Source organism: Nisaea sp., from assembly GCF_040217065.1.
Taxonomy (GTDB): Bacteria; Pseudomonadota; Alphaproteobacteria; order Thalassobaculales; family Thalassobaculaceae; genus Nisaea.
In genome coordinates this window covers 684,605-775,723 of sequence record NZ_JAVJNX010000009.1, presented here as the reverse complement: position 1 = coordinate 775,723, position 91,119 = coordinate 684,605, and the positions used below count along the sequence as shown (strand labels likewise).

The window sequence follows — 91,119 nt, the reverse complement described above, 5'->3', positions numbered from 1 at the left end:
GAAAGATCGACAGGATCAGCCGGGAGATCATCATCGAAGGACCGCTCGACGCGGCGCAGCGGCAAAAGCTCCGGGAGATTGCCGACAAGTGCCCGGTGCACCGGACCCTGCATTCGGAAATCTTGATCGAGACGGAGATGGTCGAGAGCGTGTGACGGTGGTTTGAGCAGAGGGGTGGGGTGTGCCGCTTTGCAGGCGGCGGCCCGCATCTGAGGCGTGCCCCCGGACTCGAAGCGTGGTCCCGGCGAGATGGGCAGGATCCTAGCGTATTAAGGCATGTGTCACCTTAATTCCTAGCGTATTAAGGCGTGAGTCACCTTAATTCATGTCACCTTAATTCATCTCAAATATATACTTACGTTCATTATTTGCTCCAATATTTTGAAAATTCATACATTCGAACAAATATATATAACATTATCGAAATAGCATAAAAATAAAAAAGAGAAGCAATTATTACTTTATAATGACTTTTTATTTTTTTACTACCAATACATAACACAGTAATTTTATGAAATGCCCACGACATTATTAAAACAAACAGAAAAACAGAAATATATAGAAAATCAACGCCCACTAAATCTGTATATCTTGGCAGATAAATTGCCCCAAAAGTAATGGATTGTATCGCCTTACTAAGGATAATATAAACATCAAATCTAATAATATCAAAAAAGCAAATTAATGGAATAAAAACAAAATACCACACAGAAATACTTCTTCTTAGGAATATTTTTCTTCCTATTATTGTGTTGTCTGGGTTTAGTTGGTTCATCGTTCCCACATCCCTTCGCTCGCATAGCGCAGCACCGGCTGCAGCACATATTCCAGCACCCGTCTCTCTCCCGTCAGACGGTCCCCGTCCGGCACGATCTGCATCAGTGGCGCGCCGGGCTGGACAGTGCCGCCGAGCGTATGCACCGAGAGTCCGGTGACCTCCCCCGCCACCGGGGCCGCGTGGGTCAGGCGGCCGACCCGGTTACCGGTTTTCCGGTAACGCCCCATTCATCAGGCTCCGGCGCTGTTTCGACGCGAGGAATATTAGGCGGTGCGGTTCTGTCTGTCTTCAGCGAACAGCGAGGATGAGGGACGGAAATCAGGAGGCCGGGACATGGCGTCCCGTCTCGCCACTGCCATTTCGGATATAATCCGGCCTCGGGATGGAGGTCGGCGCTCTGCGATCACCCGGGTCCCGGCTCGCCGGCCGGGATGGTGGCGGGGAGAGGCGGCGGGCCTCAGTCGTCGTAGGAAATCAGGGAGGTGAAGGGGATGTCGAGCCGGTCGCGGCCCTTCAGGAAGGCGAGTTCCATGATGCTGGCGGCGCCGGTGACCTCGCCGCCGACCTTGCGGATCAGCTCGATGGCCGCGGCCAGGGTGCCGCCGGTGGCCAGCAGGTCATCCAGGATGACAACGCGCTGGCCCGGCTCGATGGCGCCGTCCTGCACCTCGATCGTGTCGCTGCCATATTCCAGATCGTAGGTATAGGGAATGGTCTTGCCGGGCAGCTTGCCCTGCTTGCGGACCATGTGGAAGCCGAGGCCGAGTTCCAGGGCCAGCGGGGCGGCGACCAGGAAGCCGCGGGATTCGATGCCGGCCAGCACGTCGGGCTTGTAGCCGTCGACGATTGTCTTCAGCCGGTCCACCGTCGCCTTCCAGGCGGCCGGGTGGGCGAGCAGGGTCGATACATCGTAGAACAGGATGCCCGGTTTCGGAAAATCCGGCACTTCGCGGATATGTTTCTTCAGGTCCATGCTCGGTTTCCAGAGTCCTCTGTTAAGCAGCGGCCTTGATAGGTGAGAGTTGCGATAAATTCCACTATCTTATGAAATGGTCGCGTTTTCAGGCGCATGCGGCGTGCCCGGAAACAATCGATATGCCGACCGGTGGGTGCCGGTGTCTTTGGGCTTGGGGGAGAAAAAGACGTGGCGGCTGCAGCCGAAACTTCGCTTTCGATCACGGAAGCCGGCGGCGAACTCAGGGTCGGCATTGCCGGGCCGCTGACCGTGCAGTCCGTTGCCCGGCTCGACCGGGAGTTCCGGCAGGCCGCGAAAGCATCCCCGCGCCAGGTGGTGATCGATGCCGTCGAGGTCAGCGCGCTGGACAGTGCCGGGGCCTGGGTTCTGCGCCGCACCTCCGAGGCCTTCACCCGGCGCGGCATCGAGGTCCGGCTGGACGGCTTGCCGGAGGAATTCTCCGCCCTGCTGGAAAAGGCCTTTGTTCCCGACCCGGACCTGGCGATCGACGAGAACCGGCCGAATCCGCTGATCCTGATCGCCGCGCGGGCCGGGAAGGCGATGTTCGACATGGTGCATGTCGGGCGCGACCTGTTCGGGTTCTTCGGGCTGACCATCGTCTCGCTGCTGGCGCTGCTGACCGGACGGGCACGGCTGCGTTTCGTCGCCCTGGTCAGCCAGCTTGAATATGTCGGGCTGAATGCGGTCGGCATCGTCGCGCTGCTCTGTTTCCTGGTCGGCGTGGTGCTGGCCTATATGGGCTCGCTCCAGCTCGAGCGCTTCGGCGCCGCGATCCTGACCGTGAACCTGGTCGGCGTCTCGGTGCTGCGCGAGATCGGCGTGCTGCTGACGGCGATCATTGTCGCCGGCCGGTCCGGCAGCGCCTTCACCGCCCAGATCGGCACCATGAAGGTGAACCAGGAAGTGGATGCGCTGGAGACGCTCGGGCTGTCGCCGGTGGACGTGCTGGTGATCCCGCGCCTGATCGCCCTGTTCATCGCCCTGCCGATCCTGGTCTTCATCGGCGATATCGCCGGGCTTGCCGGGGGGGCGATGATCGCGGTGCTGAAGCTCGACCTGACGATCCAGCAGTTCCTGACCCAGCTCAAGGGCGCGGTCGATTTCTGGGATTTCGGTACCGGCATGCTGAAGGCGCCGGTCTTCGCCTATGTCATCGCCGTGGTCGGCTGCCATCAGGGCCTGAAGGTGTCGGGCAGCGCCGAAAGCGTCGGATTCCGCACCACCAAGGCGGTGGTGGAATCCATCTTCATCGTGATCGTGCTGGATGCGCTGTTCGCGATCTTCTTTGCCGAAGTCGGGATCTGATCATGGTGGCGATGGCGGACGAGACATTCACGAGCGATGCGGCGGACAGCCCCGCCATTCGTCTGCGCGGCATCCGCAACGCGTTCGGCACCCAGGTGGTGCATGACAATCTCGATCTCGATGTCCGGCGCGGCGAGGTGCTGGGGGTGGTCGGCGGGTCCGGTACGGGCAAGTCGGTGCTGCTCAGGACCATCATCGGGTTGCAGGTCCCGGCGGCGGGAGAGATCGAGCTGCTGGGCGAGAGGATCGACACCGGGCACGGCGAGATGCCGACGCGCAAGCTGCAGGGCCGGTTCGGCATGATGTTCCAGGACGGCGCGCTGTTCAGCTCGCTCACCGTGGCGCAGAACATCATGGCGCCGATGCGGGAGCGCGGCGGTATCCCGAAGCAGTTGATGCGGGAGCTGGCGCTGCTGAAGATCAACATGGTCGGCCTGCCGCCGAACGCGGCGGACAAGTTCCCCTCCCAGCTATCGGGGGGCATGCGCAAGAGGGCCAGCCTCGCCCGGGCGCTGGCGCTCGACCCGCAGGTGGTCTTTCTGGACGAGCCGACGGCCGGGCTGGACCCGATCGGCGCCTCCAACTTCGATCAGCTGATCCGGGACCTGCAAAGCAGCCTTCGCCTGACCGTGGTCATGGTCACCCACGATCTGGACAGCCTGGTGGCGATCTGCGACCGGATCGCGGTGCTGCTCGACAGGCAGGTGACGGTGGGGACGATGCAGGAACTGGTTGCGAACCCGCACCCCTGGATACAGGAATATTTTCACGGGCCCCGCGCGCGGGCCGCTTTCGAAGCCCCGGGCCTCGCGCGCTAGGGGAGGGAGACGGAACTGCCATGGAAACACGCGCAAGCTATGTCGTCGTCGGCCTGTTCGTTTTCGCGATGGTCGCGGCCGGAATGGGATTTGTCGTCTGGCTCGGAAAGGTGGAGCTGGACCGGGACGTGGCTATCTACGAGGTCACGTTCGAGGAGCAGGTGACCGGTCTCTCGGTCGGCAGTCCGGTCCGCTACCGGGGCATCCCGGTCGGGCAGGTGACCGATATCGCCATCGATCCGGACAATATCGAGATCATCCGGGTCCGGATCGAGCTCGACAGCAAGGTGCCGATCAAGCAGGACGTCTATGCCATCCTTGAAAGCCAGGGCCTGACGGGCGTCGGCTACATCCAGCTGTCCGGCGGCTCCAGGGACGCTCCGCTGCTGACGGCGCGGCCGGGCGACGAGGTGCCGGTTCTGGAATCCCGGTCGTCGGTGCTGCAGGAAGTGGCCCAGGCGGCGCCCGAAATCGCCTCCCAGCTTGTCGTCCTGGTGAACCGCGCCAACCAGCTCATGAGCGATACCAACAGGGCGGCGATCCAGAACACGCTGAAGAATCTCGAGAGCGTTTCGGCAATTCTTGCTAACCGCAGTACCGAGATCGAGGAAATCATCCAGAATGCACACAAGACGATGCTGGTGCTGGACCAGACTGTCAGCCAGGTCAGCGGCGACATCGCGGTGATGAGCGAGGAGATTTCTCAGACCATGGCGACGACGCGGGGGACTGTCTCCGCGGTGGATGCCGAGATCGCCGTGGTGTCGGCCGATCTGCGCGATACCCTGGCGAAAGTGGGCATGGTCTCGAGCGAAGCGGCAAGCCTGATTTCAGAGAACCGGGAGTCGGTCAATGATTTCGCGGAAACGGGGCTGTACGAGTTGACGGAGTTTCTCGTTGAAGGGCGGCAGCTGATGAGCGATCTCGACAGGCTGGTGCGGCAGGTCGAAGCGGATCCGGCACGAATTCTCTTCGGCAACAGGCAAAAAGGTGTGGAGACAGACTAATGAGCGATCAGAACGCCCCGTCCCTGAGCCGCCGCCGGCTGCTCCTTCTCGCCGGAACGGCCCTCCCGGTCGCGGCGGTTTCCGCCTGCGGCGTCATCCCGACCCCGCAGCCGCCCTCTCAGCTCTATCGCCTGTCGCCGAAAAGCACGTTCGAGGAGGGTATTCCGACTGTTCCCCTGCAGCTCGGCATTGAGCCGCCGCTCGCGCCTGCCGGTCTGAATTCCTCGCAGATCGCGGTGATGCGGGGCGAGTTGACGATGGATTATTTTGCCCGGGCCAAATGGGTCGATACGGCGCCCTCCATGGTCTATCGGCTGCTGGTCGAGTCCTTCGAGAATTCGGGAAAAATTGTCGGTGTCGGCCGCAGTGGCGTCGGCCTGCGCAGCGACTATGAACTGCAGACCGAGCTGCGCGAGTTCCAGGCGGAATATCTCGGCGGCGCCACCGTCCCGAAAATCAGGGTCCGGATCAATTGCAAGCTGGTCAAGATTCCGCAACGGATCATCGTTGCCTCGCACTCGTTCGAGGCCATGCGGGAGGCGCCGGACAACCGCATGCACAATATCGTGAAATCGTTCGATCTGGCGCTCGGTAACGTGATGAAGAAGATTGTCGGCTGGACCCTGAAGAGTGTTGCGGAGCTCTGATCCGGCGGTCAGGCCCGGGCGCCAGGCTGCTTGACCGGGCGCGGCGTGCGGGCGCAGTCTCGACGGGATATGTGCAACCATCGTCCCAATCGAAAGTTATCGGCATGACCCACGTCTTTCATCGCAGTGCGGTTGCCTCCTATCCCGTCGCGGCAAGCGGGGAGGGGGTCTACATAACGGACGCGGACGGCAAGAAATATCTCGATGCCTGCGGCGGGGCCGCGGTGTCCTGCCTCGGCCACAGCGACAAACGGGTGGTCGATGCCATCAAGGCCCAGCTCGACGCCATTCCGTTTTCCCATACCAGTTTCTTCTCGAACGAGCCGATGGAGCGCCTGGCAGACTATCTGGTCGCCCGGGCGCCCGGCGATCTCGACCGGGTCTATTTCGTCTCCGGCGGCTCCGAGGCGATCGAGGCCGCGCTGAAGATGGCGCGTCAATATTTCGTCGAAATCGGTCAGCCCGAGCGGCACAAGATCATCGCCCGCAAGCAGAGCTATCACGGCAACACGCTTGGCGCCCTTGCGGTCGGCGGCAACGAATGGCGGCGCGAACAGTTTCGCCCGCTGCTGATCGACGCCACCCATGTCTCGCCCTGCTACCCCTATCGCGGCCGGCAGGATGACGAGAGCGAGGAGGACTACGGCCAGCGGGTTGCGGACGAGCTGGATGCGGCCATCCGCGCGCACGGTCCGGAAACCGTTGCCGCTTTCGTCTGCGAGCCGGTTGTGGGCGCCACGCTCGGTGCGGTCCCGCCGGTCCCGGGCTATCTGCAGCGGATCCGGGAGATTTGCGACACCCATGGTGTCCTGCTGATCTTCGATGAGGTGATGTGCGGCATGGGCCGGACCGGTTATCTGTTTGCCTGCGAGGAGGACGGCGTTGCGCCGGATCTCCTGACCGTGGCCAAGGGACTGGGGGCGGGCTATCAGCCGATCGGGGCGACGCTGGTCTCAAAGAAGATCTTCTCGGCGATCCGTGACGGCAGCGGCTTCTTCCAGCACGGCCATACCTATATGGGCCATCCCGCGGCCTGTGCCGGTGCGCTCGCCGTGCAGCAGGTGATCGAAGAGGACGGGTTGCTCGAGAAGGTCCGCACCATGGGCGGAAAGCTGCGGGCTGCTCTGGAAGAACGTTTCGGCAATCATCACCATGTCGGCGAGATCCGCGGCCGCGGGCTGTTCATCGGCATCGAGCTTGTCGAGGAGCGGTCCAGCAAGACTCCGTTCGATCCGGCCCGGAAGGTTCATGCCAAGGTGAAGGCCGGCGCCATGGCGCGCGGCCTGATGTGCTACCCGATGGGCGGCACGATCGACGGGCGGGTCGGCGACCATGTCCTGCTGGCACCGCCCTTCATCATCGACGAGAACCATGTTGCGGAAATTGTCGAGAAGCTGGCCGGCGCAATTGACGAGGCGGTCTCCGCCCGCTGACGCCTAATCAGATATGTCGTTTGTCGGTCAGGACCGGAACAGGCCGAGCAGCGCCTGCGGGCTGCGGTTGGCGATGCCGAGCGAGAGCTGGCTCAGCTGACCGCGGACCTGGTCTGCCTGCAATCGTGCGGCTTCCCGTCCGAGATCGGCATCCACGATATTTCCGAGCCCTTCCTCGGTCGCGTCCGCGATCCCCTGCAGCTGATCGTTCTGCGACGTGATGCGGCGGGAGCTGGCGCCAAGGTCCCCGAGCGAGGAATTCAGGGCGGACTGGAAGGCGGAGAATTCATTGCTCAGAACAGAGGCGGGATCGCTGAAATCGGCGGCGGCCAGCGTTGCCAGGCTGTCCGCGACCGTGCCCTGACCCGAAACGGACAGCACGTCGCCGTCAGCGTTTTGCAGGGTGTTCAGGTCCCCGGCGCCGGATTCCAGCAAATTCGTTCCGTTGAAACTGCTGTTGTCGACGAAGCCCTGCGCCTGTCCGAGAAGCGCGTCCAGATCATTCCGGAGCAGGCCCTGCTGCTCGCCGGTCAGCGCCGGGTTGGAAAGCTCGACCAGCTTGCCCCGGATATCGGTCGTCAAATCGGAAATCGCGGTCGCGCCGGCGGTGGCAACCTTCACCGCGCCCGACGTCTGGTTCAGGCCCTGCTGCACCGCTGCATTGGCACTGAGCTCACCGCGGATGCTCTGGGCGATGGCGAACAGGGACGCCTGATCCAGCGCGCCCGAGACCTTCTGCCCCGTGGAGATGCGGTTCTCGGTTCTGCTCTGGTCGAGACGCGAGGCGTTCAGATTCCGGAGCGCGGAAAAAGCGCCGACATTCGTATTGATCGAACTGCTGATAGCCATGGCTGCGCGCCCTTTTATGGTGCCGACGACATACCCGCCTGGCGCCCGTACTCTTCAGAGCCGTAATTATAGCATTATTTTGACCCGTTGTAAGGCGCGGCAGGTTTGCTCCTCGCGGGGGCGTGACACCAATCATCCAGCTTGTCCCCGCCGAGAGCCGCATGGTCCGTTCTCGGAAGACCCGGCCGGGTGTTTGGATCTCTGCGAACGGAAGAAGAAGTTCCGGAAATCCCGCAATGGCAAGAGGCACTTCGATTGCACCCTGCTGTCGCGCAAATCGATGTAATTTCTTCGATATAAAGCTATCCGGATCCTTCCTGTTTTCGACAAAAAGCAGGCGCGGGCCGGAGTCTTTGCGCGAATCGAGGCTTAGCAAACGAGTGGCTTGTCAGTGTTTCGGTTATGTTTTGTTAAGAAAAATCTGTGATAACTTTAAAATGTGTCGGTCATTGTCTCATTTTCATTGTTCTTCGCTTCCTCAACCTGAGGTGCTCCGATCGGCGAAAATTGTGTGATTTGTGGTACTTGGAGCGATGTGTTCCGACATAGCATTGAGGATTCTGATTGTTTCTGCTATTGTCGACTTCACTTGATGATTGTGGGGAAAGTCTCGTGAGTGTTTCACGAGGCCGATCTCTGGGCGGGAATTGAACATTGGCCGTTTGGGAACAAGCAGAAGACAGTGCGGCGGAAGTGCTTCTCCGGTCGATCATTCGAGTGGTCGCGACGGTATCGCTTGTCGTCATTCTGGTTGGCCCGGTATTTGTTGGCGGGTGGATGGCGAATGCCTATATCGTCTACCGCACATCCGCCGACACATTGCAGCTTCCGGTAATTGAAAAGCAGATCCCGTCGCCGGCAGAACTGATCAATGCGGCAATCGCGGACCGGCCGGTCCCGCACGATTAAGCCTTGCGGCAGCGAACAACGTTTTCCAGAAAATAGACCGCGGCTGAGACCGCTTTCTGCATGTTTGCCTCAACCGTGTGGCCGGAGGCTTTCCGCGGTGCAAGGTCATGATTGCCGTCCGGGATCCACTCCACGGTGACTGCGTCCGACAGTCGGTAGGCCGTGACGTCTTCCCTGGTGCCGAAAGGGTCACGTTCTCCCTGCAGGATGAGGGTCTGGCAGGCAATCTTTTCCAGATGTTCGGTGCGGAGCCGGTCCGGTTTTCCGGGCGGGTGGAACGGATACCCGAGGCAGATTACGCCATCGACGCCGGATTCATCGGCAACGAGGCTTGCCATGCGCCCGCCCATGGATTTTCCGCCGACGACGAGGGCACCGCTCCCTGCCGCCGCTGCGATGACAGCGCGCCATGTATCGAGAAGCACCGGCTGCCGGTCCGGCGGCCGTTTGCTGCCGCCATGGCGTCGGCCTGCCATATAGGGAAATTCGAAGCGCAGGACGCGGAAGCCGGCGGCCGCGATACCCTCTGCAACCCGGTTCATGAAGGCCGTGTCCATCGGTGCGCCGGCGCCATGGGCCAGAATGAAACAGGCCGGCGCATCCGCCGGCCCGTCTATCAGAAACTCGGGCGCCGTCATTCGCGCCGCATCGTCAGATGTTGGAGAAGAAATCGTTGCCCTTGTCGTCCGTGACGATAAAGGCCGGAAAATCCTCCACCTCGATCCGCCAGATCGCCTCCATGCCGAGTTCGGGATATTCCTCGACCTCGACACTCTTGATGCTTTCCAGGGCCAGCTTGGCCGCGGCGCCGCCGACCGAGCCGAGATAGAAACCGCCGTGCTTCTTGCAGGCTTCCCGGACCTGGGGCGAGCGGTTGCCCTTCGCCAGCATGACGAAGCTGCCGCCGGCGGCCATGAAGGGATCGACATAGGAATCCATCCGGCCGGCCGTGGTCGGCCCGAACGATCCGGAAGCATAACCCTCGGGCTTTTTTGCCGGGCCGGCATAGTAGATCGGATGGTTCTTCACGTAATCCGGCAGGCCCTTGCCGGAATCCAGCCGTTCCTTGAGCTTCGCATGGGCAATGTCGCGGGCGACGATGATGGGCCCGGAGAGCGAGACCCGGGTCTTGATCGGGTACTGGCTGAGTGTCTTCCGGATCTCGTCCATCGGCTGGTTCAGGTCGATCTTCACGACGTCGCCCTCGAACTCGCTCGGATCGATGTCGGGCAGGAACTTTGCCGGATCCGTTTCCAGCCGCTCCATGAAGATTCCGTCTTTGGTAATCTTGGCGAATGCCTGACGGTCGGCGGAACAGGAGACCCCGATGCCGACGGGCAGGGAGGCGCCGTGCCGCGGCAGCCGGATCACGCGGATGTCGTGGCAGTAATATTTGCCGCCGAACTGCGCGCCGATGCCCATTTCCTGGGTCATCTTCAGCACCTTCTGCTCCATCTCCACATCACGGAAGGCATGGCCGGACTCGCTGCCGCCGGTCGGCAGCCCGTCGAGATACTTCGTGGAGGCCAGCTTCACCGTCTTCATGTTGAACTCGGCAGAGGTGCCGCCGATCACGATGGCAAGGTGATAGGGCGGGCAGGCCGCTGTGCCCAGGGTGCGGATCTTGGTGTCGAGGAACTTCATCAGCGCATCCGGGTTGAGGATCGCCTTGGTTTCCTGGAACAGGAAGCTCTTGTTGGCCGATCCGCCACCCTTCTGGCAGAACATGAACTTGTAGGCATCGCCTTCGGTGGCATAGAGCTCGATCTGCGCCGGCAGGTTGTTGGCCGTGTTCTTCTCGGTGAACATGTCCAGCGGGGCCATCTGGCTGTAGCGCAGATTGTGCTTGGTGTAGATATTGTAGACGCCCTTCGCGATGGCTTTCTCTTCGTTGAAGCCGGTGAAGACGTTCTGGCCCTTCTTGCCCATGACGATGGCGGTGCCGGTATCCTGGCACATCGGCAGTACACCGCCGGCGGAGATCCCCGCATTCTTCAGGAACTCATAGGCGACGAACTTGTCGTTGCTGGTCGCCTCGTCGTCCTCGAGAATATTGCGGAGCTGCTGCAGATGCGCCGGGCGCAGCAGGTGGGAGATGTCCCGGAAAGCCTGCTCCGTCAGCATGGTGAAGCCTTCGGGCTCGATCGTCAGGATGTCCTGGCCCCGGAATGTGTCTACGCCGACAAAGTCACCGGTGAGCTTGCGGTACTCGGTCGTGTCCTCCGCCAGCGGGAACATTTCGGTAAAATCGAAATCGGCCATGAGGGAGGGTCTCCAGTATAGATCTTAAGCCAGAAGGCAGAACTGCCTCCGTCGAAATGTGTCCGGTCTTTTCCGCTCAGCGGCCGCCCGACTTATTTCTTTTTGCGGAAATTATCGAGCGAGACGACCTGGCCCATTGCCGCACCATCGTCGTCGCCTTCTGGAACCGGCTCTTCGGTTCCGTCCTCGGACGCGTCGACCTGGTCTGCTTCGCTGAGCTCGCCATCCTCCAGTGTCTGGAACTGGAGACCGAACTTCACGGAGGGGTCGGCGAAACCTGTGATCGCGGCCAGCGGAATCACCAGTCTCTCGCGAACATCGTTGAAACTGAGCGAAACGCCGAAGAACTCCTCCTCGATTTCCAGGTCCCAGAACTGGAACTGGAGCACGATGGTCATTTCGTCCGCGTATTTTTCAAGCAGGTAGGGGGGGATAGAGACCCCTTCGCCCCTGGTCTTGAAGGTGATGTAGAAATGGTGGTTTCCGGGGAGGCCGTGCTGGGCGGCCTGCTTCAGCGCGCGCCGGACAACGCCGCGCAGCGCCTCATCCACCATCATGTCGTATTGGAAAGGTTCTTCCAAAATTTCCCCCGGTATTCGTCCGTCAGCATACTCGCAATCTAGCGGGACGCTTCTGTTGCCAGGTGCGCCCCAAACCCCGCCTAAAGGTGCGAACCCTTAGGACTTAATTGAAGACACCAGACTGCTTACGCAGCGAGGCGTGCTTCCGCATAGTTGTCGTTTGCAACTACTATAATGGCCCGATATCGGCGGAACCATGCCGAGCGAAAGTTCTGTCTTTACTACACGCGTCGATCCTATTTCGCCCCCAATGAGCCGGTCGGGAGACCGGAGATCTTTGGTGGAGGCGCCGGGTACCGCCCCCGGGTCCGCAATGCCTATTCCACAGTCCGTTTATCGCCGTAGTCGGTTGCCCGACAGGCTGAATATAGGCGCTTGTGGTCTCAGGAAAAAGAGGAGAGTTGGTAAGAATCTAGGCAGTTACCGTTTCCCGAGATGCCTCAATGCGAGCGCCCGCGCCCGTTCGACGGGATATTTCCAGTCGCCAAGCTGCCGCTGTGCGATGCGCCGGGTTGCTCCCAGGAAAAAATCTTGCTCCTCCAGAAGCGGCACCCAGCCGGGAAAAGACAGCAATTCCAACGTCGTCGTGCCTACCGCTCCCGCCAGTGCGGCGGTGGCGTTACCGACCGACAGCACGAGATCGAGCGAGGCCTCGAGAGCGGCGAGAGAGTCCAGGTCGTCCCGCAAATCAAGCTCGTCGAGGTGCAGGATCTCGCGGCCAATCGTTTCTGACATTTCTTTCACACTCTCTGCAGCCGTGCCGTATTGCAGTGAAACCAGGCATATGTCGGGGAGATTCAGCAGCTGCCGCCATGAGTCGAGGGGAGGATAGTTGGCCGCCCGCCCGAATTGTTTGGCACCGCTTGCCCAGGACAGGCCGACGAGGTGCCGGTCGCCCGCGGTCGCGCGCAGCGTGCTGCCGATTCTGTCTTGCAATGGCTTCGAGGTCGTCAGGAATCCGTCAGTATGTCCGAGTGGAATCTGCCCGCGGGTGAGCATCAGCGGCAGGCTGCCGATTTCGATGTAACAGTCGGGACCATCATCTTTCGGCAGCCAGCCGTAGGAATAATGCCCGCGGCCGCTCCGCTTCACCCTGGAAAAGGCGTGGAACGTCACGCTGGGCATCGACCGTCGGTAGAGCGGGAGCAATCGTGGATCGCATTCGACTGTCAGGGACCCCGCGTTTTCCGCCAGTATCGGGAGCATGGCGCCGAGCCTGATTTCATCGCCGAGCCCCTGTTCGCTTACCACCAGAAGATGCCGGTCCGCCGCTGCCATACCGTCCCAACGTGGCAGGGACAGGGTGCGGATCGGAGAATCGGGTAGTGCCGGGTCGAGCCGGGCCTCGAAATGCTTCCAACCTTCTTCGAGCAGACCCTGACTCAGCAGATGAACGGCATAGTTCAACTCCAGACTGGGGACGCCGGGGGTTTTTTCCAGAGCAAGGCGATACAGCCGCTCCGCTGCATCGAACGACCTTTCATGACTGAGGATCTCGGCGAGGTTACCAAGAGCGTCGGCGCTGGGAGCGATCGCGGTTGCCGCAGCGAAGGGCCTTGACAAGCCATCAAACATACCGGACTTCAGCCGGATCTCGCCGAGTGCTGTATAGGGAGAGGCCTGCCCCGGATGCCGCACAGAGAACCGGCGCAGCACGGTTTCCGCATCCCGGGTTCGACCCAGTTCGGCAAGACTGAAGGCCAGACCGACGGCGGCTTCCGGCATGTCGGGAACGGCGTTGTGGAGATTGCCGAAGAGCGGGACGGCCCGGTCGGCGGCCGCGGAAAGCCGGTAGGCGGTGGCCAGTGTGTAGGCAATCAGGACATCGGTCGGCGCCGCCGCGAGCGCATGTTCAAGGCGGGACCGCGCTTCGTTCCACTTTCCCGTGGCCATCAGCTGCCGGCAGTCGGCCAGAAGGGAGTCGCGGCTTTCCGGCATGGCGGCTGTCCCGGTCCGGTTTCGATGCGAGCGGATTTGGACGCAAAAGTGCGAACGGAATCAGGCTTCTGTCAATTGCCAATGCCATGAGGTCCTGCAATCGCTTGCGTTCAAAACGCCCCGGTTCAAAATACAGGGATCACTCAAGCGGCGGAACGGGACTGTTTTTCCATGCGGCAATATCTGGATCTGATGGCGAAGGTGCTGGAGGAAGGCGCCGACAAGACCGACCGGACCGGCACCGGGACACGGTCGGTTTTCGGCCATCAGATGCGCTTCGATCTGTCCCGGGGATTCCCGGTTCTGACGACGAAGAAGCTGCATCTGAAATCCATCATCCATGAGCTGCTCTGGTTCCTCGCTGGAGACACGAACATCGCCTATCTGCAGCAGAACGGCGTCCGGATCTGGAATGAGTGGGCGGACGAGAATGGCGATCTCGGGCCGGTCTACGGCCATCAGTGGCGCTCCTGGCCGGACAAGGATGGCGGCACCATCGACCAGATCCGGAATCTGCTCGACGATATCCGGGAGCGGCCGGATTCCCGGCGCCTGATCGTTACCGCCTGGAACCCGGCGGACGTGCCGCGGATGGCGCTGCCGCCCTGCCATTGCCTGTTCCAGTTCTATGTCGCGGACGGAAAACTCTCCTGCCAGCTTTACCAGCGCAGTGCCGATATCTTCCTCGGCGTGCCGTTCAACATCGCCTCCTACGCGTTGCTTACTCTCATGGTCGCGCAGGTCACCGGCCTGCAGCCCGGCGACTTTGTCCATTCCCTCGGCGACGCCCATCTCTACCGGAACCATTTCGAGCAGGCGCGTGAGCAGTTGCAGCGCCTGCCGGGCCGCTTGCCGAGCATGCGTATCAATCCGGAGGTCACCGACCTGTTCGCGTTCCGCTTCGAGGATTTCGAGCTTACCGGCTACGAGGCCGCGCCGCATATCGCCGCGCCGGTCGCGGTCTAGCCATGAGCATTGAGGACAAGGTGGTGCAGTTCCCGGTTCCGGTGATCGTCGTGGCAGTTTCGGATAACGGGGTGATCGGCGATGGCGAGACCATGCCCTGGCATTTGCCGGCTGATCTGAAGCGGATGAAACGGATCACCATGGGCAAGCCGCTGGTGATGGGCCGCAAGACCTACCAGTCGATCGGCCGGCCGCTGCCCGGCCGGACCAACATCGTCGTGACCCGCGATCGCGGCTTCAAGGTCGAGGGCGTCGAGATCGCGCATGACCTTGACGAGGCGCTGGACCTTGCCCGCCGTGTGGCGCTGACGGACGGTGTCGACGAGATCATCGTCTTTGGCGGCGCCGAGATCTATCGCCAGGCCTTCGACAAGGTCCAGCGCATTCATCTGACCGAAATCCATGTCGACGCCGAGGGGCAGACCCGCTTTCCGGATTACGAGAAGGACGAGTGGAAAGAGACGGAACGGGAGGATCTTCCGGCTGACGGCGATGCACCCGCGCACAGTTTTGTCACCCTGGAGCGAATCTGAGTGATGAACGATCATGTGGTGAGCTTGCGGCCGATGCAGGCCGGCGATGCGAACCCTGTGCTGGCGATTTACCAGGCCGGGATTGATACCGGTCATGCCACTTTCGAGGCCCAGGCGCCGGACTGGCCCACCTTCGATGCGAAGTATCTGCCCGACTGCCGGCTGGTTGCTGTAGCCGGCGATGCCGTTGCAGGCTGGGTCGGGCTGACACCGGTCTCAAGCCGGGCGGTCTATCGCGGCGTGGCGGAGCACAGCATCTATATCGCGCCGGAGGCGCGCGGCATGGGCATTGGCCGGACCTTGCTGGCGGCGCTTGTCGCACAGTCGGAGCAGGCCGGCTTCTGGACCCTGCAGACCAGCATCTTTCCGGAGAACGAGGCCAGTATCCGGCTACATGCGGATTACGGTTTCCGGGTGGTCGGCAAACGGGAGCGGATTGCACAGATGACTTATGGCCCGATGGCCGGGCAATGGCGTGACACCACCATCATGGAGCGGCGCAGCGCCATTGCCGGTCAGGACTAGTTGAAGACGATGTTCGGCGCCGCCCGGCGGCCGCTGTTGGCATCGCTTCCGATTTTTTCCCAGATTTTCGCCGCGATGCCCTTGTAGGCAACGGAATGCGGGCTGTCCGGTGCGGAGACCACGATCGGGTTGCCGGCGTCCGAGGTCTCGCGGATATCCATGTGCAACGGCACTTCGCCGAGGAAATCGACACCGATCCGTTCCGCTTCGTCGCGGGCGCCGCCATGGCCGAAGATGTCGGACCTCTCACCGCAGCTCGGGCAGAGGAAATAGCTCATGTTCTCGATGATGCCGAGCACCGGCACGTCGACCTTGCGGAACATGTTCAGGCCCTTGCGGGCATCCAGCAGGGCAATGTCCTGCGGCGTTGAGACGATGACGGCGCCGGCCAGCGGCACGCGCTGCGACATGGTGAGCTGGGCGTCGCCGGTGCCCGGCGGCATGTCGACGACGAGCACGTCGAGCTCGCCCCAGAGCACGTCGCGCAACATCTGCTCAAGCGCGCTCATCACCATCGGGCCGCGCCAGATGGTCGGGGTGTCTTCCGGTACCAGGAAGCCGATCGACATGCATTTGACGCCGAACCGCTCCAACGGCTTCAGGGTCTTGCCATCCTCGGTGGTCGGGCGGCCGGAAATGCCCATCATGCGGGGCAGGGAGGGCCCGTAAATATCCGCGTCTAGGATGCCGACGGTCAGCCCGGAGGCCTTCAGCGCCAGGGCGAGGTTGATGGCGGTGGTGGATTTGCCGACGCCACCCTTGCCGGAGGCGACGGCGATGATCGATTTGATTCCGGGCACCAGGGTCTTTTGCGTGTTCTGGGCCGGCCGGGCCTGCGGGCCGCCGGCGGGAGCCTGCGGTTTCGGTTGCGCAGGCTGCGATGCCTGCTGTCCCTGTCCGCCCGGGCGGTGTGCCGTCAGTACGGCGGTCACCGAAAGGACACCGGGCACCGTGTCCACGGCCTTCTCGGCGGCCTGGCGCAGCGGTTCCAGCTGCGGGCCGCGCTGCGGGTCGACCTCGATGGCGAAACCGACATTGCCGTCTTTCACGACAAGGCCGCTCACCATGCCGAGAGAGACGATATCCTGCCCCTTGTCGGGGTCTTCTACAGCTTTCAGGGCTGTCAGGATCTGTTCTTCGGTTACCCGTGCCATGCTTGAAATCTCCGGCGTTTGGCCAATATGCGGATGCAGCGTACTTTTGTGCAAATGCAGATATACGCTTCCCCTATTCCTTTGCAACAGGGGGGGCATCTGCTAAGAGCGTCAACACGCTTTATGACGAGGGGAAACATTCATGCCTTGGAGTAATCAAGGTGGCGGCGGCGGTCCATGGGGCGGCGGCGGTGGTAACGGGTCTGGCGGCGGCGGCGGTGGCAAGTCGCCATGGGGCGGCCGGGGGCCGGGTGGCGGCGGTCAGCAACCGCCGGATATCGACGAGGTAATTCGCCAGGGACAGGCACGCCTGAAGCGTCTGCTGCCGAGCGGAATGGGCGGCCCGACGGGCATCACGCTGATCGTAGTTGGCCTTCTTGCTCTCTGGCTGTTTTCCGGCCTCTATCGGGTGCAGCCGAACCAGCAGGGAATCGAACTTGTTTTTGGCCGGTTCACGGGTGTTCCGACCGAACCTGGCCTGCATTGGAATTATCCGTCTCCGATCGGATCGGTCATCAAGCCCGACGTGACTCGGGAAAACAGGGTCGAAGTCGGTTATCGCAGTTCCGGTGACGGTTCCGGCCGGAGTTCGGTGACGCGCGACGTTCCCGAAGAGAGCCAGATGATCACCGGCGATGAAAATATCGTCGATATCGATTTCGTCGTGTTCTGGCGGATTGCCGATGCCGGCGACTTCCTGTTCAATCTTCAGGATCCCGCCGAAACCGTGAAAATGGCGGCGGAATCGGCCATGCGCGATGCCATCGGCAAGCGGCCGATCCAGGTCGCCCTGACCGAAGGGCGTCAGCTGATCGAAAGCACGGTGCAGGAAGATCTGCAGAGCCTGCTGACCGAATATGGCGCCGGTGTCTCCGTGCGGCAGGTTCAGCTGCTGGCGGTGGATCCGCCGAAGCAGGTGATCGATGCCTTCAACGAAGTGCAGCGTGCCCGTCAGGACAAGGACCGGCTGAAGAACGAAGCCGAGACGTTCCGTAATGACGTGGTTCCGCGGGCTCGTGGTGAAGCGGCACAGATGATCGAAGAGGCGGATGCTTTCCGTCAGGAAGTCACCAACCGCGCCATCGGTGACGCGGACCGTTTCGAGTCGGTCTACAAGGCCTATTCGGCTGCCAAGGAGGTCACCCAGAAGCGTATCTATCTGGAGACCATGGAAGAGGTTCTCGGGAACGTGAACAAGATCATCATCGACAGTGGGTCCGGTGATGGAAACGGCGTGATCCCGTATCTGCCGTTGCCGGAAGTTCAGAAACAGATCGAGAAGAACCGCAGCTCGACGGGAGCCACACAATGAACAGGGGACTCGCCGTTTTGGGCGTCTTGGTGCTGATCGCCGGGTTCGTCGCCTACTCAATGCTCTTCGTGGTGCCACAGGTTCAGCAGGCCATCGTCCTGCAGTTCGGTGCGCCGATGCAAGCGCTCAAGGATCCGGGCCTGAAGGTCAAGATGCCATGGCAGAACGTGGTCTATTACGACAAGCGCGTGCTTGACCTCGATCCGCCGAAGCAGCAGGTCATCCTGTCGGACCAGAAGCGTCTCGACGTGGACTCCTACGCCCGTTTCAAGATCGTCGACCCGCTGCTGTTCTTCCAGACCGTGAAGGACGAAATGGGTGCCCGGTCCCGGCTCAGCCCGATCATCAATTCCGCGCTGCGCCGTGTGCTCGGTAACGAAACACTGCTCAGCATCCTGTCGGACCAGCGGATTTCGATCATGGCCAGCATTCGCCAGCAGGCGAATGACGGTGCCCGTCCGCTCGGCATGGAGTTGGTCGAGGTGCGAATTCGCCGTGCGGATTATCCGGAAGAGACCAGCCTCAACATTTACAACCGGATGAAGTCCGAGCGTGAACGCGAGGCCAAGGAATTCCGGGCGCAGGGTCAGGAAGAAGCGCAGAAGATCCGCGCCGATGCCGACAAGCAGCGCGTGGTGATTGTCGCCGAGGCCAAGAAGCAGGCTGAAATGCTGCGTGGTCAGGGCGATGCGGAAGCGATCCGTATTTATGCGGAAGCTTTCGGCAAGGATCCGGAATTCTTTGCTTTCTACAGGTCAATGCAGGCCTATCGGAAAGCGATGACCGGCGGCGATACGACGATGGTGCTGTCTCCGGACAGTGACTTCTTCAAATATTTCAAAGACATCGACGGCGCGACGGCTCCGCAATAGCGGGGCCGACACGTTTCGGAAACAGACGAGGGCAGTGCCGTGACGGATTTCCTGACGGCGCTCGCCCTCGTTTTTTTTATCGAGGGCTGTCTCTACGCCCTGATGCCGGGCCGAATGAAGGCGATGATGCGGATGGCGCTTGAACTGGATGAGACCGTGCTGCGCCGCGCCGGTCTGATTGCCATGTTCATCGGCTTCGCGCTTGCCTGGCTCCTGCGGGCCGCCTGACGCGCCTGCCGCCTTGCCATGCGAAGCCGTACCCGGATTTGCCGCAATTCAGACACAGTTGCACCATCTGCATCACATTGCCGCCACACCCGGTCGGTATATCTGTCAATATCGGGAGGCAGCGTTGAAAGCCGTTCGATCGTCCCTACCTTGAATGCATGTTTCAAAGGGGCGAAAACATTCACCTCTGCTGACGGGCCGCCGGGTCCGCCGCTTCCGGGCCGGGAAAGGTCCCGATGCCCGAAAAGGATACAAGTTGTGCCAAGGAGCGTTGAAATCATGACAGGCGTCCCCTCAAAAACCTCCAGTTCGATGATTGGGGCCGCGAGAAGCGGATTTGTGGCCGGTTTTATGGCTATAGCCCTGCTCGTGCCGGTGTTGATTCCGGTAAATCCGGCAATTGCCAGGGCTGCGCCGGAGAGCTTTGCCGACCTGGCCGAGAAACTGTTGCCGGCAGTGGTCAATATTTCCACGACCCAGACCATCACGGCGTCGAGCGAAGAGCGCGCATTGCCGCCCGGCACACCGTTCGAGGAGTTCTTCAAGGAATTCGAGGACCGCATGCGTCCAAACGGCGAGCCGCGCTCCCGCCGGGCGCAGTCTCTCGGTTCCGGCTTCATCACGGACAAGGCCGGATATGTCATCACCAACAATCACGTGATCCGCGATGCCGATGAAATCGTGATCCGGATGCAGGACGATACGGAGTTCGAGGCGACGTTGGTCGGCACCGACCCGAAAACCGACATCGCGCTGCTGAAATTCGATCCCCGCGATGTCGATCTGCCGGTCGTGAAGTTCGGGGATTCCGACAAGATGCGGGTCGGTGACTGGGTCGTTGCGATCGGCAATCCGTTCGGTCTCGGCGGAACGGTGACTGCGGGTATCGTTTCCGCCCGGGGCCGCGATATCGGGCAGGGTCCGTATGATGATTTCATCCAGACCGATGCGGCTATCAACAAGGGCAATTCTGGCGGCCCGCTGTTCAATCTCGAGGGTGAGGTGATCGGTGTGAACACCGTGATCTTCTCCCAGTCCGGCGGTTCCGTCGGTATCGGTTTCGCCGTGTCGTCGGCACTGGCAGATCCTGTGGTCAAGCAGCTGCGCGAGTTCGGCCGAACCCGCCGCGGCTGGCTCGGCGTGCGGATTCAGGAAGTGACGGACGAAGTCGCCGAAAGCCTGTCCCTTGACAGCGCCCGCGGTGCCCTGGTCGCCCATGTCAATGACAAGGGGCCGGCCAAGTCGGCAGGCATCCGCGCCGGTGACGTGATTTTGAAATTCAACAAACGTGATGTCGGCTCCATGCGCGAGCTGCCGAAGATCGTCGCCCAGACGCCGATCGGCAAGGACGTGCCGGTGGAACTCTGGCGCGGCGGGAAGCTGGTGAAGGTGACCGCGAATATCGGTGAGCTCGAGGAGGCAGAGAAGAACGCCCTGCTGACCAGCGGTGGCGCCCAGCCGATGCCGGCCGAGCCGGACCGGGTCGAAAGTCTTGGTCTTGAATTGTCTGCGATCAGCGACGATCTAAAAGGTAAGTACTCTCTTGCCGACGATGCCAAAGGTGTTGTTGTCACGGACGTCGATCAAAACGGCCCGGCAGCCCGCGATCTTCGGCCCGGAGACGTCATCGTCGAGGTACAGCAAACACCCGTGACCTCGCCGGAGAATGTCCAGAAAGGCATTGCAACAGCGAAGGACGCAGGAAAGAAGTCGGTTCTGCTCACCGTGAATCGCGGTGGTGAAATGAGGTTTGTCGCACTCCGCATTTCGGAGGGCTAATTCTCCCCCGCCCCCCCAGGCAGCCCTAGCGGGTGCGACGCGCGGCGCCGGTCGAAAGACCGGCGCCGTTGTTTTTGGTGCAGCTGAATCAGGCAGCGAATGCGGTGCGCTTGTAGCCCTGCAGATAGAGCAGGCCGGTGAGATCCCCGTGATCGATCCGGAAGCGGGCCGCCTCGCGCACTGCCGGCTTGCCGCGGAAGGCGACGCCCATGCCGGCCGCCTGCAGCATGGCAAGGTCATTCGCGCCATCCCCGACGGTGACCGCGTCCGCCGGCGCTATGCCGAGCTCCGCGCAGAATTCGTTGAGGGCGACCAGTTTCGCATCCCGGCCCAGGATCGGCTCGCCGACGGTGCCGGAAAAAGACCCGTCCGTGATATTCAGGATATTGGCCCGGTCCGTGTGGAAGCCGAGCCGCTCGCGCACCGGGCCGGTCAGCGCGGTGAAGCCGCCGGAGACGAGGGCGGTATAGGCGCCGTCCCGCCGCATGGTGGCAACGAGTTCGCCTGCGCCGGAGGTAACTTCGACCTCGGCGAGAAGCCGGTCCAGCAGGTTCGAGGGGTGCCCGGCAAGCATCGCCACCCGCTCTTTCAGCGCCGCCTCGAAATCGAGCTCTCCGCGCATCGCGCGCGCCGTGATCGGCGCGATCTTGTCGCCAATGCCGGCATAGGTCGCGAGATCGTCGAGAGATTCGGAGGTGATGACCGTCGAATCCATATCCGCGATCAGCAGCCGCTTGCGGCGCCCCGACGCGGGCTGAAAATTGATGTCCGCGGCGATGCCGGACAGGGCCTCCCGGAGCGCCGATGCAAGACCATCCGTCACGGGGCCGTCGAAGGGCAGGTCAAAGGCAATATCCGGCGCCAGCCAGTCCGGCTCACCGGCGCGGAGGCCGTTGGTGCGCAGGGCGTCGACGGCGGCCGCAATGGCGATAGTGTCGAGGCACGGGGCCGCGGGATTTGATGTAAGCGTGAGGACATATTGCATGGGCCCGGCTTATCGCGTAATCGCCATGGGCATGTCCAGCGAAGTTTCAGAAACGAAAGAGGGTTCCGGCGCCACCGGAGCCGGTATGATCCGGGCCATCGTCATCGGCGGGCCAACCGCGAGCGGCAAGTCGGCGCTTGCGGTTGATCTGGCCGACGAGCTGGGTGGCACTGTCATCAATGCGGACTCGATGCAGGTCTACCGGGAGCTGGACATCATCACCGCCAGGCCGGATCCGGCGGACCTGCAGCGGGCACCGCACCGGCTTTACGGATTTCTCGGAGCGGCGGACGTGTGTTCCGCCGCGCTCTGGCGCGACCGGGCCCTTGCCGAGATCAGGGCGGCGGCGCAGGCGGGCAGGGTGCCGATCCTGTGCGGCGGCACCGGACTCTACCTGCGCGCCCTGACGCACGGCCTGTCCGAGATGCCGGAGGTCTCGCCCGACGCCCGGGGCCGGGCTCGGGCCCTGCATGCCAGGATCGGCGGTGCCGCACTCCGGGAAATGCTGGCGGAGGGCGACCCGGTGCTTGCGGCCCGCCTGCATGACGGAGACAGCCAGAGGCTGATCCGGGCATGGGAAGTGCTGCAGGATACGGGGCAGCCCCTCTCCGTGTGGCAGGAGCGTCCGGCGGAACCGCCCGAAGGGATCGAATTCTATACAGTGACGCTGTTGCCCGACCGTGCGTCCTTGTATCGCAGTTGCGATGGACGCTTCGAAAAAATGCTGGAAAGGGGTGCCTTGGACGAAGTCGAGGCCCTGATGGCGCTCGATCTCGACCCAGCATTGCCGGCGATGAAGGCCTTGGGTGTCCCGCAATTAATTGATTTTATTAGAGAAAAAATCACACGTGAGGAATGCCTGCGGCTCGCACAGCGGGACACACGGCGTTACGCAAAGCGGCAAATGACCTGGTTCCGTAATCAGGTCCATGCAAATTTCACCCTTGAAAAGCAATATTCGGAAAGATCGGAAGGTAAAATCTTTAAGAATATTCGTCAGTTTCTGTTGACCGGCCATACCTGACGGTCTAGGTTCCGGCCCGTCGCGACGCCCCGGGTGTCGCGATATCTGTCTGAACTTCTGCTAATCTCATTGATTAGGTTAAGTTTTCTGTGTTCAGGCCCGTTTATGGCGGGTGCGGTTCCTACCGCAACTGCGAATATGATTTGAGAAAGGAACGGTAAAATGGCTACCCCGCGCACGCCGCATACCCGAAAACCCGACGCCCACATGAACGGGGCGGCGATCATTCTCAAAGCGTTGCAGGACCAGGGCGTAGAGGTCGTATTCGGCTATCCCGGCGGGGCGGTATTGCCGATTTACGACGAGATCTTCAAGTCCAACCGTATCCGCCACATTCTTGTGCGCCATGAGCAGGCGGCCGTGCATGCGGCGGAAGGGTATGCCCGTTCGACCGGCAAGGTCGGCTGCGTTCTGGTGACATCCGGTCCGGGCGCGACCAATGCCGTGACCGGGCTGACCGACGCGCTGATGGATTCCATTCCGATCGTCTGTCTGACCGGGCAGGTGCCGACGCATCTGATTGGCAATGATGCCTTCCAGGAAGCGGACACGACCGGCATCACCCGGCCCTGCACCAAGCATAATTATCTGGTGAAGGACGTCACGCGCCTTGCCGACACCATTCATGAGGCGGTCTATGTCGCTACGACCGGCCGTCCGGGCCCGGTCGTGGTTGATCTGCCGAAGGACGTTCTATTCGCCGAAGGGCCTTATTATGCCCCGAACGGAAACGCGCATCCGAGCTACAAGCCGCAGGTGAAGGGCGACGAGAGTGCCATCGAGCGTGCCGTCGACCTGCTGGCGAAGGCGAAGCGGCCGATTTTCTATGGCGGTGGCGGCCTGATCAATGCCGGACCGAAGGCCTCCAAGCTCTATGCCGAGCTGGTGCGCCTGACCCAGGCACCGACGACCCTGACGCTGATGGGCCTCGGCGCCTATCCGTCGCTGGATCGGCAGTTCCTCGGCATGCTCGGCATGCACGGCACCTACGAAGCCAATCTCGCGATGTATAATTGCGACGTGATGATCAATATCGGCGCCCGGTTCGATGACCGGGTGACGGGGCGGATTGCCGACTTCTCGCCGAATTCGACCAAGGTGCATGTCGATATCGACCCGAGCTCGATCAACAAGAACGTCGTCGTAGACCTGCCGATCATCGGTGATGCCGCGACCGTGCTGGAGCAGATGCTCAAGGTCTGGAAGGCCAAAGGCTACAAGGCCAATGCCAAGCCGCTGGAGAAGTGGTGGGCGCAGATCGAGAAATGGCGGGAGCGCAAGTGCCTGGCCTTCACGAATGACTCCTCGGTCATCAAGCCGCAGCACGCGATCAAGCGTCTCTATGAGCTGACCCGTGATCGCGATACCTACATCACCACGGAAGTCGGTCAGCACCAGATGTGGGCGGCCCAGTATTTCGGCTTTGAGGAGCCGAACCGCTGGATGACCTCCGGTGGTCTCGGCACCATGGGTTACGGCCTGCCGGCCGCGATGGGCGTGCAGATCGCGCATCCGGATGCCACGGTGATCGATATTGCCGGCGAGGCCTCCTACCTGATGAACATCCAGGAATTGTCGACCCTGGCCCAGTACCGGCTGCCGGTGAAGTCCTTCATCGTCAACAATCAGTGGATGGGCATGGTGCGGCAGTGGCAGGAACTGAACCATGGCGGCCGCTACTCAGAGAGCTATTCGGAAAGCCTGCCGGACTTCATCAAGGTCGCGGAGGCGTTTGGCGGTGTCGGGCTCAGGGCGGAGACGGTCGACCAGCTCGATGACGTCATCATGGAGATGCTTGAGACCGACCGTTTCGTGCTGGCCGACATCATGGTCAAGAAGGACGAGAACTGCTTCCCGATGATCCCCTCCGGCGCGGCGCATTTCGAAATGCTGCTGGGACCGGACGACAAGGCGGAGCGGGAAACGTCGGAAAACGGGATGGTTCTGGTCTAGCAGCCAACGGGCGTCCGTGCGCCGAAGAAAAAGGCACGGGCGCCGTCCATCCCTTCGCTCTATAAGGTATCGGCAGCCGGTCGGCTGCCCAGGATTTGGAATAGTCTCGTGAACGCAACCACTGAAATCGTTGAAGCGTCCCACACACTTGCCGTGCTGGTGGATGACGAGCCGGGTGTGCTGGCCAGGGTCATCGGCCTGTTTTCCGGCCGCGGCTACAATATCGAAAGCCTGACGGTGTCGTCGGTCGACACCGCCGCGCACCTTTCCCGGATCACCATCGTCACGACCGGGACGCCGCAGATCATCGTCCAGATCAAGGCGCAGCTCGGTCGTCTTGTGCCGGTCCATGCCGTACATGATCTTACCATCGAGGGGCCGCATCTGGAGCGCGAACTGGCGCTGATCAAAATCCGCAATGTTGGCGAGCATCGTATCGAGGCGCTCCGCATCGCGGATGTCTTCCGCGCCCGCGCCATCGACAGCACGCTGGAGAGTTTCGTCTTCGAGCTGACCGGCAGCCCGTCCAAGATCACGGCTTTTGTCGAGCTTATGAGCGCGCTTGGCGCGATCGAGGTATCCCGCACCGGCGTGGTCGCGATCGCCCGGGGCAGCAATCTGGATATGCCTGTCTTCAGCACGCTGGAGGTCAACCGCAAGAAGACCAAACAGCCGGCGGCGGCGAAGAAGGCACAGAAAAAGGCCTGAACGGGCCTAAGGCAGCGGGCGCTATCGGAGCCCGACCCGTTGCCCGGTTAATTCTGCCCGGTGGCTTTCGCCGGGTGGGAGCCACAGGACTCCATCAAAGTGTTGAGTTACAGGAACGGAAACGAGAGGGCCTAGAAATGCGCGTCTATTACGATCGGGATGCCGACGTCAATCTGATCAAGAACAAGAAGGTTGCGATTGTCGGTTACGGCAGCCAGGGCCATGCCCACGCCAATAATCTGAAAGACAGTGGCGTGAAGGACATCGTCGTCGCGCTGCGTGAAGACTCGTCCAGCCGTGCCAAGGTCGAAGCCGCCGGTCTGAAATGCATGACCGCAGCGGAAGCTGCCAAATGGGCCGATGTCGTCATGATGCTGACCCCGGATGAAGGCCAGTCCGACATCTATGATCGGGACCTGAAGGAAAACATGCGCGAAGGCACCGCCATCGCATTCGCGCACGGCTTCAACATCCATTTCAGCTTCATCGATCCGCGCCCGGACCTCGATGTCTTCATGATCGCACCGAAGGGCCCGGGCCACACCGTGCGCTCCGAATATGTGCGTGGCGGCGGTGTGCCCTGCCTGGTCGCGGTGCATCAGAACGGCTCCGGCAATGCCCTCGAGATCGCGCTGTCCTATTCCTCCGCCATCGGCGGTGGCCGGGCCGGCACCATCGAGACCAGCTTCAAGGAAGAGTGCGAAACCGATCTGTTTGGCGAGCAGGCTGTCCTCTGCGGCGGGCTCTGCGAGATGATCAAGGCCGGTTACGAAACCCTGGTCGAAGCCGGTTATGCGCCGGAAATGGCCTATTTCGAGTGCCTGCACGAAGTGAAGCTGATCGTCGACCTGATCTTCGAGGGCGGCATCGCCAACATGAACTACTCGATCTCCAACACGGCCGAGTATGGCGAATATGTCACCGGCCCGCGCATCATCAATGCGGCGGTCAAGGAGGAGATGAAGAAAGTTCTCGAAGACATCCAGTCCGGCGATTTCGCACGCCGCTGGATGCTGGAAAACCAGGTGAAGCAGGCCGGCTTCAAGACCATGCGCCGTCGCGCGGCCGAGCACGATATCGAGGTGGTCGGCGAGAAGCTGCGCGCCATGATGCCCTGGATCTCGCAGAACGCTCTCGTCGACAAGGCGAAGAACTAGTCTGCCAGAACTAACCTCAAGGTGGCGCGGCGGCGATTTCATCGTCGCCGCGCGGCCAATTTCGCGCATTCGAAAATTTTTCCTAAAGCGGCGCGACAATTAAATTTCATAGTAAGCTGATTCTTTGATATGATTCCTTTGTGACGTCGCCTGATTCGGGTGGACAGTGCGGGGTAAAAGTCGCGGTCTGCCGTTTTCCGTTGCATGGCCAATCCAAACTTTGGTCTATTCCGGCGGCGGCCACTGTATGTGAACCGTTTTCGAAGCGCGCGACCGGGCTGAACGTATATGTTTTTTGCAAACCTTCTTGGCATGCTCTCCGCCGACATGGCGATTGACCTGGGGACCGCGAACACGCTGGTCTATGTGAAGGGTCGGGGCATCGTCCTCAATGAACCGTCGGTTGTTGCTATCGCCACAGTGCGCGGCAAGAAGCAGGTTCTCGCCGTCGGTGACGAAGCGAAACAGATGCTTGGACGAACACCAGGCAACATTCAGGCGATCCGGCCGTTGCGCGATGGCGTCATTGCGGACTTCGAGGTCGCCGAGGAAATGATCAAGCACTTCATTCGCAAGGTGCATAACCGGCGCAGCTTCGCCAGCCCGCAGGTCATTGTCTGCGTGCCGTCCGGCTCGACAGCGGTCGAGCGCCGGGCGATCCAGGAGAGCGCAGAGAGCGCCGGCGCCCGCCGGGTGTTCCTGATTGAGGAGCCGATGGCTGCGGCAATCGGCGCCAACCTGCCGGTGACGGAGCCAACCGGCTCCATGGTTGTCGATATCGGCGGCGGTACGACAGAGGTCGCCGTGCTGTCGCTCGGCGGCATCGTCTATTCCCGCTCGGTCCGGGTCGGCGGCGACAAGATGGATGAAGCCATCATCGCCTATATTCGCCGGAACCATAATCTGCTGGTCGGTGAAGGCAGCGCCGAACGGATCAAGAAGGAAATCGGCTCCGCCTTCCCGCCGGAAGACGGCGTCGGCAAGACTCTTGAAATCAAGGGTCGCGATCTGATGAACGGCGTGCCGAAGGAACTGATCATCGATCAGAGCCAGGTTGCCGAAAGCCTGGCCGAGCCGGTCAGCCAGATCATCGAGGCGGTGAAAGTCGCTCTTGAGCAGACCCCGCCGGAACTTGCGGCGGATATCGTCGACAAGGGCATCGTGCTCACCGGCGGCGGTGCACTGCTCGGCAATCTCGATTACGTGCTGCGGCACTCGACCGGCCTGCCGGTCTCGATCGCCGACGACCCGCTATCCTGTGTCGCGCTCGGCACCGGCCGCTGCCTCGAGGAAATGAAGGTTCTGCGCAACGTTCTCATCGGCGCCTATTGATCGGTGAGACCTTGTTGAAGGCATTTGCTTAGGAAGGGGCAGGCAAGGAATGGGGCGTAGACCGGCATCGTTTTCCCGTGTCGCCCAGCCCGTGCGAACCCTCTGGCAACGCTTCGCTTTTACCGCGTTGGTGCTGGCCGCTTTCGGCCTGATGCTGCTCGGCAAGGCCGACATCGTTGTGGTCAAACGCCTGCAGATCGCCGCGGTCGATGCGGTCGCACCGATCCTCGAGGTACTTTCGCATCCCGCTGCCGCTGTCTCAAAGAGTGTCGAGACCGTTATCTCGCTCCGCGACCTGCATGCCGAGAACGAGCGGCTTCGGTTGGAGAACGGCCATCTGAAGCAATGGCAGCATGTTGCCAACCTGCTGGAATCCGAAAACAAGGCTCTGAAGCGGCTGACCAACCATGTCGGACCGCCGCCGGCCAGCTACATTTCCGCCCGCGTGATCGCCGAAGCCGGTGGCCCGTTCGTGCGCAGCGCCCTGTTGAATGCGGGCAGGCGCAACGGTGTCCGGCGGGGGCAGGGGGTGGTCTCTGAGGATGGGCTTGCCGGGACCATTGTGGAGGTCGGTGAGCTGCATTCGCGCATGCTTCTGGTCACGGACCTGAATGCACAGATACCTGTCCTGATCGGGGGCGCGCGGGAGCCAGGCATTCTGGTCGGGGACAACACGAACCACCCGCGCATTCTCTATCTGCCGCAGAACAATCGCGTCTCGCCGGGGGACCTGGTGATCAGCTCTGGTCATGGCGGCATGCTGCCGAGCGGCCTGCCGGTCGGGACCGTGTCCTCGGTCTCGGAATCCGGCATCCATGTCAAACCGGTGGTCGACTGGACCCATCTCGAGTTCGTCCGCATCGTGGATTATCGGATGCAGGGTGTGATCCCCGGCCCGATGGACCCGCCGCCCTTTACCGTGCTGGCGCCGGACCCGGAGCCCAGCCTGGTCGAGAGGCTTGGGGTGACCCGCGGGAAGACCGACAGATGAAAACCAGCTTCGTCCAAAGAATGGATCTTTGGGCGCGCCATCTGATGCCTGCGGCGACGACATTGCTGCTGGTGCTCGTGAGCGCGGTGCCCCTTGGTATTCCAGGATACGCCCAGATCTCGCCGGCCTTCACGCTGATGGCCGTATTCTACTGGGCGGTTTACCGGCCGGATCTGACGCCGCCATTTGTCGTCTTCCTGACCGGTCTGGCCGAGGATCTGGTGCATGGTTATCCGATCGGACTGACCGCAATCATCTTCCTGGCCGTCTATGGCGTGGCGACGACCCAGCGCCAGACATTTCTGACCAAGCCCTTCTTCATCGCCTGGGGCGGATTCGTCATCATCTCTTTCGGCGCGTTCCTGCTGGACTGGGTGTTGATGTCGCTGTTTTCGCTGGCCTGGATCATTCCGGATACGGTTCTGGCCCGCTTCGGGCTGACGGTGGCACTTTTCCCGGCGATGGCGTGGCTCTTCGTTCGCATTCACCGCTATCTGGTGCGATGATATGCGGATGAAGAATCCCAAGGATCAGGATACCAAACGGGCCTTCACCCGGCGCTCGCTGATACTCGGCGCGGGGCAACTCGGCCTGTTCGGCGCCCTCGGCGCGCGGCTCTACTATCTGCAGGTGGTGGAGGCGGACCGGTACCGGACGCTCTCCGAGGAAAACCAGTTCAATCTCGAACTTCTGCCGCCGACCCGTGGTCTGATCCTGGACCGGAATGGCATTCAGGTCGCCTCCAACGAGGACAATTTCCGCGTTGATCTGGTGCCCGAACAGACCGGCGACGTGCGCGCCACCATCGACGCGTTGCGCCAGGTCGTCCAGGTCGACGAATGGGATGTGAAGCGGGTGCTGAAGGAAATCTCCCGCAAGCGCAGCTTCGTGCCGGTAACAGTGGTCGAGAACCTGACCCGCGAAGACATCAGCCGGGTTGCTGTAAACGCGCCTTACCTGCCCGGTATCCGGATCGAGGAGGGGCGCTCCCGGGTGTATCCTTTCGGCTCCATGGCGGTGAATGTCACCGGCTATGTCGCGGCGGTCTCCGACACGGAGCTGACCGGCGATCCGGTGCTCGAGCTGCCGGACTTCCGCATCGGCAAGAGCGGAATCGAGAAACTCTATGACCAGGAAATGCGCGGTTCCGCCGGCCGCCGCCAGGTCGAGGTGAACGCGCTTGGCCGGATCATCCGGAAACTTCCGGGCGACGAGGGCCAGCCGGGCAAGAACATCCAGCTGACCCTGGACATGAACCTGCAGGTCTTCGCCCACGAGCGGCTTGAGCGCGGCAGCTCCGAGCGGGTTCCGGTTGCCGATATCCGGGTGCAGGAGGCGCTCGCCCGGTCCGGTGTGCCGAAACGCTATCTGGAGAATGACGACGGCACCGTGTTCCTCGACAAGGGCGGGAACATCGTGCAGGGCGAAAGCGGTGCCGCGATCGTCATGGATGTGCATACCGGCGAGGTCCTGACAATCGCCTCGACGCCGGGCTTCGATCCGAACAATTTCAACAAGGGGCTGAGCGCCCGGGATTGGGAAAACCTGCTGTCCAATCCGCGTCACCCTCTGACCAACAAGGCGATCGCGGGAACCTATCCGCCAGGCTCGACCTTCAAGATGATCGTGGCGCTTGCCGCGCTGGAAGCGGGCGTGATCAGTTCGGAAACGGAAGTCTTCTGCAATGGCCATACGGATCTCGGCAATGCCCGCTTCCATTGCTGGAAACGCTGGGGCCACGGCAAGATGGATGTCGTCGACGCCCTGGAACAGAGCTGCGATGTCTATTTCTACGAGGCCGCGAAGCGCGTCGGCATCGACCGGATTTCCGAAATGGCGCGCCGTTTCGGTCTCGGGGAATCGCTGGACATCGAATTGCCGGGCGAGCGCAGTGGTCTGATCCCGACGCGGGAATGGAAACTCGCGTTGCGCGGGGAGCGCTGGCAGAAGGGGGAAACCCTGATCACCGGCATCGGCCAGGGGTTCGTCCTGGTCACGCCGCTGCAGTTGGCGGTGATGACCGCGCGTCTGGTCAATGGCGGCTATGCGGTGAAACCGTCCCTGATCCGGCGTGAGGAAAGCGATGCGCCGATCCCCAAGCTGAATATCTCACGCAGCAGTCTTGCCCATGTGCTTGAAGGCATGCGCAGGGTGGTCAATGGTGCGCACGGGTCGGCGCGGAGCGCGAAAATTCCAAATGCGGGTTTCGAGCTCGGCGGCAAGACCGGAACAGCGCAGGTCCGGCGGATCACCAAGGCGGAGCGCCTGACTGGCGTGATCAAGAACGAGGACCTGCCCTGGCGTGAGCGGGATCACGGATTGTTCGTCGGCTATGCCCCGGCGGATGCGCCGCGCTATACAGTCGCGGTCGTGCTCGAGCATGGCGGCGGCAGCAAATACGCGGTACCGATTGCCCGCGATATTCTTGCCCGGGTCATGGAATCCAGCGGGTTCGAGGCGTCGGAAGCCGAACCGGTTGAGATCCTGCCGCAGCGTGAACCCGAGACGGATCAGGGCTAGGCCATGAACATGCCCTCTAATTCACTCAACCCGCCGGAACTGACGCTCGGCATCAAGCTGCAGCAGATCAACTGGGGCCTTGTCCTGCTGCTGACCCTGATCGCGTCTGTCGGGTTCGCCATGCTCTATTCGGCCGCCAATGGTAGCTGGACGCCATGGGCGATGCGTCAGGCCATCCGCTTCGGTATCGGCCTGGTGATCACATTGGGTATAGCGCTGATCGATCTCCGGTTCCTTATGCGCTGGTCCTACGGATTCTATTTCCTGTCGCTCGGATTGCTGGGGGTCGTCGAGATTGCCGGTGAGATCGGTATGGGCGCACAGCGCTGGATCGATCTCGGAGTGTTCCGGCTGCAGCCTTCCGAGCTGATGAAACTGGCCCTGGTGCTGGCGCTGGCACGCTATTTCCATCGCCAGACATATGAGGAGGTCGGGCGCATCAGCAGCCTGTTCGTCCCGCTGGTGCTGGTTTTCGCTCCGGCAGTTCTGGTCTTGCGCCAGCCGGATCTGGGCACCGCCGGCATGATCATTCTCGGCGGCGGCGCCATGTTCTTCCTGGCCGGAGTGCGGATCTGGAAATTTGTCACCATTCTGGTGCTGGGCCTGTCCGCGATCCCGATCGGCTGGCAGTTCCTGCACAATTACCAGAAGAACCGGATCCTGACCTTCCTGAACCCGGAAAATGACCCGCTCGGCGCCGGGTATCACATTCTGCAATCCAAGATCGCCCTCGGCTCCGGCGGTCTGTTCGGCAAGGGCTTTTTGCAGGGCTCGCAGAGTCACCTGAATTTCCTGCCGGAAAAGCAAACGGATTTCATCTTCACCATGCTGGCCGAGGAACTCGGGCTGGCCGGGGCGATGTTCCTGATCCTGCTCTATGCCCTGGCACTCGGTTACGGTTTTGCCATCGCCTTGCGCTGCTCAAGTCAGTTTGGCCGGCTGCTGGCGCTGGGAACCACCACGACGCTGTTTCTGTACGTCTTCATCAATATCGCCATGGTGATGGGATTGATCCCGGTCGTCGGCGTGCCGCTACCGCTGATCTCCTACGGCGGCACGGCTATGCTGACCGCGATGATCGGATTCGGTCTTGTCATCAACTGCTATGTTCATCGCGACATAGCAATCGGCCGGCAAGGTTTCGAGGATGAGGATTAGGTTTGTTACCCGCCATGTCCGGCGGACGGAAATGCCCAAAGGTTGATTTTTTTCGTAAAACGGAAAGCCGATTAATGGACTTTTGACGTAATTTTCTATTAAAATAACCCGGTTGAGCGTTTTGCCTGCTTATGCAGGAGGCTTAACCGAAGCGTCTGAAAAGGGTAGCGAGATTTGGATAACATTGAACGAAAGAGCCTCCAGATCCTCGCTGACTCCACCCGTGAGAATCAGGGCGAGAGCGATCTGACCCGCAACCTTGAAGCGGCGGCCGAAACCGGTGACCGGGAACAGTATGACCGGGCCCGGGACAGCTTTGATTCCCTGCCGCCTGAAGAACGCCGGAACATCGGTGACGGTGCGGTCGAACAGGCGGAAACCATCCGGATCGAAACGAAGCTTTCCAAAGAAACCGACGGCCGGCCGACTCCTGCGGCAGCAGAGGAAGAGCAAGAAATGCTCGGTCTGGATTGGGTGCTGGGAAAGCCTGAGGCCACCGCGGTGGCCGCCCGGAAGAAAAAATCCAGGATGCGGGATCCGGTAGCAGCTCGGCCGGCTGCCGAGGCGCCGCTGCCGGATGAGGGCAAGGGCAACTGGAACGGCAAGAGCCTGCAGGACGAATCTGCTCCGAACAGGAACAAATCCATGGACCCGCTGCAGGAGCTGCGCGAGCAGATGCTGGGCCCGCAAAGCGGCAAGACTTGGTGAGGCTCCGCGCCGTCGGAAGAATAGTCAGAACGCGCTTGCAATAGCGCCGGGCCTTTAGTATCAATCCGCTCCTTCCGAACGGACGGGCGCATAGCTCAGTTGGTAGAGCAGCTGACTCTTAATCAGCGGGTCGTAGGTTCGAGTCCTACTGCGCCCACCACTTTTCCCTCGAAATATCGAACGCCTCATCGGATCGAGGAGTATGATCCGCGCCGGTTGACGCTGGGCTGCGTCCCTGAGGCATAGCCGGCTGGAAACCGATAACGGCCAGGAAGAGTGCGGCGTCCTTCTGCTGCTTTTCAAGCTTTCAGAACCCTTTCGAAATCCAGAAACGCAATGAGCTTGTCGACGGTTTCATCGTCGTTGGATAGCGGGAAAATCGCCCGTTCGATCGTATGGTGGTAGTTGTTCAGCTTTCGAAATTCGTGGTTTGAGAAAACCGGACGCTTGTCGGAAACCGGAAGATTGTACTCTTCCAGAATTTTCTCCCGGACATCGCCGAAGTCGATTTCGTCCATATACATCCCGGTGAAATCGCTGCCATACATCTCGACGACTTTCGTGCCGGAAAGCCGGATCTTCAGTCTTGCGCCGCCATCCTCGACATCAACCAGAATGATGGAAGACAGCAACCCGGGCATTTCCAGCGGGTCGAAATCCGACCGGCTGGCCATGCGGCGCGTGCCTCGCTTACTGTTCCAAAGGGCATAGGCTTCGCGCAAAAGTGGCGATCTGACACTCTCTAACTGCTTTTCATCCGCAATCACGCGCCGCACCACATTCGTTGTAAGCCCCCATCACCAGTATCATTCAATATAGCAATCGTAGCGTGCAGGTGTCAGACATCATCGAACTAATTCGAGATTCGTTTCAGCCGCGCCTGCGGAGGGGTGATTTGCGGCAGATGGCGCCCGCTACGAAACCGGCCCGCAGCCACTGAGCCGGGCCGTCGCGCTGCCATCCGGCAGGAAGACGGCGGTCGAGGGTTCTTCTCCCACAGAGGTCAGAACGATCGCTGCGCCGGCGATCTCCGGTCCATCCACAATCGTCTGGCCGAAGGTGTCGTCGGGCAATGTGTCGTCCATGTCGACCATGAAGATGACCCGCTGGCCTGCTTCCAGTGTGGCGAATTCGACGAAGGCGACCCGGTCGCCGTCGGTCACTCTTGCGTAACTGCGTACCGCGGACGCGCCTTGCAGGATCTCGAACGGCTGATAGGCGCTGGCACCGGCGCCGCCTTCCGAAATATCGAAAATCAGGCCGCCGGCCGAGGCCCGCAGATCGATCTGCATGCCGAAATCATAGAGATCGCAGTCGGTCCGGTTTTCAATGGTGATGAGATCCGTGGGCGAGCTTTCTGAAATGGTAACCACAAGATCTGCCAATGCCGCCGAGGGCAGAAGAAAAAAGAGGGCTGTGAAGAGGGTGCGACCGGTCATGCAGGTGATATAGGACTGTGCCGTCCTTTGGACAGGACAATATGCGATCCAGATTCATGCAAGCAGTTCCGCCTCCGCCGCGACGGCCTCCGCCAGGAACCTGACCATGGCGGCCACCCGTCCGGTTTCCATGAGATCCGGATGGGCGGCGACCCAGAGACCGGTTTCAAGGGTGTCCGGGAATTGCGAAGCCTGCATCAGGACAGTGCTGCTGCGCGCCACGAAAGAGGGCAGCATGGCAATGCCAAGGCCGGCTTCGGCCAGGCGGGCAAGGGTGACGAAGCTGCTGGCCGACATATGCACGGCGCTGCCGACGCGCCGGTCCTGCCACTGTCCGACGGCGGAACGGGTCAGCGGCTGGCTGGCGGCAAGCCAGAGGTGGTCCTGCGGGTCGGCGCCGGGATGGGTGGCGAGATAGTCCGGATGGGCGTAGACTCGGAATCCGATGGTGCAGATGCGCTGTCCGATCAGGCCTTCGGGCAGGGTATTGGCCGGACGCAGGGTAATCTCCGCTTCCGGCAAGGCCATGTCGACATGCCGGTTGGAGACCACCAGGTCGACGCTCAGTTTCGGATGCAGCCGGGCGAGGTCGCCGAGCACGCGGGGCAGGATAAGGTCGGCGACGGAGTCCGTCGTGGTCAGACGGACCGCGCCCTCCAGTCCTTTTCCGATGGTCGGAATGACGCGCTCAAGCCGGTCTGCGGTGCGGCCCATCGCCTCGATCGCGGCCAGCACCTCCCGCATCTCGGCCCGGATCCGGTAGCCGCCGGGCGGGCGCTCGAACAGTGCCATGCCGATGGCTTCCTCGAAGGCGACGATGCGGCGCAGGACAGTGGCATGATTGACGCCCAGCGCACGGGCAGCGGCGGACAAGGAGCCGTGTGCGGCAACTGCCAGAACGTATTGCAGATCATCCCAGCGAATTTTGTGCATGACCGCACAAAGTTCGGTGACCTTTTAGTGAATGTACAGAAATATCCGCTCCTGTAGCCTATATGGAGGCGAGCGTGCCTGCAGTGGGAGATCAAATATGCAAAAAATCAAAACGATTGTGACGGGGATCAGTTTCGCGACGGCGCTTCTGGTTGCGGCGCCGGTCCATGCCGATGGACATCTGGAAAAGGCAATAGAGGCACGTCAGTCTCTCATGAAGCTTTATTCCTTCAGTCTCGGCCAGCTCGGTGCGATGGCGAAAGGCACCGTGGCTTATGACGCGGCGGCAGCCAGCGCTGCGGCCGACAGTCTTGCCGCGCTCGCGGCGCTGGATCAGGGGGCGATGTGGCCGAAAGGCTCGGACGTCGCAGCGATGCCGGGAAAAACCCGCGCCATGACCGAGATCTGGTCGACCTATCCGGAGGTCCAGAGCAAGAGCAAGGCCCTGGTCGACGCGTCGATGGCGATGGCCAAGGTTGCCGGTGACGGCCTGCCGGCACTGCAGGGCGCACTCGGAGATGTCGGCAAGTCCTGTGGCGGGTGTCACAAGCCCTTCCGTGTGCCGAAATAACCTGACCTGATGTTGCTGGAGCCCGGTTCCGGCCGGGCTCCGCAAGACGTACGGGAGACGGTAGGATGACAGGTGGATTGCGCCGGAGCGTGCTCGGGCTGCTGGGCCTCGCCGTGGCCACGGCTGCCGCGGGATGGTTTCTGACCGCACCGGAGACGGTGCCTGAAACGTCCCTGCCGACATATGCCGGCGATGGCACCCGAGGCCAGACGCTTTTCGCCATCGGCGGGTGTGTTTCCTGTCATGCGGCCGATGGCGCCAAGGCGGAACAGAAGCTGGTTCTGGCAGGCGGCAGATCCTTCGTCACTGGGTTCGGCACTTTCTATGCGCCGAATATCTCCCCCGATCCGGCGGCAGGTATCGGGACATGGCGTCCCGTGGATTTCGTCAATGCCATGAAGCACGGTGTATCACCGGACGGCAGTCACTATTATCCGGCTTTTCCCTATACATCTTATACCCGGATGAAGACCGAGGATCTGCTGGACCTCTGGGCTTACCTGAAGACCCTGCCGTCCAGCACCCGGGCAAACACGCCGCATGCGGTGGGGTTTCCGTTTTCGATCAGGCGTGGCCTCGGGCTGTGGAAGCGGCTCTATCTCGATCCGGCTCCGGTTGTCCCGGTGGGGGCGGATCTGGAACGCGGTCGCTATCTCGTGGAGGGACCGGGCCATTGCGGTGAATGCCATACGCCGCGCTCCGTCATTGGCGGTCTGGATCGCGCGCGCTGGCTGGCCGGCGCGCCGAATCCGGACGGGAAGGGCACCATTCCGAACCTGACCCCCGCCGGCGCGGATATTGCCGCCTGGTCGGAAGCCGACATCGTGGAATATCTGAAATCCGGCTTTACGCCGGATTTCGATACGGCCGGCGGCTCCATGGCGGAGGTGGTCGAGAATACGGGTTTGCTGAGCGATGAGGACCGTCTCGCCATTGCCCGTTATCTCAAGGCAATACCGTCCGTTCCCACGCCGGAATAGCGGGCCAAGCGGTCTTGCCGGGGCGAACCATCAGGCGGCCATCGCTCCATTGGTCCAGCTACCGATCGCGTTCCTGAGTGCTCCATCGAGGTCGACGAACTTCGCTCCGAATCCCTTGACGCGCTTTCTTTGCCTGACGACTTCCGCTTTCACCAAGCCGATCCCGGTCAGCTCTATTTCGATAACGGAGCCTTCCGGTACCGTCTGATCGGTTCCGATTTCGAGGCCGGTTTCAGAAATGTTGTGGATCTCGCAAGCATGCCAGACCGCGCCGAAGCGTATTCTGGAATTCTTCAAAAGAGCGTGACGTTCCGCCTCGCGCCGGTTTCCGGCGGTGGATTCCCGTACTATGGCGCTCAGCCGGGTCTGCAGCTCTTGCATCTTTTCCGCGATGGCCGCCGCGGAAGCACTGATCTGCAGTGACATGGCGCCGTTTTCCTCTGCCGATGAGGCGACACCCGATATCTTGCCGGAGACCTCCTGGGTTCCCATGGCAGCTTCCTGGACGTTCTGAGTGATTTCGTTGGTCGTGTCGGTCTGCTGTTCGATCGCGGTTGTGATCTGTTCCGAGATCTCGTTGATCCGCGCAACGGTCTCTCCGATATTGCGCATGGCGGTGACAGCTTCGCCGGCGATGTTCTGAATGCTGCGGACCTGCCCCGCAATGTCCTCTGTCGCGCTGCCGGTCTGGTTTGCCAGCGATTTGACCTCTGACGCGACAACGGCGAAACCCTTGCCGGCTTCTCCGGCACGCGCGGCCTCGATGGTCGCATTGAGGGCCAGCAGATTTGTCTGCTCTGCAATATCCGTGATCATGCTGACGACCGCGCCGATTTTCTCCGCGGCACTTGCAAGGCCTTCGACGGTCGCGTTGGTTTTTTCGATCTCTGCGGTCGCATCCCGCGCAACATTGGTCGAGGCACTGACCTGACGGCTGATCTCCTGAATGGACTGGGACATTTCCTGCGACGCAGCGGCGACAGTGTTGACGTTCACGGTGGCTTCTTCGGAGGCCGCAGACACTGCCAGGCTCTCCTGCTTAACATGGTCCGCCGACCGGTTCATTGTTTCCGAGCGTTGACGCATCTGCTCCATCTCGGCGGCGATGGATGCAACCGCTGTTGTCAGTTCCTCTTCCAGCTTGTTGCTGAGCGCCATCATCTCTTCCTGCAGACGGCGTTGCTGTTCTTCCTGCTCTCCCTGCCGGGAGGCCGTCATCTGCTCGAGCTCGATGCTGGCTTCCTTAAAGACAGAAACCGCTTCGGCCATGCTGCCGATTTCGTCCCTGCGACCCCGAGCGGGGACGTCCACGCTATAGTCACCGGTGGAGAGACGGGCCATGGCGGATGTCAATTTCACAATCGGTCCGGCAATCGCACTTCCGATCGCCGTGCCGCTCAGCAGCCCTCCGAGCAGACCGATCGCGGAGAGGATCACAATGACAAGAAGGCCAGTCCGCTCGTGCTCCTCGGCTGCATTGATGGAACGTTGGGTGAACCGTCCGATATCGAACAGGACTTCTTCCAGATTTTTATCAAGGATGGTTTCCAGGGCTTCTGCCTTTTCGGCAAAGCCGGTTGCCGCGTCGGAATCGCCTTCCCGGTGGGCGGCGAATGCGGCCGTGGCGTGGGCTTCGTATTCGGCGTGAAGGGATTTTGCCTCCTTGATCTTTGCGGCGACAGCGGTGAATTCGTTGGTCGCTTCGACCGCACCATGAGACGCGCTGACCTCGATCGCGTGCTGTAATTTCAGCTCCAGCTCCTGAAACAGGGCATTGGCGCTCAGGCTCTGTTCCTGGAATTTCTCGACCTCCCTGGTGACCGCGGCATTCAGATCCGTGTCTTTCAACTGGATGCCGGAGAACCGCATGGCCTTTTCGAAATGAAGGGCCTGCTCAAGCTGCAGCACGGTCGCTTCCGTCAATTGCCGGGTGATGGGCATGTCTTCTTCTGCAATTTCCCGGAGCTCAATGCCTATCTGGCTCATCGTGATCACGGCGTAGACCAGGGCGACGAATGGCAGGGGGAGCGTGATCAGACAGACGCCAATGATTTTTTTTCGAATGGAGAGATCGGAGAACATATGAATCAGCCCTTTACAAAGCTTTGGCAAGGTTGCGCTGGCGTTGAAGATGCGACTAATAAATTTTTGCGCCTCCCTTAGAGGTTCCAAACAATCATCTATTGATATCGATGCAGAATCGAAACAATGACGCTTCTTTTGACGCTCTTAAGGTCGCAATATTACGCAACTTGCAACTTAGGGTGTTTGAAGCCTACGGCTGTATTGACTTGTTGTAAATAAGCAATTGGTTTTATATTAACCTTGATTCACGTTCCTTCGCCTTGCGTAGAGGAGAGAAAACTGTCTGCGCGCCTGCCTTAACGAGCCGTCAAGACTGCGAGTGTTACGCTTGCCGGACTAGATTGACCCGAGCGCCCGGTGGATGCGTATAGAGGCCTCTGCACATGCGTCATTTGATGGTGTCTGAATGAAAAAGTTGCTGATCGTTGATGACGATCTCGATCTGGTCGATCTGGTGACGCGTGCTTTCATTCAGAGCGGATACGATGCTCTGGGTGCCGCAAACGCGTCCGATGCCATAGATGCAACTGAGGTCGGCCTGTTTGACGGCGCCATTCTTGATATGCGCATGCCGGACGGCCACGGGGTTGATCTGTGCAAGCAGCTGCGGGTCAACATCCTGCCGAGTGTTCCGGTGCTTTTCATGACGTCCCGCGATGACCTGGATGCTGCGTTGGCAGGGTTTTCCGCTGGCGGCGACGACCATGTCATCAAGCCGATCAAGCTCGGAGAGCTGGTCAAGCGTATGGAACGGCTGTTGGAGATTACCGCCACCGAGAATCTGGCAACCCGGCGCGCCGGGTTGATCAGCTCGGTGGTGGAGAGGGCCGGCATCGCTGCTCATGACTTTGATGATGTCGCTCATCCTGGGAGTGTCCGCCAGTGAGAACAAGATCCGGAATGACTTTGGGTCACATGCCCGTCAGCATTCTGCTGACCAACAAATAACTGAATGATACGTATAAACCGAAGCTAATGATTACGGATATCGCCAGAATGAATGATGCTTCATGCCGGTCGGATGGGCAGCCCGACAGGTGGTTATCTAATTGAAAAAATAATTTTTTGGCAGTGATCGATGATCGCGGCAGTATCTGATTCTTGCTGCGCAGTCGGACGGCTTCTTCTTAAACACCGGAGCACGGGCTATGGATGCAATCTGGAATGCGCTCTATGACAATGGTTTCATGCCGCATGGCTACTGCCTGTTGTGGGACCCATGGTTGTTCTGGTCGCACGCTGCGTCTGATGCGGCCATAGCCATTTCATATTTCTCGATCCCGGCGGCGCTGGTGTTCTTCGCTATCAAGCGAACGGATTTTGAATATCGCTGGATTCTTTATCTTTTCGGCGCCTTCATTGTGTGTTGCGGCCTGACCCATCTGTTCGGCATCTGGACTCTCTGGGTTCCGAGCTACGGCGCTGAAGGCATCGTAAAAATCTTCACGGCGCTTGTTTCCGTCGCCACGGCCGTCCTTCTCTGGCCTCTCTTGCCAAAGGTCATAGCCTTGCCCAGTACGGGGGACCTCATCCGCTCGAACCAGGAGCTCGAACGGGAGGTATCCCAGAGGCTCATCGCGCAGCAGGAATTGCAGACGCTCTATGTCGAACTCGAGCAACGCGTTGCAGACCGGACCGCCGAGCTGGAGGAACGCAACCGCGAGCTGGCTCTGGCAACCAGCCGCGCGCGCGAGGCGAACGAGGCCAAGTCACGCTTTCTGTCAATGATGAGTCACGAGTTCAGAACACCATTGCACGGCATCATGAGTATGGCCGGCCTCTTGAAGGAAACGGATCTCGACCGAAACCAGCGGGATTACATCCAGACTGTCGACCGGTCTTCGCAAGCCCTGACCAGCATCGTTGACGACATACTCGATTTTGCGAAGGCGGATGCAGGTCGCCTGACCCTGGCTCCCGCGCCCGTCGATATCGTTGCGCTTTGCGAAGATGTGGTTGCCTCGATTGCACCCATTGCACACGGGCGGGGCCTTGATATCGCAACGATTTTCTTTGACAGGTTCGTGCCGCACGTTGTTGCCGACGGAGCGCGGCTTCGCCAGGTTCTGACCAATCTGATCGGCAATGCGGTTCGATATACCGATGAAGGGTCAATCATCGTCTCTGTCGGGCTGAGCGAGAGGAACGGGTCGCCGATCCTGAGGATGAGTGTTGAGGATACCGGGATTGGTATCCCGCCGGAAAAAATCGAAACTGTGTTCGAGCGTTTCACGCAGGTTTCCGAAGACGATCTCGACAATGTTCGCGGCGGAACCGGTCTTGGCCTGGCAATCAGCAGACGCCTTGTGGAGCTTATGAGCGGGTCCATCAGGGTGACCAGCGAAGTCGGCATTGGCAGCGAGTTCGTCATCAGTCTGCCGGTCGAACTGGTGCCGGAATCGGAAAGCGGGTTCGTCGGACCGGAACAGGTGACGATCTATGGTCCGGACGGGGCCACGCGCAAAGAACTTTCATCCATCCTGAAGATTTCCGGCACCATAGTCTCGACCGTTCCGGCAGGTGATCCCGGCAGTGTGCTGGAGCCGCCTTCGAGCGGTGATGCGATTGTCATTGTCGGCCTGCAGGAAGCGTGCAGCGACCTGTCACGGTTCGCGGAATTTCCTGGTCGTCTGATCGTGATGCTTCCGGTTGGCGCCAAGCCGATGGCTTCGGAAAGTCTTGGGCTGTCTGCAAGCGTGACCGCTGAAATCCGGCATTATCCGATCCGGCTCGCGGATCTGTTCGCGATTTTCAATCCGGCGCAGCAGGTCGATGCCGCAATGCAGCCTCAGCGAGAGGCGAACGCGCAGTCACTGCGCGTTCTGATTGTTGATGACAATGAAGAAAACCGGCTCGTTGCCGATCGTATATTGTCACGTGACGGACACAGTGTCGCGACCGCTATGTCCGGGCAGGAGGCGATAGATATACTGGCCGGGGACCGGTTCGATCTCGTCCTGATGGACCTGCGAATGCCCGACATGGACGGCTATACGGCGGCGCGCAAGATCCGCGCGGGCGGTGGCCGGTCCCGGGATGTTCCGATCGTCGCCGTGTCTGCGAATGTGATGCCGGAAGTTGCGCGCAAGACGGAGCAGGCCGGGATGAATGGCCAACTCGCCAAGCCGTTCCAGCCGTCTGACCTGCGCTCGCTCGTGGCCCGTTTTGCGCCTGCCGCGGCGGTTCCGGCGCCGGGAGTACTCCCGAAGATGGACCTGGATGCCGAGTATCTTCAGGATATTGCCGACAGCGCCGGAGAGGATGTGCTGCTGCGGACCGTGGCACGGTTTCAGGAACAGGCGGAGCCAAGACTGGCTGCGATTTTAGCAGCCGACACGCCGGATGAAATAGGCGAACTGGCGCATGCGCTCGCGGGTGCCGCAGGGACGGTCGGGCTGTTGAGGCTATGCGCGCTCTGCAACGCGATTGAGCTTGCCGTGCATGATGTCGATATGCCGCGAGCCAACAGATGCCTGGGAGATTTGCGCTTCGTGATGTCCGATGCATTGGCCGCTCTTTCAGGTTACCTTGGTAAGCGGGAAGCCACACACTGAAAGCCGGTGGGGCCATTCGCGACCATGCCTCTCAATGAGTGCTTTAATTCTGCTCCGGAAATGTCTTCAGGCTTCCCGCTGTCGGCCCGATTGCGTTAAGACGGAGCGTTGTTTCAGGTCAAACATCCGAAGAACCTTCCGGACAGGCGGCGCGTTCCCGCGTGCTCCGGAAGCATCACACAAGACAGATAGGCGCGGCAGGTTTCGGATGCAGGCTCAAGGCCAGGCGCCGCGATGGGAAACCGAAAGGGACAGGGTGAGATGCCGATCAAGAACCGTATTGCCGAGTTTGAAGGCGAGATGCGCGAATGGCGCCATGATTTCCATATGCATCCCGAGCTCTGCTACGAAGAGACGCGGACGGCAGGTATCGTTGCTGAGAAACTGCGCTCCTGGGGCATCGAGACCCACGAGGGCATCGGCAAGACCGGTGTGGTCGGCGTGATCAGGGGAAACGGTTCGGGCACCGGCGCCATCGGTATCCGGGCGGATATGGATGCCCTGCCGATGCAGGAGATCTCCAGCCCGGAATACAAGTCGACCGTTCCCGGAAAGATGCATGCCTGCGGCCATGACGGCCACACGTCCACCTTGCTCGGCGCGGCAAAATATCTGGCCGAAACCCGGAACTTCGATGGCATCGTCAATCTCTACTTCCAGCCTGCCGAAGAAGGCGGCGCCGGTGCCCGGGCGATGATCGAGGACGGTCTGTTCGAGCGCTTTCCGTGTGATGCGGTCTACGGTCTGCACAACATGCCGCAGCTTCCGAAGAACACTTTCGGTATCCGCAAGGGCCCGCTGATGGCCGGCGCCGACGGCGTCACCATCACCATCAAGGCCCGCGGCGGTCATGCGGCCATGCCGCACCTTGCGATCGACCCGATCGCCATCGGCACGCAGATCTACCAGGCGGCGCAGACCTTTGTGTCCCGCTCGATCAACCCGTTCGATACCGCCGTGGTCAGCATCACCCAGTTTCATGCCGGCACGGCGAACAATGTCATTCCGGGCGAAGCCGTTCTGAATGCCTCGGTCCGCACCATGACCAAGGAGGTCCAGGCGCTGATCAAGGAGAAGTTCCAGAAGCTCTGCGAAGGTCTGGCCCTGGCCAACGGGATCGAGATCGAGTGCGTCTATCGTGAGGGTTATCCGGTCACGTCGAACCATGATGCCCAGGTCGAGCGGATCATCTCCGCCGCGGCCAGCGTCGTCGGCATGGAGGCGGTCGATCCGGAAACCGAGGCCCTGATGGGCAGCGAGGATTTCTCCTTCATGCTGGAAGAGCGTCCGGGCGCCTATATCTTCCTCGGCGGCGGGGACGAGACCCACACCCACTCGGTGCACCACCCGGAGTATGACTTCAACGACGAGACCCTGACCACGGGCGCGAGCCTGTGGGCGGCCCTGGTCGAGGCGGAACTGCCGCGCGCCAGCTGACCAGGCCGCGCAGTCACCACAAACCACAGCGAGGCCGATCGCCAGGCATGGGAAGGCCGGCGGCTGATCGCCGGCCTTCTGGCCTCGTGGACCTGAACAGAAGTGTGTCCTGGGTTATCCGCGGAGGCCGTTGACAGCCTTATACCTCTGGGCCAGCGGTGCCAGATTCTTGTGGGTGCGCTCTATGGCGCCGCTTTTCAGATCGATCAGGGTGAAATGGAAGCCCGGTCCTGGCGCCTGTGCCGGTTCGACATCCGTGCGCAGCGGCGATGTGGTGCTGAGAGCGAGTGTTCCGAGCAGTTGAATCTCGCCCTTTCGCATGACCGGAAGCAAGACCCGCTCAAACTCCATGAATTCGCGGTCCGGCAGGACGACCTGTCCCCTGAAGATGCAGACGCTGGGGTCGAAAATACGGAGGAAAAACGGCGCAACGTGACCGTAGACTTCTCCGGGTACAACTTCGTCGAGATAGCGGCCGGTATGGTTCTGTTCGAAGAGCCGGTTAACCTCTTCGCCGGAGACCCGATACTTCAACCGATCGTCTTCGCGTTGCAGCAGATAGAGAAAAGGCAGCAGTGCGGGAACTGCGATGGGATCGAACGGAGGAACTGTGCCCGCGCCTTCCGCGTCCAGCAGTTCGAGCCAATGATCTAGGATTTGGGACGTTTTCTCGTAGCGGACCAGCGCAACTGACAGGTCGCGGATCTGATCCATGATCGACCTCATTCAGGGGGGGGCTTGCTCTGACGGTCTGATGCGATGGTTTGCCTGCATAGCCAGGAACACCTTTTTCATTCGAGTCGCTTCTGTTTCATGCGAAGGGCACCGGCCGGGGTCCAGTATACCGGCAATCGAGACAATTTTATAGAGATGCCCGGAAAATACAACCTGCTGTCCGGCAAGCTGGCTGATCGCCTGTCATGTGCCGCAGCAGGAATGTCCGCCCCGAAGAGTGTTTCTGTTGCCGGACCCGAGCGGAGATGCGAGCTTTCCGTCTCAAGCGGGGATGCGGTCAATTGCGAGGACATAAGACATAATGAGTGCTAAGCGACCGTCACTGACGGATTTGCTCGATCTCGACGTGACGGTCGATGTCGTCGATATCGGTGCGAACCCGATCGCCAGTGCCGGCAGGCCGCCATACCAGGACCTTCTGGATCTCGGGAAGGCCCGCCTGGTCGGGTTCGAACCGAGTCCTGAAGCGCTGGCCGAGCTTCAGGCGCGGAAAAGTGCTTTTGAAACCTATCTTCCCTATGCCGTCTATGACGGAACCGAACAAAGCCTGAGGATCTGTCAATCACCGGGCATGACGTCCCTGCTGGAGCCGAACATACCCGTTCTGAGCTGTTTTCACGGGTTCGACGAATGGGCAAAAGTTCTCGGCCGGGAAACGATCGAGACGGTTCGCCTGGATGATGTCGAGGAGATCGGGAACCTCGATTTCCTGAAGATCGACATTCAGGGCGCGGAGCTCGAAGTGTTTCGCAATGGTGTCGAGAGGCTTGCCAATTGCCTGGTTATCCAGTCGGAAGTCGAATTCATGCCGATGTACGAAAACCAGCCGCTTTTCACCGATGTCGATCTTTTCCTGCGGCAGCGGGGATTCGTGCTGCACCGCTTCATCGACCAGACCAGCCGGGTGGTCAAGCCGCTCATTGTCGACAACAATCCCTATGCAGGTTTGAGTCAGCTCCTCTGGGCGGACGCGGTTTTCATCCGCGATTTCACGCGTTTCGATCGGCTGACCGCCGATCAGCTTCTGAAAATCGCCCTGATCCTGCACGATGTGTACAGTTCCTTCGATATCGCGCTCCGGGCGTTGCTGACCCGCGACGCCATGATTGGCACGCGGTGCGGAGAAACCTATCTGCGGAAACTGGAAACTCACTAGTTCATGGTCCGAGGAAGACCGGGACTTGTCCGCGAAGGCGATACCGGCGACGCTGATCCTCGAGACACTTCGCTTGGGGGAAGCGCGATGACATCGCTGGGGTTTGATTTTGAGGCCGTGATGCGGCAGGACCTGCCGGCTCCGGCGGGGCGCTGGAACGGTTTTCCGGATTTCAATTTCGTTGGCGGGCATAACGCGCCGGAATGCATTCCGACCGACGCTCTGGTCGAAGCGGCGACACGGGTTCTGCAGCGCGAGGGGATAACGCTCGCCACGTACAGCCTTGAAAGCGGCCCGCAGGGCTATCGCCCGTTACGGGAATTCCTCGCCACGAAACTGGGCCGCGATGCGGGCATGACCTGCACCGCGGACGATATCCTGCTCACATCCGGGTCTCTGCAGGGGCTCGACCTGATCAACCAGGTGATGCTGGCGCCGGGAGACATCGTGCTGATCGAGGAGGCGACCTATGGCGGCTGCCTGACCCGGTTCCAGAGGCTTGGTGTCACGCCGATCGGCATCGCGCTGGATAACCAGGGCATGCGGATGGATCATCTGGCCGAGACCCTCGCAAAGCTTGCATCCGAAGGCAAAAAGCCGAAATTCATCTACACCATCCCGACCGTGCAGAATCCGACAGCCTCGATCATGCCGCTGGCGCGCCGCGAGGAACTGCTGCGGCTGGCGGAGCAGTACGACGTCGCGGTGATCGAGGACGAGTGTTACTCGGACCTGATCTGGGACGGGCAGCGTCCGCCGGCGCTGCATGCCATGGACAGGAGCGGCCGCGTGGTCTTCGTCGGCTCCTTCTCGAAATCCATCGCTCCGGCGCTTCGCGTGGGCTTCATCGTCGCCCCCTGGCCGTTCATGGCCCGCCTGCTGTCCTGCAAGACCGATGCAGGGTCGGGGGCGCTTGAGCAGATGGTGCTGGCTGAATTCTGCAACGCGCATTTCGAGTCCCATGTTGTCGACCTGAACAAGACCCTGAAACAGAAGTGCGACGCACTGATCGATGCGATGGAGAAGAATTTCGGCACTGTGGCGGAATTCGAAACCCCGCCCGGAGGCATCTTCCTCTGGGTCAAGCTGCCGGCGGAGGTCGATACGTCGCGCCTTGCCGCCGTTGCTGCCCAGCACGGGATTCAGATCAACCCGGGCGCCGAATGGTCGATCGAAGGCCCGGGCGCGAAGCGGGCGATCAGGATCTGTTACGCCAACCCGCCGATCGAGACGATCCGGAAGGGCGTGGCGGCACTTGCCGAGGTCTGCCGCGAAGAGTTCGGCGTCCCGAAGACGATCGCAAACGCCTGAAACAACCGGCGCTCAGAGAGCGCTGGCGAGAAACCTCTCCAGCGCCTTCAAGCCTTCCGGAAAGGTGCGCCGGCAGAGGCCGAAACGGACATGATCGTCACCTGCGTCGAAACACAGGCTCGGCGCCAGCGCGATGGAGGCTTCCCGTACCAGCCGGTCGCTCAGTGCCTGCGTGCCGCCGGGCCCGTGCCAGCGCGGAAAGGCGACGGTACCGGCATCGGGCGGAATCCAGGAGAACAGATTGCCGTGCCGGGAGATGAAATCTTCCGTGGCGGCCATGTTGGTCTTAAGGATATCGCTGTTGCGCCGGATCAGCTTTGCCTCGTTCCGGAAAGCGACACCGGCCAGAAAGGCGACGGGGGCGGGGACGTAGCAATTGAAGAGGTCCTTCACCTGTTTGACCGCCGCCATGGTTTCCGCATCGCGACCGGCGAGCCAGCCGAACCGCAGACCGGGCAGTCCGCAGGTCTTGGAAAGGCCGTGCAGGGAAATGGCCTTATCATATCGGTCGGCCAGGTTGGGAACAGCCGTGCCGTCAGGCAGCCCGGCATAGATTTCATCTGAAAACAGCATCGTGCAGGACTGTTCCAGCAAAGCCAGGAAGGCGGAAAGATACGCCTCGTCCGGCATGAAGCCGGTCGGGTTCTGCGGGAAGGTGGTAAGGACCGCCTTCGCCGGTGTCGCCAGCAGGCCGGCAAGTTCGTCGAGATCGGGTACCCAGTTGTTTTCCGGCCGGGCCGGCCAGGGCACGATTTCGGCATGGCGCCATGCGGGCAGAAGGAGGTGCGGCGGATAGCAGGGCGTCAGCACGATCACCCGGTCTCCCGGTTCGATCAGGGCGGTAAAGAGCATGGCGAGGCCCTCGTCGAGACCGCTGGTGACCAGCACGCCGTCGAACGGGACGGAGCTGTATTTTGCCGCGATGGCCGTTCGCAGCTCGGACGGGCCGAAGCGCTCCGGGTAGTCAAGTCCGAGGCTGACAAAGCGCTCCGCCGCGTCCGGCTCAAGCCCGAGAAGCTCGGCCTGGCCGACAGGTTCGGAAGCCGATGCGCTCATCTTGTGCCGGGTGGCGATTGTCGCCGGGTCGTCGAAGAATTCCTGCAGGCCCCGTTGTCTCGCCATATCCGCTTCCCGCCGCCATTCGCACACCGATGCCATTGTCTCTAGCACCGACTGCAAACGGCGACGAGGGAGAGTTGATCTGCTCTCCAGGTGCCTTGGTTCAGGCGGTGGCGGCAGTGGCTGCCGGCGCATCGCTCTGCAATACCCGGGCGAGATCGCCGAAGCAGGCGTCCCAGCCGCCGCAGATATTGAGCCGCGAGCCTTCGCTTTCCACCATCGAATGGATCAGCCGGACCCGTGTGCCGTCCTCCACTGCCGTGAAATAGACGGCAACCTCGGATGCGGGAGAAATCTCGCCTTTTCCCGACGTTGTCTCCTTATGGTGTCGCCAGGTGAAAACCAGGGAATGGCCGGGCTCTATCTCTTCATATTGCCCATGCAGGATGTCCCGTTCGCCGTCTTTCTCGGCAAACGTGAAGGTCCAGCTCCCGCCGACCCTGAGATCGACCTCCGCCTTTTCCAGCGCGTGGCTGCCGAACCATTGAATCAGATCTTCCGGCGTGGTGAAGGCCCGGAATACGCGCTCGGGAGATGCCGGGAAAATGCCCTCGACAATGATCGGATCGGCGCCGTTCGGTGATTTCAAATAGGCGAATGTCATTTCTTTTCCTCCAGGAAACGGGCGAGGCTCTTGAAGCCATCCTCCCAGAACTGTCTGTAGGTATTGAGCCAGTCGGCCGCGTCTTTCATGGGGCCGGCATTCAAGGCGCAATATCGGGTTCGGCCGCGTTTGCGGACCGTGACCAGTCCCGCATCGGAAAGGACGCGGACATGTTTGGAGACGGCTGTCTGGGACATGTCGAACGGTTGTGCGACATCCGACAGAGCGGCTTCTCCCGCGTGCAGGCGCGCCAGAATGGCCCGGCGGGTTTCGTCTGATAGGGCTGCAAAAGTCTGATCGAGTGCTGGCATGGCGCACATCCATTAGTGAACTGATTGGTTGACTTTACAGTGTTGAAGTTCGTTAGTCAACTATCTGGTTCACTTAAATGCGGCGGGAAACGCATGGCGAACGATGCCATTCAGGCGCCGAGTCTGAAATCCGGGAAAAACAGCAGGATGATCGATAGGGCCATAAAAATCAGGGCAGAGAGAACCGCATACTGGCCGAACTTTCGATAGGTCTGATGCAGGATTGAGCCAATGATGCGCTGCGCGACCGGTTTCGGCGGCCTGTCTTCCTTTGCGAGAATGATCCAAAGTTCGGTTTGCCGATAAGGCCGCAATGGAGCGCGCATCGCATAGTGAAAGAGGATGGCGGCGACGATCAGGCAGAGGATACAGCCAGCGCGCGCGGCGACGAGCGGCTCATAGCTGAGGCTCATGACAATGCAAATGATTGCCAGCGCGGCGAAACCTGAAGCCCGGCCGACCGAGACTATCGCTGCATTCTCAATTGCTTCCATCGGACGTATCCGTGGCGTTGCTGTGCCGCATGGCATCCCTCAACGAAAATTAGTTAGGACGCATCGCGCAAGAGGCAAGTATGCGATGCCTGCATTTCGGTCCGTGAAATCCGGAGTCCGTGGCTGCCGTCAGGAATGGTTGAATGATTTGCGCTCCACTTCGTGTCCCGCTGACCCGAAGACAGGGTGGCTTCAGATATCTTTCCAAGGGAGGTAACGGTGCTTGTGAGATCCATAGGACTGGCAATTGCTCTGATTGGGGTCGGGGTTGTATCTACAGGGGCTGCGGACGCGCAGACCGTGAACGTAACCCCGCTTGGCAGTCACGACGGTGAATTCTGCCGTTTCGACCGGGCGATGATGTTCGAAGATCCGGACGGCACCCGTATTCTGTACGATGCAGGGCGGACGGTTGCGGGGGTGGATGACCCGCGGCTGGGTCAAGTGGATGCCTTGCTGGTAAGCCATATGCATGGCGACCACGTCGGGGACCGCCATATCGACGCGGTCAATGCCGGCGAATGCGGCGCACCGGCTATGACAAAGGTGGATGCGCCGAATACCAACAGCGTGAACATCGCCCTTGGCAAGTCCGCGCTGATCGTGACCGGCAGCGAGATGCCGCGCTTCTTTGCCAGCAAGCTGAAGGCGCTCGGCGGCGATCCGAAAAAATCCCAGCTCGTCCGCTTCGGCGCGTCCCGCAAGGTCGGCGGTGTCAGCATCACGACCGTCCCGGCGGTTCATTCCAATGGGGTGTCAGGGGCCTTTATCGGCGGGCGGCTCGGTGAGTTGTTGAACGCATCGGGGCTGACGGCCTATGCCGGTCCGCCGACCGGCTATGTCCTGACCTTCAGCAACGGTCTTGTTGCATATCTCTCCGGCGACACCGGGGTGACGGCGGAGCAGCGTACAGTGGTCGGGGAGCAGTATGGTGCGGAGCTTGTCGTCATAAATATCGGCGATACCTTCACCACCGGGCCGACCGAGGCCGCCTTTGTCGTCAACAACCTGATCAAGCCGGTTTCGGTCATTCCCTCGCATGCCAACGAAGTTGCGACGAAGGGCGGAAAGCTGATTGAGGGAAGCAAGACGGACCGGTTCATAGAGGCATTGAAAGTTTCCGCACATTTGCCGTTGAGCGGCCGCACCATGACATTTGACGGCGCCGGGAAATGTACATCCGGGTGCTAGATTTCTTCTGACACACGGGCCCCGCAGGACCAGTGCTGCGGGGTCCCTTTGTCCCGCTCAGCACCGCGGCTGCATGAACAGCTGCGGCATCGGTTTCATGAGATTCGCCGGCGTGTGATGCGTGAACTGGAACACAAGCATTATGCGCTCCACATGCTGCGGGGCACCGAACGGAAGCAGCAGGGACGTGTAGAATTTCTGCCGTCCGTTCGCCCAGTTGGCCGGTCCGCCGGTGTAGAATGCGGATGCCGTGTCGCGGCATTGAAGGAGGCGGGCCAACGCATTTTCGGTGCCGGGAATCTGACTGACTTGTTGACCGGTATCGTCCCGGCCGACGGCCGACCGGACTCCTGTGCCAACGATCCGGATCCGGAAGTCACCGTCGCCGATCGGCTCCACCACGGCGATTGACGAGAGGGACTGCCGCGGAAATTCCACAGGGTCCAGTGCTGATTTCGGCGGCAGGATCGCTTCGCCGCGTGCGTCCAGCCAATAGCCATACATGGCGCGCTGTGCGTAACTGGCGAGATCCTCAGCGGTAAAGTCAGAGTCGACATCTGACAAATTCATAATTCACTCCATGCCAATTTGCGTGCGGGAGGCCGCTTCTTGGACTGCTGGGTCGAAGCGTGGCCGAGTGATGAAGGGTTAGTATGAATCAATTTTAGCGGTTGTTCGACCCCGGAGCACAATTCGGTATTCACGATCGGAAGGCGGGACCCTTCGCTGTCGCGCCATTGTGAAAGAGGTGTGAAGAAGAGTCGGATGGAAATCGTGGCACAACAGCGCGCATCGAATTTCCTGTTACTGGAGGTGCATGATGTTCTCAAGTCTGGTCTTGCCGTCCCGGTTTCTCGCTGCCGGCATCGTTGCCGGTTTCCTGTTCCTGCTCGCTCCGGGACCGGTGAAGGCGGGAGAGGACCCGGTCTATACGGGCTTCCTCTCGAATCTCGCCGTAGATGGATACGATCCAGTTGCCTATTTTGCGGAAGGACGCCCGGTTGAGGGAGCGGCCGATTACACGCTCGACTATATGGGGGCCGAGTGGCGTTTCGCGTCGCCGGATAATCGCGACGCATTTCGCCAGGACCCCGAACGCTACGCGCCGCAATATGGCGGCTATTGCGCCTGGGCCGTGGCGCAGGGGAGCACAGCCAAGGGAGACCCCCTGAACTGGAAGATCGTCAATGGCAGGCTCTATCTGAACTACAATGCCGATATCCAGACACGCTGGGAGCAGGACATTTCCGGAAACGTCCGGGCGGCAAACCAGAACTGGCCGACTCTCATCAAGTGAAATGCTGAAGTGCCGATTTAGGATGCTTCGCCGTCTCGCCATCCTCGGGCCTCTCCACTACCCTCATGTCGGAACGTGACACAGGGGGAGATGATGGCAGAAGAAACAGGAATCGTCGGACTAGGAAACGCAGGGCTGGCGGTGGCGTCCGCACTGCTGGTGCATGGCCCGGTCGTGGGGTTTGATCGTTCAGAGGAACGCCGGCAGTTGGCGATGGATGCTGGCATCACCGTGGTCGAGACTCTGCAGGGCCTCGAAGGCCGCGCACCGGTCATATTGCTGTCGCTGCCGAAACCCGAGGCGTCTCTGGCGGTGGCCGGTGATCTGGCCGGATGGTCAGGACCCCCGGAACTGGTCATCGAGACCAGTACGGTCACGCCGGACACGGCGCAGAAATCTGCCGCATTGCTTGACGCTGCGGGCATCGGCTATGTCGATGCCGCGATCGCCGGCGGGGTGGCCAGCATGGCGGCCGGGGAGATCACGTTCTTCCTTGGCGGCTCGGATGCGAACAAGGCGGCAGCCAGGCCGGTTCTCGAGCGTGTTGCCTCTAGGATATTCGATCTCGGTTCCGTCGGCGCGGGAATGGGAACGAAGGTGGTCAATAACGGTGTCATGCATGCGGTCATGGTGGTCCTGATCGAGGCCTTTGCCATGGCGCGCAAGCTTGATATTCCGACAGACACGCTGGTCGAAATCCTGAACCGGGAGGAAGGCCTGTTGCGGCCCCTGATCCACCGGGTCGGGGAGCGGATGCAGGACGGGAAATACGCGGCCGGCATGTCGGTCAGCAATGCCCGGAAAGATTCCGTTCTGGCCCTGGAAACCGCTCAACAGCTTGGTGTGCCGATTTTCGCCACCCTTGCGGCGCATACGCCCTACGAGATCGCCGAGGCGAAGGGGATGGGCAACCAGGACTACGCGGCTTTGGCGAAATTATGGGAAGACTGGTGTGATGTCGGTTTCCGGCGTTGAGTACGATTTCTGATTCATGCCTGATTTGTTCCGACACCAGAAAACTCTGCGTTTCTGGTGTCGCTCTATCTGGTGCATGCGGGACGCTTCGTGCTAGGAATGAAAGGAATGTACAGCGTTGAAAGCGATGGCCCTGGTTGAAGCGCCGTGAGCTTTTTTGTCTTGAGGTGGGACGGTCAATAGAATGACCTGTGAAAACTCAGGGTTGCCGCTTGACGCCGCGCTTGACGAGATCGCAAGCAGGCTGCGTACAGAGAGCACGCGCCTTCTGTTGGATCACTGGCGAACAGTCAAAGGCCCGCTCTTGATGCCGGACCGACGCCAGATCGACCCGGTCCAGTTTGCACCGGTGTTGCCGCGCGTCTGGTTATGTGATTATGCGCGCGAAGCGGACCGCTTTCGCTACAGGTTGACGGGGGAAAGAGTGGCGAAACGATTTGGCCACAATCTCTCCAATCACTATCTCGATGACAATACGGACCCTGACTATTATCCCCGCGTTCATCGCTACTACCGGAATGTTATCGATTTCCCGGCGGTGCTGTATATCCACGGGCGGCTTTATGCGGAAACTGACGACCCGATCCATGGCGAGCGGATCCTGCTGCCTTTATCTGAGGATGGACAGACCGGACACGGCGTAATCGGTGCGACGGAAGAGATCATCCCGCGGAATAAATCGGACGGACGCTATCTGCCAGAGTTTCAGAAGCATATTTACGTGACTTTGGAAACCGGTGCTGTTGTCGAGGAATCCTTGCCTGTCTGAAAGCGTTTTGATGCCGTTGCCGATGAACGTTAACCATGGCGTGTTTTCCTGCTAGTCTCCAGTCAGTGTATTTTCAACCGTGACCAGCGCTCCGGCGTATGGAGTTCCGAATGTCATCAATTCTTGTCGTAGACGATGACAAATCCCTCAGAGACCTGCTGTCGGCAGTGCTTCGAGACCGAGGTTATGAAGTGGAGATCGCGAAAGAAGGCGACGAGGCGCTCAAGATCCTGGCGCATACCCGTTTCGATATTGTGATCTCTGATATCATTATGCCGGGCAAGGAAGGGATCGAGACCATTCGGGAGATTCGGGACGTCTATCCCGATATTCAGGTCATCGCGATGTCCACCGGTGGGTCGCTTGGCAACGTGCAGATCCTGGAATATGCCCGCATGATCGGCGCCCATGAAGCGGTCCGGAAACCGATCAAGCTGCCGGACCTGATCGCCGTTGTCGAACAGATGCTGTCCTAAGGCCGAAACCTCCCGGTATCGACAGGCGCACCCGGTTTTCGAAGCCGGAAGAGGTCGGCATAGTGCCCCGCGAGTGACGTTGCCGACACGATCATACTGCCGTCTTCCGCCTTGTGCTCGACCCAGAGTCGGATGCCTGGCCGGTGCTCGACATGGAACCAGGCGAGCCAAAAGAACAGCAGCCTCCTGAACCAGCCGGGCATGCCGCGCTGGTCCCCGAAATCTACAATATGCAATGTGCCGCCTGGCTTGAGCCGGCTGACAGCTTGTTCAAGCACTTCGTGCCATGGCGGGATCATGGAGAGTGAATAGGAAAATACGATGTGGTCGAAACCGCCCGCCTCATCGAAGGTTGCCTCCGGATCGAACTGTTCCGCAAAGGCAAGCCCGAGCCGTACTTTCGGCTCCAGGTCCGCCCGGCGTAGCGATGCCTCCGCCGTCTCAAGCATTTCCGCCGATGCGTCGATGCCGAAATACCGGCAGTCCGGGTAGCGCCGGGCCATCTTCACCAGGTTGCGGGCGGTGCCGCAGCCGATCTCGCAGACGGTCTGTCCCGGGGTCGGTGCCAGCTCCCGGATCAGCCGGTCGCGGCCCAGCAGATAGTATTTCCGGGTCAAATCATAGAAATGCCGCTGGATCCGGTAGATCCGGTCCATCTTCTCCCCGGCATCCTCGGGGCCATCTTTCCCGGAATGATCAATCTCTGCGGATGTAGAGATGGAAGCCTCCATAAATGGAAGAGCGGTCGCGTCGGGCGAGATCGAGGGACTGTTCGGCCCGATAGTCCCAGCGGTCGAGGATCTCGGCGGGAACCCGACCGGGCAGGGGACTCTCTTCGCCGGCGGTGCGGAAGATGACCCGGGCGCCCGGTGCCGACGTGCGGAGGATCTCTGTCCAGAGCGCCGTCATCTGCTCCGCGTTCATCCAGTCCTGGGCATCCAGCAGGATGTAGCGGTCCCGGCTTTCTGCGTCGCAGCCCGCCAGGAAGTCGGTCATCGAGGCATGGACGACATCCACCTTCGACGCATTGTCCCGCAAGGTCTGGTGATTGCTGTCCCGGAGATAGCGCGGGATGGCCTGGCGGTGCTGCCGGTCATAGCCCCGCCCGAAAGCCTGCCAGGCGAAGTAATTGTCGTCGATCGAGAAATCGCAGGCCAGCCGCTCCAGGCGGGAGCGCATCAGCCCGGCCATGTCGCCGCCGGCAGAGGCGGAGAGCGCCTCGAACTGGGCCGGCGGAATGCCGAGCCCGTAGAAGGAGACCGGCATCCGGCAGAGCGCCTTGACGATACGGCTGTCAAAGACCGGGCCGATCACGTCCTCGAACAGGGTGCGCTGTTCCTCCATGGTCTCCGCCCGCAGGATATGGCGGGGGTTCTTGCCATGCAGCCGGGCCACGAAATGCAGCAGCCCGATGAAGCGGCCGAGCAGGCCGAACTCGTAGACATTGCGGGTGAACATGTCGATGCGTCGGCCGCGCAGGCCGCGCTTGCTCCAGTAGGCCCGTGTCTCCGGGTCGAGATGCGGGGCGAGGTCTCGGAAATAGACCCGCTTGTTTTCCCGCTCGTCCGCATGGCCGAAGAAGCGGAAGAAGGTCTCATGATCCGGCAGCTGTTCCAGCGCCGTCAGTTTCAACCGGGTGAGGGCGACATGGGCCGGATTGAGATCGACCGCCTGGATATGCGCCGGCTGCTCCGTCAGGTAGTTCAGGATGTTGCAGCCGCCCGATGCGATGGTGAAGATCCGGCTGTTCCCGTCGAGTTGCAGCGCTTCCAGATCGACCTCCGGATCTTCCCAGATCTGCGGATAGACGAAGCCCTTGAAGGCCATCGTGAACATCCGCTCAAGGATGCCGCGCTTCGACAATTGCCTGTTCTTGATGACTGCGTCGGTGAGAAGGCTGTTGGCGGTCATGGGGGTGAACTCTCCCGGATGGCGCGGCTCCGCGCGCATGCCGCCGGACCGGTCCATATCTCGCCCTCCCTCATACGGGATTCATGTTTCAGCTTTGTTGCGGCCGGGGCGGCCGATGCGGGTCGCCACGGCGAGGACGGGTGCTGGAGAAATCGTGGTTTCAGTTAATATATTAGATTAAGTAAATTTATTAAATTATTGATAATAATAAATATTATAACACTTTTGAACGATCCCAATTTGGGTTGGAAAGCGCGCAAGAGGATCTGTAATCGCGGGGGTATGAAGCTTTCCGTGCCTGCAGGACCGCGCGCGGAAATCCCGGTTTACGGCAACTCGAATCGGAGGTCAGGCGCGGCCGTGGCTGACGAGAGCGTCTCTGCCGCTCTGGCTTGCCTCGACAATGGCGCCGGTTCCGGAGACGTAGCGCCGGACCACGAGGCCCCGGTCGACGGCTTCTTCCCAGACAGTGAGGCGTGGGCAGGACGTCCGCCATGCATCCATCACTTCGTCATAGGGCCGGGGTTTCTCGGCGACCCATTCCACGAGATCGAGGATCAGCGGCATTGGTGTGTCGTTCATGATGTGCTCCTTGTTCGGCCGGAGAGCGGTTATTCTACCATGGTTGGCGGGCGTGTCTGAAATATGGGTTTCATGCCTGCGAAGAGAGTTTCGGATCTGCAATCCGGAGTGCGGCCACGCACTCTGCTAAAATCGCCGGAGCAACCAGCGGGAGACGTTCTGGATGACTGATATTGGTCGCGTTGTTGCCGCAGCCTGTCTCGCTGTCACGTTCCTGCTCTCCGCCCTGCTTCCGGCGACAGATGCGCGGGCGCAGACAGATGCGCGGCACGCATGGGCTACCGCCGCTCCATCGATCTTCGAGGTGGAGCCGACATGGCCCGGTTACCGGAAGCCCGGTTTCGGCGCACCGGCGGGCACCGCACCTGAAGGCACCGGCGTTGCCATCCTGCGCCCTGGCTTGCTGGTGACCGCGGCGCATGTCGTCTCGAAGGCAACCGAGGTGCATGTCCGCACCCCGGACGGCACCCGCCTGGAGGCAACCATCCTCGCCATGGACCGGAAAACGGATATCGCCTTCCTGACAGTCGGCATCGACACCCGCCCGATAGCACTGGCCGACACGCGGCCGCAGACCGGGGCGCCGGTCTGTGCGCTCTCGAACGCCTTCGGACTCGGTATCGGCATTACCTGCGGCGTGGTCTCGGCGAGCAAGCGGACCGGCGTCGGATTCAATCACACGGAGGACTTCATCCAGACGGACGCCTCGGTCAATCCGGGCTCGTCCGGCGGCGCGCTGGTCGATCTGCACGGCCGGCTGGTCGGACTGCTGTCGGCGATCTTCACCAAGGACTCGGATTCCGATATCGGGGTGAATTTCGCCGTCTCGACGGAACTGTTGCTGAAAAGCCTGCCGGCGGAGTTCCGTTAGCATTCCGTTGCTCCCGAAGCGGACAGGGAGAGATGCCGGGTACGGGCTTGTTCCGGGATGTCATAGCCGGGATGATGCCGCCAGCCGGTCGCGTGACCGGGCGAAAGTAAAACATGGAGGAATTCCGATGCCCGCCGATCTTCCGGGTCCGTTCGAAACCCTGAGCCTCGAGATGCCGTCCGAGCATGTGCTGCTGCTCACCCTGGACCGGCCGGAGCGCGGCAACGCGCTCAACACCCAGATGGGCTTCGATCTCCGTGACCTGTTCACCGCGCTCTATCACGACCAGCGCGACCTGCGCTGCATCGTCATCACCGGGCGGGGAGAGAAGATCTTCTGCGCGGGCGGGGATCTGAAGGAACGCAACAACATGACGGACGAGGCCTGGCAGACGCAGCATGCGCTGTTCGAGCAGGCCGTCAGGGCGATGATGGATTGCCCGGTCCCGATGATCGGCGCGGTGAACGGTGCCGCCTTCGCCGGCGGGCTGGAGATCGCGCTGTGCTGCGATTTCGTCTATTGCGCGCCGAATGCCCGCTTCGCGCTGACGGAAGTCACCCTTGGTATCATGCCGGGGGCGGGCGGCACCCAGAACCTGCCGCGCGCGGTCGGCGTCCGCCGGGCCAAGGAGATCATCCTGACCGGCACGCCGTTCAATGCGGAGGACGCGCTGGCCTGGGGCCTGGCCAACAAGCTGTGCGACGAAGGCAAGCTGCTGGAGGACGCATTGGCGACGGCGGAAAAGATCGCCGGCAACGCGCCGATCTCCACCCGCCAGGTGAAGAAGGCCATCGACATGTCGACCCAGCTCGACCTGAAGAGCGGCTACGCCTTCGAGATCGAGGCCTATAACCGCATGGTCCCGACCGAGGACCGTCTGGAAGGGGTACGGGCCTTCAACGAGAAGCGCAAGGCGGTGTTCAAGGGGAAGTAGGGGGCTTTACAAACAGATTTTCCATGGTCGTCATCCCCAAATCACATCGTCTTCCCGGACCTGATCCGGGATCTTTGGATGCCGTGCTCCATCCCGCGTTCGACAAGATCCCGGCTCTCTGGCCGGGATGACCCCCAAAGCTGGTCGGCCTCACAACCCCGCGCCCGCCCGCCATTCCGACAGCGGCAGAAAGCTGGGAATCTTTCGCGGCTCTTCCGGCAGCATTGCGATGAGTTCCAGCGAGTGTCCGTCCGGATCGTCAAAATAGACGCTGGCGGCGGGCATCCAGCTCAGCACCACCGGCTCGTCAATCGGCTCTTCGCCGTTCTTGGTGGGGGTCAGCCCTGCCGCCTTCAGTCTCGCGACCGAGCGCTCGACATCCTGCAGTGCGACGTTGAAGGCAATGTGCAGCTTCATCCCCATAGGCGCCGATCCGACACCCCAGAGCCCGAGCATCGCCGTCTCTGGCGCCGGGACCCAGAAGAAGGCGACGTTGCGGTCCTTCACGATATGGGCGAGCGGCAGGCCGAGCACGTCCCGGTAGAAGGCGACGGAACGGTCCAGGTCGCGGACGGTGAGATGGGCCTCGTACAAGCCCTTGATTGGGACGATCATCGGGCGATTCCTTATTTAGCAAGTGATGTCTTGATAAATAAGGAATGGATGCCAAAGCTGCAAGACGGTTTTTGTCGGGAGGCAGGCGGCTTCACGCCTTCAATACCCTGTCTTCCCATTATCGCGGTCCCGACCGCAGGGCAGGGATCTTCAAGGTTGCAGGCCGAAATTGCTGCCGCGGGATTCCGGATCAGGGTTCGGAATGACTGTAGTCAACCTGACATCCTGAGAGCGTGTGCGTTTACTGTCGAAGCCAGACTCTCGCCGTCTGCAGGTCTCGAAAGACCCTGGTCTCGATACCGAGTTTGTTGGCCTGAACCTGTGCGGCCAGCGCCTTGGCCAGAACGGCGTTCATGTCGCCATCGACCACCAGTGCCGTCCGGGCGCCGGAGCCTCGCGCATCGGCGAATTCAGCAACCGCGCCGATGATCATCTGGAAACTGTCATGAGAAATCTCGGAGAGGCTTGCTTGGTTCAAATCCCAGATGCAGAACTTTGTCGGTATCCGTGCGTAATGATACCGGATCGCGTCGACAGCCTGATCGGCTGTGACGCCCCCGTCGACACGGAAAACGACCAGATCCTCTCCCTCGACCAGTGTCTCGATGGGCATTGCGCTCCACACTCTCTTGCCTGCCGGATAATCAATCTTACGCAGAAACCCATTTATTGAGTGCCGGAAAATTCGGGAACGGAAGAGACTCGAGAATCAATTCGTTCCTATTGAGGGCTGGCCATCTCCTCAACCGCCTTCATCACATCCCCCACCGGGATCAACTCCGGATCCTTCCCGCCATACTCCTTCGCATCCACGATCGTCAGCCGCACGGCGCTCGGCGCGTATTTCGCCGGGTTGTGCTTGCTGAAGAGGGAAACCAGCGGGGCGCCGCCGGTGGCCATCATGTGGCCGGTGCCGCTGTCATTGGCGAGGGCGGCGTGCAGGCGGCCGGCGAGCGCCATGGCGAGGACCGGGCCTTTCAGGTGGGGTTGATCGTCCGTCCGGTCCCATTCCGGGAACAGGGCTTCCGGCACCGCCGCGCGCCATTCCGGTACCCTGGCCGCTTCTTCCGGCCCGGCGAAGAAAACGGGTGTCCGGCCCCGTTTCACCTGTTCCTGTGCCACAGCGAGGAAGTTCGCTTCGGGCCAGACCTTCACCTTGTCCCCCGCGCCGGGGCAGATACCGATATAGGCCGGGCCGTCCGGCAGCAATGTGGCGGCGAGTGCCCTGTATTCCGGGGCGACCGCGTCGACCGGGCCTTTATGGGCATGGGCCATCCGGTCAGGGGCGGCGAGGTCGAGCAGCAGGGTGAGGGTCTTCAGCAGGTGGCGGCCGGGCCTCTGCGCGGCTGTCGGACGGTTGTCCGAGAGCCAGTAGCCGGCGCAGGCGCTGATGAAGCGGCTGTGCTTTATCCGGCGGACGGAGAGGGTGCGGCGCAAGGTGATCTGGGTGTCGATCACCAGGTCGAAATGCCGGCCGTCGAGCGGGCGCGGCCCCCAGGGCAGGACGTGGCGCATATTGTCGCCGATATCCGCCTGCTGGATCACCTCGTCGAGCAGCGGGGCGACCAGCGGGGCCAGCGGGCCGGCATACATGGACGGGCCGAGCCCGGCCAGCCAGGTGATGCGCGCCTCCGGGAAACGCTGGCGCAGATCCTTCAGGAAGGGCAGCTTGAACAGGCCGTCGCCGATGGTCTCGCCGCAGGAATAGACCAGGATCGTCTCGGGCAGGCTGGATGCGACGGGCATGGGCGTCTTTTCGCTGTAGGGTTCACTCTGTCGGGCAGACGCACTATTACGGATCTTTGCATCCAAAACCACACGTGCTAGCCAACCGGTCACTCAGACATCTGGAAGAACCCCGATGAGCGATACCATCCTTGTCCCCGTTGCCCCCGGCGAGATGCTGGACAAGATCACCATCCTGGAAATCAAGCTGGAGCGGATCGAGGACGCGGCGAAGCGGGCCAATGTCGATCTCGAATTCAGGCTGCTGCAGGCGGTGCGGGCCGAGAAGATCCCGGAAAGCCCGGAGCTCGCCGACGCCTATGGCCGGCTGAAAGCGGTGAACGAGACGCTCTGGGTGATCGAGGACGATATCCGCGACTGCGAGCGGGGCGGCGATTTCGGGCCGACATTCATCGAACTGGCGCGCAGCGTCTACCGCGTCAACGACCAGCGGGCGGCGATCAAGAAGGAGATCAATCTCCTGCTCGGCTCCGCCCTGGTCGAGGAGAAATCCTACAAGGAGTATATGGCGCCGGAGACCGCCGGCCGGTGAGACCCGCATGACACCCGCCGGTGCCGCTGTGCCCGATCCCCGGTTCGTCCGGTTCCGGTTCTGGCTGCTTGCCATTGTATTGCTATTGTTCGTGCCCGTCGGCGTGCTGGCCAAGCAGGCCATGGCGACGCTGTTCATCGCGCTCGCCATCCTGCTGCTCGGCGCCGTCTGGCTGGAGCGCCGCCGGATCGCCTGGCCGGAAAAGCCGGTCCTGATCGCCTATGCCGCCATCCTTGCCCTGTCGCTGCTCGGCGCCTGGGGTGGCGGCCACGGCCTGCATCTCGCCGACATGCTGAAGAAGCTGGCGATGCTCACTCTGCTGCTGGTCTGCGTCTCGGCCGCGCCGGACATCCGGGCAGGGCTCCCGACCCGGCCGCTGGTGCTCTGCCTCGCCACCGGAATTGTGCTCGGCGCCGTCATCTTCGCCATCGAGCTGAGTTTCGATGCGCCGCTCTACCGGTTCTTTTCCGGCAAGGGCTGGGACAATCCCGTGGCACCGTCCCGTTTCAACCGGGGCAGCACCGCGCTGGTCCTGCTGAGCTGGCCGGCCGCGGCGGGGCTCTGGCTCTCCGGGCGCCGGCCGGCGGCGCTGGTTCTGGTTCTGGTCGGTCTGGCGGCGTCCTCCATCGGCGAGTCCGCCTCGGCGGCGCTGGCGGCGATGATCGCCGTGTTCATGCTGCCGCTGGCGCTCCTGAGCGGCCGCATCGCCTCCCGCCTGGTGCTGCTGTGCGCCGTGCCGCTGATGCTGGCGGCGCCCTGGCTGCTGGGCAATCTGCTGGTCTGGATACCGGATTACGTGATGGTCTTCCCGCCCTCATTCGCGGACCGGCTGGAAATCTGGCACAGCGTCTCGCTTGCCGTGTTCGAGCAGCCGCTGATCGGCCACGGGCTCGGGGCGACGCGCCGTCTGGCGGTGCCGGAGGCAGTCACGGCCGGGTTCAGTTTCTTCAAGCACGGTACGATTCATCCCCACAACGCGGCACTGCAGATCTGGCTGGAACTTGGCATCGGCGGCATCCTGGCTGCGCTTGTCCTGCTCTGGCGGCTGGTCGCGGCGTCGGGTCCGCTGCCGCGCCCGGGCCGGGCCGCCGCAATTGCGGCACTCTGTTGCGGGCTGGTGATCGCCGCCGTCTCCTACGGGCTCTGGCAGGAGACCTGGCTCGGCATCATCGGCCTCACCATCCTCGCCTTCGGCGTGCTCTGCCGCGACGAAAGCCCTTCCGACTGATCTCTTTCCCGGCGCCCCTGCCTGGTGTTTAGTTGTCTCAAGAACAACAAGATCTGGGAGGCCCGGTGTGGCTCACTATCCGGCGGTCGAAACGGTCCGCAAAATCGGCATTCTCGGAGGCGGCACGATCGGCGCCAGCTGGTCCGCCTTCTTTCTCTCCCGGGGCTATGACGTTGTCGCCTGGGATCCGGGACCGGATGCGGAAGCGAAGCTGCGGGCCTTTGTCGACAATGCCTGGCCGCAGCTGACCGAACTCGGCCTCTCAGCCGGTGCGGACCGGGCCCGGCTCAGCTTCGTGGCGACACCGGAAGAGGCGGTCGCGGGTTGCGATTTCATTCAGGAGAGCGTGCCGGAACGGCTCGATATCAAGCAGGCTCTCTATGCCAAGATCGATGCGGTGATCTCGCCGCAGACGATCTTTGCCTCCAGCACCTCCGGCCTGGTGATGAGCGACATGCAGAAGGGGCTGGGCAATGCCGCCCGGTTCGTCATCGGGCATCCCTTCAATCCGCCGCACCTGATCCCGCTGGTCGAGGTTGTCGCCGGCAAGGACACCGACCCGGCGGCGGCGGACTGGGCGATGGATTTCTACCGGCATGTCGGCAAACACCCGATCCGGCTGAAGAAAGAGCTGAAGGGCCATCTGGCGAACCGGCTGCAGGCGGCGCTCTGGCGCGAAGCGGTGATGGCGGTGAAGGAGGATGTCGCCTCCATCGAGGATATCGACGCGGCGATGTCGCAAGGGCCGGGTCTGCGGCTCGCCCTGATGGGCCCGCACATGATCTTCGGGCTGGCCGGAGGGAAGGGCGGCATGGCGCATTTCTACGACCATATCGGCCCGGCCATGGAAGCCTGGTGGGAGACCATGCAGGAGACCCCGAAACTGGATGCCGGTCTCCGTCAGAAGCTGATAGACGGCGTGGATGCGGAAGCGGCCGGCCGGTCCATCGACCAGCTCGAGGCCGAACGGGACGACAAGCTGATCGGCCTGTTGAAAATGCTGCAGGCGAAGGGTTAGGCGTTCAAATGACCGGTTCCGGGAAATCCGTGATCGTCGTCGGCGCCGGCATTGTCGGCGTCGCCACCGCGCTTTGCCTGCAGATGGAGGGGCACCAGGTCACGGTGCTGGATCCGAAAGCGCCCGGAACCGCCACTTCGTTCGGCAATGCCGGATCGATCGCCATCGGCGGGATGTACCCGACCGGATCGCCGGGCAATCTGAAGCAGGTGCCGAAAATGCTGCTGGATCCAACTTCGGCTGTGTCCGTCCGCTGGTCCTACCTGCCGCGGATGCTGCCCTGGTTCGTCCGGTTCTTTGCGGCCAGCCGGCCGTCCCGCGTGGCGCAGATCGCCAGTGAGCTGGCAACCATCGTGCCGACCGCCGGTGCCGCGCATCTGGCGCTGATGAAGGCGCACCGGATCGAGGGCATCGTCAAGCCGCTCGGCTGGCTCAAGGTCTATAGCGGGGAGAAATCATTCGCCGGCACCCGCGAGGAGCGGGAGACGATCGAGCGGCATGGCGCCAATGTGCAGATCCTGAACCAGGACGAGCTGCGCCAGCTGGAGCCGGCGCTGGCGCCGCATTTCACCCATGGCGCCTTCCAGCCCGACAACCATTTCGTCACCAGCCCGGTCAAGCTGACAGAAGCCTATGCCAAGGCTTTCACCGGGCTGGGCGGGCGGTTCCTGGCCGAGAAGGTGACGAGGTTCGAGTTCGACGGCAGTAGGGTCCGCCAGGTCGTCACGGATCTCGGCATGTACGAAGCGGACGAAGTCGTGGTCTGTGCCGGCGCCTGGTCCGGCCGGATCTGCAAGATGCTCGGCTTCTCTGTGCCGCTGGACACGGAGCGCGGCTATCATCTGAATATTGTCGCCGAGGGCGGACCCAGGCTCACCCGGCCCGTGGTGGTCGGGGATCACAGTTTTGTGCTGGCGCCGATGCAGGACGGTATCCGCCTGACCAGCGGTGTCGAGTTCGCGGGCCTGGATGCACCGGCGGACTTCAGGCGGATCAGGCGCATGTTGCCGCTGGCACAGAAGGCGCTGCCGGGGCTCTCGGACACCGTGACCCGTGAATGGCTGGGATATCGTCCCTCGACGCCTGACAGCAAACCTGTGATTGGCCCGGCGCCTGGATTATCCAATGTTTTTCTCGGGTTCGGGCATGGTCATATCGGACTCACCCTGGCTGCGCAAACGGGGGTTATGCTGGCGGATCTCGTCTCCGGGCGGGTGCCGGAAACGGGAATAGCTGCATTTAGTGCAGACCGTTTCTCGCTTTCCGTTTAGAAAGGTCTACAACTTTACGGCTTTTTGAAATTTCCGCCGTTTAACGCCCGAACGTGAGAAAACCATTGCTCACTCCCCGGGTTGGACTATGACTCTTAAAAAAGTATCTTCGGTAGATCCGATAGATCGTTGATGAAAGGGAGAAGCATGAAACGCTTTCTACGCCCAAATCTGAAACTCTCAGTCGCCGTATTTGGGGCGGTGCTTCTGTCTGGCTGTGCCGGTATGCAGCTCGATAATGCACGCAAGGTCTCACCTGACGGGAGCACGTTCAGTACGTCGCTTTACAAGGAATATATGGCTCTGTCCGAGCTTGAGTTCCTTGAAGGCGATTACGCAGATTCCGACGTGTTCGCGCGACGGGCAATTTCTGCTGCCGGTAACAAGCCGACGACTCCGGAAGAGCTGGGCGCGCGCCGTCTGCCCGCAGCCAACAAGGGTGAACTTGCAACGGCCCGCCGTGAGCTGGTCGAGGCTCTGACTGCCACGGCGACCGAGAAAGCTCCGGTCAACGCCGCGCAGGCCCAGGCCGCATTCGAATGCTGGATGCAGGAGCAGGAAGAAAACTTCCAGCCTGACGATATTGCCAAATGCCGCGCTGATTACATGGCATCGATGACAGCTGTTCGCAGTGCCCTTGCCCCGGCACCGGCTACTGCAGCTCCGGCTCCTGCCCCGGCCCCGGCCGCGAAGGCGCCGCAGCGGATGGCAGCGACCTATACTGTCAATTTCGACTTCGACTCCGACGGCATCTCCAAGAAAGCTGCGGAGATCATTGCCGAAGCCGGCATGGCTGTCGACGAGATGAAGGCAAGCACCATCATCCTGTCCGGTTACACTGACCGGGCCGGTTCCGAGGCCTACAACATGAAGCTGGCGGACCGCCGGGCGAAAGCCGTTCTCGGCGCGCTCGACATCCGGTCACGCAAGAAGATCGCCGGCGCGACACAGATCAAGGTCTATGGCGAGAAGAACAACAAGAAGAAGACCGAGGACGGCGTCAAAGAGCCGGAAAACCGCCGGGTGAAGATTGAAATCATCCGTTAATTCTCGAACAACAGGTATCAATAAGGCCGCCCTCGGGCGGCCTTATTTTTTGTCCGGTATTAAGTGGCCCGTTACCCGAATTTGGCCAGCCCATCCACGGTCTGCCGGATGATCTGGCGGGAGCGCCACAGCACCATTTCCTTCCAGTCGGCCTTGTCCGGGGAATAGTGATCCCGAATCTGCTGCTTGATGCGCCTGGTTTCCGGTGCAGACCAGTCGACATCCCCCTGATTGTGCAGCCAGTGATCCTCGCGCAGCACAAGCAAACCGCGGTCCGTCGGAAAGGTGCCGTATTCCAGGGCGACATAGGTGTAGGTGTCGCCAAGCTCCGCATTCCACAGCTCGCGCGAGGTGCCGTGCAGCGGGATGGAGGAAGAGGTGCCGAGTTCCGGCACACCGACGGAATCCCCGTACATTTCGACAACCCGCTTCATGCCCGTACTGCCCGGCAGATGCGCGCAGATCGGCTCGCCATAGCCATAGGGGCCAAGGCCGGTGTGGTAATCTATGACGCTGACCAGGGATCGGTCCGCCAATGTGAAGTCACGAATGATTTTCTCCAGCGTCTGCCGCGCCCATGAGGGTCCGAAGCCGCCGAAGAACATGCTGTGCGCATGCTTGTACTGGCCGGCCTTGCGGGCTGTCTGGAAAGCCTTTTCGCCATGCTCGGTACGGTATTTGGCGATCTTTTCTTTTGCCTTTGCCATGGTGGCGTCGTCGAGGGATGGCGGGACGAGGGCATCGACCAACGCGTCATGGCCCGGGTTTTCCGGAATGGGCTTGGTGAAGTCGATATAGTTCCGGTTCAGGTCGCAGCCTTCCTCGGTGACCCGGCGCAGCCAGGCGAAGCCGTGCGGATTCAGCGCGTGGATGTGCAGTGCCGCCATGTCAGCGTCGAGCCCCTGCCGGGCGCCGGACAGGAACCAGTCGATCTGGGCGCCCGAGCCGCAAAAGCCTTCCACACCATGGGTGGAGGAGATCGTCACCAGAACCTTTTTCGCATCCTTCGGCCCGACCCAGGCAGCGTCACAGGCCAGGGTTTCGCCATAGGGGCCCTTGTTCGGGTTCTCGTATGTCGTAACCGCCGCGCCTTCGCGCTCTGCCGCAGCGAGGAAACGCTCGCGCGCCTGACGGTAATCTGCGGAAAATGCGTGATCGATGAATTCGAGGATGCTCATCTGGTCCAGTCCATGGGGAAGGGGTGGAATGCCGTGACGGAGCGGAGATTAGCAAAGAGCCGGGCGCCGGCGCCATTGCCGTAACGGAAATATCTGTTGAGCTGATCGGGACAAGTTGGCAGCGTTGCCGCCTTTGTATCAGTGCTGTGTGAGTGCGAGGCGTTATGGCGTTACCCGGGAACATCCTGCTTATCACTGCCGATCAATGGCGCGGAGACTGCCTCTCGATCCTCGGCCATCCGGCAGTTCGGACGCCGCATATCGATGCGCTGGCTGCCGACGGCGTGCTGTTCGAGCGGCATTATTGCCAGACCGCACCCTGTTCGCCGGCCCGTGCCTCGCTCTATACCGGGCTGTACCAGATGAACCACCGGGTCTGCCGCAACGGCACGCCGCTGGATGCCCGTTTCACCAATATCGCGCAGGAAGGCCGACGGGCCGGTTATGGCCCGGTCCTGCTGGGATATACGGACCAGACCCTCGACCCGCGGACCCGGCACCCGAAAGACCCGCGTCTCACGACCTATGAAGAAGTCCTGCCGGGGTTCGAGCGGCACACGAAGTATGACGAGCACGCGCTGGACTGGCTGGACTGGCTGGAGGGCAAGGGCGAGGATGCGTCCGGCGGTCTCACGGGAGTGTATGGCGCGGTGCCGCAGGATGGCCCTTTCAGCCGGGCCGACCTGACTCCGGAATTCTCGTCAGAGCATACGGAAACCGGCTACATCACCGAACGGTTCCTCGATTATCTGGGGCAGCAGGAGGCGGACAAGCCCTGGTTCGCCCATCTCTCCTTCATCCGGCCGCACCCGCCGTTTTCTGTGCCGGAGCCGTATAATTCCATGATCGAGGATGCGCTGGTGCCGGAGCCGAACCGGGCGGCGTCGGTCGAGGCGGAAGGGGCACAGCATCCGTTCCTGCGGTTCATGCTGGAGAGGGTGACCGGAAAATCCTTTGTGCCGGGCGGCGGTGACCGGCCGGTGACGGACTGGAGCGACGAGGAGGTCCGGGCGGTGCGTGCTGTCTACTTTGCCATGGTGGCCGAAGTGGACGCGCAGCTTGGCCGCCTGGTCGACGGGCTGAAGCGGGCCGGCGCCTATGAGGACACGCTGATCGTGCTGACCAGCGATCATGCGGAAATGCTGGGCGACCATCATCTGTTCGGCAAGCTCGGCTATTTCGAGCAGAGCTATCACATTCCCCTGATCGTCCGCATGCCCGGGGCAGGGCGCCCACGCGGCATCAGGGTCGACCGGTTCACCGAATCCATCGATATTGCGCCGACCCTGGCGGACTGGTCCGGCATACCGACGCCGCTGCAATATGACGGCCGGTCCCTGCTGCCCTTCCTGACCGGCGAGCAGCCACACAATTGGCGCGATGCGGCCCATTGGGAGTTCGATTTCCGGGATGTCACAGGCGGCGTGCCGGAGAAGGAACTTGGTCTTCGGCTCGATCAATGCCAGCTCGCGGTACGCCGGGAGGAGCGGTTCAAATATGTGCATTTTGCCGGATTGCCGCCGCTGCTGTTCGATCTGGAGAATGACCCGCATGAACTTGTGAACCTTTCCGGTAACCCGGACTATGCGGCCCAGGAGCTGGCAGCGGCGCGCGGCATGCTGTCCTGGCGTCAGGCGATGAGCGAGCGCACCCTGAGCGGGATCGAGGTCACAGCCAATGGCCCGGTGGAACGGAGCTTCGCCGAGCGTTTCTGAACGCGCCGGGTGGTGCCTTGCCGAACGCTTCTGAACGGTGCGCGTGATCCTTCTCGGATTACCACTGATCCGGTTCCGTGCCGCATCTTGGTGGTGCGCGCAAAGCGCTGCTAGGGTACTGAAAACAGGGCGCGCATTCGGGGGATGCTATGAGCGAAGCGGCTGACTATTCGATCGACCCGCAGATGGCGAAAGCCATGGAGCGGATGCTGAAGATCGTCGAAGAGGAAGGGCTTCCGCCGCTCCCCGCCGACCCGAGCCCGCCGGAGTCCCGTGTCCGGATGGAAGCGGAGCGGTCCTGGTGGAACCAGGATCTTCCGGAGATGGCGGATGTCCGGGAAGAACATATCGACGGCCCGAACGGCCCGATCCGGGTGCGCCTGCTCTATCCGGACGTGCCGCGACCGGCGCCGGTGCTTGTCTATTTTCATGGCGGCGGCTGGGTGGTCGGCTCGCTGGAGACCCATCACCGGGCGATGCGCTGCCTCGCGCTGGAAAGCGGCTGCGCCGTTGTCGCGGTCGATTACCGCCTGGCGCCGGAGCACAAGTTCCCGGAACCGCTGCAAGACTGTGTCGCGGCGATCGAGCATGTCCGCGAGCATGGTGGCGACTGGGGCCTGGATGTGGAAAAGATCGCTGTCGGCGGCGACAGCGCCGGCGCCAATCTGGCGTTGGGCTCTGCTTTGGCGCTGCGCGACAAGGGCGACAGTCCGATCCGCTCCCTGACCCTGTTCTACGGCTGCTTCGAGCGGGATCTGGAGGGAGACTCCCATACGCTGTTCGGCGACGGCTCCTTCGGTCTTTCCACTGCATCCATGCGCTGGTACTGGAATCATTACCTGCGCGACGACGCGGATGCGGCCGACCCGCTGGCCTGCCCGATGAAGGCCGATCTCGCGGGATTGCCGCCGACGCAGCTCTACCCGGCCGGGCTCGATCCGCTGCGGGATGATTCGATCCTGATGCGGGAGCGGATGGAGGCGGCCGGCGTGCCCGTCGAGTTCAAGCTCTATCCCGGGGTCTGCCACGCTTTCATCAACCTGACCCGGATGGTCGATCAGGCGCACGAGTTGATCGGCGATGCCGCCAGCGCGGTCCGGCGCAATCTTTCACTCGGCTGACGGGCTCTCACTCTACTGAGGTGGCCGGCCGTTCGTCCGGCAGGCGCAGGGTCAGGATATTGGTCATCAGGATGGTGCCGGCCAGCATGTAGAAGACCGAGGCAAGGCCGAACTGGTCTGCCAGCATGCCGCCGATGATCGGCATGACGATGGAAAAGCCGCTCTGGGTGCCGAACATCAGGCTGGTTGCCGAACCGCCCAGGTGGTCCGGCGTGAGGTCCATCATCCAGCTATGCACGACGGGCCGCACCGCATAGAGCACGAAACCGAGCAGGGATATGCCGGCGACGAAGGCCGCCTCGCTGCCGAGGAAGGTCAGGCTGGTGATCAGCACGGTGGAGGCGCTGAGACCGGCGAGCACGACGGTGCGCCGGCCGACCCGGTCCGACCAGATCCCGGCGGCCGGCGTGGCGACAACACCGCCGACCTGCATCGCCGCCATGGCGATGCCGATCATCACCGGCCCGGAATGCATGACATCGGCGAGATAGAGCGGCAGGAAGGCGAGCAGGCCGCCCTGGGTCATGGAGCGAAAGCCGCTCATCACGCACAGACCGAGAATGGCGCGGTTGGCGATCACCGTGCGGATACCGGCCAGATATTCGGTCACGCCGACGCCGCGTGCTGCCGTCCCTTCGGCTTTCCGGGTTTCGTAGCGCATCAGTCCGACGGCCAGGACAACGGCAACAGCAAGCGCGGGCAGGGCGGATATCTCCGCGGCTGCCTGCCAGCCGAAGGCGGCGATCAGGGCGCCTGCGGTGAGCGGGGCAAGCGTGTCTCCGGCGCTGGCGCCGAGACCATGGATCGAAAGCGCGTATCCCCGGTTTTTCGGGTACCGGTTCGAGAGAAAGGAGATCGCCGGCGGATGCCAGAGATTGCTGGTGACACCGAGCACGACGACAAGTCCGGCAAGAGCGAGGAACGTAACGGCAAGCCCGATCGCCATCAAAGCCAGCGCCCCGACGGCGACCGACAGCACCTGGAACATCACCCGGCGTCCGGTCAGGTCGACCAGCGGTCCGCTGAAGAAATTCGCGCCGAAGGCACTGAAATGGAAGATGCTGACCAGCGCCCCGGTTTCCGTGTAACTGAGGCCGAGCGTCGTCGACAGGGCCGGGAGCAGCAGGTAGAAGACCGCGTCCGTCCAGTGGATGGCGCCATGGCCGAGGCCGACGAGTGTGATCGGAATGTTTTCCCGGAGCGGGAGCCCGGTCAGGCGTTCGGAAAGAGACATGGATATTCCAGGCAAATGGCAGGCTGCCGCCTGATCGGGCAGGCAAGGGTACGGAGAGATGGGCGATCAAATTAGCACGCAAACGCCGAGCTTGAGCAATCTCCTTGGCGAGTTGCTCGACCACGGCGCGCTGGAAGCCCTGCTGTTTTCCGTGCTGCTGCTCGGCGGGCTTTCAATTCTGTATTACACAGTAAGGACCGGCGTGCCCCCCATGCCGTCGCACCCGTCGGCCCGTCGGGCCGCGTTCCGGCTGATTCCGGACCGTTTTTCCCCGGCAGCGATCTATGAGCTCGGCTGCGGCTGGGGCGGGATCGCTTTCGCGCTGGCGGCGCGCTATCCGCAGGCGCGGGTGGTGGCCATCGAGCTGTCACCGTTGCCATGGCTGGTCTGTCACATCCGGCGGCTGTTCCAGCGCCGTCCGAACCTCGAAATCCGCCGGGCTGATTTCCTGAAAAGCGATCTCTCTGATGCGGATCTCGTGTTCTGCTACCTGATGGTTGCACCGATGCGCGGCCTGGAACGGAAACTCACCGGTGACCTGCGGCCGGGCGCACTGGTGATCACCAGCACGTTCGCCCTGCCTGGCTGGACGGCAGACGGGGCAGAAACTGTTCCGGAATCCATGAACGCGCAAATCTATCGCTATCGCGTGTCTGGCTGACCGGGCCCGTCAGTCCAGTTCCGCCTCAAGCGCGGCGTCGCTCGCCGCGACTTTATGCGGTGTCCTCAACGCGGTGAGATCGCCCAAGTGATGGGCTATGCGCCAGACGTGATACGTGCTGCGGTGAAGCCACCGGATGCTGTCCAGCCGATTGATCGTGTCATCCACCGACAGCAATCCGGCTGCGGCATTGAGTGTCGCGGCTTCCCGGATCCGGTGGCGTTCGTCGCGCAAATCTTTCCGCAGGATATCGAAGTCGCGTTCCGCCGCGTTCAGGTCCTGGCTCCGGCAGAGATCGGCGAGCAGGGTTACAAATTTTGCACTCACCTCCCGGAGGGCAGGGTCGCGAGCGATCGTCGCGATCCGTTGTGACTGGGTCGCACGGTGATACAGCCGGCGCAGATGATCGAGGGTGTGGAGCGCGGAGGTAAACCGCCCGAGATCCACGCTGGGATCGAGCCGCGCCTGTATGTCGGCCGCGTAACGCTCGGATTTGACCAGGGCTTCCTGAATTGGTCCCAGGCCGGATGCTCTGTCGCCGAGAGGCGCTTCTATTGATCGGCGGAGTTGTCCTAAAAGGGTCAGCGCAGATTCGGTCAAAGTGCCTGCAAGGGCATCGGTCGCGGCACCGGTATCGGGCAGCAACCTTGTGTCCAGTCGGCGCGCGAGATCGGCCCCGTCTTCCGGGATCAGCCACAGGATGAGGCGGGCGAACAGACCCGTGACCGGCAACACAAGAAGGACACCCAGCGTATTGAAGGTGCTGTGAAAGGCGACCAGAGCCAGCTGTCCGGAGCCGGGCGTGGCGGCATCTGTGAAATGTGTGGCGAGGGTGGCAAAGGGGGTCAGCAGGCAGAATGCCAGAAATCCGGTCAGCACATTGTAGACCAAGTGTGCGAAGCCGGTCTGGCGCATTGCAGCTGATCCGCCGATTGCGGCAAGCACGGCGGTAAAGCTGGTGGCCACGTCCATGCCGATGACCATGGCGGCTGCCTGGGGCAGGCTGATCGCCCCGCTGCCGAGCGCCACCATCGCTGTCGCAACGCCGGCGCTGGAGGATTGGGTCGCCAGCGTGATGGCGACGCCGATGGCGACGAGCTGGAGGCGACCGAAAAAGGTGTCGGCCGGAAAATCATCCGGTGTCACGACTCCCCTGAACACTTCCATTCCATCCTGCATCGTGTCGAGCCCGATGAAAATCAGGCAAAACCCGGCCAGGGACCATCCGGCGAGAGCGAGCCGTCCCTTGCCAAAAAACTTGACCAGGACCGCGAAGAGAAGAACCGGGAGCGCGACGGCCCCGAGCTCCAGCTTGAAGCCTATGAGGGCGACCATCCAGCCGGTCAGGGTCGTGCCGATATTGGCGCCGAATACGATACCAAGCGCCTGGGAGAACGTCAGGAGGCCGGCTCCGACGAAGCCGACGGCCGTCACTGTCGTCGCGCTGGAGGACTGGATGAGCGCGGTCACGAAGGCACCGGTAGCCGCACCGGTCACAGAGCTGTTGGTGCATTTCGCCATGAGCCGGCGCTGACTGTTCCCGACCAGGCTCTTCAGGCCATCGGTCAGAATCAGCATTCCGATCAGGAACAGCCCGATCCCGCCAATGGCGACAGCAAGATTTGCGATCATAGTTTCAGAAATGCCCCCTGATCAGCTCAGCGGGTTTTATGCGCCGGCTGTCAGGCCGAACCGCTCCGCGTGCCAGCGCATGTGATCTTCCATGAAACTGGCGATGAAATAGTAAGAGTGATCGTAGCCCTCCTGACGCCGAACGGTCAGGCGGATATCGGTTTTCTCGCAGGCCGCTTCCAGCAGTTCCGGCTTGAGCTGTCCATCCAGAAACCTGTCGGCCAGTCCCTGGTCAACCAGGATATCGGGCACCCGGGCGCCATCCTCGATCAGGGCGCAGGCGTCATATTGTCGCCAGTCGGCCTTGTTCGATCCGATATAGCCGGTCAGCGCCTTGTCGCCCCACGGGCAGTTGATTGGCGAGCATATCGGGGCGAAGGCCGAAACGCTCCTGAAACGCTCAGGATTTCTGAGGGCCATGGTGAGGGCGCCGTGACCCCCCATGGAATGGCCCGTGATGGCCTGCCGCGTCATGTCGAGCGGCAGCGCCTGCTGCAGCAGGGCCGGAAGTTCCTGTTCGATATAGCTGCGCATTCTGTAATTGGCGGACCAGGGCGCTTCGGTCGCGTCGACATAGAAGCCGGCGCCAAGGCCGAAATCGTAGGCGCCATCCGGATCGTCCGGAACATTGTCGCCGCGCGGGCTGGTGTCGGGCGCGACCAGGGCAATGCCCAACTCGGAAGCGTAGCGCTGGGCGCCGGCCTTTACCGTGAAATTCTCCTCGGTGCAGGTCAGGCCTGACAGGAACCAGAGCACCGGAACCCTTGCCGTGCCGGCGGCCGGAGGGAGGTAGACCGAGAACCGCATCTCGGTCCCGGTCTCCGCAGAGCTGTGCGAATAGACAAACTGTTTTCCGCCGAATGCCTTGGCTTCGGAGACGGGTGTCAGGGCCGGTACAGTCATTGCTCTTCATCCTTTTGCGGTCGCTCGCGCGGGAGGCTACACCAAGGCGGCGGTGCACGGAACGGTCCCGTTCGGGTTAACGGGGTTATGTCCGGCGTCTTAGATCATTAGGATGCCCGCTGATTTACCAAGAGGGACCCATGCCTAAGATCAATGCCGAACGTTTGCTGAACGACCTGGAAACCCTGCGCGCCATCGGCGCGGTCGAGACCGGTGTGGTCAGGCCCGCCCTGAGCGAGAAGGACCTTGAGGCACGGCGCTGGCTGAAGCAGCGGTTCGAGGAGGCGGGGCTCGATACGACGCTGGACGGTGTCGCCAACGTGCTCGGACGGTCCAGGAACAACGGACCGGCACTGATCGTCGGCTCCCATTCGGATACCCAGCCGCGCGGTGGCTGGCTTGATGGCGCGCTCGGAGTGATTTACGGCCTCGAAGTGGCGCGCGCGCTGGCGGAAGACCCGGAGACCTCGGATCTCGCCGTCGACGTGATTTCCTGGCAGGACGAGGAAAGCCGGTTCTATGGCTGCCTCGGTTCCCGGTCCTGGATCGGCACGCTTGATCCTGAAGTGGAAGCAAACGCGACCGACCGGGACGGAGTGAAACTGACCGATGCGCTGAAGGATGCCGGGCTGACCGATGTGCCGCGCCTGCGTATGGAACAGGGCCGCTATGTCGGTTACCTCGAGGCCCATATCGAGCAGGGTGCCTGGCTGGAAGATGCCGGCGAACAGATCGGTGTCGTTACAAGTATCGTTGGCATCCGCGGCATGACGCTGAAATTCGTGGGCGAGCAGAACCATGCCGGAACGACCACGATGGCGCGCCGCAAGGATGCGGCAACCGCCCTTTTCCAGGTGGCCGGCAGGATTCACGAGGAATTTGCGAAACATGCGAAACCGACAACGGTGTGGACGCTCGGCCGCGTGCTCATCGAGCCGGGCGCGGCGTCCATCGTGCCCGGTTATGCGGAACTTACACTGCAGTTCCGGGACAGCGAGGATGCGTTGCTTGACAAATACGAGGAAATCGTCGCCGGGCTGGTCGCCGAGGTGAATGCGGAAGGGCGGATCAAGGCGAGCGCCGAACGCTCCCGCACGCCGGTTCGGCCGTCGGATATGGATGAGGGATTCCAGAATCATCTGGCTGCGGCGGCCGAGAAAACCTCACCCGGCAAGTGGCGGCGCATGCCGAGCGCTGCCGGACACGATCCGATGGTCCTGACAGCGGCGCTTCCCTGCGCCATGCTGTTCATCCCGTCCATCGGAGGGATCAGTCACGATTTCGCCGAGGACAGTCACGAGGAAGATATTGTCGCCGGCTGTCAGGTGCTTGCCGACGCAGCTGCTTCCATCCTCACGTCCGCCCAGAAGGAATAACCATGCTCTCAGCCGAAGACACAGCCCGCGCCGTCGAGATTCTCGCAGCGTCGCGCCTCGGCGGCGGACCGACAGATCGATTGCCGGATCCGCTCATGCCGAAGACCGTCGCTGAAGGGTATGAGCTGCAGCATCGTTTGAACGCCCACCTGACGCAGGCCGGTTTCGGGCCGGTGGTCGGTCACAAGATCGGCTGCACGACCAAGGTGATGCAGGACTACATGAAGATCAGCGAGCCCTGCGCCGGCGAGATTTTCGCCACCATGGAGTTCCACGAAAGCGCCGATGTTCAGATAGATCTCTATCACCGGATCGGCATCGAGGTGGAAATTGGCGTCCTGCTGTCCCACGACATGGTGCAGGACGAGCCTTTCACGCGGGAGACGGTCGGCGGTTATGTCTCTGCGGTACTGCCGGCGGTGGAACTCGTGGACGACCGGTATGTTGACTATCCTTCATTGCCGGTGCCGATGCTGGTAGCCGACAACTTTTTCAATTCCGGTGCCGTTCTCGGCCGTCCGCTGATGAACTGGCAGGGTCTTGATCTTGCTGCTGTCGCGGGCAGTCTTTACATCGACGGAGACGAGGCCGGGACGGGTGTCGGGGCCGACATACTGGGCCATCCGTTCGAGGCGCTTGCCTGGCTCGCAAACCTGCATTGCAGTCAGGATCGGCCGCTCAGGGGCGGAGAGTTCGTACTCCTTGGCAGCATCGTCAAGACGGTGCATTTCGACGCGCCGGCCCGCTGTGTCGCTGACCTTGGAGAGCTTGGCCGTGTCGAAGTCAAGTTCGTATGACACTTCCTCGGAGTTGATCGCGGGATGTGCGATTCGCGCAGTCAGGAAAGAGTTTCGATTCCGGGCAATCCGACCCGTTTCCTGCTGAAACATACCGGGCGCTTCACGGCGCTTGTCCTACACACTGGCTGGTGTCACCATTCGGCATCGTCTGCTGAAGCTGTGTAAGACCCGTTGGACGATCGTTCAGGATGACTTGGTAATGGCGACTTACGTACTGGTTCATGGAGCATGGCACGGTGGCTGGTGCTGGCGGCGGGTCGCGGATCGGCTGCGTGCAGCTGGGCATGATGTTTACACGCCGACCCTGACGGGACTTGCCGACCGCTCGCATCTGCTGTCTCCGTCGGTCAGGCTCCAGACCCACATTCTCGATGTCGCCAACCTGTTGGTCTGGGAGGATCTGGAGTCCGTGATCCTGTGCGGGCATTCCTATGGCGGCATGGTGATCACCGGCGCCGCGGACCGGGAAGCATCCAGGATCAAGTCGCTTGTCTATGTCGATGCCTTTGTCCCTTCCGATGGGGAAAGCGCAATGGACTTACGACCGCCCGACCGGGTCAAACTGGCGTTCGAGCAGATCCGCACCGTCGGTGAAAACTGGTGGATGCCGCCGACCCCGGCCGCCTCTTTTCGTGTAAACGAGGCGGATCAGGCTTGGGTCGATGCGAAGTGCACAAACTTCCCGATTTCCTGTTTCACGCAACCGGTCCGGCTGAGTGGTGCTGTGGACGGCATCTCGGACAGGTACTACGTCCGGGCGGGGGGCTATCAAGCACCCCAGTTCGATGCCTGTGTGGAGAAGTTGAGCGGAGCCGCGGGCTGGGAGGTGAGTACCTTGCCGTGCGGACATGACATCATGGTCGATATGCCAGACGAGCTGACTGCCTTGCTGGAAAAAGCCGACCGATAATGAACCTCCTCACGAGTATACAACGTTCCGATCCGACTTTGATCTGGCTGCCAAATCCGAAAAAGGTCTGCCAGGCAAAATGTCTTCTCGATGCAATCATGCCGCATTTACTGTTTCTTAGGTCCTATGCCCTAAGAATTACCAATACATGGTTGGCGGCGGTACGAGCCGTTTACTTCGGCCATTCGACGGGGCTGGAAAAAACCGCTGGACCAATTGATGAATGACCTCGATATAGCCGATCAGTTCAAGGCCTTCGACGCGCTGCATGACAGCGTGTTTCTGATTGATGCCGGTGGGCTTGTGGTCGCGGCGAACACATCAGCGGTTGAAGTTCTCTGTCTGACGGCCATGCAGGTGATCGGCAGCCCGTTCACCAATTACTTTCCCGATTTCGACGCGCGGATTCCCGACGGGGATGGCGACGTTGTCGAGATTGCCGGGCGCCGAGGCGACGGGTCGGGGCTTCTCCTGGAAGGACGTTCTTCAGTCACATTCCGCAATGGCAGCAAATGCCGTCTGCTGGTTCTGCGTGACCGGCGCAGCAGAATCTCTCTGGAAGAGAAACTCGTGTGGGCCGCATTCAATGATCCGGCCACGAAACTGCCGAACCTGCTCGGGTTCTGCAGCCGGATCGGGCAGCGCATGCAAGCCGGAGATTGCCGCCTCGATGGGAGGGCAATGGTCATTGCTATCTCTCTCGGCCGACTCGGATTTTTTGCCGGCACGCTGGGCGAAGCCACCAGGTCCCGCATTGTCCGGGAAGCCGGGGATCGTTTGGGGCGGCTGAAGGCTGTCTCTGACATAGCCTTGCTTGATGATTCAACGCTTGGTGTCATGGTTTCAACAGAGAGCGGGCCGGACGATCTTACCGGCTTGGTCGAGAGTCTGCGGCTCTGCGTCGAGGTCAGCTATTCGCCGAGCGAGAACGCAGCCCGTATCGTCCCGCATTTCGGGATCAGCCGGATCACGGATCCGGGTCTTGATCCGGAGGACATTGTGCGGAAGGCCCGTTTTGCCCTGAATGCGGCCTTGCAGAAAGCGATCGGCAGCGCCGAGATCTACGAGGACGAGACTCACCGCGAAGCCGTCCGCCATCTGGTCGTTGAGCATGATCTCCGGCGCGCGATATTCGAGCGGAAGGAAGAATTTTGGCTGGCTTACCAGCCGAAGGTGGACTGCAAAACAGGAGCTATCGCCGGGCTTGAGGCCCTGTTGCGCTGGAACCACCCGAAGCGGGGACTTGTCGGACCCAACGAATTTCTACCGATTGCGCGACAGGCCGGGATCGCTTCGGATCTGACATTCATTGTGCTCGAACGGCTTGTCGCGCAGATCAAGGATTGGCAGTCGGCCGGGATTAAGAATGTTCCCGTGGCTTTCAATATCGAAGCGGAAGATGTTCGTGAGAACAAGCTTATCCCGTTTCTGACGGATCTGCTTGGAGATGCGAATCTGCCGCCCGGCGCGCTGGAGTGCGAACTGACCGAGACCAGCATCGTTGCTGATCTCCGGGCCGCGAAACAGCTGTTTGACAAGCTTGGCGAAATGGGAGTGCCTACGGCGGTCGATGACTTCGGAACGGGCTATTCTTCCCTGGTGCATATCATCGACTTGCCGATCAGTGTCGTGAAGATTGACCGTTCCTTTGTGCAGACGATGGAGACGAGCAAAGGCAGCAATGCGATCGTGCAGGCCATCGTTGCCATGACGAAGGCCATGGGCGCTGTCTGCGTTGCAGAAGGCGTTGAAACAATGAAACAATTCACCGATATTCGAAATCATGGTTGCGATTTGGCCCAGGGCTATCTGTTCGATAAGCCTCTGGCTCCTGAAGCCGTAGCGGTCCGGTTGCTGGAAATGCGGTCTTACGGCAAACAGATCGAGCAGGACATGGCAGTGCTTGTCTGATGTCTCGCCGGCACGCACCTTGATGCTGTTTTTGGACCTGAGAAGCCAGCGGATATCCTGGCGAGCGTCCCTTATCGGACAGCTGCGAGGTTGTGGCGTTGTCTAAAGACGGAAATCAAAAGCCGGGGGCTGAACCCGGGACGGGGAAACCCACGGCAGTTTCCGCAAGTCCGCGTGCCAAAACGGAAGGTATTGATTTTTCGTACTTTCTTTGGCTGGCAACGGTGGCTACCGCAATTCTTGCCTCCGTCAGTATGTTGATGGCTGGCGGACTGTTGTTGTTGAACTACGTTTTCGAGTTGGTTTTTTCAGCGCCGCTCGTCGGCGGAGCGAATTATACCGGGATCATGCGTGTGACCGGTGTCTTTGCTTGCATGTCCGTTCTGGCTCACGCGCTGCGACTCCGTATGGCGGCTGTGGCGAACTCCACACAGGCTATCCCATTCCCGGACGAGATTGTCGCGACGCCAAACACTGGGGACCCGGCTGTCGACAAGTTTGAGTGTGTGGGCCGGGTGCTGATCTTTGTTCGCGATACCGAAATCGCCGATATCATTCTCGCAAACCGCTCTCAGATTGCCGAGGCGTTGTCTGGAGCGCTCTCGCTGGCGATCAGCGATCCTGTGGTGCGATATTCAAAAGAAAGGATTGAGCACACGCTTCGGATGGGGCTCGGTAATCTTTTGCCGCTCAAGAGCGTGTCTGCCATCGGGCTTACCGAGCTCCGCCATCGGCCCCGTTCGAGCCGATGACAGGATAGGGCTGGACGATGTCTTGCGCATGTAGGGCGCGATGCCAGGTGTCAGGAGAAATCCCGTGGATCATCCATAAGCACATGGTCGGGATTGAGCGGTCCAAGCATGGCGTTTTCAAGGTTGGTCGCCCGCAGGTTCGTTTTCTGGATGCGACCGGCTCTTGCGCCGTAGCCGGTGCTGATCGGCGCCGGTTGGATGATGGCATCCGTCAGGTCCGCTTGCCTTAGGTTGCAGCCCCAAAGGCTCGCGCCGGAGAGATTGCAGCCGCGCAGGCTGGCCATCTCGAAGTCTGAGTTCGTAAGGTTGGCCAGGATCAGCAGCGATCCGTTGAATTGGGCGCCACGAAAACTCACCCCGCGCATCTGAGCGCCGCTGAGATTGAGATTTCTCAGATCTGCATTGTCGAGATTGGAGCCGTCCAGGTCTGCACGCGCACCCCGGGCGCCGCCGGTGGATACCCAGAAATCATGCTCGATGAGCTGGCGGTGCAACTCGACCGACAGCGGGTCCATGGCCGCGTGCAACCGGGCGCTGGCCATGTCGACCCCCGCGAGGTTGGTATCCTTTATCCGGGCCCCGATCATATTAGCGCCCAGGACCAGGGCGTTCATGAGATTGGCGCCACTCAGGTCGGCCCCGGTCGCAATCGAGTCAGTGAGATCTGCGGCGTCGAGAGCGGCGCCGACCAGCTTGGCGTTCCGCAGTGTGGCGCCGCACAATTTGGCCCGGGAAAGAGTGGTGCCCTCAAGGTTGGCGCCGGACAGGTCTGCATTTTCCAGGATCGCGCCGGACAGGTCCGCCCGTTCCATGTTGGCGTGATGAAGCTTTGCGTGCGACAGATTGAGCGCCGTAGCGTCATTTTCGACGCCGGACCATTCCGCTTCCATCACGCGCCCCCTTGTGCGGGACAGGTTCGCCCCGCGCATGTCGGCGCCAGTGAAGTCGACAGAGGCGATGACCGCAGAGGTGAAATTCGTTTTTTCCAGGGTTGCGTTGCGGAGGTTCGCCGACATCAGGTCGGCGCCGGTCAGGTCAGCTCCGGAGAGGTCGGCACCTTCCAGGTTCGCACCCTGAAGGTTTGCCCCGCGCAGCAAGATATTCCGCATCATTTTGCTGCGGAAATCGCTACCGAACAGGTTCGTTTCCGAAAGATCCGCTGGTCTTCCGCGCGTCGGATCCTCCAGCCACAACATGTGCTGGAGCAGGGCGGATTCCAGAGATTCTTTCGAGATGTATTGAAGCGAGCTCATGCTCTTTATACTACGCCGCCCTGTTTAAGAGTTCGTTAAAGAATGCTGCCAGATCCGATTGCCTGTCGGATGTATCCGGCGCTGGACGGTGGCCCGTAGCACCGGCATAAAGATCTCTGTTCGGCGAATTTGAGGAAGTGGGGCTGGTCGTGGCGATTAACAAGATCGTTCAGGCGCGCGCGGAGGCGGTGTCCGGTGTGAAGGACAACAGTACTGTCTTGATTTCAGGGTTCGGCGCAGCCGGCGTGCCGACCGATCTCATCCATGCGCTGCTCGACCAGGGCGCCCGTGATCTGACGGTGGTTTCCAACAATGCCGGGACCGGGGATCATGGGCTTGCCGCTCTGCTGAAAGAGGGCCGCGTGCGCCGGATCGTCTGTTCATATCCGCGATCGGCCGGTTCGATTGCCTTCGACGAGCTCTATGCCGCGGGCCAGATCGAACTGGAGCTGGTGCCGCAGGGAACGCTCAGCGAACGTATGCGCGCCGCCGGCGCCGGGATCGCTGGTTTTTACACCCCGGTCGGTGTTGGAACACAGCTCGCGGCGGGCAAGGAAGTCCGGGAGATCGACGGGCGGGAATATGTCCTGGAATACGCACTGAAAGGTGATGTGGCGCTGGTCCAGGCCGAAAAGGCCGACCGTTGGGGCAATCTTGTCTACAACAAGTCGGCGCGGAATTTCGGCCCGGTCATGGCGACCGCTGCCGACCTGACCATCGTGGAGGCCCGGCATATTGTCGATCTCGGTGAGATCGATCCGGAAATCGTCGTTACACCGGGTATTTACGTTGATCGTGTATTCCACGTTCCGGCCGCCGCCGTGGCCGCCTGACGGCGGCCACGTTCGAGGTTGGAAGTCTTAGGCCTTGCGAGCCTGCTTGCGGCAGGCCACCAGATGTTCGATGGCCTTGGTTACACCGCCTGGCGTGTAGGGCACGTTCAGGTAAGCGAACGTGGCTTCCACGCTTGCCAGCGCGCCATATAGCATCGGCTCGTTCATCTCGCCCATATGGCCGATCCGGAAGGCCTTACCGCTCAGATTGCGCAACCCGCCGCCGAGCGCGCATTGAAAGTCGTCCCGGCAAACATCGCGGATCCTGGTGCTGTCGATGCCTTCCTTGAGCAGGATCGTCGTCACGCCGTCAGCCTGTTCTTGCGGGTTGATGGCGTTCAGTTCCATGGCGCCGGCCTGTCCCCAATGCGCGACCGCAAGCCGGGTTGCCTGTGCGAGCCGCCTGTGCCGGGCGAAGACGTTTTCCAGGCCTTCCTCAAGCAGCATGTCGAGCGATGCGCGCAATCCGAACAGCTGGGTCTGCGGGCTGGTGCCGCAGAAGGTGCGGTAGCTTTCGGAAGCCATGCGCAGGGACCAGTCCCAGTAGCGGCGCTGGGAGGTCGCGATCTTGTGCGCTTCCAGGGCTTTCGGCGAGGCGGTGACGAAGCCGAGGCCGGGCGGCATCATCAGGCCCTTCTGCGAGGCGCTGACTGCAACGTCGACGCCCCATTCGTCCATCCGGAAATCCGTAACGCCGAGGGTCGGGATCGTGTCGACAAAGAGCAGGGCAGGGTGGCCTGCGTCGTCCATTGCCTTCCGGATTGCCGCGACATCACAGGTGACACTGGTTGCGGTATCCGTCTGGATGACCAGGACACCTTTGATCTCGTGGCTCTTGTCGGCGGCAAGCCGGTCCCGGATCTTGCTCGGGTCAATCGCCTGACGCCAATCGCCCTTGATCGTCTCGGTGCGCATCTGCAGCGCTTCGGCCATTTCGCCCCAGCCGGTCGAGAAGTTGCCAAGTTCCGGCACCAGCAACAGGTCACCGGGGGACAGGGTATTGACCAGCGCGGCTTCCCAGGCGCCATGTCCGTTGGCGGCGTAGATGAACAGTTCATGCTCGGTCTTGAAGATCTTCTTCAGGTCCCTGAAGCAGGTCTCGATCATGGCGAGAGCGATAGGATCGCCGAGATCCATCGGGTTTCGAACCATTGCCTGCTGGACGCGCTCCGGCACATTCGTCGGGCCGGGGGTGTTGAGCAGGCTCCGACCGCGCTTGACGTCGTAACCAGACATATCCGTAGCTCCCTGTTTTTCCGTGCCAGAGCGCCGGACAGCGAGCTTTGCCCGGCATCAATCCGGCACTATCCACGTTTATATTTGGGTGATCCGTAAGGAATCCCGTCTATTCGGGACGTGCGAGCTGAGTTATATGGTCAGTCACGGAAAGCGGCAATACTTCAAAAGCAGGAGTCAGTCGCTATGGTATCGCAACAATTCGTTCGCATCTGGAGCAGCGATATGGTCATGGAAGCAGCGGTTCAGGATGTCGCAGTACAAAAACTGACGCGAAATCAGGTTGCCTGGCGTGCGGCTAACGAGATTCCGGACGGCAGCTACGTGAATCTGGGAATCGGCCAGCCGACGACATGCTCGAACTTCATTCCGGAAGATCGCGAGATTGTTCTGCATAGTGAAAATGGCATTCTCGGGGTCGGTCCGGCACCCGCGCCGGGGATGGAAGACCCGGAACTGATCAATGCGTCAAAAGACCCGATCACCCTGGTTCCGGGCGGCTCTTTCTTCGTGCATTCCGATGCTTTCGTGATGATTCGGGGTGGCCATATCGATCTCGCTCTGCTCGGCGCCTTCGAAGTCTCCGAGACGGGAGATCTTGCGAACTGGACGACGGAAAATCCGAAATTCCCGCCCGGTGTCGGCGGCGCCATGGATCTGGCGGCCGGCGCCAAGCAGGTCTGGGTCCTGACCGATCATGTCACCCGCAAGGGGGACCCGAAAATCGTCAAGAGCTGCAGCTACCCGCTGACGGCGAAACGGGTGGTGACGAAGATTTTCACCGATCTTGCGGTGATCGACGTGACCGATTCCGGACTGGTCGTCCGCGAGATGGTCGAGGGACTCACGCTTGAAGCGCTGCAGCAGCTGACCGAACCGAAACTCACTCTCGCACCCGATTGCGGCGTGCTGGCCGCACCGGCGGTCTGACCGCCGGCGTCTGCGGAGGATCTGCATTGGTTGACTCTCCCCGCATCCGCAGCTTCACTGCGTCGTCGTTTATGGCGGTATCTCTGCGCCTATCCTGGGGACGTTCCTAAGTTATGGATTCTGTTGAAATTCTGCCAGCGCGGGCGAGCGACAGGGAAGGCCTGACCGAGCTTGTGCGGGAGCTCAAGGATTTCGAACGATATCTCCATCAGGCCCGCCAGCCCGGGGAGCGGGTGGCCGCGGATCATGTTGATTATCTTGTCCAGTCCGCCGAAGAGGGCGCCGGGGCCATTTTCATCGCCTGGGTCGGTGCGGATATCGCCGGTTTCGTCGCCGGCTGGATGGCGCTCGACCAGGACCCATTGAATTTCCCGGAACTGGCCTCGCACGGCTACGTCTCCGATATCTTCGTGTTGCCCCGCTGGCGCGGCAAGGACATTGCCCAGCAGCTGCTTGGGGCGATTGAGACCCACCTCAGAAATCAGGGCGCCCGTCGGCTCCGCATTCATTCCTTGTCCCGCAATGCGGCGGCACTTGCCGCGTATCGGGGTTTCGGCTTTGATCCGATGGAAATCGTTCTGGAAAAACCACTCTGACACTCAAGCCAACAAGGCACGTCCGGACCGTCGCGGATTTCAATCGGCGGGTATAGGGAGGAATACATGGCACGCAAATCCTATGAGGAATTGCGGAGTTACCGCTGGTATGGGGTCGACGATCTGCGCTCGTTCGGGCATCGCTCCCGGGCCAAGCAGATGGGATATGCCCGCGAGGACTGGGCCGGAAAGCCGGTCATCGCGATCATCAATACATGGTCCGACATCAATCCCTGCCACACCCATTTCCGCGATCGCGCGGAAGAGGTGAAGCGCGGGGTCTGGCAGGCTGGCGGATTCCCGGTCGAGATGCCGGCGATCTCGCTCTCCGAGCCGTTCCAGAAGCCGACGACGATGATGTACCGCAACCTTTTGGCGCTGGAGACGGAAGAGCTGCTGCGCTCCTATCCCTGTGACGGGGCGGTGCTGCTCGGCGGTTGCGACAAGACCACGCCGGCGCTTTTCATGGGCGCGGCCAGCATGAACATTCCGGCGCTCTTCGTGCCCGCAGGCCCCATGCTGCGCGGGAACTGGCGCGGCAAGACCCTCGGATCCGGCAGCGATACCTGGAAGTACTGGGCCGAGCTGCGCGCCGGAAACATCACCGAGGATGACTGGGAAGAGATCGAGGACGGCATCGCCCGGACGCCCGGGACCTGCATGACGATGGGCACGGCGGCGACAATGATGTGTGCTGCAGAGGCCCTTGGTCTCACCCTTGCCGATGCGGGTTCCATCCCGGCGGCGGACAGCAATCATGCCCGGATGGCGAGCCGTTGCGGACGCCGGATCGTCGATATGGTCTGGGAGGACGTCAAACCGTCCGACATTTTCACCGAGAAAGCCTTCGAGAACGCGATCACCACGGTCATGGCCATGGGCGGCTCGACCAATGCGGTGGTGCATCTGATCGCCATGGCCGGCCGCCTCGGCGTCGAACTTGACCTGGAGCGGTTCGACGAGATCTCCCGGCGCACGCCGTTTCTCGCCAATATCCGGCCGTCGGGCCAGTACCTGATGGAGGATTTCTTCTATGCCGGTGGCCTGGCAGGCCTGCTGAACGAGATCAAGGACATCCTGCATCTCGACTGCATGACCGTGAACGGCAAGACCCTCGGGGAGAATATCGAGGGCAAGGACATCCACAACGAGGATGTGATTCGGCGCCGCGGCAATGCAATGTCGGGCGAAGGCGGGCTTGCCGTGTTGCGCGGTAACCTTGCGCCGGGCGGGGCAATCATCAAGCATATTGCTGCCGATCCGGCCCTGCACACGCATACCGGACCGGCCGTGGTGTTCCGTGACTACAACGACATGGCGGCGCGGATCGACGATCCGGATCTGCCGGTGACGAAGGACTCGGTTCTGGTTCTGCAGAATGCAGGTCCCCAGGGCGGGCCGGGCATGCCGGAATGGGGCATGCTGCCGATCCCGAAGAAGCTGCTGCAGGACGGGGTGCGCGACATGGTGCGGATCTCGGACGCACGGATGAGCGGCACCAGCTACGGCACCTGCGTGCTGCATGTGGCACCGGAAAGCTTCGTGGGCGGTCCGCTGGCCCTTGTCCGGGATGGGGACATGATTGCCCTCGATATTCCGGGGCGTACGCTGGAATTGCTTGTGGATGAGGCGGAACTCGCGACCCGGAAGGCCGCCTGGAAAGCCCCGGAAGCGAAATTCGCGCGCGGGTTCGGGGCGATCTACGCGGCACACATCACCCAGGCTGACAAGGGCTGCGACTTTGATGTGCTGGAAGGGACAGCGCCGACTCCGGAACCGGAAATCCACTAGAAATATGCATATTTTCCGGTGACACGTTCGTAAATGCTGACATCGTCATTCCGTAAGAGAGGCAATCCCGTGCGCTGCCGGGCTTGCGCCAAGCCGCTATGTCCGGAAGTATATGTTCCGAGATAGCGTCCCATCTTCTGGGGCGTCGTCACGAAAGCGGTCATAAGGCCGCGCCAAATGGGAGGAAATTATGAAGCATGTCTTGAAGGCAGCGCTGGTCGCTGTCCCGTTGGCCTTTGCGGGCACTGCCGCGAACGCCGATACCTTTGTCCGCATGGTGTCCGGCCCGGCTGGCGGTTCCTGGTATCCGCTGGGCGCAAAAATCATGCAGGTGCTCGGCGACGAAGTGCCCGGTATCTCGACCTCCAGCACATCCGGCGGAGGCATTTCCAACTTGAAGGCCGTTGATGGCGGCGATGCGGAAATCGGCTGGTCATACGCGCACACGTCTTACAACGGCTTTGTCGGACGCGGAAAATTCACCAGCAAGCATGAGAATATCCGCCACTTCGCAACCCTTTATCCGGCAACTTTCCAGGTTGCGGTGCGGGCCGATTCCCCGATCAAGACCTTTGAAGACATGAAGGCCGCCAACATCAGCCCGGGCAAGGCCGGCTGGACCGGCACCGCCTTCGCCGAGTCAATCCTGTCGGCCTACGGTTTCGACTTTGCCAAGATCAAGGAAAACGGCGGTACGGTTCATTATGTGAGCTACACCGAGTCCGTTGCACTCATGAAAGACGGCCACGTCGATGTCTTTATGGCGGCAACCTCGGTGCCGCAGGCGTCCTTCATTGAACTGCAGCACAGCCCGGGTATCCGTTTCATCGGTCTGTCCGACGACAAGTTGAAGCAGATCCTGAATGACAATCCGGGTTTCATCACCGGCTCAATTCCGCAGGCTGCATATGAAGGCCTGTCCGGCGACGTCCCGTCTCTCGGCATCGTCACCAACATGGTGGTGAGCAAGGACCTGCCGGACGAAACCGTTTACCTGATGTGCAAGTCCTTCTGGAAAAATCATGCCGCCTTCGCCGAAGTGAAGAAGGTATGGAACAGCGTGAAGCTGGAGAACGCTCTGAACGGCGCGGCTATCCCGGTCCATCCGGGTGCGCAGAAGTGCTATGACGAGCTTGGTGTCAAAACCACCAGTTGAAGCTGACTCTTTTGCGTGGACCGGGCGGCGCCCCGGTCCACGATCTTCTTTCAGAACATCGGACCGATCATGAGCGAAACCAGCCAGCCCGCGCCGGCAGGGCGCTTAGAGTACGATGAGATCAAGGATTACTCTTTCCTTGAAGAGCTTCTCGTCTCCAAGCGCGTAAACCTGACTTACATCGTCACGCTCGTTTGCTGCACCATCAGCATCGCGCTGGCACTGTTTCATCTCTATGTCGCGCTGTTCGGCACGCCGGAGGGACGGTCCTTCCGATCCGTCCATTTGACGGTGATGCTGACGCTGGCAATCCTGATCAATCCGCTCTTCCGCAAGAGCCACAAGGAGCCGATCCTGCTCCCGGACGATCCACGCAACATCCTGCGGGCGGCCGGCTTCGGTATCGATCTGGTGCTCGTCGGACTGGTGATCGCCGCTCAGGTCTGGACACTCTTGGATATCGACGCCTTTCATATGCGTCTGGGCTCCAAGGAGCCGGTGGATATGTTCTTCGGCGGGATCCTGATCGCGCTGGTGCTGGAAGGGACCCGGCGCGCGGTCGGTCTCGCGATGGTCTGCGTCACCGGATTTTTTGTCGTCCACACCCTTTATTCGCACTATTTCTTCGGGATCTTCTACGGGCCGCCGACCCGTTTCTCGAAATATATCGACACCATGTTCATGAGCAGCAATGGCGTCTTCGGCATTCCGCTGCATGTGGCGGCGACCTACATCGTGCTCTTCATCGTTTTCGGCGGCATCCTGATCAGATCGGGTGCGGGACGCTTCTTCATCGACCTGGCGGTCGCCCTTACCGGGCACCGCATCGGCGGACCGGCCAAGGCCGCAACCCTTTCGAGCGCCTTCATGGGGACGGTTTCCGGCTCCGCCGTTGCCAATGTGGTGACGACCGGATCCTTCACCATCCCGCTGATGAAGAAGACCGGCTATCGCGCGAAATTTTCCGCGGCAGTGGAGGCCTGCGCGTCTTCCGGCGGCCAGATCACACCACCGATCATGGGAGCGGCCGCCTTCATCATCGCGGAGAATCTGCAGGTCAGCTATTTCACGGTGATTGTCGCGGCAGCGATTCCGGCCTTCCTCTATTTCGTGACCGTCTATTTCATGGTCCATCTCGAAGCGGAAAAGCATGGCATTCAGGCCATCCCGGCGGAGCGACTGCCGCAGGCCTGGGAAGTGTTCAAGGGCGGTTGGCATCTGCTGCTCTCGCTGGCCATCCTGATTGCCTTCCTGATGGTGGGCTACACGCCAATGAAGTCGGCCTTCTGGGGCATTCTCAGCCTCATAGCGCTGAGTTTCATCAACAAGAACACCCGGATGAGTCCGGTCGATATTCTCTCGGCCTTTGAATCCGGTGTTCGGTCGACCGTCGCGGTGTCGGTGGCCTGCGCCTGTGCCGGGATCATCATCGGCTCGATCTTCGCGTCCGGCTTCGGCCTGAAATTCACCCAGTCGGTGATCGAGATGTCCGGTGGAAATCTGGCGCTGCTGCTGACCATGACAGCTGTCGCTGCGATTCTGCTTGGGATGGGGATGACGACGACTGCCGTCTATATCACTGTCGCGGCGCTGATCGTGCCGTCCCTCGAAAAGATCGGCGTGCATCCGATCGCCGCGCACATGTTCGCGTTCTACTTCGGCGTGGTGTCGACCATCACGCCGCCGGTGGCACTGGCGGCCTTCGCGGCGGCGGCGATTGCGCGAACGCCGCCGATGGCAACCGCCTTCGAGGCGTCAAAGGTGGGAATCGCGAAATACCTGGTGCCCTTTGCTTTCGTCTATAACCCTTCCTTGCTGGTCGAGGGACCGACCTGGATGACGATCCTTTCGACCGCTCTGGTGCTGTTCGGGCTCTGGGTGCTGTCGTTCGGGCTCGAAGGCTGGTGCCGGGGGCGGGTCGGCCCCTTACAACGCGCGGTATTCCTGGTGTCGGCCCTGTTCCTGATGGTGCCGGTCACAGCCAGCCCGTTCGATATCCCCGGCGTTCTCATTGTTGGTGTCGGGCTGGTCGCTTCCGGATCGATCTATGCCTGGCGGCGGATCGTTCCGGTCAGTCAGCCGGCCGGTTAGGAGAGTTGCGATGAATGAGATTTTTCTCGGCAAGGCACGGCACTGGCTTCTTTTCGTCGTCGTTGCCGTATGTTTCTGGCTGACCGGCATCTACCACCTGCATGTCAGTGAATTTAACATTTTCGTCGGCATCACCATGGCACTGGCTGTGATGCTGGTTTTTTCGGTGATCGTCGATTACCGTCCGGGCGACCGCGTCACGCGTGAGGAACTGCCTGAACCCGACGGCGACTAGGCTGGATGGACAGAAAATCAGGGCCGCGCCGTGCGCGGCCCTTTTTGTATGCGGAGAGACGATGACCGACTTCGAAAACTTCGACGAACGCGACGCCGCAAGCTACGGCTACTGGATCGAGGAGAAGATCCGCTTCGCCGATCTGGATCCGGTCGGCCATGTGAACAATAACGCGATCGGCGTTTATCTCGAGTCCGCCCGTGTT

89 protein-coding genes, 1 tRNA gene and 1 other RNA gene (1 of these 91 running past the window's edge) are annotated in these 91,119 nt (G+C 61.3%); 59 read left to right on the top strand and 32 right to left on the bottom strand.

Annotated elements, in window-relative coordinates; translation table 11 throughout:
- Positions 1-771: 771 nt before the first annotated feature.
- Positions 772-1,005 (bottom strand): HlyD family efflux transporter periplasmic adaptor subunit, encoded by a 234-nt coding sequence (locus RH950_RS16025; RefSeq protein ID WP_350058524.1) that lies wholly within the window; start codon positions 1,003-1,005, stop codon positions 772-774.
- 230 nt (positions 1,006-1,235) lie between these two features.
- Complete coding sequence (locus RH950_RS16020) at positions 1,236-1,751, bottom strand: adenine phosphoribosyltransferase (RefSeq protein ID WP_350058522.1); 516 nt, start codon at positions 1,749-1,751, stop codon at positions 1,236-1,238.
- A gap of 171 nt (positions 1,752-1,922) precedes the next feature.
- Between RH950_RS16020 and RH950_RS16015 the strand changes: the two genes are divergently transcribed.
- The 5 genes from RH950_RS16015 to RH950_RS15995 all read left to right on the top strand — a co-directional run bounded on the left by RH950_RS16015 (position 1,923) and on the right by RH950_RS15995 (position 6,964).
- Complete coding sequence (locus RH950_RS16015; RefSeq protein WP_350058520.1) at positions 1,923-3,059, top strand: MlaE family lipid ABC transporter permease subunit; 1,137 nt, start codon at positions 1,923-1,925, stop codon at positions 3,057-3,059.
- A 2-nt stretch (positions 3,060-3,061) separates the two neighbouring features.
- Positions 3,062-3,877 carry an ABC transporter ATP-binding protein gene (locus RH950_RS16010; protein ID WP_350058518.1) on the top strand — a complete coding sequence of 272 codons (816 nt, stop codon included), beginning with the start codon at positions 3,062-3,064 and terminating at the stop codon, positions 3,875-3,877.
- A 20-nt stretch (positions 3,878-3,897) separates the two neighbouring features.
- Positions 3,898-4,884 (top strand): MlaD family protein, encoded by a 987-nt coding sequence (locus RH950_RS16005; protein ID WP_350058516.1) that lies wholly within the window; start codon positions 3,898-3,900, stop codon positions 4,882-4,884.
- Positions 4,884-5,531, top strand: coding sequence for an ABC-type transport auxiliary lipoprotein family protein (locus tag RH950_RS16000; RefSeq protein WP_350058514.1), 648 nt, complete (start codon positions 4,884-4,886; stop codon positions 5,529-5,531). Before RH950_RS16005 ends, RH950_RS16000 begins: the two co-directional genes overlap by 1 nt.
- Before the next feature lie 104 nt (positions 5,532-5,635).
- Positions 5,636-6,964, top strand: a complete 1,329-nt coding sequence (locus RH950_RS15995) for an aspartate aminotransferase family protein (protein ID WP_350058512.1) — start codon at positions 5,636-5,638, stop codon at positions 6,962-6,964.
- Positions 6,965-6,991: 27 nt separating this feature from the next.
- Here RH950_RS15995 and RH950_RS15990 read toward each other — a convergent pair whose 3' ends face one another.
- Positions 6,992-7,813 carry a flagellin gene (locus tag RH950_RS15990; protein WP_350058510.1) on the bottom strand — a complete coding sequence of 274 codons (822 nt, stop codon included), beginning with the start codon at positions 7,811-7,813 and terminating at the stop codon, positions 6,992-6,994.
- Between the two features lie 654 nt (positions 7,814-8,467).
- On the opposite strand from RH950_RS15990, the gene RH950_RS15985 reads away from it, so the two are divergent.
- On the top strand, positions 8,468-8,722 hold the full coding sequence (locus RH950_RS15985) for a hypothetical protein (RefSeq protein ID WP_350058508.1): 255 nt from the start codon (positions 8,468-8,470) through the stop codon (positions 8,720-8,722).
- Here the strand turns inward: RH950_RS15985 and RH950_RS15980 are convergent.
- The 5 genes from RH950_RS15980 to RH950_RS15960 all read right to left on the bottom strand — a co-directional run bounded on the left by RH950_RS15980 (position 8,719) and on the right by RH950_RS15960 (position 13,503).
- A complete protein-coding gene (locus tag RH950_RS15980) occupies positions 8,719-9,360 on the bottom strand; it encodes an alpha/beta family hydrolase (RefSeq protein ID WP_350058506.1) in 642 nt (213 codons plus the stop codon). The genes RH950_RS15985 and RH950_RS15980 overlap by 4 nt on opposite strands.
- Positions 9,361-9,373: 13 nt before the next feature.
- Positions 9,374-10,984, bottom strand: coding sequence for a fumarate hydratase (locus RH950_RS15975; RefSeq protein ID WP_350058504.1), 1,611 nt, complete (start codon positions 10,982-10,984; stop codon positions 9,374-9,376).
- A gap of 92 nt (positions 10,985-11,076) precedes the next feature.
- The gene (locus RH950_RS15970; protein ID WP_350058502.1) at positions 11,077-11,565 is read right to left on the bottom strand and encodes an SspB family protein; all 489 of its coding nucleotides are present in this window, start codon (positions 11,563-11,565) and stop codon (positions 11,077-11,079) included.
- A 40-nt stretch (positions 11,566-11,605) separates the two neighbouring features.
- Positions 11,606-11,962, bottom strand: a transfer-messenger RNA (tmRNA) gene (gene ssrA, locus RH950_RS15965).
- A gap of 23 nt (positions 11,963-11,985) precedes the next feature.
- A complete protein-coding gene (locus RH950_RS15960; protein WP_350058500.1) occupies positions 11,986-13,503 on the bottom strand; it encodes a tetratricopeptide repeat protein in 1,518 nt (505 codons plus the stop codon).
- Positions 13,504-13,674: 171 nt separating this feature from the next.
- On the opposite strand from RH950_RS15960, the gene RH950_RS15955 reads away from it, so the two are divergent.
- From RH950_RS15955 to RH950_RS15945, 3 genes are read left to right on the top strand one after another with little or no spacing between them, the layout of a single operon-like run.
- Positions 13,675-14,469, top strand: coding sequence for a thymidylate synthase (locus tag RH950_RS15955; RefSeq protein WP_350058498.1), 795 nt, complete (start codon positions 13,675-13,677; stop codon positions 14,467-14,469).
- Positions 14,470-14,471: 2 nt separating this feature from the next.
- Positions 14,472-15,002, top strand: a complete 531-nt coding sequence (locus RH950_RS15950) for a dihydrofolate reductase (protein ID WP_350058496.1) — start codon at positions 14,472-14,474, stop codon at positions 15,000-15,002.
- 3 nt (positions 15,003-15,005) lie between these two features.
- Positions 15,006-15,527, top strand: a complete 522-nt coding sequence (locus tag RH950_RS15945; RefSeq protein ID WP_350058548.1) for a GNAT family N-acetyltransferase — start codon at positions 15,006-15,008, stop codon at positions 15,525-15,527.
- On the opposite strand, the gene apbC is transcribed toward RH950_RS15945, so the two are convergent.
- Complete coding sequence (gene apbC / locus RH950_RS15940) at positions 15,524-16,681, bottom strand: iron-sulfur cluster carrier protein ApbC (protein WP_350058494.1); 1,158 nt, start codon at positions 16,679-16,681, stop codon at positions 15,524-15,526. The two genes, RH950_RS15945 and apbC, sit on opposite strands and share 4 nt — an antisense overlap.
- Positions 16,682-16,823: 142 nt before the next feature.
- Between apbC and hflK the strand changes: the two genes are divergently transcribed.
- The 4 genes from hflK (at position 16,824) to RH950_RS15920 (ending at position 20,872) form a co-directional block, all read left to right on the top strand.
- Positions 16,824-17,993: an FtsH protease activity modulator HflK gene (hflK, locus tag RH950_RS15935; RefSeq protein WP_350058492.1), complete on the top strand. Its 1,170-nt coding sequence runs from the start codon at positions 16,824-16,826 to the stop codon at positions 17,991-17,993.
- Positions 17,990-18,865 (top strand): protease modulator HflC, encoded by an 876-nt coding sequence (gene hflC, locus RH950_RS15930; RefSeq protein ID WP_350058490.1) that lies wholly within the window; start codon positions 17,990-17,992, stop codon positions 18,863-18,865. Before hflK ends, hflC begins: the two co-directional genes overlap by 4 nt.
- A gap of 39 nt (positions 18,866-18,904) precedes the next feature.
- Entirely contained in the window at positions 18,905-19,093 is a 189-nt protein-coding gene (locus RH950_RS15925; RefSeq protein WP_350058488.1) for a DUF2065 domain-containing protein, read from the top strand.
- 351 nt (positions 19,094-19,444) lie between these two features.
- Entirely contained in the window at positions 19,445-20,872 is a 1,428-nt protein-coding gene (locus tag RH950_RS15920; protein ID WP_350058486.1) for a DegQ family serine endoprotease, read from the top strand.
- An 88-nt stretch (positions 20,873-20,960) separates the two neighbouring features.
- Here the strand turns inward: RH950_RS15920 and serB are convergent, their stop codons facing one another.
- A complete protein-coding gene (serB, locus tag RH950_RS15915; RefSeq protein ID WP_350058484.1) occupies positions 20,961-21,857 on the bottom strand; it encodes a phosphoserine phosphatase SerB in 897 nt (298 codons plus the stop codon).
- On the opposite strand from serB, the gene miaA reads away from it, so the two are divergent.
- The 11 genes from miaA to RH950_RS15860 all read left to right on the top strand — a co-directional run bounded on the left by miaA (position 21,856) and on the right by RH950_RS15860 (position 33,568).
- Positions 21,856-22,881, top strand: a complete 1,026-nt coding sequence (gene miaA / locus RH950_RS15910; protein ID WP_350058482.1) for a tRNA (adenosine(37)-N6)-dimethylallyltransferase MiaA — start codon at positions 21,856-21,858, stop codon at positions 22,879-22,881. The genes serB and miaA overlap by 2 nt on opposite strands.
- A gap of 162 nt (positions 22,882-23,043) precedes the next feature.
- Positions 23,044-24,834, top strand: a complete 1,791-nt coding sequence (locus RH950_RS15905) for an acetolactate synthase 3 large subunit (RefSeq protein WP_350058480.1) — start codon at positions 23,044-23,046, stop codon at positions 24,832-24,834.
- A 108-nt stretch (positions 24,835-24,942) separates the two neighbouring features.
- Entirely contained in the window at positions 24,943-25,542 is a 600-nt protein-coding gene (gene ilvN / locus RH950_RS15900; RefSeq protein ID WP_350058478.1) for an acetolactate synthase small subunit, read from the top strand.
- 137 nt (positions 25,543-25,679) lie between these two features.
- Positions 25,680-26,699, top strand: a complete 1,020-nt coding sequence (ilvC, locus tag RH950_RS15895; RefSeq protein WP_350058476.1) for a ketol-acid reductoisomerase — start codon at positions 25,680-25,682, stop codon at positions 26,697-26,699.
- 288 nt (positions 26,700-26,987) lie between these two features.
- Complete coding sequence (locus tag RH950_RS15890; RefSeq protein WP_028465501.1) at positions 26,988-28,031, top strand: rod shape-determining protein; 1,044 nt, start codon at positions 26,988-26,990, stop codon at positions 28,029-28,031.
- Positions 28,032-28,080: 49 nt separating this feature from the next.
- A complete protein-coding gene (gene mreC / locus RH950_RS15885) occupies positions 28,081-29,022 on the top strand; it encodes a rod shape-determining protein MreC (RefSeq protein ID WP_350058474.1) in 942 nt (313 codons plus the stop codon).
- Complete coding sequence (gene mreD, locus RH950_RS15880) at positions 29,019-29,528, top strand: rod shape-determining protein MreD (protein ID WP_350058472.1); 510 nt, start codon at positions 29,019-29,021, stop codon at positions 29,526-29,528. The genes mreC and mreD overlap by 4 nt, the downstream gene beginning before the upstream one ends.
- 7 nt (positions 29,529-29,535) lie before the next feature.
- A complete protein-coding gene (gene mrdA, locus RH950_RS15875) occupies positions 29,536-31,542 on the top strand; it encodes a penicillin-binding protein 2 (protein ID WP_350058470.1) in 2,007 nt (668 codons plus the stop codon).
- 3 nt (positions 31,543-31,545) lie between these two features.
- The gene (gene rodA / locus RH950_RS15870; protein WP_350058468.1) at positions 31,546-32,700 is read left to right on the top strand and encodes a rod shape-determining protein RodA; all 1,155 of its coding nucleotides are present in this window, start codon (positions 31,546-31,548) and stop codon (positions 32,698-32,700) included.
- 174 nt (positions 32,701-32,874) lie between these two features.
- Positions 32,875-33,408 (top strand): hypothetical protein, encoded by a 534-nt coding sequence (locus RH950_RS15865; RefSeq protein WP_350058466.1) that lies wholly within the window; start codon positions 32,875-32,877, stop codon positions 33,406-33,408.
- Between the two features lie 84 nt (positions 33,409-33,492).
- Positions 33,493-33,568 (top strand) — tRNA-Lys (locus tag RH950_RS15860).
- A 139-nt stretch (positions 33,569-33,707) separates the two neighbouring features.
- Here RH950_RS15860 and RH950_RS15855 read toward each other — a convergent pair.
- The 3 genes from RH950_RS15855 to RH950_RS15845 form a co-directional block, all read right to left on the bottom strand.
- Entirely contained in the window at positions 33,708-34,175 is a 468-nt protein-coding gene (locus tag RH950_RS15855) for a PAS domain-containing protein (RefSeq protein ID WP_350058464.1), read from the bottom strand.
- A 147-nt stretch (positions 34,176-34,322) separates the two neighbouring features.
- Positions 34,323-34,781: a hypothetical protein gene (locus RH950_RS15850; RefSeq protein WP_350058462.1), complete on the bottom strand. Its 459-nt coding sequence runs from the start codon at positions 34,779-34,781 to the stop codon at positions 34,323-34,325.
- Between the two features lie 120 nt (positions 34,782-34,901).
- Positions 34,902-35,780: a LysR family transcriptional regulator gene (locus RH950_RS15845; protein ID WP_350058460.1), complete on the bottom strand. Its 879-nt coding sequence runs from the start codon at positions 35,778-35,780 to the stop codon at positions 34,902-34,904.
- Positions 35,781-35,877: 97 nt separating this feature from the next.
- Here RH950_RS15845 and RH950_RS15840 point away from each other — a divergent pair, with 97 nt between their 5' ends.
- Both RH950_RS15840 and RH950_RS15835 read left to right on the top strand, forming a co-directional pair.
- Positions 35,878-36,351, top strand: a complete 474-nt coding sequence (locus RH950_RS15840) for a c-type cytochrome (RefSeq protein WP_350058458.1) — start codon at positions 35,878-35,880, stop codon at positions 36,349-36,351.
- Positions 36,352-36,416: 65 nt separating this feature from the next.
- Positions 36,417-37,331: a c-type cytochrome gene (locus RH950_RS15835; RefSeq protein WP_350058456.1), complete on the top strand. Its 915-nt coding sequence runs from the start codon at positions 36,417-36,419 to the stop codon at positions 37,329-37,331.
- A gap of 30 nt (positions 37,332-37,361) precedes the next feature.
- Here the strand turns inward: RH950_RS15835 and RH950_RS15830 are convergent, their stop codons facing one another.
- Positions 37,362-39,413, bottom strand: coding sequence for a methyl-accepting chemotaxis protein (locus RH950_RS15830; RefSeq protein WP_350058454.1), 2,052 nt, complete (start codon positions 39,411-39,413; stop codon positions 37,362-37,364).
- Between the two features lie 409 nt (positions 39,414-39,822).
- Between RH950_RS15830 and RH950_RS15825 the strand changes: the two genes are divergently transcribed.
- The 3 genes from RH950_RS15825 to RH950_RS15815 all read left to right on the top strand — a co-directional run bounded on the left by RH950_RS15825 (position 39,823) and on the right by RH950_RS15815 (position 44,407).
- Positions 39,823-40,302, top strand: a complete 480-nt coding sequence (locus tag RH950_RS15825; RefSeq protein ID WP_350058452.1) for a response regulator transcription factor — start codon at positions 39,823-39,825, stop codon at positions 40,300-40,302.
- A 262-nt stretch (positions 40,303-40,564) separates the two neighbouring features.
- Positions 40,565-42,970, top strand: coding sequence for an ATP-binding protein (locus RH950_RS15820; RefSeq protein WP_350058450.1), 2,406 nt, complete (start codon positions 40,565-40,567; stop codon positions 42,968-42,970).
- A 261-nt stretch (positions 42,971-43,231) separates the two neighbouring features.
- The gene (locus RH950_RS15815; protein WP_350058448.1) at positions 43,232-44,407 is read left to right on the top strand and encodes a M20 aminoacylase family protein; all 1,176 of its coding nucleotides are present in this window, start codon (positions 43,232-43,234) and stop codon (positions 44,405-44,407) included.
- Positions 44,408-44,521: 114 nt separating this feature from the next.
- On the opposite strand, the gene RH950_RS15810 is transcribed toward RH950_RS15815, so the two are convergent.
- On the bottom strand, positions 44,522-45,121 hold the full coding sequence (locus RH950_RS15810; RefSeq protein WP_350058446.1) for a PAS domain-containing protein: 600 nt from the start codon (positions 45,119-45,121) through the stop codon (positions 44,522-44,524).
- Positions 45,122-45,443: 322 nt separating this feature from the next.
- Between RH950_RS15810 and RH950_RS15805 the strand changes: the two genes are divergently transcribed.
- Both RH950_RS15805 and RH950_RS15800 read left to right on the top strand, forming a co-directional pair.
- Positions 45,444-46,298 carry an FkbM family methyltransferase gene (locus RH950_RS15805; protein WP_350058444.1) on the top strand — a complete coding sequence of 285 codons (855 nt, stop codon included), beginning with the start codon at positions 45,444-45,446 and terminating at the stop codon, positions 46,296-46,298.
- Between the two features lie 87 nt (positions 46,299-46,385).
- Complete coding sequence (locus tag RH950_RS15800) at positions 46,386-47,609, top strand: aminotransferase-like domain-containing protein (RefSeq protein WP_350058442.1); 1,224 nt, start codon at positions 46,386-46,388, stop codon at positions 47,607-47,609.
- 12 nt (positions 47,610-47,621) lie between these two features.
- On the opposite strand, the gene RH950_RS15795 is transcribed toward RH950_RS15800, so the two are convergent.
- From RH950_RS15795 to RH950_RS15780, 4 genes are all read right to left on the bottom strand, one after another.
- Positions 47,622-48,731 (bottom strand): aminotransferase class I/II-fold pyridoxal phosphate-dependent enzyme, encoded by a 1,110-nt coding sequence (locus RH950_RS15795; protein ID WP_350058440.1) that lies wholly within the window; start codon positions 48,729-48,731, stop codon positions 47,622-47,624.
- Positions 48,732-48,831: 100 nt separating this feature from the next.
- Positions 48,832-49,332, bottom strand: coding sequence for an SRPBCC family protein (locus RH950_RS15790; protein WP_350058438.1), 501 nt, complete (start codon positions 49,330-49,332; stop codon positions 48,832-48,834).
- Positions 49,329-49,643, bottom strand: a complete 315-nt coding sequence (locus RH950_RS15785; RefSeq protein WP_350058436.1) for an ArsR/SmtB family transcription factor — start codon at positions 49,641-49,643, stop codon at positions 49,329-49,331. Before RH950_RS15785 ends, RH950_RS15790 begins: the two co-directional genes overlap by 4 nt.
- Before the next feature lie 110 nt (positions 49,644-49,753).
- Entirely contained in the window at positions 49,754-50,137 is a 384-nt protein-coding gene (locus RH950_RS15780) for a hypothetical protein (protein ID WP_350058434.1), read from the bottom strand.
- A gap of 300 nt (positions 50,138-50,437) precedes the next feature.
- Between RH950_RS15780 and RH950_RS15775 the strand changes: the two genes are divergently transcribed.
- Positions 50,438-51,328 carry an MBL fold metallo-hydrolase gene (locus RH950_RS15775; protein WP_350058432.1) on the top strand — a complete coding sequence of 297 codons (891 nt, stop codon included), beginning with the start codon at positions 50,438-50,440 and terminating at the stop codon, positions 51,326-51,328.
- A 57-nt stretch (positions 51,329-51,385) separates the two neighbouring features.
- On the opposite strand, the gene RH950_RS15770 is transcribed toward RH950_RS15775, so the two are convergent.
- Positions 51,386-51,898, bottom strand: coding sequence for a PAS domain-containing protein (locus RH950_RS15770; RefSeq protein ID WP_350058430.1), 513 nt, complete (start codon positions 51,896-51,898; stop codon positions 51,386-51,388).
- Between the two features lie 247 nt (positions 51,899-52,145).
- Between RH950_RS15770 and RH950_RS15765 the strand changes: the two genes are divergently transcribed.
- The 4 genes from RH950_RS15765 to RH950_RS15750 all read left to right on the top strand — a co-directional run bounded on the left by RH950_RS15765 (position 52,146) and on the right by RH950_RS15750 (position 54,845).
- Positions 52,146-52,625 (top strand): YHS domain-containing (seleno)protein, encoded by a 480-nt coding sequence (locus RH950_RS15765; RefSeq protein WP_350058428.1) that lies wholly within the window; start codon positions 52,146-52,148, stop codon positions 52,623-52,625.
- Between the two features lie 93 nt (positions 52,626-52,718).
- On the top strand, positions 52,719-53,600 hold the full coding sequence (locus RH950_RS15760) for an NAD(P)-dependent oxidoreductase (protein WP_350058426.1): 882 nt from the start codon (positions 52,719-52,721) through the stop codon (positions 53,598-53,600).
- A gap of 184 nt (positions 53,601-53,784) precedes the next feature.
- Positions 53,785-54,369, top strand: a complete 585-nt coding sequence (locus tag RH950_RS15755) for a PAS domain-containing protein (protein ID WP_350058424.1) — start codon at positions 53,785-53,787, stop codon at positions 54,367-54,369.
- Positions 54,370-54,479: 110 nt separating this feature from the next.
- On the top strand, positions 54,480-54,845 hold the full coding sequence (locus tag RH950_RS15750) for a response regulator (protein WP_350058422.1): 366 nt from the start codon (positions 54,480-54,482) through the stop codon (positions 54,843-54,845).
- On the opposite strand, the gene RH950_RS15745 is transcribed toward RH950_RS15750, so the two are convergent.
- The 3 genes from RH950_RS15745 to RH950_RS15735 form a co-directional block, all read right to left on the bottom strand.
- The gene (locus tag RH950_RS15745; RefSeq protein ID WP_350058420.1) at positions 54,842-55,501 is read right to left on the bottom strand and encodes a class I SAM-dependent methyltransferase; all 660 of its coding nucleotides are present in this window, start codon (positions 55,499-55,501) and stop codon (positions 54,842-54,844) included. The two genes, RH950_RS15750 and RH950_RS15745, sit on opposite strands and share 4 nt — an antisense overlap.
- Before the next feature lie 40 nt (positions 55,502-55,541).
- Entirely contained in the window at positions 55,542-56,813 is a 1,272-nt protein-coding gene (locus tag RH950_RS15740) for a BtaA family protein (RefSeq protein ID WP_350058418.1), read from the bottom strand.
- A gap of 291 nt (positions 56,814-57,104) precedes the next feature.
- Positions 57,105-57,338 (bottom strand): hypothetical protein, encoded by a 234-nt coding sequence (locus tag RH950_RS15735; protein WP_350058416.1) that lies wholly within the window; start codon positions 57,336-57,338, stop codon positions 57,105-57,107.
- A gap of 163 nt (positions 57,339-57,501) precedes the next feature.
- On the opposite strand from RH950_RS15735, the gene RH950_RS15730 reads away from it, so the two are divergent.
- Both RH950_RS15730 and RH950_RS15725 read left to right on the top strand, forming a co-directional pair.
- On the top strand, positions 57,502-58,209 hold the full coding sequence (locus tag RH950_RS15730) for a S1C family serine protease (RefSeq protein WP_350058414.1): 708 nt from the start codon (positions 57,502-57,504) through the stop codon (positions 58,207-58,209).
- 127 nt (positions 58,210-58,336) lie between these two features.
- Positions 58,337-59,143: an enoyl-CoA hydratase/isomerase family protein gene (locus tag RH950_RS15725; RefSeq protein WP_350058412.1), complete on the top strand. Its 807-nt coding sequence runs from the start codon at positions 58,337-58,339 to the stop codon at positions 59,141-59,143.
- A gap of 150 nt (positions 59,144-59,293) precedes the next feature.
- Here the strand turns inward: RH950_RS15725 and RH950_RS15720 are convergent, their stop codons facing one another.
- From RH950_RS15720 to RH950_RS15710, 3 genes are all read right to left on the bottom strand, one after another.
- The gene (locus RH950_RS15720) at positions 59,294-59,758 is read right to left on the bottom strand and encodes a VOC family protein (RefSeq protein WP_350058410.1); all 465 of its coding nucleotides are present in this window, start codon (positions 59,756-59,758) and stop codon (positions 59,294-59,296) included.
- Positions 59,759-59,999: 241 nt separating this feature from the next.
- Positions 60,000-60,371: a hypothetical protein gene (locus RH950_RS15715; protein ID WP_350058408.1), complete on the bottom strand. Its 372-nt coding sequence runs from the start codon at positions 60,369-60,371 to the stop codon at positions 60,000-60,002.
- Positions 60,372-60,478: 107 nt separating this feature from the next.
- Positions 60,479-61,504 (bottom strand): glycosyltransferase family 9 protein, encoded by a 1,026-nt coding sequence (locus RH950_RS15710; RefSeq protein ID WP_350058406.1) that lies wholly within the window; start codon positions 61,502-61,504, stop codon positions 60,479-60,481.
- Between the two features lie 115 nt (positions 61,505-61,619).
- Between RH950_RS15710 and RH950_RS15705 the strand changes: the two genes are divergently transcribed.
- The 5 genes from RH950_RS15705 (at position 61,620) to RH950_RS15685 (ending at position 66,600) form a co-directional block, all read left to right on the top strand.
- The gene (locus RH950_RS15705; RefSeq protein WP_350058404.1) at positions 61,620-62,036 is read left to right on the top strand and encodes a DUF6165 family protein; all 417 of its coding nucleotides are present in this window, start codon (positions 61,620-61,622) and stop codon (positions 62,034-62,036) included.
- Positions 62,037-62,043: 7 nt separating this feature from the next.
- Positions 62,044-63,264, top strand: a complete 1,221-nt coding sequence (locus RH950_RS15700) for an O-antigen ligase family protein (protein ID WP_350058403.1) — start codon at positions 62,044-62,046, stop codon at positions 63,262-63,264.
- Between the two features lie 67 nt (positions 63,265-63,331).
- Positions 63,332-64,282 carry a 3-hydroxyacyl-CoA dehydrogenase NAD-binding domain-containing protein gene (locus tag RH950_RS15695; RefSeq protein WP_350058401.1) on the top strand — a complete coding sequence of 317 codons (951 nt, stop codon included), beginning with the start codon at positions 63,332-63,334 and terminating at the stop codon, positions 64,280-64,282.
- An 8-nt stretch (positions 64,283-64,290) separates the two neighbouring features.
- Positions 64,291-65,553 (top strand): NAD(P)/FAD-dependent oxidoreductase, encoded by a 1,263-nt coding sequence (locus RH950_RS15690; RefSeq protein WP_350058399.1) that lies wholly within the window; start codon positions 64,291-64,293, stop codon positions 65,551-65,553.
- 225 nt (positions 65,554-65,778) lie between these two features.
- Positions 65,779-66,600, top strand: coding sequence for an OmpA family protein (locus tag RH950_RS15685; protein WP_350058397.1), 822 nt, complete (start codon positions 65,779-65,781; stop codon positions 66,598-66,600).
- Positions 66,601-66,671: 71 nt separating this feature from the next.
- On the opposite strand, the gene RH950_RS15680 is transcribed toward RH950_RS15685, so the two are convergent.
- Positions 66,672-67,778: a M14 family metallopeptidase gene (locus RH950_RS15680; protein ID WP_350058395.1), complete on the bottom strand. Its 1,107-nt coding sequence runs from the start codon at positions 67,776-67,778 to the stop codon at positions 66,672-66,674.
- A gap of 164 nt (positions 67,779-67,942) precedes the next feature.
- On the opposite strand from RH950_RS15680, the gene RH950_RS15675 reads away from it, so the two are divergent.
- Together RH950_RS15675 and RH950_RS15670 are read left to right on the top strand one after the other, a co-directional pair.
- Positions 67,943-69,493: an alkaline phosphatase family protein gene (locus tag RH950_RS15675; RefSeq protein ID WP_350058393.1), complete on the top strand. Its 1,551-nt coding sequence runs from the start codon at positions 67,943-67,945 to the stop codon at positions 69,491-69,493.
- A gap of 149 nt (positions 69,494-69,642) precedes the next feature.
- Complete coding sequence (locus RH950_RS15670) at positions 69,643-70,614, top strand: alpha/beta hydrolase fold domain-containing protein (protein ID WP_350058391.1); 972 nt, start codon at positions 69,643-69,645, stop codon at positions 70,612-70,614.
- Between the two features lie 7 nt (positions 70,615-70,621).
- Here the strand turns inward: RH950_RS15670 and RH950_RS15665 are convergent, their stop codons facing one another.
- The gene (locus tag RH950_RS15665; protein WP_350058389.1) at positions 70,622-71,848 is read right to left on the bottom strand and encodes an MFS transporter; all 1,227 of its coding nucleotides are present in this window, start codon (positions 71,846-71,848) and stop codon (positions 70,622-70,624) included.
- A gap of 91 nt (positions 71,849-71,939) precedes the next feature.
- Between RH950_RS15665 and RH950_RS15660 the strand changes: the two genes are divergently transcribed.
- Positions 71,940-72,509 (top strand): class I SAM-dependent methyltransferase, encoded by a 570-nt coding sequence (locus RH950_RS15660; RefSeq protein WP_350058387.1) that lies wholly within the window; start codon positions 71,940-71,942, stop codon positions 72,507-72,509.
- Positions 72,510-72,518: 9 nt separating this feature from the next.
- Here RH950_RS15660 and RH950_RS15655 read toward each other — a convergent pair whose 3' ends face one another.
- Together RH950_RS15655 and fghA are read right to left on the bottom strand one after the other, a co-directional pair.
- Positions 72,519-74,141: a Na/Pi cotransporter family protein gene (locus RH950_RS15655; RefSeq protein WP_350058385.1), complete on the bottom strand. Its 1,623-nt coding sequence runs from the start codon at positions 74,139-74,141 to the stop codon at positions 72,519-72,521.
- 36 nt (positions 74,142-74,177) lie between these two features.
- A complete protein-coding gene (gene fghA, locus RH950_RS15650; protein ID WP_350058383.1) occupies positions 74,178-75,044 on the bottom strand; it encodes an S-formylglutathione hydrolase in 867 nt (288 codons plus the stop codon).
- Between the two features lie 140 nt (positions 75,045-75,184).
- On the opposite strand from fghA, the gene RH950_RS15645 reads away from it, so the two are divergent.
- The 5 genes from RH950_RS15645 to RH950_RS15625 all read left to right on the top strand — a co-directional run bounded on the left by RH950_RS15645 (position 75,185) and on the right by RH950_RS15625 (position 80,793).
- The gene (locus tag RH950_RS15645; protein ID WP_350058381.1) at positions 75,185-76,420 is read left to right on the top strand and encodes a hydantoinase/carbamoylase family amidase; all 1,236 of its coding nucleotides are present in this window, start codon (positions 75,185-75,187) and stop codon (positions 76,418-76,420) included.
- Positions 76,421-76,422: 2 nt separating this feature from the next.
- The gene (locus tag RH950_RS15640) at positions 76,423-77,217 is read left to right on the top strand and encodes a 2-keto-4-pentenoate hydratase (RefSeq protein ID WP_350058379.1); all 795 of its coding nucleotides are present in this window, start codon (positions 76,423-76,425) and stop codon (positions 77,215-77,217) included.
- A gap of 202 nt (positions 77,218-77,419) precedes the next feature.
- Entirely contained in the window at positions 77,420-78,130 is a 711-nt protein-coding gene (locus RH950_RS15635) for an alpha/beta fold hydrolase (protein ID WP_350058377.1), read from the top strand.
- A 219-nt stretch (positions 78,131-78,349) separates the two neighbouring features.
- Complete coding sequence (locus RH950_RS15630; RefSeq protein ID WP_350058375.1) at positions 78,350-80,041, top strand: putative bifunctional diguanylate cyclase/phosphodiesterase; 1,692 nt, start codon at positions 78,350-78,352, stop codon at positions 80,039-80,041.
- A gap of 98 nt (positions 80,042-80,139) precedes the next feature.
- Entirely contained in the window at positions 80,140-80,793 is a 654-nt protein-coding gene (locus RH950_RS15625) for a hypothetical protein (protein WP_350058373.1), read from the top strand.
- Between the two features lie 50 nt (positions 80,794-80,843).
- On the opposite strand, the gene RH950_RS15620 is transcribed toward RH950_RS15625, so the two are convergent.
- On the bottom strand, positions 80,844-82,046 hold the full coding sequence (locus RH950_RS15620; RefSeq protein ID WP_350058371.1) for a pentapeptide repeat-containing protein: 1,203 nt from the start codon (positions 82,044-82,046) through the stop codon (positions 80,844-80,846).
- Between the two features lie 149 nt (positions 82,047-82,195).
- Between RH950_RS15620 and RH950_RS15615 the strand changes: the two genes are divergently transcribed.
- Positions 82,196-82,879, top strand: coding sequence for a 3-oxoacid CoA-transferase subunit A (locus tag RH950_RS15615; RefSeq protein WP_502889793.1), 684 nt, complete (start codon positions 82,196-82,198; stop codon positions 82,877-82,879).
- A 27-nt stretch (positions 82,880-82,906) separates the two neighbouring features.
- Here the strand turns inward: RH950_RS15615 and RH950_RS15610 are convergent, their stop codons facing one another.
- Positions 82,907-84,115, bottom strand: coding sequence for a pyridoxal-phosphate-dependent aminotransferase family protein (locus tag RH950_RS15610; RefSeq protein WP_350058369.1), 1,209 nt, complete (start codon positions 84,113-84,115; stop codon positions 82,907-82,909).
- 225 nt (positions 84,116-84,340) lie between these two features.
- Here RH950_RS15610 and RH950_RS15605 point away from each other — a divergent pair, with 225 nt between their 5' ends.
- From RH950_RS15605 to RH950_RS15575, 7 genes are all read left to right on the top strand, one after another.
- Positions 84,341-85,045 carry a 3-oxoacid CoA-transferase subunit B gene (locus RH950_RS15605; RefSeq protein ID WP_502889792.1) on the top strand — a complete coding sequence of 235 codons (705 nt, stop codon included), beginning with the start codon at positions 84,341-84,343 and terminating at the stop codon, positions 85,043-85,045.
- A 113-nt stretch (positions 85,046-85,158) separates the two neighbouring features.
- Positions 85,159-85,641 carry a GNAT family N-acetyltransferase gene (locus RH950_RS15600; protein ID WP_350058367.1) on the top strand — a complete coding sequence of 161 codons (483 nt, stop codon included), beginning with the start codon at positions 85,159-85,161 and terminating at the stop codon, positions 85,639-85,641.
- 66 nt (positions 85,642-85,707) lie between these two features.
- A complete protein-coding gene (araD, locus tag RH950_RS15595) occupies positions 85,708-87,432 on the top strand; it encodes an L-arabinonate dehydratase (RefSeq protein WP_350058365.1) in 1,725 nt (574 codons plus the stop codon).
- 190 nt (positions 87,433-87,622) lie between these two features.
- Positions 87,623-88,588, top strand: a complete 966-nt coding sequence (locus RH950_RS15590) for a TAXI family TRAP transporter solute-binding subunit (protein WP_350058363.1) — start codon at positions 87,623-87,625, stop codon at positions 88,586-88,588.
- A 69-nt stretch (positions 88,589-88,657) separates the two neighbouring features.
- Positions 88,658-90,679 (top strand): TRAP transporter permease, encoded by a 2,022-nt coding sequence (locus RH950_RS15585; RefSeq protein ID WP_350058361.1) that lies wholly within the window; start codon positions 88,658-88,660, stop codon positions 90,677-90,679.
- Positions 90,680-90,689: 10 nt separating this feature from the next.
- A complete protein-coding gene (locus RH950_RS15580) occupies positions 90,690-90,914 on the top strand; it encodes a hypothetical protein (protein ID WP_350058359.1) in 225 nt (74 codons plus the stop codon).
- Between the two features lie 61 nt (positions 90,915-90,975).
- Positions 90,976-91,119, top strand: the 5' portion of a protein-coding gene (locus RH950_RS15575) for an acyl-CoA thioesterase (RefSeq protein WP_350058357.1). Its footprint extends 315 nt past the window's final position; 144 of the gene's 459 nt are visible here — the first part of the coding sequence; it begins with the start codon at positions 90,976-90,978; its stop codon lies beyond the right edge, outside the window.

Bases quoted from the DNA above. Each gene is read 5' to 3' on its own strand.
- RH950_RS16025 (WP_350058524.1), bottom strand. From the start codon at position 1,005: ATGGGGCGTTACCGGAAAACCGGTAACCGGGTCGGCCGCCTGACCCAC.
- RH950_RS16020 (WP_350058522.1), bottom strand. From the start codon at position 1,751: ATGGACCTGAAGAAACATATCCGCGAAGTGCCGGATTTTCCGAAACCG.
- RH950_RS16010 (WP_350058518.1), top strand. From the start codon at position 3,062: ATGGTGGCGATGGCGGACGAGACATTCACGAGCGATGCGGCGGACAGC.
- RH950_RS16005 (WP_350058516.1), top strand. From the start codon at position 3,898: ATGGAAACACGCGCAAGCTATGTCGTCGTCGGCCTGTTCGTTTTCGCG.
- RH950_RS16000 (WP_350058514.1), top strand. From the start codon at position 4,884: ATGAGCGATCAGAACGCCCCGTCCCTGAGCCGCCGCCGGCTGCTCCTT.
- RH950_RS15995 (WP_350058512.1), top strand. From the start codon at position 5,636: ATGACCCACGTCTTTCATCGCAGTGCGGTTGCCTCCTATCCCGTCGCG.
- RH950_RS15990 (WP_350058510.1), bottom strand. From the start codon at position 7,813: ATGGCTATCAGCAGTTCGATCAATACGAATGTCGGCGCTTTTTCCGCG.
- RH950_RS15980 (WP_350058506.1), bottom strand. From the start codon at position 9,360: ATGACGGCGCCCGAGTTTCTGATAGACGGGCCGGCGGATGCGCCGGCC.
- RH950_RS15975 (WP_350058504.1), bottom strand. From the start codon at position 10,984: ATGGCCGATTTCGATTTTACCGAAATGTTCCCGCTGGCGGAGGACACG.
- RH950_RS15960 (WP_350058500.1), bottom strand. From the start codon at position 13,503: ATGCCGGAAAGCCGCGACTCCCTTCTGGCCGACTGCCGGCAGCTGATG.
- RH950_RS15955 (WP_350058498.1), top strand. From the start codon at position 13,675: ATGCGGCAATATCTGGATCTGATGGCGAAGGTGCTGGAGGAAGGCGCC.
- RH950_RS15950 (WP_350058496.1), top strand. From the start codon at position 14,472: ATGAGCATTGAGGACAAGGTGGTGCAGTTCCCGGTTCCGGTGATCGTC.
- RH950_RS15945 (WP_350058548.1), top strand. From the start codon at position 15,006: ATGAACGATCATGTGGTGAGCTTGCGGCCGATGCAGGCCGGCGATGCG.
- apbC (WP_350058494.1), bottom strand. From the start codon at position 16,681: ATGGCACGGGTAACCGAAGAACAGATCCTGACAGCCCTGAAAGCTGTA.
- hflK (WP_350058492.1), top strand. From the start codon at position 16,824: ATGCCTTGGAGTAATCAAGGTGGCGGCGGCGGTCCATGGGGCGGCGGC.
- hflC (WP_350058490.1), top strand. From the start codon at position 17,990: ATGAACAGGGGACTCGCCGTTTTGGGCGTCTTGGTGCTGATCGCCGGG.
- RH950_RS15920 (WP_350058486.1), top strand. From the start codon at position 19,445: ATGGCTATAGCCCTGCTCGTGCCGGTGTTGATTCCGGTAAATCCGGCA.
- miaA (WP_350058482.1), top strand. From the start codon at position 21,856: ATGGGCCCGGCTTATCGCGTAATCGCCATGGGCATGTCCAGCGAAGTT.
- serB (WP_350058484.1), bottom strand. From the start codon at position 21,857: ATGCAATATGTCCTCACGCTTACATCAAATCCCGCGGCCCCGTGCCTC.
- RH950_RS15905 (WP_350058480.1), top strand. From the start codon at position 23,044: ATGGCTACCCCGCGCACGCCGCATACCCGAAAACCCGACGCCCACATG.
- ilvC (WP_350058476.1), top strand. From the start codon at position 25,680: ATGCGCGTCTATTACGATCGGGATGCCGACGTCAATCTGATCAAGAAC.
- RH950_RS15890 (WP_028465501.1), top strand. From the start codon at position 26,988: ATGTTTTTTGCAAACCTTCTTGGCATGCTCTCCGCCGACATGGCGATT.
- mreC (WP_350058474.1), top strand. From the start codon at position 28,081: ATGGGGCGTAGACCGGCATCGTTTTCCCGTGTCGCCCAGCCCGTGCGA.
- mreD (WP_350058472.1), top strand. From the start codon at position 29,019: ATGAAAACCAGCTTCGTCCAAAGAATGGATCTTTGGGCGCGCCATCTG.
- mrdA (WP_350058470.1), top strand. From the start codon at position 29,536: ATGAAGAATCCCAAGGATCAGGATACCAAACGGGCCTTCACCCGGCGC.
- rodA (WP_350058468.1), top strand. From the start codon at position 31,546: ATGAACATGCCCTCTAATTCACTCAACCCGCCGGAACTGACGCTCGGC.
- RH950_RS15845 (WP_350058460.1), bottom strand. From the start codon at position 35,780: ATGCACAAAATTCGCTGGGATGATCTGCAATACGTTCTGGCAGTTGCC.
- RH950_RS15840 (WP_350058458.1), top strand. From the start codon at position 35,878: ATGCAAAAAATCAAAACGATTGTGACGGGGATCAGTTTCGCGACGGCG.
- RH950_RS15835 (WP_350058456.1), top strand. From the start codon at position 36,417: ATGACAGGTGGATTGCGCCGGAGCGTGCTCGGGCTGCTGGGCCTCGCC.
- RH950_RS15830 (WP_350058454.1), bottom strand. From the start codon at position 39,413: ATGTTCTCCGATCTCTCCATTCGAAAAAAAATCATTGGCGTCTGTCTG.
- RH950_RS15825 (WP_350058452.1), top strand. From the start codon at position 39,823: ATGAAAAAGTTGCTGATCGTTGATGACGATCTCGATCTGGTCGATCTG.
- RH950_RS15820 (WP_350058450.1), top strand. From the start codon at position 40,565: ATGGATGCAATCTGGAATGCGCTCTATGACAATGGTTTCATGCCGCAT.
- RH950_RS15815 (WP_350058448.1), top strand. From the start codon at position 43,232: ATGCCGATCAAGAACCGTATTGCCGAGTTTGAAGGCGAGATGCGCGAA.
- RH950_RS15810 (WP_350058446.1), bottom strand. From the start codon at position 45,121: ATGGATCAGATCCGCGACCTGTCAGTTGCGCTGGTCCGCTACGAGAAA.
- RH950_RS15805 (WP_350058444.1), top strand. From the start codon at position 45,444: ATGAGTGCTAAGCGACCGTCACTGACGGATTTGCTCGATCTCGACGTG.
- RH950_RS15800 (WP_350058442.1), top strand. From the start codon at position 46,386: ATGACATCGCTGGGGTTTGATTTTGAGGCCGTGATGCGGCAGGACCTG.
- RH950_RS15795 (WP_350058440.1), bottom strand. From the start codon at position 48,731: ATGGCGAGACAACGGGGCCTGCAGGAATTCTTCGACGACCCGGCGACA.
- RH950_RS15790 (WP_350058438.1), bottom strand. From the start codon at position 49,332: ATGACATTCGCCTATTTGAAATCACCGAACGGCGCCGATCCGATCATT.
- RH950_RS15785 (WP_350058436.1), bottom strand. From the start codon at position 49,643: ATGCCAGCACTCGATCAGACTTTTGCAGCCCTATCAGACGAAACCCGC.
- RH950_RS15780 (WP_350058434.1), bottom strand. From the start codon at position 50,137: ATGGAAGCAATTGAGAATGCAGCGATAGTCTCGGTCGGCCGGGCTTCA.
- RH950_RS15770 (WP_350058430.1), bottom strand. From the start codon at position 51,898: ATGAATTTGTCAGATGTCGACTCTGACTTTACCGCTGAGGATCTCGCC.
- RH950_RS15765 (WP_350058428.1), top strand. From the start codon at position 52,146: ATGATGTTCTCAAGTCTGGTCTTGCCGTCCCGGTTTCTCGCTGCCGGC.
- RH950_RS15760 (WP_350058426.1), top strand. From the start codon at position 52,719: ATGGCAGAAGAAACAGGAATCGTCGGACTAGGAAACGCAGGGCTGGCG.
- RH950_RS15755 (WP_350058424.1), top strand. From the start codon at position 53,785: ATGACCTGTGAAAACTCAGGGTTGCCGCTTGACGCCGCGCTTGACGAG.
- RH950_RS15750 (WP_350058422.1), top strand. From the start codon at position 54,480: ATGTCATCAATTCTTGTCGTAGACGATGACAAATCCCTCAGAGACCTG.
- RH950_RS15745 (WP_350058420.1), bottom strand. From the start codon at position 55,501: ATGGACCGGATCTACCGGATCCAGCGGCATTTCTATGATTTGACCCGG.
- RH950_RS15740 (WP_350058418.1), bottom strand. From the start codon at position 56,813: ATGGACCGGTCCGGCGGCATGCGCGCGGAGCCGCGCCATCCGGGAGAG.
- RH950_RS15735 (WP_350058416.1), bottom strand. From the start codon at position 57,338: ATGAACGACACACCAATGCCGCTGATCCTCGATCTCGTGGAATGGGTC.
- RH950_RS15730 (WP_350058414.1), top strand. From the start codon at position 57,502: ATGACTGATATTGGTCGCGTTGTTGCCGCAGCCTGTCTCGCTGTCACG.
- RH950_RS15725 (WP_350058412.1), top strand. From the start codon at position 58,337: ATGCCCGCCGATCTTCCGGGTCCGTTCGAAACCCTGAGCCTCGAGATG.
- RH950_RS15720 (WP_350058410.1), bottom strand. From the start codon at position 59,758: ATGATCGTCCCAATCAAGGGCTTGTACGAGGCCCATCTCACCGTCCGC.
- RH950_RS15715 (WP_350058408.1), bottom strand. From the start codon at position 60,371: ATGCCCATCGAGACACTGGTCGAGGGAGAGGATCTGGTCGTTTTCCGT.
- RH950_RS15710 (WP_350058406.1), bottom strand. From the start codon at position 61,504: ATGCCCGTCGCATCCAGCCTGCCCGAGACGATCCTGGTCTATTCCTGC.
- RH950_RS15705 (WP_350058404.1), top strand. From the start codon at position 61,620: ATGAGCGATACCATCCTTGTCCCCGTTGCCCCCGGCGAGATGCTGGAC.
- RH950_RS15700 (WP_350058403.1), top strand. From the start codon at position 62,044: ATGACACCCGCCGGTGCCGCTGTGCCCGATCCCCGGTTCGTCCGGTTC.
- RH950_RS15690 (WP_350058399.1), top strand. From the start codon at position 64,291: ATGACCGGTTCCGGGAAATCCGTGATCGTCGTCGGCGCCGGCATTGTC.
- RH950_RS15685 (WP_350058397.1), top strand. From the start codon at position 65,779: ATGCAGCTCGATAATGCACGCAAGGTCTCACCTGACGGGAGCACGTTC.
- RH950_RS15680 (WP_350058395.1), bottom strand. From the start codon at position 67,778: ATGAGCATCCTCGAATTCATCGATCACGCATTTTCCGCAGATTACCGT.
- RH950_RS15675 (WP_350058393.1), top strand. From the start codon at position 67,943: ATGGCGTTACCCGGGAACATCCTGCTTATCACTGCCGATCAATGGCGC.
- RH950_RS15670 (WP_350058391.1), top strand. From the start codon at position 69,643: ATGAGCGAAGCGGCTGACTATTCGATCGACCCGCAGATGGCGAAAGCC.
- RH950_RS15665 (WP_350058389.1), bottom strand. From the start codon at position 71,848: ATGTCTCTTTCCGAACGCCTGACCGGGCTCCCGCTCCGGGAAAACATT.
- RH950_RS15655 (WP_350058385.1), bottom strand. From the start codon at position 74,141: ATGATCGCAAATCTTGCTGTCGCCATTGGCGGGATCGGGCTGTTCCTG.
- fghA (WP_350058383.1), bottom strand. From the start codon at position 75,044: ATGACTGTACCGGCCCTGACACCCGTCTCCGAAGCCAAGGCATTCGGC.
- RH950_RS15645 (WP_350058381.1), top strand. From the start codon at position 75,185: ATGCCTAAGATCAATGCCGAACGTTTGCTGAACGACCTGGAAACCCTG.
- RH950_RS15640 (WP_350058379.1), top strand. From the start codon at position 76,423: ATGCTCTCAGCCGAAGACACAGCCCGCGCCGTCGAGATTCTCGCAGCG.
- RH950_RS15635 (WP_350058377.1), top strand. From the start codon at position 77,420: ATGGCGACTTACGTACTGGTTCATGGAGCATGGCACGGTGGCTGGTGC.
- RH950_RS15630 (WP_350058375.1), top strand. From the start codon at position 78,350: ATGAATGACCTCGATATAGCCGATCAGTTCAAGGCCTTCGACGCGCTG.
- RH950_RS15620 (WP_350058371.1), bottom strand. From the start codon at position 82,046: ATGAGCTCGCTTCAATACATCTCGAAAGAATCTCTGGAATCCGCCCTG.
- RH950_RS15610 (WP_350058369.1), bottom strand. From the start codon at position 84,115: ATGTCTGGTTACGACGTCAAGCGCGGTCGGAGCCTGCTCAACACCCCC.
- RH950_RS15605 (WP_502889792.1), top strand. From the start codon at position 84,341: ATGGTCATGGAAGCAGCGGTTCAGGATGTCGCAGTACAAAAACTGACG.
- RH950_RS15600 (WP_350058367.1), top strand. From the start codon at position 85,159: ATGGATTCTGTTGAAATTCTGCCAGCGCGGGCGAGCGACAGGGAAGGC.
- araD (WP_350058365.1), top strand. From the start codon at position 85,708: ATGGCACGCAAATCCTATGAGGAATTGCGGAGTTACCGCTGGTATGGG.
- RH950_RS15590 (WP_350058363.1), top strand. From the start codon at position 87,623: ATGAAGCATGTCTTGAAGGCAGCGCTGGTCGCTGTCCCGTTGGCCTTT.
- RH950_RS15585 (WP_350058361.1), top strand. From the start codon at position 88,658: ATGAGCGAAACCAGCCAGCCCGCGCCGGCAGGGCGCTTAGAGTACGAT.
- RH950_RS15580 (WP_350058359.1), top strand. From the start codon at position 90,690: ATGAATGAGATTTTTCTCGGCAAGGCACGGCACTGGCTTCTTTTCGTC.